The organism is Bradyrhizobium manausense, from assembly GCF_018130615.1.
GTDB lineage: Bacteria > Pseudomonadota > Alphaproteobacteria > Rhizobiales > Xanthobacteraceae > Bradyrhizobium > Bradyrhizobium manausense_A.
The window spans coordinates 115,343-227,942 of the sequence record NZ_JAFCKB010000005.1 but is presented as its reverse complement, the minus strand read 5'-3'; the positions used below and the strand labels follow the sequence as shown (position 1 = coordinate 227,942).

Below are 112,600 nucleotides of genomic sequence, written 5' to 3'. Positions count from 1 at the left end.
GTGCCGCACCGCCTCTCTGCGAAGCTCGAGCAGCAAAACGGAGCTGTCGCGCCGCAGCAGATCAAGCAGGCGATCGACTACATGCGGGCCAATCTTCACCTGCCGCTGACGATAAGCGACATCGCGGCAGCGGTCGGCATCAGCAGCCGCTCTTTGCAGCTTGGTTTCCGCAAGCACTGCGAGACGTCACCGGCATACTATCTGCGGGGCGTCAGACTCGACGCGGTCCACAGCGAGTTGTCGTCGCCCGGAAATACATTGCCGGTCAGCGAAGTCGCCCTGAAGTGGGGATTTGCCCACATGGGACGCTTCGCAGCCCAGTATCGCCGAACCTTCGGCGTTGCTCCGTCGGAGACAGCCAGGCGCGCTGGCTCGTCCCACGTCCTCCGTCGGCAACCCTAGGAAGACAGGATGGCTCTGACCGGAATCGAGGCAAACCTGATCCGGCTCGATCACGCCGCGCGGATACCCTTCAGGAACCGCTGCACTTCCGTGCCCAGCTCTTCGCCCTGCTTGGCAAGCAGGGAGGAGGCGCGCTGCACCTGACTCGATGCGGCCACCGTCTCGTCCGCGGCATGGCTCACACCGGCGATGTTCGAGGAAACGTCGCCCGTGCCCCTTGCCGCCTGTTGCGCATTGCGCGTGATCTCCTGCGTTGCAATGCCCTGCTGCTCCACGGAGCCGGCGATCGCGGAGGCAATCTCGGAGATACGGCGAATGATCTGACTGACTTCGCGAATCGTCGTGACGGCCTCTTGCGTTGCGGTCTGAATTCCGGCGACCTGTTGCCCGATCTCGCTCGTGGCCTTCGAGGTCTGCTCGGCAAGCGTCTTGACCTCGGACGCAACGACGGCAAAACCTCTTCCCGCCTCGCCCGCACGCGCCGCCTCGATCGTGGCATTCAGCGCCAACAGATTGGTTTGCCCGGCGATCGTGTTAATGAGTTCGACGACGGTGCCAATCTTCGACGCAGCCTCGGAGAGCGAGTGAATGCGCTGATCGGCACTTCGCGAAAGTTCAACCGCTTCGGTCGAAATCCGTGTCGATTCGTCGGCCTGCCGGCCGATCTCGGTCACGGACGAAGCCATCTCTTCGCTGGCCGAGGCGACGGACTGAACGTTGGTCGAAGCCAATTCCGAGGCCGCCGCCACATTGCTCGCCCGGTGCGTCGTCGTCTCCGCAGTTTGCGCCATGGTGCCGGCGGTATCGTTCAACTCGGTCGAAGACACTGACAAGGCCTCCAGCGCGACGGTCACCTGTCGTTCGAAGTCGACGATCAAGCCGTCGACGGTCCTCTGGCGCTTGGCCCGCTCGTCCAGCAGAGCCTCCTGATAGACCGAAATCGCGAAATCCATGTCGAGCATCACGGCACAGTCCACGGCAGTGATGACGTCCCGCAGACGGGCCCTGTTCCACCGATAGGTGGAGATCGCGAGGTCCGTGAGGTGCGACAGCACGAAAGCGTAGCCCCCGATGTACCAGCGCGGCTCCAACCCGATCATGCTGTGCACAAGGCCGATCCTTCGAACACCCTCAACGTAGGCGCCATCAAAATGACCGTCGAACATACGTGCCCAGTGTGCAGATTGGGCGCCCTGCAGACGCCCCATCTGGTTGCCGACCAGCTTCGCCAATGCCGGGTTGTCCGCAAGATGTTTATAGAATCCTTCGAGGATTGCAGGCAGCGCCCTTTCGACGACCGGCCAGAACTCGCGTAGCGCCGCGCCAGTCTTCTGATCGATGCGCAAGAAGCGAAGGCGGCTCTCGCGATCAGTACGGTCATTCGAGTTGTCAGTCATAGTCCCCCACAATGTATTCGACGTCCCCGCGCTGGCGAGGCACAGACGGCCGCGAGCGTGAATGCATCCGCGAACCAGTGCTGTTGGGAAGTAGACGCGGGGAGATCAAATCAAAGCTTAACTATAGTGGCGCGGTTGCGCGATCCGGACTGATTGTTCGGAAATCGGATGTCAGACCTGCACCGACCTCGTGCAGCACGTGGCGGTGCATTGGCGTTCCGCCCACGCAGCGACAGCCGTACCTTCTCACCAGAACGAGACCTGCCGCTTATCTCGGCTCCGTCCATGACCCCGGACATTCGATCCGCCAACTTGCGTAATCCGGACAGCTTTTGCGCAAACTGGATAGGATCCGACCGCTTTGCCTTCGCAAGCTGGTTGAAACGAAAGTCTCGCCGCGCGATGGAACTATACTGCCGAAACGGCGTGTGGTGAGATCTATATTGCAAGATGCATTCGAAGAGGCGCCCGTCCTGTCCGGAGCAGGCTTTGAAGACCTGCTTGCCTCGTTTGGCGCGCACTTGTTCTCAATCAAGGTCTCCCCTCCAAGCTCCGATGCCACGTTTCTCTGGCGATCGGATATTTCGGCAGGACAAGGCGTCAGCGTCTGGAGGACGCGATATTCCGCTGACTGGTCCTACTCGTCGGAATCGCCCGAGGACGACCTCGTCATGGCATTTCTCTCCGCTGGCGCTGCTGACATAACCGTTGGCACGCGAAACGCACAGAGAACGCCATCGACGATCGCCCTCGCTCCGCTATCAATGTTGCGGCGTCATCAGATGAAGGCGGTAGACGGAAGCTATGCGAACGTCATGCTGCGGTTCGATGCCAGTGTCGTCGCGGGCGTGCTCAACGCGATGTTCGGCCATGCGCCTTTGACGAAACTGGACTTGACGCCGACGGTCGATCTGTCGACCTACACGGGTCAAACTCTCCTTCAACTGTCGCGCACGATCGTTTCGGCCACGCAGGGGCAGCAACTAGGGAGGTTCTCGCCGAAGGCGATGGCCCTGCTCACGGAGGCCGCCCTGCGATTGGCGTTCGAGAGTGTGCCGCATCGCTTCATCGACAAATTGGATCAATATTCGAGCGACGTTGCGCCTCGGCACATTCAGCGTGCCATCGATTACATGCGCGCCAATCTGCATCACCCGCTCACGATGATCGACATCGCTGCAGCTGTCGGGATCAGCGAAAGATACCTGCAGCTAGGATTTCGCAGATTTCGAGATACCACGCCTGCAATGTATCTGCGACAGATCAGGCTCGAAGCCGTTCATGCGGAATTGGCGCGCCCCGAAAACCGCCTTCCGATCAATGAAGTCGCGCTGAAATGGGGCTTCACCCATATGGGCCGTTTTGCGGCGCAGTATCGCGCGACTTTTGGCGTCCCTCCCTCCGAGACCGTCAAGCGTGCCCTTGGCAGCTATTAGCCTCACAATGCAGGGTCCATCCATCGTTCCACGATACATGGACCGCGAGAATCACGTCAGCGCCTGATGCGTCAGAGCGCTGACCCGGGAAATCTCCTCAGAGGCGTCGCCCAGCGTACGCAAGATGCCCGCAACACTCGCGAGTTGCGAGGAGAGCTGGGACTTGATCTCCGTCGTATACAATTCGGTCGGCTCACCGTCTTCGCACGCGAGAAGCGCGCACTGCAAACCATCGAGGGTCATAAGACTGCACTGCAGACTTTCGATACAACCAACGATGATCTCGCAGGCGGACGTCGCCTGCTCAATTCGGCTCGAATCGATTTGGAGCTTCGCCTGAACGTCAAGCGCGAGGTCCGGCCGCCGCAGCTTCGCCAACGAATCCACCTGCTTTTCAAATCTGACGACCGTTCCCATGATCTTCCCCTTGCGCGCAATCGGATCGCGGATCGCCACGATCGCCAAATTGTGCCGCACCAAGAGATACCTCAAAGGATAATCAAACATTGCCCGCGGAGTGCTGCTTGCAGGATACGGACAGCCCCTTCGCGAACTGGATAGATCCGACGCACGGTCGATGGCGGCGGCTTCGCGCCACGATGCGCGTCCGCGGCGTCCGCCGACATGTTGCGGATTAAGGCCGGATATTCTGCTCAGTTGCTTTCGGAAGAGCGCATCCCGCGCGCTGCCCTGCGGGTCTCGGAAGGCGACTGGCCGTACGCGGCCTGATATTTGGCCGCGAAGCGCCCCATATGCGTGAAGCCCCATTTCAGCGCCACCTCGCCCACCGGCAGCGTGTTCTCGGCCAGTGATAGCTCGGCATGCACCTGCTGGAGGCGAAGATCGCGCAAGTACGCCACAGGCGTCGTTGCCCGAAATGTCCTGAAGCCGTGCTGCAGCGAGCGCTCGCCGATTCCCACCGCTTCCGCGATCTCCGCGAGCGTGAGCGGCTCATGCATATGTGCACGCATGAAATCGACGGCGGCCCTAATCTGGCGGGGAGAAGCGTCCGTTCCGTGACGGGCCAGCCGGTCAATGAAGCGGTGTGGAAAATTCTTGAAGACCAATCGGGGTATGGCCTCGCGGAGCAGCGCGATCGCCTTCGCCGACCTGATCGACTCGTCCTTCATTGCCGCTGCGATGGCGTGGACCAGCGACCCAAGGGTCTGGCCCGCGGGACTGTCGAGGTCCAGTAGCGGATGGAGCTCGATGTTCTCCAGCGTGGCATCCTGGAAGATGCTGGTGAGGGTTCTCCTGACGTCCGCCGCCTTGAGTTTCAAGGACATGCGCCCATGCCGATCGTCGGTACCATGCGCCCACGTCTTCGAAATGTCCTTGACGCCGAGCACCAGGGCGCGGCTCGAATCGGCTTGCAGGGACTTGCCACGGATCTGAGCGCCAAACGTGCCAGAGGCCGGGAAGACGAGACAAAACCTCTCCTCGTCGCGCTCCGGCCAGCAGGTCCACTCGGTCTCCGTTTCCAGTTGCCACCAGGAGAGCCTGTTGGCCATGGCGAACTGGGCACGCCACTGACCTGCCCTGCGGGGCCCGTTCAGCTCGATCCTCACGTCGGGCACGAGCACCCTGAAGGTGCTCAGCAAACGCTCGTGGCTGTCCTTGCCGCTATCGAGCTCGGCAAACATCGAGGGCTCCTTCCCGATGGACGGGCGATCTGCGAGATACATGCAATGTGGTGAAATCTATCGCCAACAGACGCCCGCTTCTCCGATGAAGCGGTTGTCAAAGCTCCGGGCTGACGAACGGCCGAGCCGGCAATAGGACTAAGTTCTTATCGACCATGGGATGGCCCAAAGGGCCGGTCAACTCCGGGCGAGCCCGGATGTTGCGCTGAGCCCGACGATGAAGCAGCCTCCTTGCGACTAAAGAAACTATGCGCATAACTTCTTTGCGAGAACCGGGGGGGTTGGGGCCGGCGATTTCAGGTCGGATTATCCCGAGGAGCAGGTCGAGCGCGTCTGCAAGGCGATCATGATCACAGAAGAACAGTGGGACAAGCTGGTCACTGATGGCCGCGTCAAGCTGGAGGAACTTGAGACTGAAAAGGCCGCACGAGCGGCGGGCACCGCCGAAATTTTGCCTTGGCCCACACCGTGACGATCCAGTTTTCGAACGGCAAGCGCCAGGAGATTGGGTACGTTGACTGCAACCTGTTCGAATGCTGGGAGCAGCTTGAGGACGAACACCATTCCTACAGCGATCCCGGGCCCGGCCTGATCCGTTTGCCGTATGAGGGCTATCACCAAACGGTGTTCCTCAACCCGGAGGCATTGGATTACGTCTCATTTCCGACCCACAAGGTGGAAGGTGGCCGTGTCGAAAGTTATGACGATGGACTGACGGATGAAGGTGAGATTGAGGCCGCAAGGGACCAAGGGACGACGCCAAGACGATCAAGCAGCCGAAGGCCAAAAAGGAGCCCCCACAGAGAAAAGCGGCACAAAATGAAGCCGAAATACAAACGCCGCGCCACCCTCACCGATCTAGGCTCCCTTCTGCAACACCTTAACTCCAACGCCAACGCGTCGAATTCCGCACGACCTTCGCGCGCGAGGATGGTTGAAGCGATCAATTTGTCGCAACAAGTACATCGCCTGGACAAACGTCGATCGCTACCCAGAGGTTTTGAAAGACACGCACCTCACAACGCAGCGCAGAAGCACTACTATCGCGCGGCTTATTGCTGACCCGTATCCAAACGCAGATCTATTGCTGCGGAACCGAGCTCCTGGTCCCGTGCATGAACGCCAGCATTTCTTCCAGGGTCAGCTTGCCATCCTTGTTGCTGTCCATTGCCTTAAAAATTCGTTCGTGAGCGACCTGAAACTCCGCCAATGAGACGGTACCGTCGCCATCAGCATCCATCAGCGCGAACATCATCCGAAACATCATGGGTGGCCCCATCGTGTCCCCGCCCATCGTGCCACGGCCCTTCATTCCGGGACCCATCATTCCCATCATGCCTCCGCTGCTCATCCCCTGTCGCTGTTCCGACTGCCTTGGAGAATTTGTCTGGTCGGGAGTCGACACTTGGTCTTGTCCGGGATGGTGGGCCTCGTGATCGGCTGCCGATTGGCCCAGAGCGGGATAGCTCAAGGTGGCAAATAACAGCGTCATAGCAATGGTTCGACGTCGCATGGGTGTTCCTCCGGCTTCGTGTAGCGAAACAAGTGCCGATCCTTCGGTTCGGCCTTAGCTCCCACGCGGTTTGTGTTTGACCAAAATCTATCAAAGCAACGAGCTCAACCCGCGCACTGATGCAAATCAATGGGTCAGGAGCGCTGAGCGACCTCGATCCAATCCAGGCAAGCGCAGCGATGTGCGTTCGGCGTGGATCGCACAGCTCCGCTGTCGCCTATGCCGCCACGGCTTCGTAAATATCCTCCTCTTGGGCCGTGTGCATGCGCACCAGCGTTTCAATCGCCTCGATCACCCGCTGGGCGTCTCGGACAAGATAGCGGTCGACCTTCTCTGACGGCAGATCCTCCACGATCCGATCGAGCAGCCGGGTCAGGTGCAGAATTTCCCGATGGGCGCGGCTCATGGCAGAGAGGCCATGGCGCTCGCGGAGCACCTCCGCAAGCTTCGGATAGACGCTGTCCTCATCCGCGCGCTCGTGCATGACAACGCTGCTCTGAACGATGCACTGAGCATCCCCAATCAACCCCACGGCGGACTCGGGCGTCGCATCGTCCAACGCATCGACGATCTTGCGCAAGCGGTCGAGATCCCTGAAGAGGACCTGATGATCGTGATGCAATGCCAACCCCTGCTCCACGGTGATGCCTGCACCGCCGCGGGCAAGGGCCGGAGTGAGCGCCCGCAATGCGTTCAGAATGACTGCAACGTCGATTACCTCCTGGACTATGGCCGCAGGCACGGGATCAAGCCAACCAACGGTAGCAGCTACCATTGCCACCAATGACAACCCCATGCCGACAACGATGCTCTGCAAGGCGATGCGTCGTGCTCGTTGTGCGATGATGATCGCTTCGCCAACGCGATCGAGCCGGTCGGCCAAAATCACCACATCGGCAGCCTCGGACGACGCGGTCGCACCGCGCGCGCCAAGCGCGACACCGATATCGGCCACGGCCAGTGCAGGGGCGTCATTGATGCCATCGCCGACCATGATGGTCGGATGCAGGCGCTGCTCGGTGCGGACTGCCTCGACCTTGTCCGAAGGAACGCGGTCGGCCAGCACGGCGTCGAGGTCTAGCGCTGCACCGATGGCCTGCGCTGCCGCGGCGCGATCGCCCGTAACCATCACCATTCTCGCGATGCCCGCATCGCGCAGCAGCCGGATCGCCCGCGGCGTATCAGCCCGCAACTCGTCGGCCAGCAGCAGCGCGCCGATCGGACGCCCGTCCACGGCGACGAAGACGATCAGCGCCGAGCGCCACGAGGCGCGCCGGATCGCCCGCAGCTCCCAAGGCGACAGTTCGGGATGCGAGCGAAGCAGCTCTCGCGAGCCCGCGGTGACCTGGCGTCCGTCGACCAGACCGCTCAAGCCGGTGCCCATGGTCTCCTTGACCTGTTCGGGCGCTTTCAGCTTGAGGCCGCGCTCGAGGGCCGCGGCGACGACCGTCTTCGCGAGCACGTGATGCGAGGCCTGCTCGAGCGATGCCCCAAGCTTGAGAACCTCGTCCGGGTCCTCCCCGGGAGCGACCTCAACCGAAAGCAACCGTGCCCCTCCCACGGTCAGGGTGCCGGTTTTGTCGAACAGCACCGTGTGCGCGCGAGCCAGCGCCTCCAGCGCCCCTCCACCCTTGGCGAGGATGCCGCGCCGGGCCGCTCGCGCCACCCCGGCGATAAAGGCGACCGGTGCAGCCAGGATCAGGGGACAAGGCGTCGCCGCAACCAGCACAGCGAGGCTGCGGGTCAGATCACCTGAGATCCGCCACGCCACGAAGGCGATGACGAGCGTCACCGGCAGCAGGATCAGCGCAAAACGATCGGCCATCCGCACAAAGGGAGTCTTCGCCGTTTGCGCCGCCGTCACCATGCGCACGATGCCGGCGTAGGTGCTCTCACCGGCCGGCGCGGTCACGGTCAACTCGAAGGTCTCACCCGCATTCAGCGAACCCGAAAGAACCGCGCTACCGCGTGTCTTCTCGACCGGAATGGGTTCGCCGGTAACCGCGGACTCGTCGATCGTGGCCGAGGCCGAACCAACGAGACCGTCGACCGGCACGATCTCACCGGCCCTTACCAGGAGCTTTTCACCGACCGACACTGCCTCGATTGGGACCTCCTCGATCCCCTCGTTGCTCTTGCGATGTGCCTGCCGCGGTGCCCGATCGACCAGGGAACGCAGGTCACGCTCCGCACGAGCGATCGCTATATCCTCGAGCACGTTGCCGCCGGAATACATCAGCGCAACCACGGCCCCGGCAAGCGGCTGGCCGAGCGCCAACGCGGCGCTCATCGACAGCAGCGCAATCGCGTCCACTCCAAGTCGGCCGCTCAGAAGATCCCTGACGATCGAGACCGCCAGTCCGCCGATCACCGGCGCGGTGCCGAGTTCCCATGCAAGATCCGCCAGATCAGGCCGGCCCGCCACCCGCGCGAGAATACCCGCACTCAATCCTGCGATTGCAACCACAACCAGGGTCCATCGCAGGACCCGCTCAAACGACATGGCTTCGTTCCATAGTTACACGGACGCCACTCTCTCCCGAAACCGGCTTCGTCGCTTGAGCAGAATCAACCGCCGAGACGAGGGAATGCTATCCGGAAACCGTCCTCAAGAGACAGCCATGACCTGGATCAACATCTGTCCGATCGTTGGATCGATACTTCGTTGCGATCAGCTTGGAGGCCCTTTCAAAATGGATCAACTCCGAAAGGCTGAGGAACGGGCTTGGCGTGCCGACCGGAAAGAGAGACGTTTCAGCACATGAACTTCTGATAGAACCGCTGATTAGGTGACCAACACTATCGTGGAGCGTCCAAGGGACACGCGTTTTCGGTGGCATCATCATAGAGCAGGCCTTGGCTGCGATAGAGACGAATCTCGCTGTGTGGCATGGCGGGTTCGAGAGCCGCCGATCAAGAGCTAGCGTGACTCTTGGGTTTTCGTTGGGAGACATTAAGTTTGCCTCCGATCATTCGAAGGAAGCCCCTGCGGCTGAATGTTCGCCGGCCGGCCGGTACTATTGCTAGCGGACATCTCGTCTCTGCGGAGTGGCTATAGCGAAAACATCATATCCGTTCGTCCTGCGCCACTCCGTAGTATTGGAGAGCCAATCTTCCGCCCCATCCGACGAAGTAGCCAGCGCTGAGGCCGGAGATCACGACATCGATTTCATAAAGTGACGATTGATCGAAGGCGTGAGCTGCGATGGCTACAGCCAGCAGATACTTGGTCCAGAAGATCGCCATGTTCCGCGTCAACGGCACCAAGGATCCCGCGACCCTGACGGATCCGATTGTCGGCCCCGGCTGAAGATCGTCCATAGGGGTGAGCCACCACGAGACAACGGCCGAGAGTGCCAGCGCCGCGAACCAAAAGACGACAAGCTCCGGATCGCCGGATCGAATAGCGGCCCCGTAGCTACCCCAGCCGATGAAAACCACCGGGACGATCAGGAGCCGCCAAAGTGGAAGCGTTCTCGGCTTGAGCGACTGAAAGCCCAACACCAGAAGCAGAGCAAAAAGCACGAAGACCCACATGGGCGTGTTCTGGATCATGCTTGCAAACACCATCAATCATCCCTTCTAGACATTGGGAAAGCACGACGCATTCGAGAGCTTGCCCAGCGCGGCTGGCATGCTTCTTGGCCGTCACTTGATGCAGAGCGCAAGCACGCGAAAGCGCGTTTACGTCTCTGCCGTCCACACATCGCTACCGTTGGAGCACCAAGTCGTGGTCTAGTGACGGACGCACGGCAGTCGTCTCATTCGCGCTCCGCCTCCTGAGTTGCCACACCGAGAGGAAGTGGAGCACGAAAGACAGAGGCACGGTGAAGGCCGGGACCAGGACCAGAGGATAGGCACCCAAGCTTGGAGCGAGGACGTTGGCGGGCGGAGGCAAGATCCCGGCGCCATTCAGAATGCCAAGGGTGACGGCAGACACGAGATCGAGTGTGCCGAGTGCATTCCAGCCGTAACCAATCCAGCGGTTCGTTCCGAACCTTGAGACCAGAATTGCGGCCAGGGGCGCCAGCAGCCCAACAATGACGTCGCCCACACCGGCGGGAATGGCGAACGCGCCAGACGCGTTTCCGATTGCCCACTGGGCCAGGAAAGCGGCTCCGAGGACTCTGTATGCTTGAAGTCCGATCAGCCACGATGAAGGGACGGCGTCGAGCACGGCGGCCATGACCTTCGAACGCCTGAGCACCGCAATCCAGACGATCAAAGGCACGAAAATGGCGAGCGGAACGGCCGGCGAACCTCGTCCCGGCACCGCGGGAACGAAGGCCCCCACGTAAGCAGCGTACCAAGCGATCGCGAGCCAGACGAGCAGTGGAACGGCGATCGCGAGGAAGAACCTCCGCTGCCGTTCGGGGGAAATGCCGCTCCGGCCAAGGCCCAGTGCCAAGCCGAGCAACACCAAGCCAACGTAAACCGGTCGCGCCAGGATACCGATGTAAGTGAAGTCCTCGAGCCAATGCATTTGAGCTTCTCCTATTGGTACCGCATCGTACCGAAATGGTACCGATTCGTACCATCTAGATTATCGAATTGCAAGGCCGGATCAGCGGCGCAAAACCCAGGCTGGATTACATTGAGAAAGATGTGTGTACGGCCCTAGGGCCGTAGCGGCCGCACCAGATCAGGCGGCGGCGGCGCCGTAGATCGCGATGAACGTGCTGGCCGCATCATCGGCGAGGGCTCGGATTTCTGCGTCGCCTGGCGCCTTCGAAACTCCGAGAAGAAGCCCAACCTGAAGGTCCGACCAAACGAGACCGAAGTAAGCCCGCACCATCTTGTCGATATCGGCGGGTTTGACCAAGCCCTTGGCGCTAGCTTGCTCAAAAAGACGGGAGAGTGCGGCTCGGCTGGCGCGGCGGCCGTGTTTGTCGATCGTTCGCGCGGCCCCGGGAAGATCCTGGCTTCGGGCGATTGCGAACCTGAAGGCGGTGATCACATCCGGCCGCGCTGCGCCCTTCAGGAGCCGATATCCGAACGTGCGCAACACCTCCGTAAGCTCGCGAACAGTCTGAGCCTCTGGAAGCGTCAAGCTGTCGCTGATGGCGGTCGCGCGCTCGACAATGCAAGCGAGGAGGATGTCGTCCCTGTTGCCGAACAGAGCGTAAAGTTCGCGCTTGGAGACGCGAGCCCGGCTGGCGATATCGAGCGTGCTGGATCCCGAGAAGCCGTTTTCGGCAATCGTCTGGAACGCAGCACTCATGATCCGCTCCCGAATTGATCCTTTCGGCTCAGCTGTTGAATCCTTGGACATTCACTTCGCCCGATCTCATGCGGTACGATTTGGTACCGCGCCGATCACACGATTGCAACCGCCTGCCTTGTCTGGTCGACGGTCTCATAGGGCAAACGAAATCGTGAAAATCGCAGGACAGAGAGCAAAATCGCGGAATTGGTGGCGGAGGAGTGAATTGCCCCCTGAACCGAACAATCCGGTTCTCATTCTGCGGCAAGCCGTACCCTGCGGCGACGGGCAGAACTAATTGTCCGTTTTGCTCGCCCTAATGTCCTATTCTACGATGAGCACGTGATCGATCTGCACCATTGGATTAGCGCGCTGTATCGAATGGGGTGACGATAACGGAACAAAGGGAAAGTCGCACAGCAATCCGGCCGGGCGACCACGAAAAACGTCGCACGAGACGCGTTTTAGACCTGAGCCTGAAATCAAAAGCCCTGCCTAGGCAGGGCCTTGGGATGGTGGGCGCACCAGGGCTCGAACCTGGGACCCGCTGATTAAGAGTCAGCTGCTCTACCAACTGAGCTATGCGCCCGAAAGGCGGTCAATGCCTTGCGAGGCCGGTCGTTTAGCAAAGCGATCCGGGTCTGGCAAGCGACGTGGCGCAAGTTTTCCAAGGTTCTTCCACAGCCCCGGAAATGGCGAAAAGCCGCTGGATTCCAGCGGCTTCTCAGAGGTTAATTCCCGGGAAATCCCGGGCTGCTCAAAGCCGCCCTTCCCGATCCGAGCCGCCATCGCGGTCGCCGCCGCGGAAGTGGTCCATCCCGTGCTCCATCATGCGGTCCATGCCGCGCTCCATGAAATGGCGGCGCGGGCCGTCCTCGCCGCCACCGAACGGGCCGCGATGGTGGGTCAGCACGGCAAGGCGGCGCTTCTGGCCGTCGTCGAGGCTCTTGTAGAGCGGGTCGGCGGCGTCGGCGATCTTCTTCAGCGCCGCAGATGTCGCGCCCATGTCGTCGGCCCGCTGGCGCAGCCGGGCGACCGGATCCTCCGGCTTGTCGCCGTTCTTGTCGGCGTCGCCCGGGCCGGCGTTCATCCGCGCATTGGCGCGGTCGATGCGCAGCTTGGCGAAGTCGCGCACGGCGGCCTCGACCGGCGGCCACAGCTTCTCCTGGTCGGCATTGAGCTTCAGCCCGGCATGGACGGCGGCGATCCGCGCGTCGACGAAGGCAGCGCGGTCTTCGGGGTTCATGCGGGTGTGGTGGAAGTGCTCCATCCACGGGCGATGAAATTGGGCATAGACCGCGCCCGAGCCGGCGATGCTGAGCACGGCGATGGCGGCGATGGTAAACTTCCTCATACGAACCTCCTCTGGAAGGATGCCCTGAAGATGGGCGCCGCTAGGCCCCGGCGCAACTTACAACTTGGACAGAGAGCCACTCTTACGAAGATGTAACTCCTTGATCTGCATCAAATCGCGAACTGGAAATCATTTGCAACAAGGGGCTTCCTTGCAGCCCTGCAACGGAAGCCCTTCATTCATCATTCGTTCAATCCAGGCCGCATCGAACCTGGTTCGCCACACGCGCCCATCCTGCTCAATTCGTCGTGCTCTTGGCTTCCTTCTGGAATTCGTCGATCAGCGGCTGGCCGACACGGCTTGCGGCGTCCTTGTAGACCGGCTCCATCGCCTTGCGCATCGCCTCGTCCTGCTCCGGCGTAAGCTTGATGATCTCGCTCTTGCCGCTCTTCTTGATTTCGGCGAGCGCGTCGTCGTTCTCCTTCTGCGACTGCGCGTTGTTGAAGTCGGTCGCTTCCTTCATCGCCTTCGAGAGCTGATCGCGGATGTCCGCCGGCAGATCGTCCCAGAACTTCTTGTTCACGATCACGACGTAGCCGATGTAACCGTGATTGGTCTCGGTGATGTACTTCTGCACCTCGTGCATCTTCTGGGTATAGATGTTCGACCAGGTGTTCTCCTGGCCGTCGACCACGCCGGTCTGCAGCGCCTGGTAGACTTCCGAGAACGCCATCACCTGCGGCAGCGAACCCAGCGTCTTGAACTGAGCCTGCAGCACGCGCGAGGACTGGATTCGGAACTTGACGCCCTGATAGTCCGCCGGCGTGATCAGCTTCTTGTTGGCGCTCATCTGCTTGAAGCCGTTGTCCCAATAGGCAAGGCCGGTGATGCCCTTCGGTTCGAGCAGCTTGAGCAGCCGCGCGCCGAGCGGACCTTCCGTCACCTTCCGCAGCGTCTTCAGGTCGGGAAGGATGTAGGGCAGATCGAACACCTCGAATTCGCGGATGCCGAGCGGGCCGAACTTGGAGTTGGACGGCGCCAGCATTTGCACGCTGCCGAGCTGCAGCGCCTCGAGCTCCTCCTTGTCCTTGTACAGCGTCGAGTTCGGATAGACCTCGATCTTGACCTTGCCGCCGGTATACTTCTCGGCGAGCTCCTTGAATTTCTCGGATGCCTTACCCTTCGGCGTGTCTGTCGCGACGACATGGCTGAACTTGATGATGATCGGGTCGGCGCTGGCGGTGCCGGCAAGGCCGAGTGCCAGTGCAGCGACGGACGCCGCGATCGCGAAGGTGCGCATAATCTCTCCCTGTTGTTTTTTGGGCTGCCCGGCATGCGAGCAGCCGATCTTGAGCCGGCAGCATCAATAGCCGCTGGGAGGCAGAGCCGCTATTGGCCGTTAGCAGGGCAGCTATTCATCATGAACGCTGCAAACACCTCTGCGCTCCCTCTCCCGCCTGCGGGAGAGGGTTGGGGAGAGGGTGTCTCCGCAATGGGATATTCCCTGTGAGGAGAGAACCCTCACCCGCCACGCTTCGCGTGTCGGCCTCTCCCGCAGGCGGGAGAGGCGAAGACGTCAGCTCGCTGCCGCCGCCGTCACGGTGTCGCGCTGGCGCTTCATGACGATCTTGTTGAGCGCGCCGAGATAGGCTTTTGCAGACGCCACCAGCGTATCCGGATCCGCCGCGCGGGCCGTCATCGAGCGGCCGTCATGCGACAGCCGCACCGAGACCTCGGCTTGCGCGTCGGTGCCTTCGGTGACGGCGTGAACCTGATACAGTTCGAGCTTGGCCTCGTGCGGCACCAAGCGCTTGATGCAGTTGAACACTGCGTCGACCGGACCGTTGCCCTCGGCTTCCTCGATCTTGATCTGGCCGTCGACGTCCAGCTTCATGGTCGCGCGCTGCGGGCCATGGGTGCCGGCGATCACGGTCAGCGAGGTCAGCTTGATGCGGTCGTGCGAAGCCGCCATCTCCTCGTCGACCAGCGCCTCGATGTCCTCGTCGTAGATGTCCTTCTTGCGGTCGGCGAGCGCCTTCATCCGCGTGAACGCATCTTCCAGCTGGTTCGGGCCGAGCTTGTAGCCCATCTCCTCCAGCTTGTGCACGAAGGCATGACGGCCGGAATGCTTGCCCAGCACCAGCGAGGACTGCTTCAGGCCGACCATCTCGGGCCGCATGATCTCGTAGGTGGAGGCGTCCTTCAGCACGCCGTCCTGGTGAATGCCGCTTTCATGCGCGAACGCGTTCCGGCCGACGATGGCCTTGTTGTACTGAACGGGAAACGAGGTCGCCGCCGACACCACCTTCGAGGCGCGGGTGAGCTGCGTGGTGTCGATCTTGTTCCAGTAGGGGAATTTGTCGTTGCGCACGTTGATCGCCATCACGATCTCTTCGAGCGCCGCGTTGCCCGCACGCTCGCCGATGCCGTTGATGGTGCACTCGACCTGACGCGCCCCGCCGACGATGCCGGCCAGCGAGTTCGCCACGGCCATGCCGAGGTCGTTATGGCAATGCACCGAGAACACCGCCTTGTCGGAGTTCGGCACACGCTCGATCAGTGTCTTCATGAAGTGGGTGTATTCCTCCGGCACCGTGTAGCCGACGGTATCGGGGATGTTCACCGTGGTGGCGCCGGCCTTGATGACGGCCTCGACGATGCGGCACAGATAGTCCATCTCGCTGCGGGTGCCGTCCTCGGCCGACCATTCGACGTCGTCGACCTGGTTGCGGGCGCGCGCGACCATGGCGACCGAGGTCTCGATCACCTGCTCCGGCGTCTTGTTCAACTTCACCCGCATGTGCAGCGGTGAGGTCGCGATCACGGTGTGGACGCGACCGCGCTTGGCGAATTTCACAGCTTCGGCGCAGCGATCGATGTCAGCCGGGTGCGCACGCGCCAGCCCGGCGATGATCGAGTTCTTGGAGCGGCGGGCGATCTCACTCACCGCCTGGAAGTCGCCTTCGGAGGTGATGGGGAAGCCGGCTTCGATGACATCGACGCCCATATCATCCAGCAACTCGGCGACTTCGAGCTTTTCCTCGAAGGTCATGGTGGCGCCGGGGCATTGCTCGCCGTCGCGCAAGGTGGTGTCGAAAATGATGACGCGGTCCTTGTCGGACTTGTTCGCGGGGGCCATTGCAAATTTCCTTTTGAGCTTTTGCGCCGTCAGTCTGCTGGGCGCTTGAGGTGTCTGGTGATCTCGACCAACCCCTGAGTGCCCAGGCGCACAGCGCCCAGCCGGCCCTCAGGGGCAAGTAAGAAGAAGCCCGCCAAGAAGGAGGGTGGGCAGCAGCGCGGCCGGGATCGTGGCGGCGGCCAGAGCCACCTCCCCCGAAATCCCATCAATTTGGCCGCGAATCAGCATTGCCAGACCCTTTTGAGCCCCAAATTCTCAGGCAAAACCGTTGACGGTTGGTTGCCGGAAGGCTCGGTGCGTCGTTCTAGACGAGAAATGGCAGCAGCTGCAACGCCAAAAGATGGTCAGGGAAGCTGACCTAGGCGCCGGACCAAGACCACACGGTTTCGCGTACGCAGGCAGATCCTGCTTCGCCCCAGGGGGCCTTGCTGGACAAGGCACCGTTCGCACAACGCGGCATGCAAGCTGATCACGGGACTCGGCTCAATCCACTGCCCGCCCTGCCACTCACATCCGCGACGACGCTGCCCAGCGTCCACCGCAGCCCGATCGGCGGCTCGCGACGACGTACGATCGGCCCCTTTTCGCGGATCAGGAAGGACAACACATGCGATAAATCAGAATTTCGATAAAACGGAATATTTTGACACCCATTGATTGACCCAACCATCGTGTTTTGCACGGCCGGGCGGCGGCAGCTCTTATAGTCTTGGGGCCCCGATGGCCTCATCCGGGCTATGAGAGTCGAGGTGATGTGCCCTACCCCGTCCGCCGGGCGCGCGCCCTGGTCTCCCAGCGATCCAGCATCTGGCCGAGCTCGCCGTTGACCACAGTCGGCCGCGCCATCCGGTTGGTGGCCGTCACCTCGTTGGTGTTGGCGGGCGGGCGCGTCTGGAGCCAGTCGGGTTCCACATAGTCGCGCCAGCGGCGCGCCTGGTGCCGCTTCTTTCGGGACACTTGGTCACGCGTGAGATAGCCGGCCGCAAATGCGATCCCGAGCAATATGACCAGTACGACGACACCTTGTATCACGCGGAACTCCGGCGTTTGGCCCCCGCAAATGTTTCTGCCAGCATGACGGGCGAGGTCAAGACTTGACAGGCCTCGAAGTCAGTTTCGATTCACAACGCCGGGCGAGATGAATTGTCGCTTTCATGCAGAGCGGCACGATCATGCGCAATGCTTCGGCATCATCTTCCGCGACCATCCACAGCGCAGCACGAATTTGGCGACATCAAGGATTTCGCGCGGAGAGGCTGCAACTGTAGCGCTCGCAACCGGACGCGGACCGGACTAACCTTGCACCGCTCGGCCGGATCAACCGGCCAGCCGAACATGACCTGGGAGGACACCAATGACACGCCAACAGCAGCGTGAGCAGGATGTTGCGCTTTCACGACGAACGCTGGTGCAGGGGCTTGCGCTCGGCGCCGCGGCCACGATGGCCGGAACGGGCGCTGCGCTGGCCCAGACCAGTCCCGCCGCCCCACCGACGACGATCACCACACCACCACGCGACTTCGGTCCGCACGGCGCGCCGACCACCTATTTCTGGGACCCCGACATCATCGCGGTCGATCCCTCCTTCAACGATCTGGCGCAGCCCAACACTGCGATCAAGCGGCTCTACACCGGCGTGCTCTGGGCTGAAGGCCCGGCGTGGAGCGCACAGGGGCGGTATCTGTTGTGGAGCGACATTCCCAACAACCGGCAGATGCGCTGGAGCGAGGATGACGGCCGCGTCAGCGTCTTCCGCATGCCCTCCAACAATTCCAACGGTAACTCGTTCGACTTCCAGGGCCGCCAGCTCTCCTGCGAGCATCTGACCCGGCGGGTGACGCGCTACGAGCATGACGGCACCGCCACCGTGCTATGCGACAACTACAACGGCAAGAAGCTGAACTCGCCGAACGACGTCGTCGCGCATCCCGACGGCAGCTACTGGTTCACCGATCCGCCCTATGGCGGCCAGCTGTACGAAGGCGAGCCCGATGCAGCGGGTGGTCCGAGTAATTCCGGCGGCAAGCTCAATCCGCGGATCGGACAACCCGCCGGCTTCACACCGGGCAAGCGCGAGCTGCCGACCAATTGCTATCGTATCGACGCTTCCGGTCGCGTCGATCTCGTCGTCACCGAGGAGCAGGTGCCCGATCCCAACGGGCTGTGCTTCTCGCCCGACTTCAAGAAGCTCTATGTCGTCTCGACCGGCAAGGGACCGGGCGACACCGGCCCCGGCGGCAAAGGCGAGATTTTCGTGTTCGATGTCGGCAGCGACAACAAGCTGTCCAACCAGAAAAGCTTCTCCGATTGCGTGATCGACGGCATCAAATGCGGTCCGGACGGCGTGCGCTGCGACGTCAACGGCAATGTCTGGGCCTCCAGCAATGCGGGGCGCGCGGTCGGCTATAACGGGGTAACGGTGTGGTCGCCGGAGGGCAAATTGCTCGGCCGCATTCGCCTGCCCGAAGTCTGCGGCAACATCTGCTTCGGCGGGCCCAAGCGCAACCGCCTGTTCATGGCGGCGAGCCAATCGCTCTACGCCGTCTTCACGGCGACGCAAGGCGCGGGACCGGGGTGAGAGAGCCCAGCTTCACAAAATGGTGCCGGCGCAATCCGCCGGCACCGGATCTCACTGACGACTGGGCCGATCCCGGCTGAAGCCGTGGCCGGGGGCCGGCACCGCCTGTCAGTTGTCGCCGCGCTTCGGAGGCGCCGGCACGGCAGTCCGGTTGGCAGGCACGATCTGCGGCTGAAACGCGAACACCTCGCGGCTGCGGTCGTCCACGAGCACCTTCAGCCAATGCACGTCGTTGTTGCCGTTTTCCTGATGATCGCCGAACGTCTCGACACGGACAAAGTTTTCGAGCCGCCGGCCTTTTGCATCGAGGAATGGCCGGTCGATCCGGAAATAGTGGGAGTCGCCGTGAACATAGGCGACGGGCCGACCGAAAGCGACCACTTCATCGCGCAACGCAACCAGGAAGGCTTGGAAACCGTCGGGATTCGCATCGGTTTCCGCTAGCGTCTTCGGGTCACGCAACGGCGCGCGGGTTCCGTCCGACTGATCCCAGCCCGGGTCCGCCTGCGAGATGAACATGACAGCTGCGGCGCGGTACGTTCTCGCCACGTCAAAGGTCTGCTGCATCCAGAGGATGTTGGCGCTGTTGCGCGCGGCCCATTCGGCGTCGTCGGGTAACGTATCGCAACGATTGTTGCAGGATCCCTGGATATTGAGCGTGGCGTAAACCACGCCCTTCATGATCCAGCGGCGATTCTCGACGCAACCGGTCAACTGGTTGTTGTGATCGAGACACAGCTTGTCGTGCTGCACCTGCTGCTTGATGGGCCGCTGGCCAAGCGAGAAATCGGTGCTGAAAAAGATCTTCCGCTCGTAGTCGAGCCTTTCGCGCGAGGAGAACGAGCCGTTCGCCGGCCGATCGCAGTCGGTCCAGTCGTTGTCGCCGGGGGTAACCATAGCAGCCGATTTCAGCGCATTGAAATATCCGAGTCCCTGCTGGTACAGCGCATCGCTGCACGTGGTCGGCGTCACCGATCCAGGCGTACCGCTGCCGGCCTTCAAGTCGCCATCATGAACCGTGAAGGCAAGCTTCTGGTCGTTCATGTCGGCGATCAGGTTCGGCACGCCGAGCTGCGCCTGCAGGTCGGAATACGGCAAATCACCCCAGAGCCCGATGGCGTAAGCCCGGCTCTCGCCTCCCCTGTCGCGGTCGTCATCGTCGGCATGCGCACTGACGATCGAACAAATAGCGATGCAGGCGGCAAGCACGAAGCCTGTCCAGTGCCGCTTGCCGTAGACGCCTTCCAACTTCCCTTCACCAAGTCCCGTCATGGTCGCTCCCCAGAACAGCTTTGGACAAAAGACGGCTCACCGCAGGCAGCAACGCGAGTTGTCCTGCGCCGAACCGGTTCACGAAAATGAGAAGAAGCCCGCCCGTGGCTCCAAATTGCCGCGGTGAACGTACCGAGGGGTTGTGACGCCCGCGTGAAACATTCTGAAACACGACACAGTGCTGGATCGGCCCCGGCAGGCAGTACCAATTCCCTGAAACGGGGCTATACGAACTAGGCTGTTTCCGAACGATTGCGAGACGACCGGGCCGAGTCAGGGATAAGCCATGCGCGTTGTGATCTGCGGCGGCGGCGTGATCGGAGTCTGCACCGCTCACTTCCTCCGCCGTCTTAGGGTCGAGGTCTACGTCGTCCCGACCGGCGCGGGACCTGGCTGAGCAGGCGGGAGCTGAATTGCGACGAGGCGCCAGCGCCCCCCGCCGGCGCCTCAGACTTGTGTGCTAATTTGCCCGTTCAGAAAGCGAGAGTTTCGATGCGTCCGATCGTGATCATACCCACCCGGCTTGGTTCAACCAGGCTCCCAGGCAAGGCGCTGACGGATATCAACGGTCAGCCCATGATCGTCCACGTCTGGCGAAGAGGCCTCGAGGCCGATATCGGCCCCGTCGTCGTCGCCTGTGGCGATCAAGCCATCGTGGATGTCATCGGCGATCTGGGGGGCCGGGCGGTCCTGACTGACCCGACGCTCCCGACCGGATCGGATCGTGCACACGCTGCCCTGCAGCTGATCGACGCGGACGCGGCCTACGATGTCGCCGTCGTCCTTCAGGGCGACCTGCCGACCATTGATCCAACGACGATACGGGCGACCATGGAGCCGTTGTCCCGGCATACCGATTGTTCAATCGCCACGCTCGCCACCGAGATCGAGGATCCCATCGAGCTTCAGGCGCCGAGCGTCGTGAAGATCGCCCTTGCAATCCAGCCGGGAGAGACGATCGGTCGCGCGGTCTATTTCAGCCGGGCCGTAATCCCCTCCGGGGCCGGCAAGCACTATCATCACGTCGGCATGTACACCTATCGGCGCGAGGCGTTGGCGAAATATGTCAGCCTGCCGCGTGGCATCCTCGAGCAGCGGGAGAGTCTCGAGCAGCTCCGGGCGATCGAGCATGGCATGCGGATGGACGCCAAGGTGATCCAGACGGAGCCGCTCGGCGTGGATACGCTGAGCGCGCCCGAGAGCTTTTGGCAGCCAGGGCAAGGACAACCAAATGACCGTCACCGTTCGCCTGATGAATTTGCAGGAAACTGCGGAGATCATCGAATATTTCCACGCAGCGACACCAGAGCATTTGGAAATGCTCGGGGTCGATCCGTCGCGATTGCCGCCGGCATCGCAATGGCAGCGGCTCTATGAGCAGATGTTCGACCAGCCCGTCGAGCAGAGGAGCAGCCTTTTGGTAAGTTGGCTTTACGAAGACAGGTTCCTGGGGTTCTCGACTGCCGACAAGATCCGCATTCGCCAGCAGGCGAACATGCACCTTCACATCACCGATGCCTCACAACGCAAGCAGGGGATCGGCGCAGAGTGCGTCAGACAGACCGTCGAGCTCTATTTCCAGGCCCTCAAACTGAAGCAACTCTTCTGCGAGCCCAACGCGTTCAACGTGGCTCCGAACCGCACGCTCCAAAGGGCGGGCTTCAAATACGTCAAGACGCACATGACCGTTCCCGGCCCCCTCAACTTTCACCAGGCCGTCAACCGCTGGATGATTGAACGAGGCTGAGGGCCTCTCAGCGGCCGCCGACGCATTCATGCGCACACGCCCTCCTCTCCGCAGGCAAGACGTGACTTCCGGACGGAGCGCGTGATAATTGAGCCATGGCAGAGAAAATTCGCGTCGTGGTTCTCTATGGCGGCAGGTCCGGTGAGCATGAGGTCTCGCTGAAATCGGCCGCCTCCGTGCTCAGGCATCTCGACCGTGCGCGCTTCGAGATGATCCCGGTCTCCATCGACAAGACCGGCCGGTGGCAGTGGAACGATCTTGCGACGATCGACCAGGCGCAGACATCCTTGCCGATCCTGCCCGATGCGCCCGAGATGCGGCTCGCCCGAGGTGCCGATGGACGCGGGGTCCTCATCCCGATCTCCGGCAACGCAACGGCCCCGATCGCGATCGACGTCGTCTTTCCGGTCATGCACGGACCCTTGTGTGAAGACGGCACCGTGCAGGGCCTTTTGGAGCTCGCCGACGTTGCCTATGTCGGGTCGGGCGTTCTTGCCTCTGCCGTCAGCATGGACAAGGACGTCGCCAAGCGGCTCGCTGAATTCGCCGGCGTGCCGGTCGCGCCCTATCGCGTGCTCACCCGCAAGGCTTTCGTCGCCGATCGGGCCGCGTCTCTTGCGAAGGTGATCGAGGGGCTGAGCCTCCCGGTGTTCGTCAAGCCGTGCAACATGGGCTCCAGTGTCGGCATTCACAAGGTCAAGACATGGGATGCGCTCGGTCCCGCGCTCGACGATGCGTTTCGCTACGATCTCAAGGTGCTGGTCGAACAGGGCATCGACGCCCGCGAGATCGAGGTCGCCGTGCTCGAGGGCGAGACGCTGTTTGCGAGCGTCGCCAGCGAGCTCAATCCCAACGCCCATCACGAGTTCTATTCCTACGAGGCCAAATATCTCGATCCCGACGGCGCCCGCGTCGATCTCCCGGCGAAGCTCGATGCGGCCCAGATGGCGCGCGTGCGCGCGCTCGCGTTGCAGGTCTTCGCGGCGCTCGAATGCAGCGACCTCGCACGCGTCGATTTCTTCCTCGACCGGCAAACCGGCGAATTCTGCTTCAACGAGATCAACACCCTGCCCGGCTTCACGTCGATCAGCATGTATCCGAAGATGATGGAAGCCTCGGGCGTACCATATGGAGAGCTGCTGACGCGCCTCGTCCATCTGGCGCTGGATCGATATCAGCAGCGGCATGCCCTGGAACGCGGCTATTCGAGCTAGCTGATCGCGACTCGTTGGGCCACCGTCATGTGCCTTCAACCTGTCTGCATGCCCGTAGACGAAATCTGCATGCCTGATTTGCTGGAATATCCAACTGTGCACTCATTTTGCGCAAGCGCTAGACTTTAGTCCCCATCGTACAATCCTGAATACAGTTTTACTTGCCGAGGATTCTCTCACCGTTATAGTCCCGACCCAATAGCTCAAAGAAGCTTGGTTCAAGGGAGAGAACAATATGAATAAAGCACTCTCTGGTGCATTGCGAAGTGCGTTTGGTATGGCCGCGACGGGCGCATTGTTGGCAGCCTCAAGCCCGGCATTAGCGGCCGATCCGCTTCGGATCGGTGTGATCGCGGAAGCGCAGGCGATTGCCGGCGCATCGATCCCGCAGGCAGCACAGCTTGCCGCGGACGAGATCAACGCCGCCGGCGGCGTCGACGGCCGCAAGATCGAGATCATCGGTTACGACAACCACTCCTCCTCCGCCGACTCGGTGCGCGCGTTCCAGCGCGCGGTGAACGAGGACAAGGTCAACGCGGTCATCGCCAGCTACATCAGCGAAGTGGTGCTGGCGCTGGAGCCCTGGGCCGCGCGGCTGAAGACGCCGTTCGTGACGCCGGGCGCGGCCTCCAACGAAATCAGCAAGAGCGTCCACGCCGATTACGAGAAGAACAAATACACCTTCCACGGCTACCTGACCTCGGCGGCGCTGGCGCTCTCGGTCTGCGACGGCGCCAAGGATCTTCTCGTCGACAAGCTTCACATGAAGTCGGCCGTCATCATGAGCGAGGACGCCGCCTGGACCAAGCCGCTCGACATCGGCTACGAGGAATGCCTGCCCAAGATCGGGCTGAAGGTGCTCGATCACATCCGCTTCTCGCCTGACACCACCGACTTCACCCCGATCTTCAACAAGATCGAGGGCGCCAAGCCGGACGTCATCATCACCGGCATCTCGCATGTGGGGGTGCAACCGACGGTGCAGTGGAAGAACCAGCAGGTGCCGATCCCGATGTTCGGCATCTCCTCGCAGGCCACCAACGAAACCTTCGGCAAGGATACCAACCAGGCCGCCGAAGGCGTGCTCTATCAGGGCGTCTCCGGGCCCGGCGTCGCGGTGACGCCGAAGTCGGTGCCGTTCGCGGAAAACTTCCGGAAGAAGTTCGGCAACTATCCCTCTTATGCCGGCTACACCGCTTATGACGAGGTCTATTACATCGCCGATGCGGTGAAGCGCGCCGGCTCGACCGATGCCGACAAGCTGGTCGATGCGCTGGAGAAGACCGACTGGGAAGGCACGATCGGCCGCGTCCAGTTCTACGGCAAGGACGATCCATTCACGCACTCGATCAAATACGGCAAGGGCCTGATCACCGGGCTGATGCTGCAATGGCAGGACGGCAAGCAGAGCGCGGTCTGGCCGAAGGACGTCGCCAAGGTCGATATCAAGTTCCCGAGCTTCATCAAGCTCAGCAACTGATCGGACATGCTCCCGGGACCACCTCCCGGGAGCTTCCGCTTGCAGCCTCCCGCAGCAACCTTCCCTCAAAGCGGCAGCCCGGCTGCCACGCGGCCAATCATCAATGCGAGCTTTCCAGATTCTGATTGATGGCTTCGCCATCAGCGCGCTCTACGCTCTCGGTGCCACCGGCTTCACGCTCATCTTCGGCGTCTCCGGCGTGCTCAACCTCTCCCACGGTGCCATCATGGTGGCGGCAGCGGTGGCGGCCTGGGCCGCCGCCAGCGTGCTCAATGTCGGCACCTATGCCGGCGCGCTGATCGGGGTCGGGGTCGCCCTCCTCACCGCGTTCGCCACTTACTTCGCCGTGGTGAAGCCGATCCAGGATTCCCGGCGCATCCCGAATGAGGAGAAGGAGATCTTCGTCCTCACGGGAACGCTGCTCTGGGGCATCATGATCCAGGAGCTGATCGCCTATTTCTTCACCAACAACGCCAAGACCGTGCTGCCGATCGTCGAGGGCGTGGTCGAGATCCTCGGCGTCCGCACGCCGAAGAACGAGATCTTCACCGCGATCGTATGCTGCCTCGTCATTGCGCTGCTGTGGCTGCTGGTGAACCGCACCCGCACCGGCAAGGCGGTGCTGGCGGCCTCGATGAACCCACGCGGCGTCACCCTGCTCGGGCTCGAGCTTACCAACATCTACATCGTGGTGTGGGCGATCTACGGCATTCTGGCCGGCATCGCCGGCGTGCTGCTCGGCATGTTCCTCGGCGTCAGCTCCTACAGCGTCGGGCCGCTGACGGCGAGCGCGTTCTCGATCGTGGTGCTCGGCGGCCTCGGCAGCGTCTCCGGCTCGCTGATCGCGGCCTTCGTGGTCGGCTATCTCGAAACGCTGACCGCCTATCTGGTCTCGCCGGCCTACCGCACCATTCCGGCGCTGCTGCTGCTCGTGTTCGTGATGTACATCCGGCCGCAGGGCCTTCTGGGGAGGCGCTGAGATGGCGGGCTTCTTTACCTCGCGCCTGTTCTTCGTCTCGCTGGCGCTCGTCATCATCGCAGCGACGCTGCCGCTCTATGTGTCCGGCTATGTGCTCGGGCTGCTCACCGTCGCGTTCTATTTCGGCGTGTTCGCGATGGCCTGGGACCTGCTATTTGGCTTCGCCGGCGAGGTCAATTTCGGGCCGACCTTCCTGATCGGCGTCGGCGCCTACACCGCCGGCATTCTCAACGCGCAGTTCGGCTGGTCAGTCTATCTCTGCATCGTGTTAGGCGCGCTCGCCTCCGTCATCGCCGGGCTCGTGCTGGCGCTGCCGGCGCTACGCGTGCGCGGGCCGTATTTCGGCCTGACCACGCTGGTCGCGGTCCTGATGCTGCAGAACTTCATCGTCGTGTTCGCCGATCTCACCGGCGGCGAGATCGGCTTGACCATCCCCGACGTCATCACCATCAATGCCGGCGCGAACTACTGGATCGCGCTCGGCTTCATGACGATCTCGGCAGCGATCCTTTACGGCCTGTCGCAATCGCCGATTGGCCTCGTGCTGCAGGCGAGTGGCCAGGATCCGGTGCAGGCCGGTGCGCTCGGCTTCAACATCGTCAAGCACAAGCTCGCCGCGTTCATCGTCAGCGCGTTCTTCTCGGGGCTTTCAGGCGCCTTGCTGGTGTTCTATTTCGGCACCGCGTCCGTCGGCACCGTCGTCGACGTCGCAGTCGGCGTCAACGTGATCGTCTCGGCCGTGCTCGGCGGCCGACGCACCGTGCTCGGCGCAGCACTCGGCGCGATCTTCCTGATCGTCGCCGGCGAATTCCTGCGTCCGACCGGCGAGCTTGCCACCTTCATCGTCTCGGCGGTGGCGCTGCTCGTCGTCCTGTTCTTCCCCGGCGGCTTCCTCGGAGCGGCTCTCTCGCGCGAGGCACGCTCGTAATGGATCAGAGGCTTTCAAACCGGCCCGTGCTCGAAGTCCGCGGCCTGACCAAGCGCTTTGGCGGATTGACCGCGGTGAAGAACCTCGGTTTCGACGTCAATGGCGGCGAGATTTTTGGCCTGATCGGGCCGAACGGCTCGGGCAAGTCGACCGCGATGAAGAGCGTGATGGGCATCGAGCGCCCGACCGCAGGCGACGTGGTGTTCGAGGGCGAGAATGTCGCGGGCCTGCCCGCGCACAAGATCGCGCGAAAAGGCTTTGGCATGGTGTTCCAGCACTCGCGGCCGCTGAACCGGCAGACCGTGCTGGAGAACATCATGGTGGCGCTGCTGCCGGACAGCCTGTTCATGCTGTTTCCGGACAAGGCGCTGGTCGAGCGCGCCAAATGGATCGCCGACCGCGTCGGACTGGGCTCCGTGATGAACCGCCGCCCGCCGACGCTGCCCTTTGCCGATCTGCGCCGGCTCGAACTCGCAAAAGCGATCGCGCGCGACCCAAAGGTCGTGCTGGTCGACGAACCCTTCGCCGGCCTGACCCGCGCCGAGGTCGACGTGTTCTCCGACCTGATCCGCAGCTTCCGCGATGAGGGCCGCGCGGTGATGCTGGTCGACCACAACGTCAAGAGCGTCGCGGCGCTGGTCGATCGCGTGCTCGCGATGTATCTCGGCGAGGAGATCGTCACCGGCAAGGCCGACGACGTCATGCGAAACGAGACCGTGCGGCGGGTCTATCTCGGCGGCGCCATCGAGACCCATGCGCGGCCCGAGACCAGCTTCAAGGACAAGGTGCCGCTGCTCCAGGTCGAAAACGTCAGCGTGCATTACGGCAAGGCGCAGGCGCTGGAGAACGTCTCGATCCACATCCACGAGGGCGAGTTCGTCTCCATTGTCGGTCTCAACGGCGCCGGCAAGACCACGCTGTTCAACACCATCTCCGGCTTCCTGCCGTATAGCGGCGAGATCATCCGCGGCGGCAAAAAGCTGCGCGGCACGAGCCCCGCCAGGATCGCCCGCAGCGGCCTCGTGCAATGCCCGGAATCGCGCGAGCTGTTCGGCGAGATGACGGTGCGGGAAAATCTCGATCTCGGCGGGCAACACCTCGACGACGACAAGCGCGCCGCGCAGCTCACCTGGCTGTTCGAGCTGTTCCCGATCCTGAAGGAGCGGCAGGGCCAACTGGCGCAGACGCTCTCCGGCGGCGAGCAGCAGATGCTCGCGATCGGCCGCGCGCTGATGATGCAGCCGCAGATCCTGATCCTGGACGAGCCGACGCTGGGGCTTGCGCCGGTCATCCTCGAACTGCTGTCCAAGGCGCTGGAGAAGCTGCGTCAGACCACGTCGATCACCGTGCTGCTCGGCGAGCAGAACGTGACCTTCGCGCTGCCGCATGCCGACCGCGTCTATGTGCTGGAGCACGCCAGGATCGTCTGGGAAGGTGATCCCGGCCGCTTCGCGAGCGAAGCCGGCGCCGATTTTCTCTGAGTCGCGCGTATCAATAACAAACAACGAAAGGGAAACGACCATGCGATCATCCACGCTTCTGGGCTCCGCCCTCCTCACCTCCGCGCTGGCGCTGTGCCTCGCCGCGCCCGCCTACGCGCAGTCGAACGATCCGATCAAGATCGGCGTCATCGCCGAAGTACAGTCGATCGCGGGCGCGGCAACTCCCGGCGGCGCCCAGATCGCAGCCGACGAGATCAATGCCAAGGGCGGCATCCTCGGCCGCAAGATCGAGATCGTCACTTATGACAACAAGAGCTCGTCGGCCGATTCCGTGCGCGCCTTCCAGCGCGCCGTGAGCGAGGACAAGGTCTCGGCGGTGATCGCAAGCTATATCAGCGAGGTCGTGCTGGCGCTGGAGCCCTGGGCGGCGCGGCTGAAGATGCCGCTGATCACCCCGGGCGCCGCCTCGAACGAGATCACCAAGGCGATCCACAACGACTATGAAAAGAACAAGTACACCTTCCACGGCTACCTGACCTCGGCCGCGCAAGCCCAGCTCGTCTGCGACGCCGCGAAGGATCTCCTCGTCGACAAGCTCAAGTTCAAGACGGTCGCGATCATGAGCGAGGACGCCGCCTGGACCAAGCCGCTCGACGTCGGTTACGAAGCCTGCCTGCCCAAGGCCGGCCTGAAGGTCGTCGAGCATGTCCGCTTCTCGCCCGACACCACCGACTTCACGCCGATCTTCAACAACATCGAGGCCAAGAAGCCTGACGTGATCGTCACCGGCATCTCCCATGTCGGCGTGCAGCCGACGGTGCAGTGGAAGAACCAGCAGGTGCCGGTCCCGATGTTCGGCATCAGCGCGCAGGCGCTGAGCCCGACCTTCTGGAAGGACACCAATGGCGCCGCCGACGGCGTGCCGTCGCTGGCGGTCGCGACGCCCGACGTCGCGGCGACCTCGAAGACGAAGCCGTTCGCGGCAGCCTTCAAGGCCAAGTTCGGCACGCCGCCGGCCTATACCGGCTACACCGCCTATGACGAGGTCTACATCATCACCGACGCCATCAAGCGCGCCGGCTCGACCGATCCCGACAAGATGGTCGCCGAGCTCGAGAAGACCGACTTCGAGGGCACGATCGGCAAGATCCAGTTCTACGGCAAGGACGACGAGTTCACCCACGGCATCAAGTCCGGTCCGGGCGCGGTGACCGGCCTGGTCTTCCAGTGGCAGGACCAGAAGCAGGTCGTGGTCTGGCCGGAGAAGATCGCGGAAGGCAAGCTGAAGTTTCCGAACTTCGTGAAGCTGTCGCAGTAGAAAGCGAACGAACGACACCGCGAACGCGTGATGCCCGGGCCCTCCCGGGCATTTCGTTTTGCCCTCAAGGAGCCGAAGCACGCTTGCAAATTTGTCAGGGTCGATCACAGTAAGGACCGCACGCAGGCAGCTTGCAAGAATCTGCGGCTCATCAAGGAGGACACATGCTCCCCTATGTCGCCCACGACCCTCGCTTCGAGCGGCTGGTCATCGGCCATGTCAATCTCGAGAAACTCACCAGCGGCTGCCGCTGGGCCGAAGGCCCGGCCTACTTTCCGGCCGGGCGCTACCTCATCTGGTCCGACATTCCGAACAACCGGATGATGCGTTTCGACGAGACCGACGGATCGGTCTCGGTTTTCCGCGCGCCAAGCTTCAATTCCAACGGCAACACCACCGATCGCCAGGGGCGGCTGGTGACCTGCGAGCATTTCATGCGGCGCGTCACCCGGACCGAGCACGACGGCTCGATCACCGTGCTGGCGGATGCGTTCGAGGGCCGCCGGTTGAATTCGCCCAACGACGTCGTGGTCAAGTCGGACCATTCGATCTGGTTCTCCGATCCGACCTACGGCATCGACAGCGACTATGAAGGGCAGCAGAGTCCGTCCGAGATCGGCGCCTCCAATGTCTACCGGATCGATGGCAATTCCGGTGCCATCACGCGCGTCGTGTCCGACCGGGTGCAACCGAACGGGCTGGCCTTCTCGCCGGATGAAACCCGCCTCTATGTCGCAGACACCGGCGCGACGCATGTGAGCGGGCTGCCGCCGACGATCTGGTCCTATGAGGTCAAGGGACAAGCAGTCGGAGAGGCCTCGCTGTTCGCCACCTGCCCGGACGGGCTCTATGATGGCTTCCGCGTCGATATCCACGGCAACATCTGGACATCGGCGGGCCGCAGCGTGTTCTGCTACGCAGCCGACGGCACCCATCTCGGCACAGTCCCGATCGGCGAGATCGTCGCCAACGTCTGCTTCGGCGGCCCGCGCCGCAACCGCCTCTACATCTGCGGCCAGACCTCGCTGTATTCGATCTATCTCAACACGCGCGCGGCGGTGTAAGGGACGGACGCAGTTCGGGGTCAACCTCACACGTGTCCTGCCTGGGCAGGCTAGTTCGATATGCGATCCGACTCCATCGGCATCGCACGCAAGGTTTGTAGCAAGACCTCGGTCGCCACCCCACTTGCACACATTCCTTCCGCCGCCTGGCCGAAATCAACGAGACTATGATAGGTCGGCCCTCGGGCCTTCGTGAGTGGAACAAGCCAAGCCGCATGTCCATGCGATTTGAGCCCGTTGAAATACAGTTCCTGCGTTGAAAACGGGATGTTGGAATCACGCGGGTCGGAGATCAGGAATATCCTGCGCGCAGGTTGATCCGGTATCTGGTTCACGGAATCGTAGGGATCAAAGAAGACTTCGGTCTTCAAACGGCCGACCCATCCCCTCGCCTTCAATCGCGCGCGATACGCCGCGGCCGGAGAAGAAAGAACGACGCACTGAAGATCGTTGCGCTGAGCAAGGAGCTCTGCCGCAAGCGTCCCGCCTCCGCTATGCCCTCCAAGCACCCAGCGGCCGATATGATAGCGCGACTTCAAGGCATCGACAGCAGAAGCCATCAGCTTCGCTTCCAGTGGCGTGTGCCTGATGTCGTAATGCTTTCCCGCACTTCCATACGTGCCCGGCCTACCCAGGAAAATGAACGGCACGCCGTATCGTCCGAACTGCTCTTGCGATTGCTCGATCATCGCTGCAACGCCGAGCCCTGCTTGATGGCGCACGCCTTTGGGCCCGCCCATCACGTCACCCGGTATCCAGACGACGGCCAGTGGATTTGTCCCGTCCGTCTTCAACCCTGCGGCGTAGTATCTCAGGCAATATCCATTGCTCTCGATGCTGACCCAGACCGCGGTTTCGCGCGCCTCCATCTCTTTGCAGACCTCAGGCGAGATCTGCGTTCCGTTGATGACTTTAATTGGATCGAACATCTCATCGTCGGGCCGGGACTGGGCCAAAGCTTCCGACGACATCAGGAAGGAATTTGCACTCACAATCAAAGAGATGAGGGTTGCGATTCCAGCGAATTTCAACGTTGGCACTCCAGGATATGCAGCAGCGCGTGACCGGCGACGTCGCCTCTGAAAGCGTTGTCGCCACGATCTGGCGGCCTCAGTTACATCTGGAAAGCGGCAGGGTCAGGACCAAAATACGGATGGCAGCGATCTGCCTCGCTTGCCGCGATCGCGCTAGGGCTTCGTATTGATGAGTCTGTGTCCTAGCTCGTCACACGTTCACCGCGGCCATAGACCAGCAGCATGAAGATGATGACGAGGCCGTAGATGACCTGGCGGCCGGCCTCCGGCATGTCCATGATCGACAGCACGCTGTTGAGCAGCACGATCAGCACGACGCCGATCAGCGTGCCGAGATAGCGCCCGCGGCCGCCGAGAATGTTGGTGCCGCCGATCACGACCGCCGCGATCGATGGCAGCAAATAGGCATCCCCCATGCCCTGATAAGCCTTGGTGGAGTAGCCGGCGAGCAGAACGCCGGCGAGCGCGGCTGCGACACCGCACAGGACGAAGCAGATCACGGTGATGCGGCGGGTGTCGACACCGGCCAGATAGGCGGCCGCTTCCTTGTTGCCGATGGCATAGACGTAGCGGCCGAGCGCCGTGCGCTGGAGCACGATTGTGACGAGGACGGACACTGCGGCCCAGACGAACAGGGCGTTGGGAATTCCGAGCGTGCGGTCGCCGGCGAGCATCCGCATCAAATCCGTGGCGGCGGTCTGCGGCGCATAGCCACCAGTATGAGCGACCATCAGGCCGCGCATGACCGCGTTGACGCCGAGGGTGAAGATCATCGACGGCACGCGCAGATACGCGACCCCGATGCCGTTGATGAGACCGACCAGCAGTCCGACCCCGAGCCCGACCGGAATTGCAAGCGGTCCGCCGATCGATGTCGCCATCATCGCGGCGGCGGCGAGCGTCCAAGGCACCGATAGGTCGATCTGCGCGATCAGGATCACCATCATCATCCCGGCGGCGACGATGCCGAGGAAGGCGCCGATCTGGAGCTGCTGCAGCAAATAGGTCGGCGACAACAATGGCGCGCTGCCGAAGCGGGCAAAGGTGTAGATCGTGCCCGCCACCAGGATGACGAGGATGAACAGGGCCGCGATCAGGATCGGGCGGTCATCGCGCGAGAGACTGAGAGAGGCCGAACTCATCGAAACAGCTCCAGCGTATTCTTGACGCGCAGGACGCCGAGCGCGCCGATGCTGACCGCCGCCAGCAGGATCAAGCCCTCGAACAGCGGCTGCAACAGCGGCGCGATGTCGAAGATGCGGAAGAAGAACGAGATGACGCGCAGGACCATAGCACCGAAGATCGAGCCGATCGCGCTGCCGGTCCCGCCGAGCAGCGACGTGCCGCCGATGACGACGGAGGCAATGGAGTTGAGCGTATAGGCGCCAGCCTGCGGGATGTCGGCATTGCCCGAGGAGGTCTGGATGGCCAGGAACAGGCCGCCGCAGCCGGCGAAGAAGCCGGCAAGCGTGAAGGCCGCGATCTTGGCGCGGTCGATCGGAAGGCCGGACATATAGGCGGCACCTTCGGCCGAGCCGACCGCATAGACGGCCCGGCCAAGCACGGAGCGGCGGAACGGCACCCAGACCAGGAGCGCGATCAGGACGAGCAGCACGAACGGCACCGGGATCCAGGCCACCGGCGCAAACCAGCTTGCTGCGCCGTCATCGAAGATATGGACGGTCGCGGCGAAATCCCCGAGCGAATTGGTCATCGCCCAATTGAGATCCTCGTCGATCTTGCCGCCCGGCGTCGGCCGCAGGAACAGCGCGATGCCGATATAGACAGCGCCGGTCGCGAGAGTCGCGATGATCGGCTGGATGCGCCCGTAGACGACGATGCAGCCATTGATGAAGCCGGCCAGCGCACCGGTCGCAAGGCACACGACGATGCCGAGCAGGATTCCGCTTATCCCGCCGGGGAAGGTGCCGAGGCCGAGTTGCAGGCCGAAGATGTCGAGATGCAGCGGCGTGCCGTCCACCGCGCCCGTCAGCAGGTAGCTCGCGAAACATCCCACCATGGTCATGACAGCACCCACGGAGAGATCCAGCCCCGACGCCAGCACCGGCACGGTCTGGGCCATCGCCAGCATGGCGAGCGCAAAAATCTCGTCGCCGTTCTGCACCAGAACCGCCGACGAGAAGCCCTTGGGGTGCGCGAGATTGTAGAGCAGATAGAGGATGGAGAACAACAGGACGGCGGTGACGATGCCGATGTTCTGGCGAATCCTGATGGCGACATCGTCAAGCATGGGCAGCTCCGGGCGTGCCAGGCGCCGCCGCGTCGATGTTCAGCGCGCTCGCGATGATGTTGGTCTCGTTGAGATCGTCACCCTCGAGCTCGCGCACGATGCGCCCGTCATACATGATCGCCACCCGGTCGCAGCAGCCAATGAGCTCGTCATAGTCGGTCGAGTAGAACAGGATGGCCGCGCCCTGGTCCGCGAGCTCGCGCATCAGCCGGTAAAGCTCCTGCTTGGTACCGACGTCGATGCCGCGCGTGGGATCGTTGAGCAAAATGATGCGCGGATCGGTCATCAGCCATTTGGCGAGAACGACCTTCTGCTGATTGCCGCCGGAAAGCGTGGAGACCGCGTCGCCGGGCGCACCGATCTTGATCTGCAGCCGCGCGATGGCGCGCTTGATGGCCTCGTTCTCGCGCGCGCGGTCGACCAGAGGTCCGGTCGAAATCGCGTCGAGTGAGGCGATCACCAGATTGTCCGCGATCGACATCGGCAGCATCAGGCCTTCGGTCTTGCGATCCTCCGGCACGAGCGCGATGCCGACCGACTTCGCCGCTGCCGGTGAGCCCGGGCGCACCTCGCGGCCTTCGACGGTGACCTGCCCGGAGACGCCACGCAGCACGCCGAACAGCGCCAGCAGCAGGGATTTCTGGCCCTGGCCATCCAGCCCGCCGAGACCGACGATCTCGCCGGCACCAACGCGGAGCGTGATGCCATCGAGGCTCTTGTCCCAGCTCAAATTCTCGACAGCCAACATGGGCTTCGGCGATCCACGCGAGGGCTTTGGCGGATATTGGGCCGCAATGTCGCGTCCGATCATGAGCTGAACGATATCGGCGGTCGAGCGCCTGCCTTTGTCGAAGGTCTCGATATGGCGCCCGTTGCGAAACACGGAAGCGCGGTCTGCCAGCGCCTCGACCTCGTGCATCCGGTGCGAGATGTAGAGAATGGCAACGCCCTCGGCCTTGAGCCGCGCCAGCATGGCGTACACCTTCTCGACGTCGGCACTGGTGAGAGCCGACGTAGCTTCATCGAGGATCAAAAGCTGTGGCTTCTTGCCGAGCGCCTTGGCGATCTCCACCACCTGGCGGCGCGACAACGGCAGATCGCGCACGCGCATCAGGGGATTGACGTCCTCGCAACCGATCTCGGCCAGCAGCTCCTCGGCCCGGCGGCGCTGGGCTCGCGCATCGATGAGGCCGAAGCGGCGCGGCGGCGACGCAATCGAGATGTTGTCCGCGACCGAGAGGTCGGGCATCAGCGACAATTCCTGGAAGATGCAGACGACGCCGGCTGCATTGGCGGCGGATGGTGTCGCGAAGCTCACCTCGGATCCGCCGAGCCGCATGGTGCCCGCATCAGGCTGGACGACGCCGGCGATGATCTTGATCAGCGTCGACTTGCCAGCGCCGTTCTCGCCCAGCACCGCATGGATCTTGCCGCGCTCGCATGCAAAATCGACACCTTCGAGCGCGCGCACACCGGCGTAACGCTTGGAGATTCCGGACAAGGCGAGGAAGGCGGGCGAGGTCAGAGCAGCATCCGACATGGCAGGGCTCACGCAGCAGCGGCCCGGCGAAAGCCGGGCCGCAACCGCAACATCTCCAATGCGCTCACTGGGTGTTCTTTTCGCTCTGCGACATGATCTCCGGCGCCGTGAAGTTGACGCCGCAGGGCGTGAACTGGTTCGGCGCGAAGAAGTTCGCGTTGAGGTCCGGCCAGTAGTTGGTGCCGGGCTTCAGGTCCTTGTAGGTCGCAACCGGGATCGGGATCGAGATCAGCTGCGGCATGACGTTGCCTTGCAGCGCGGAGATCGCCGCCTTGGTGGCGATGGCGACCAGCGCTGGCGACTGGCCGTAGGACATGCCCTTGAGCCCGTCCTTGGCGTGATCGGCAATCTGCTTGCGGTACTCGTTCTCGCCCTCGCCCGACATCGGGACGAACGGGTGCTTTGCCGACATCATCGCCTGCACGGTGCCATCGGAGCCACCTTGCGTGAACACGCCATCGAAATGGCCGTGCACCGCGAGCGCGTCCGCCGTCACCTTCTGCGAGGTGCCGGTGTCCCAATTGCCGACCACTTCGGTGATCTTGAAGCTGTTGCCCGGCGCTTCCATGACCTCGCGGAAGCCAAGATGGCGGTCGCGGTCGACCGAATTGCCCGGCAGGCCTCGGACCTCGAGAATGTCGCCGGACTTCTTGCCGCTCTCATCCATCAGCCACTTCGCCGACATGCGGCCCATTTCCTTCTGGTCCTCGTTGACCATCATCACCTTGTCGGTGTCGAGGACGTTGTCGAAGGGGACCACGACGACGTTGTTCTTGTCGGCGAGGCGGATGATGCGGTCGAAGCCGTCAGGCGCCACCGCGATGGTGACGATGGCGTCAAAGCCCTGATTGATGAAGTCCTCCATCGCGCCGAGTTGCGCTGCAACATCGGTGCCGGTCGAGACGACCTTGAACTCCTTGATATTCTCCTTGATGCCGGGCTGCGCGGCGAAGGCCTTCGCGGTCTTCACCATCTGGATGCGCCAGGTGTTGCCGACGAAGCCGTTGACGAGTGCAATCTTGTAGGGCCCGGGCTTCTTGTCCCACTGGAAGAACTTGGTTTGGGACGACCAGGGCTTGAAGCATCCGGGATCGGCACCCGGGCCGGACACGACCTTGGGCCCTGCCAAGGCACTGACCGAGGACAGCAACAGGCCAGCGCAAGCCAGCCCCGCAAAACGAAGCGTCCACACCATGTCTCTTCTCCCTAAGCTTTTGTGTTCCACCCTTAACGTGGCGCGATGGCCAAGCCGGAAATTGGACTTCCCGTGCAATTTGCCCCGCTAGGATGGCACGCAACCTCCGAAGCGCACAAGCCGAATGCCGGTCATGAACCCTGGCCCGCTGCGAACGGATGGAGCAAAACCATCACAATTGCGGGAGACGCTGCCGCACCGGGGACGAAGCTGAAAACGCACGCGTGACAAGTGGATGCTCGCGCCCGAACTGATGCAGCGCCATCGAATGATCCCGATCAAGCGGCAGCAAGGCAGTCGCTCCATCAGCGCATCGCAAAAAGAATGATACTCAGGGAAAAATGCCGGCGTGATCTCGGACGGCTGCGCGTCCGAATTGCCTAGTGCGGCGCATGTTGACTTTCGTGCATGCCATCCAAATACTCGCTAAAAAGTAAAGCCAGTCGCAAACGACGGTTCGGAGGGAGGGATAGGATGCCGACTTCACGCAGGCAGCTGCTGAAGGGTACGGCGGCTACCGCCGCCACACTCAGCCTCGATTGGACCCGGGCCCAGGCGCAAGCCGAGAATTTGCGCATCGGCCTGATCTACGATCTCACCGGACCATTCGCCGCCGGCGGCTCGGTCGCCTCCTCGGTCGGCGCGCAGATCGCCATCGATCTGGTCAACGAGAAGGGCGGCATCGGGGGCAAGACCAAGATCGTGCCCGTCTCCGCCGACTCCCAGAGCAAGGCCGACGTCGCCATCAACGAGGCCGAGCGCCTGATCAGCCAGGAAAAGATCGACATCATCAACGGCGTCTATTCCAGCGCGCATGCCGTGCCGATGGCGGCGAAGGTCGAGCAGCAGAAGAAGATCCTCTGGATCACGACCGCGGTCTCGACCGCCGTGTTCAAGGACAAGAACCTGCAATATGTGTTTCGCGCGCAGATCCATTCCGACCAGTACGGCCAGGCTTTTGCCGGCTTCCTCACCGAGCACGCCAAGGGCAAGCTCGGCATGGAGCCGAAGGACGTCAAGGTCGCACTGATCCACGAGGACGGTCCCTATGGCGTCGGCGTCGCCGCGGCCGACGAGGCCTATGCCAAGGAGGCCGGCATCCAGGTGGTGCTGCGTGAGGGCTATTCGGCCTCGGCACCCGATCTGTCGGTGCTCGTAACCAAGCTCAAGCGCGCCAAGGTCGATGTGATCTCGCATGCCGGCTACAATCCCGACATCACCCTGTTCCTGCGCCAGGCCCGCGAAAGCGGCCTACGCTTCAAGATGCTGTTCGGCGCCGGCGCCGGCTACAGCCAGCTCGACAAGCTGCGCGCGACCTTCGGCGCCGACATCGACAATTTCTGCAACATCGATCCGGTGCCGGCGCAGCTGCTCGATGCCTCGAAGCTCGCGCCCGGCATCGGCGACCTGATCAAGACCATGGTCACGCGCTACCAGGCCAAGACCGGCGCCACCGACGTGCCGCCGCATTGCTCGATGGGCTTCAACCAGACCTGGGTGCTGCTCAACAACGTGCTGCCGGTGGCGAAAGAGAAGTATGGCAGCTTCGAACCGGAGGCCATTCGCAAGGCCGCGCTCGACGTCGACATCCCGCCCGGCGGCACCATCCAGGGCTACGGTGTGAAGTTCTTCCCGCCGGGCACGCCGCTCTCCGGCCAGAACGAACGCTCGACGCCGGTGGTGATGCAGAACGCTGGCGAGCATATCTCCGTGGTGTGGCCGACCAACATCCGCACGCAAGATCCGGTGTTTCCGCTGCCGAAGGGATCGACTTACGGAGCGTGAGGCGCACGCCGCGGACGCTGTCTCTTCCCCGCCTTAGCCGGCGCTTAGGCCGTTCTCAAGAACGGCCGCCGACGGCCGCGCGTGCCATCTTCACCTGCAAGAGCAGAAGAATGGGGGCGCACACTTGGCATTCGCCACGGCCTGGCACCAACCCGACGAACGGCGTTGTAGCGGATGGCGCTTGCATCCAAAGGTAACTCTCTTCGCGCTGTAGTTGGATTTTTGACCGCAAAGGGCTCCGCACAGGTTGTGAGACGAAGTCTTTTTGAAATAAAAATCTTCTAGAGTGTGATCTAGATAATGAGCCCTGCTTCATCATCGTACGTACAAACCAATCAACCAGCCGCGTTCGGCGCTGGTTTGTTTTAGTCGGCACCGGCTCGCATGACCGAGCCCTGCACCGGCGGTTAGCAATTTTCAAATTGTAGATTTGCAACGATGGGGGTCACGATGCCCGCCATATTCGAACTGCTCTACAAGGAATTTTGCCGCGCCCGCCTTGCCGAGATGCGCAAGCAGCTTCTGCTCACGGGTAAACATCCAAAGCTCTTTCTGCCGGACGACGATCCCGCCGATCCGGATGGGGTCGACTCGCAACACGAGGCCGGGTTGAAGCGCCCGAGGGAATAATCACGCCCCAGCAACAATATCTCTGACAGGCATCCGCTTCAGGAGGCAACATTGAATACGCCCGAGTTCTACGCTGCGTCGATTGCCTGCCTCTCTTGCATGACCATTGTCGTGATGATGGCTGTCGGAGCCTGGTAGCGGCGCACGCGCATCGGCATCTTACAACACCACGCGCCGTCCCTCCTCCGCCGCCCAATAGCCGGCGTAGTTGACCTTGATTGTCTCGTAGGCCAGCGCGAGGTCCGACAGTGGCTGCCGTCCCGTGGCGGCGCATTCCATGAAATCCTGGATCTCCTGGAGATAACCGCGCGTCCATTCCTCCTCGAGGCAGACATACTGCCAGCCGGTTTTGCGGTCGACCTTCTCGGTGATGTAGACGCTCGCGAGCTTCTCCTCGGAGGTCTGGTAGCTCATCAGGTGCGTGTTCGGGGTGATGTTGGCGAACAAGGACCCGCCGCTGGTGTAGGTCTCGATCAGATTGCGCACGCCGCCCATGATCATGTCGCCGGAGAACACGGTGGCCTTGGTGCCATCTGAGAAGGTCGCGGTCAGCGTGCCCCAGTCCTCGACATCGACCGGATTGGCCTTGATGTAGCTGCGCTCTTCGGGCTTGAGGCCGGCCGTGACATTGCCGACATCGCCGGTGACGCTGGCAACCTTGATGATCTCACCGCGCGCCTTGGCTTCGACCTGCTTGAGATAGAGCACGGCCGAAAGCGGATGGCAGCCCATCCGGATCAGCGAGCCGCCGCCGGTCATCGCCCATTGCGCGGCATGGGCGGCATGCGAGCCGGAATGGCTCTCCTCGCCCTTCATGAACAGGATCTTGTCTTTCGTTGCCTTGAGGATTTCGGCGGTCTTGGTCACGGCCGGCGCGTAGATCCAGTCCTCGGCATACATGAAGAGCTTATCCGTGCCTTCGATCGCGGCGCGGGTGCGGTCCATCTCCTCCAGCACGCGCTCATACATCAGCGCCTTCGGCACGTGCTTGCCGATCGGCTGCCTGTCGCCGTCGCGACCGAAATAGCCGGCGAAGGGCTTTTCGCAGATGACGTGCTTGCCGGCCTGCATGGCGGCGATGATCATCTCGGCATGAAGATTGGGCGGGGTGCAGATGTCGACGACATCGAGCACGCGGTCGGCGACCAATTCCGCAAAGCTGCGATAGACGCGCGGGATGTTGTGGCGGGCCGCGAATTCGACGACATGGTCGCCGCGCGCGGCAACAGCGGCAACCTCGACGTCGACACCATAGACGCGCCGGAACGCATACATGTGCAGCTCCGACACGAAGCCGCAGCCGACGAGACCGACCCTGATCCTGGCCATAGCGCCCCCTTGCTTTGAGCAGCACTATAGCGCGACAGCAGTGCTATTCCACCGAGACCCGCACCACGCCGGCGCTCATCATGCCGAGCGCGCGGGCGGCGGGCACGGATAGATCGACGATGCGGCCGCGGATGAAGGGACCACGATCATTGACACGGCATTGGATCGTCCGCCCGCTGTAGGACACTCTGAGCACGCTGCCGAACGGACGCGTCCGGTGCGCACAGGTCAGCTCGCCGCCCCTGCCGGCTTTTCCATATCCATAGTATGACGCAAGCCCGCTTTCGGCGTGGGCGACGGAAAATGCTGAAAGCGAGAAAGTGGTCAGACAAAACAGTAGCGTCGGCTGCGCTCGCACGGCACCGCTCCCGGTTACCCTGCCCCGCGCTGCAACGTCGCCAGGTTCCCCTTGGTTCCCAAGCCACTGCCGGGCGATGCCCGGCAGTGCCATCACACATTGTTACTGTTTGTGAAAGACCAGCGTGCGCACCTCGATGCTCTCGCGCGGCGCGGCATCCGGCGGCGTGGTCGGATCGACAAAGGCCGTGTGCGGCCCGAAACGGGTGCGGCCATCGCTTGCAGAGTCATAGCATTTGAGCAGCAGCGCCTCGTCCGGCGTCATCTCTGGGAAATAAAACCAGCGATGGTTCGGATTGTATTTCACCGAATAGGTCTCGCCGCGACGATTGGGATAGATGAGATCGGAGGCGACGAGATCCTCGGGCGCAACCGTCGTGCCGTCAGCCATTGCCAGCGGTGAATCGCGCAAGGGTCCGCGGATCGGCCGCCAGAGATTGATCACCTGGACGCGCCCCTTGAGCAGCTCATCGGCCTCGCCGGGCAGATGCTCGCGCACGCGGTTGGCGCCGGAGACGATGGTCTGGTCGACATGGACGCGCGTCGCCGGTTGGCGCGGACCACCGTCGCGGATATCGGCGGCGCCCGCGACGCGCTTGCGCACGGTGTGATCGAAGATGACGACGCGGTCGGCCTTCAGCGTCGCGCGCAGGAAGGCTTCGACCGCGGGATAATAGACGGCGCGGATTTCCTCATCGTTGTAAAAGTCCTTCACCCGGTTCGGATGACGTACCAGCGCAAAGCCTTCGCGATCCAGGGAGAAGTTGTTCGCAATCAATCGCGCATCGAAGATCGGAACCCGATGCGGCTCCGGCAGCGAGGTGCTCTTCGGCTCCCCCGGCGGCGGATCGAAGGCGTAGGTCCGTGGCGTGCCGGACACCGGCGCGAGGTAATTGAGTTCAGCGGTGACGAAGGGAAGCGATTCGATTCTTGTTTCTTGCAGACCCATGGCCGGTCTCCCGATTCTATCGTCCATTTGATCTTGGCGGACGCATCATCGACTGCAAGAGACCGGCTTCGAATAGCAATGCTGCTGTTGTCGGCGTCGGCAAAAGGAGAACGATCGTTTCAACCGGCAGCGACAAGTCAGCGATTTTGTCCTCGCCTCACATTCCCTTGATTACAAACCGAACATGAGCGGCGAGCTTTGCGCTTCCCACTGACACCAAATTCGGTGCCGCGAGATCGTGCTCGCGCATCTCGTCTGCATGAACCTATCTAGAGCATGATCCGGGAAAGAGCGAAGCAGCTTTCCAGGTCATGCCCAGGCAACGACCGCTCACCAATAGCCGCGATAATAGTGACGGTGATAGACCCGGTACGGTCGATAATAGCCGTAATATGGACGGTAGGGCCGATAGTATCGCGGATAGGCTGGTCCATAGCCGTAGCCATAATAGGCCGGCGCGTAACCATAGCCGTAGCCGGGGTAACCGTAGCCGCCGTAATATGGCCCGCCGCCATAGTAGCCGTAACCATAAGGCGCTCCGCTGGCGATGGCGCCGCCGATGATCGCACCCGCTGCAAGGCCACCGAGACCCCAGCCCCATCCACCGCCGCGCCAATGCACCTGTGTGACGTCATCGCCAGCCGCAGCCTTCATGGTCGCGACATTGGTCGGCATCGGCGCCGCTGCTGCCTGCTGGATTTGGCCGGCCATGACCCCAACCGTCAGCGAGCAGGCAATCGCCACTTTCCAGATACTCATCGTCTTACTCCCTGTCTGACGTTTCGTTCGGAAGAGCATCGCAGCCGTATGATCGAGCATCCTTGCGCCAAGTCAAAGGCTCGAATTCGAGTGCAGCGCACAAGACGGCCGCGCATGCCTCAATTGTGACCGGCGGACGACGCCTCGCCCGCGCCGCTGTCAAGCCGCGGCGTCGGTATGGGCGAGCGGGCGCGCCCCGGCAAAGCGTTAAGCTTCCCATGCATTCGCAACCAACAAGCGTCTTCCCGATTTACTATTCGTACCGTTACTATCGGTTCCAATGGTGCGCGGCCGGAAGGCACTTCGCGAAGGCCTGAGCTTGCGCCAGATAAGTGGGAGGATCACATGAGTGCCGCCGGAAATGAGCCGCTTGCCCGCCAGGCCTTGGCGTTTGTCCTTGCCGGCGGTCGCGGCAGCCGGCTGCTGGAGCTGACCGACCGGCGCGCCAAGCCCGCGGTCTATTTCGGCGGCAAATCCCGTATCATCGATTTCGCATTGTCGAATGCGGTGAACTCCGGCATCCGCCGCATCGCGGTTGCCACCCAATACAAGGCGCACAGCCTGATCCGGCATCTGCAGATGGGCTGGAACTTCTTCCGGCCCGAGCGCAACGAGAGCTTCGACATCCTGCCTGCGAGCCAGCGCGTCTCGGAGAACATGTGGTATGTCGGCACGGCGGATGCCATCTACCAGAACATCGACATCATCGAGTCGCACAACGCCCGCTTCATCGTCGTGCTGGCGGGCGACCACATTTACAAGATGGACTACGAGGTGATGCTGCGCCAGCACGTCGACAGCGGCGCAGACGTGACCGTCGGCTGCCTCGAAATGCCGCGCGCGGAATCCTCGGGCTTCGGCATCATGCATATCGACGAGAACGGCTGGATTATGCAGTTCCTTGAGAAGCCCAAGGATCCGCCGCCGATGCCGGGCAAGCCGGACGTCTCGCTCGCCAGCATGGGCATCTACGTGTTCAACGCGAAATTCCTGTTCGACGAGTTGAAGCGCGACGCCGAGGACCCGAACTCGAGCCACGATTTCGGCAAGGACATCATCCCCTATATCGTGAAGAACGGCCGCGCGATCGCACATCAATTCTCGACCTCCTGCGTGCGCTCGGGCAGCGATCCCCGCGCCTACTGGCGCGATGCCGGCACGGTGGACGCCTATTGGGCGGCCAATATCGACCTCACCGACGTGGTGCCGGAGCTCGATCTGTTCGACCGCGCCTGGCCGATCTGGTCCTATGCGGAGATCACGCCGCCCGCCAAGTTCGTCCATGACGAGGAGAGCCGGCGCGGCCAGGCGGTGAGCTCGCTGGTCTCGGGCGGCTGCATCATCTCCGGCGCATCGCTGCGCCGCTCGCTGCTGTTCACCGGCGTGCGCATCAACTCCTATGCCAATGTCGAGAACGCCGTAATCATGCCTTACGTCAATGTCGGCCGCGGCGCGCGGCTGAAGAACGTCGTGATCGACCGCGGCGTGGAGATTCCGGAGGGACTCGTCATCGGCGAGGATCCGGAGCTTGACGCCAAACGCTTCCGCACCACCGAACAGGGCATCTCGCTCGTCACCCAGCCGATGCTCGACAGGCTCAATACATGACGCCTGTTCGCGTCCTCGCGGTCGCTTCTGAAGTCTATCCCATCGTCAAGACCGGCGGCCTCGCGGATGTCGCCGGTGCGCTGCCGATTGCGCTGAAAGCCCACGGCATCGAGATGCGCACGCTGATGCCGGGCTATCCGGACGTGATCCGGCTACTCTCGGGCGCGGAAGAGCTGCGGAGCTGGCCGGATTATTTCGGCGCCCCGGGCCGCCTGCTCGCCGGATCCCGTGACGGGCTCGACCTGTTCGTGCTCGACGTGCCCCATCTCTATGCCCGGCCCGGAAATCCCTACGTCACCGCGGAAGGCGTCGACTGGCCGGACAATGGCGTGCGCTTCGCGGCGCTGGCGCGCGTGGCGGCGGACATCGGCCACGGTCTCGTTCCGGCCTTCGTGCCTGACGTGGTGCATGCCCATGACTGGCAGGCCGGGCTCGCGCCGGCCTATCTGCATTACGACGGCGGACCGCGGCCCGGCACAGTGATGACCATTCACAACATGGCCTACCAGGGCAAATTCGATCGTACGCTGGCGGGCGTGGTCGGCCTGCCGCGGGACGCCGCATTCGACGTCCACGGCCTCGAATATTTCGGCGGCATCAGCTTCTTGAAAGCCGGCCTGCAGCTCGCCGATCGCATCACCACGGTATCGCCGACCTACGCGCGTGAAATCCAGAGCGACGAAGGCGGCATGGGGCTTGGCGGCCTGCTGCGCGAGCGCTCGAGCGTGCTCAGCGGCATCCTCAACGGCATCGACGTCGACGTGTGGAATCCACAAACCGATCCGCACATCGCCTATCGCTTCAGCACCCAAGACATCGCATTCCGAGCCGCCAACAAGGCGGTGCTTCAGCAGCAATTCAATCTCGATTCCTCAGACGAAGCGCCGCTGCTTGGCGTCATCAGCCGGCTGTCCTGGCAGAAGGGGCTTGATCTTCTGCTCGAGGCGATCCCGACGATCCTGGACCAGGGCATGCAGCTCGCGCTGCTCGGCAGCGGCGAGCGCGATCTGCAGGATCGCTATCAGGCCGCAGCGCGTGCCAATCCCGGTCGGATCGGAGTCTTGATCGGCTATGACGAAATACTGGCCCATCTGATCCAGGCCGGCTCCGACGCGCTGCTCGTGCCGTCGCGGTTCGAGCCGTGCGGGCTGACCCAGCTCTGCGCCTTGCGCTATGGCGCAGTGCCCATCGTCTCCCGCGTCGGCGGCCTCGAGGACACCATCGTCGACATCGGCGAGGCCGGACGCGACGCCACCGGCTTCAAATTCGGTCCGGTGACGGCCGATGCCCTCGCCGGCACGCTGCGCAAGGCGAACGCCGCCTTCCATGACAAGGCGACCTGGCGCCGGCTGCAATTGAGCGGTCTTGCGACCGACGTGTCCTGGCGCAACCGCGCGGGCGAATACGCCGCGCTTTATCGCGGCCTGATGGCGTCCCGCCGTACGTAGAGCGGATTCACCCAAACATATACGACGCCATCGCGACGCTTGCGACCTCGTCGACGAACACGCGCTTGCCGACGTCGCTGCCGGCAGCGCCGGCCGCGACCATCAGCGGCAGCAGGTGATCCTCGCGCGGATGGGCGAGACGCGCGCTCGGCGCATTCTCCCAATCGACCAGCATCGCGTTGCGGCGCGCAGCATCCGGATTGCTGATCGCCTCGTTCAGATAGGCCTCGAAATCATAGGAAACGGGTTTGGACTCGGCCCGCCCGAAGCCGCGCATGTTGTGATAGGTGAGCCCGCTGCCGACGATTAGAATGCCCTCGTCGCGGAGCGCGGCGATGGCCTGCCCGACCTTGATGTGCTCGGCCGCGTCGTAACTCGCCTTCAGCGACAGCAGCACGATCGGCATGTCGGCGTTCGGATACATCAGGCCGAGCGGCACGAAGGTGCCGTGGTCAAAGCCCTGATTGGGATCTTCCCGGCAGTCGAGGCCCGCGTGCTTGAGCAGCGCCCTCACCTCCGCAGCCAGTTCGGGCTGGCCCGGCGCCGGATATGTGATGTGGTAGGTATGCTCGGGGAAACCGTAATAGTCGTACACCATCGGCGGATGCGCCGAGGTCGACACGGTGAAGGCGTCGGCCTCCCAATGGCCCGTGATGACGAGCACCGCCTTCGGCCGCGCGGGCAGAAGCTGCGGCAGCCGGCCGAACTCCGCGGCGGTCTTGGCATATTGCACCCGCCGGTCCTCCATGAAGGGCCAGGGGCCGCCGCCATGGGACAGAAACAGGGTCGGAAATCGCGTCATTTGTGCCGGCTCGTCTCTTTGAAAACATGCGCGGATTAAACGCCCGCGCGCTTCGCGGCGAGCATAGGCAAACCGGCATGGTTAGCAAGTCGTTAACGATTTGCCGCCCACAATCGCCCCCGTGGCCGAAGGAATCGGCCAGAAGACAAGCGAGACGTGAGATGAAGAAGTTTGCGCTGGGGGACGTCGTCAACAGTGACAAGGGCCGCCGCGGCGTCGTTCGCGCCGCCTATCGGTCCAAGGAAGGCCAGCAGTTCTATGCCGTCGAGAAGGACGGCGCGATGGACTATCTGGAGGAAGACCGGCTGAGCCCGGCGCCGCGCGTCGAGCTCGCGGCCTAACCCCAGTTCATCTTTTGCTCTCGCCCGCGAGCCGGTCCAGACGCTCTCCCCAAGGGTCGTCGCCGCTCGCGATGCGATCGTTCGTGATCAGCAGCAAATGGTCGCGATCCGCGGCCGCATCCCAATGCGGCAGCTCGGCGTCGTTGGGATCGCCGCTTCTGGCGAAGTTGATCCAGTAGGTGCGCAGGCGGTTGGCAAGCTCGCGATCCCGCCGCGAGAAGATGCCCGCGCCGGGCACGCCCTCGACGCCGAAGATGAACTGCAACTCCCGCCCATGGCCTTCATCGGCATTACCGCGCCTCGCTTCCGGCACATAGGCAAAGCGATAGCGGAAGGTCGGCGCGCCCGTCGCGGCGTGAAGCCGGGCCAGCATTCGCACCGGCTCGGAGAAGACCTTGTCGGTGTAGAAGCCCGCCGCAAGGTCGGACGGCCTCTTGGCTTCGGGATAGAGCCTGCGCAACTCATCAATGCTTTCACTCGACGATGACAGCGCCTCCTTGACCTCCAGCTCGCTGTCGAAGCGGGTTTCGTCGTCGTTCGAGCCGATGATGAGGGGAATGCGACTCTCATGCCCCGCGGCGAATCCGGCGGCGATGTCTTCCGTCACCAGGTTTCCATCTACCGCCGGCGCAAAGCTGCGCGGCGTCTTGCCCAAGAGACGCTTTTCCGCGGCGAGAAGGCGCGCCGGCGCGACGACGCGCAAATCGGCCTCTTGCCCGAGTGCGGCGACGAACTGCCGGCCCGTAGTCTCGGCCTCCTGCGACGACGGCAGGCGCACGCGGCCAGGCACCGATTGCAGAATGGCTTTCTGGAAGAGATCGCGTGACTGGGTACACAGCATCAGCAGCGCGATCGATGTCGCCCCGGCGCCGTTGCCGAACAGCGTGACGTTGTTCGCATCGCCGCCGAAGGCCGCGATATTGTCGTGGACCCAGCGCAGCGCCGTGATCTGGTCCATCAGGCCAAAATTGCCGGAGCCGTATTCCGACAGCGCGGGATGGGTGAGCCAGCCGAGTGCGCCCAAGCGATAATTCACGGTCACGATGATGAGCCCGGCCTGCGCGAACCGTGCGCCATCGAACAACGGATCATTGGCGGTGCCGGCGACGTATCCGCCGCCATGGATGAACACCATGACCGGCAGCGGCCCATCGACGCCGAAGGGACGAAACACGTTGAGCGTGAGGCAATCTTCGCGGGCGGTCGGCAGCGACGGCTGGAGGCAGGGCGCATCATAGTCGTAGGCCGTGCTCATCTCCGAGCTCTCGGGCAAGGCCTGCGGCGGACGCCAGCGCAGGCTGCCCACCGGCGGCGCTGCATAAGCCAGGCCCTTGAAGGATGCCACCTCGCCTTTGACGGCGCCGAGCATCTGGCCTTCGCGCGTCAACGCAAACGGAAACTGGCCGACCGCCTGCGCGACGGCGGCACCGGCGCAGCAAAGACATGAAGAGGCCGCAACGAGTGCAAACAGCCACCGCATCTAGGGAATCTCGAGGCGCGGAAAGGGTCGTTGGCAGGTTACGTCTGCAGCTCGCGGCGAGGCAAGCTCTGCGATGCCAAGTTAATTGCCCTTGGCTATGATCTCCGCCAGCGCACGTCGCGCGATGATGCCGAGCTCGCCGAGCGTGGAGTGGCCGGACTGTGCGGCCTCGATCAGACGCTCGGCGATGAACTTGCGGCTGTCGTGATCGCCGCCATGCGGCAATTGGCGACACGTCTCCTCCAGGACGACGTCCATGTTGGCTTTGGTTCGCTCGCTCAACTCGGTCATGGCGCCCTGGGTACGCGTGGCTTGTAACCGCAAGCATACACAGCCGGATCGGGCATGATTACCCCGGGCAATCACGGCCATTGTGCGTCGCGATGCGTGCATTGAAGTAACGTTCGCGCCGCCACGATGACGCCGCAAACGGACTACCGAAGATTGCACCTGCTCTGATGACAAGCCGAGCCTGCAGGGCTAGCCTGCCGGCAAAACAAAATGACACGGGAGGAATACCATGCCGGACGCAATGGTCGCCGCACGTGACTCCAAGGCGGCGAGTGGAACACCCCAGCAGGTCGATGTCGCCGTGGTCGGCGCCGGATTTGCCGGCCTCTACCTTCTCCATCGCTTGCGCAAGGCGGGCCTGTCGGCCGTCGGGCTCGAAGAGGCCGGCGACGTCGGCGGCACCTGGTACTGGAACCGCTATCCCGGCGCGCGCTGCGATATCCAGACCATCGACTACAGCTACACGTTCGATCCGGAACTCGACAAGGCCTGGACCTGGTCGGAGAAATACGCAACGCAGCCCGAGATCCTGCGCTATCTCGGCTTCGTCGCGGATCGCTACGATCTGCGCCGTGACATCCGCTTCAAGACCAAGGTCACCGAAGCCAAATGGGACGAGACGACCGAGCGCTGGCAGCTCACCACTGATAATGGCGCACCGGTCTCCTGCCGCCATTACATCATGGCCACCGGCTGTCTCTCCGCGCCAAAGCCGCCCGAAATCGACGGTGTCAAGGATTTCAAGGGCGAGGTCTATTTCACCGGGCGCTGGCCGCATGACGGCGTCAACCTCGCGGGAAAACGCGTCGCCGTGATCGGGACAGGCTCGTCAGGCATCCAGTCGATCCCGCTGATCGCCGAGCAGGCCGCGCATCTCACCGTGTTCCAGCGCACGCCGAATTTCGCGCTGCCCGCGCATAACGGTCCCGCGCCGGCCGATCGCCGGGACCTGTTCCAGAGCGATCGCGCGGCCTATCGTGAGCAGGCGCGCCAGTCGATGGCCGGCGTGCCCTATCCGCAGCAAACCGTCGTGAGCTGGCAGCTCGGCGATGCCGAGCGTCGTGAGCGGTTTGAACGTGCCTGGGCGGCGGGCGATCTCGTCCACATCCTGACGCAGCTTTGGGCCGACCAGGCCGTCGATGTCGACGGCAACAAGATCGTCCAGGACCTCATTCGCGAGAAGATCTCGGCGGCCGTGAAGGATCCGGAGACGGCGGCAGCGTTGATGCCGCACGATCATCCGTTCGGGGCGAAGCGTCCCTGCCTCGACACCAATTACTACGCGACCTACAACCGCCCGAACGTCACGCTGGTCAACCTGCGGCAGGAGCCGATCAAGGCGATCACCGCAGGCGGCATCACGACGGCTAAGCGCAGCATCGACGTCGACGTCATCGTGTTCGCGACCGGCTTCGACGCCATGACCGGCGCGATCCGCGCCGTGCATCCGATCACCGGCCGGAGCGGCAAGTCGCTCACCGATGTCTGGGCGCAGGGGCCGCAGAGCTATCTCGGCCTCACGGTCGAGGGCTTCCCGAACTTCTTCATGATCACCGGACCCGGCAGCCCGTCGGTGCTGTCGAACATGGCGGTGTCGATCGAGCAGCATGTCGACTGGGTCGTCGACCGCCTCGCTGAGTTGCGCGATGCCGGCTTCACCACGATCGAGCCGACCTCAACGGCGCAGGCCGGCTGGGGCCGGCACATGGCCGACTGCTCGATGCTGACGCTGCACCGGCTCGCCAACACCTGGTACACGGGCGCCAACGTGCCGGGCAAGGTGCAGGGCCTGATGCCCTATACCGGCGGCGTCGGTCCCTATCGCAGCATCTGCGACGAGGTCACGAGCCGCGGCATGCTCGGCTTCAAGCTGACGGGCCCGAACGTTGCCGCGCAATGCAATGACGGCGAGGTGGTGAGGCTGCAGCCGGACGTGCGGCTGGTGCTCAACCTGCTGGCCTCGTTGAACCTGCCGCCGATCGAGTCGATGGGCGCGGCCGGCGCGCGCGCCTTCGTCAACGAGTTCAACAAGGGCCGGCCTGCGGGACGGCTGATTGGCGACATCGTCGACGGCACCCTGCCCGGCGCCGGCGGTCCGCTGCCCTATCGCGTCTACAAGCCGTCAACGCCGGGGCCGCATCAGACGGTCGTCTATTTCCACGGCGGCGGCTGGGTGCTCGGCGACGAGCAGTCGGACGAACCGTTCTGCCGCGACATGGTGCGGCGGACCGGCATGATGTTCATCAGCGTCGGCTATCGCCACGCGCCGGAGCATCGCTTCCCCACCGCGGCCGAGGACGGCTATGCGGCGACGCGCTGGATCTCGGAGCATCTGGCGGAGCTCGGCGGCAAGCCGGGCCCGGTGATGGTCGCGGGGTGGAGCGCCGGAGGCAACATCGCCGCCGTCACCTGCCAGCTCGCGCGCGACCGCGGCGGGCCCGAGATCGCCGGCCAGCTGCTGGTGTGCCCGGTCACCGATTGCACCTTGGATCGGCCCTCCTACAACGACAATGCGATCGGCTACTTCCTGACGCGGTCGCTGATGTACTGGTTCTGGGACCTCTACTGCTCGCCGGCCGACCGCACCGATCCGCGCGTCTCGCCGCTGCGCGGTAACGTCGCCGGCCTGCCGCCGGCGTTCGTCGTCACCTGCGAGTTCGATCCGCTGCGCGATGAGGGCGTCGCCTATGCGGAAGCGATGGCCGCCACGGGCGTTCCGGTCGAGCAGTTGAAGGCGCACGGCCATTTCCACTCGTCCTTTGTGATGGTCGACGTGGTGATCACCGGCGTTCAGGGCCGGATGCAGATGGCCGAGGCCCTGCGGCGCTTTGCCGGCCTTCCGCCGGAGGTCAGTCGCGACGAGACCAGCCAGGGCCATGCGAGCCCAGGGCACAGGATCGCAGCCGCCGCGAGTTAAGCGTCGGCCGGGAACTTTTTCCCGGCCGCCGCGTTGTCGCGGCGTGGCTTTGAGATGCAGCGATGGGTATGGCCCTGGCACGCAGGCTTTGCGTGCCAGGGTTCTTTTTGCGTGAGGCGGGAACGATGGGAGACGCATCAAAGGTCGATTTCAGCGCGCCCGCCGTGCTGCAGAAATGGCCGTCACTCGGAAATCAGCGCCGGCCGGACCGCGAGCCCTATCAAGTGAGCGAGGGCACGCTCGATGCCTGCATTTCGGCTTTCATGGAGAAGCCCGCGCCGACCCGGCATCTCTATGAAATCCGCACGGCGGCGCAGCCGCCGCTGGTCACCGACATCCTCTCGCCCGAGCACGTCATCGAGCTGGCGCGCTTGAGAGAATTTCTCTGACTGTAGGCGGACACCGCCGCACGCCACCGACAAACGTCTTAAGCGCTTCCTGTGATCTGGCCAGGAACCTTCTTCCGGTTTTTCCCGTTAATGCGGATCGGAAGATCGTAAGCAAAGACGTGAGCAACTCACATGCTTGAAGCTGGCGTACCATCCGCGGTCGTGCCCTACGGCGCCGACCAGACCCTGTTCGTGGTGATCGATCGCCTCGACGAGGCAACCGAAATTCGCGTCGAGCGAAGCGATCTCGACACCGCGATCGGCGAGCTCGTCGCCGGCTGCTTCAACGATCCGATCAAGGTGATCTCGTTCAACACGCTCGAGCACTGGATGAAGGACATCTCGACCGATGTTGCCGATGAAATCCAGGCCCGCTGCGATATCGACGGCGTGACGCTGCCCGACTATCTCAGCGATTTCGTCGAGAGCCACAGCTGATCGGGTCGTCGCGACCCGAGCAAAGATGACGGCATTAGCCGCGCCGCCTGCCGGCGATGACCTCGATCTCGCGGCGGCGTTCGCCGGCGAAGGTCAGGAGCTTTTCGATCGTCGGCGTATCCGTGATCCGTTTGGCAAGACGCTCGGCGCGCGCAGCCTGATCTTCGAGATACTGGATCGTGTTCAAGCGCCGTCTCCCCCAAAGCGGCGAATTGCCGGGCACCCATGGTGCGGGAGAGCCGCTAACAGCCGGTTAAGCCGCGCTCTATTGAACGACGTCGAGCCGGACATTGGCGAGGCCCTTGTCGACCATGCCGAGCGCCTCGGCCGCGGACGGCGAGATGTCGACCACACGACCGCGAACGAAGGGCCCGCGATCGTTGACCCTGACGGTCACGAAGCGGCCGGAGGACACGTCGGTGACGCGCAGCCTGGTGCCGAACGGCAGCGTCGGATGAGCTGCGGTCAATTCGTTCTTGTCGAACCTCTCGCCGCTCGCGGTCTCGATGTCCGAGTAGAAGCTCGCCACGCCATGCGAGGCGGTCGGCTTGGCGCTCGCTGTATCGCTGGACCGGTGCGGCCTGAAGATCGGATGCGGATGCAGCGCCGCAACCTTGACCTTATGCGGGCGCTCGATCTCGGCCTGCTTTGTGGCTGGAGCCAGATCGGCCCTCTGCCGGCCCACCGGCGATTGCGCACACGCCGCAAGCAATGCGGCGCCGACGACGGCGAGCAGCAACCGAGACGAGGTTGCCAGCGAAATCCGGGACGTTTCGGCACGTGCAATGCAAGACATGATGCGCCCTCCGAACACGCCTGAGTTTCGGTGGGCAATCGGGGCAGAACCTTGGCTGAACAAAAGCGGCCTTGCGGCCACCATCGTTTCGCGCCGGCTGTGATGAATCCACCACAGTCAGATGTCCTGAATCGACACAAAACAGCGAAAAATCAGCCCGATACGACGCGCCAGATCATCGGACCGGTCTCCGGCCGCGCCTCGCCGGCCTCGGCGTCGCCCTTGATGAGCCGCATCAACTCACGCCGATAGAGCAGCCGCCAGCCGGTCTTCAGGCTGGCGAGAAAGTCGAGCTCCCGTTGCGTCAGCGTGCACATCTTGAACCCGATCCGACTGGAAGGGCCGCGCGAACTTTCCGGGCCCAGGGCCGCACTGAACGATTGCGTCAGGTTACTTCGCGTAGTGTTACACAACGTAACGCTTGCGACGAGCTGACGCAAGCCGGGATTGGCGGCATCGCGGCCCTATCCCGACTCGCCGCCCATCTAGAAATTCGGTCCGAGCGCGATCTTGGTGATCGTCCCGTTTCTGACGCCGATGCGCCATTCCGCCGAACCGTTGGCGAACTGGGCGACATAGATGTCGCTGTCGAGTGCGGTGACGCCGCGGAACGAGACCGCGCGTAGCGCGCCGAGCCGCGCCAGGATGGCCTGATCGAACGGAAGCTGCTGACGCGCGATGTTGGCGACCTCGGCCGTCATGTGGTCGTAATCGGGTTGCCCCTTGCCGATACCCTCGATGTAGTGCCGCAGCATCGCCTCGCCATTGGCGATCGGAACGGCCCGGCGCGCGGCGCGCCCCGGCCGGGCAACGAGGTTCGAGGCCTCGACGTTGTGGAAGCGGGTCTGGCGCCCCGGCACCACGATCTCCATGCACTTCCCGGACTTGTCGGCAATCACCCAGGGACTGTTCACGGTGGTCAGCGCGACCCAACTCATGTCTGACCTGACGACGCTCTGCGCCTTGCGCTGGCCGGCCCCGTCGAGATTGAAGACCTGAATGTCGTCCTCGGTCTCGTTGTAGAGCATGATCCTGATCGGCGAGGTGCCGGCGCGGCCGCGCACGCTCGCTTCCTCCGAGCAGGAGACGACGCCGCCGAGTTCGTCATTGCCGTCGGGTCGGAAGATCACGTCGCCGGCCTTGCCGTCGGGCTCGAGCAGCAGGCGGAATTCCGCCGTGCCGTTCTCGAACTTGGCGCCGTAGATGTCATAGCCGCCGGGCCCGACGCCGCGGAAAAAGATCGACTCGACCGCGCCGAGCGCTGCAAACGTCGCGCGCAATTCGTCGAGGCGACGGTGGATGTTGGCGGCGAGCGGCGCGCTCATGCGATCATAGTTCGGCGTGCCGCGACGCATATCCTCGATTCCCGTCAGAATCATCTCCTTGCTGCCCGCAGCCGGGACCTGCTCCCTGAACCGATCGGGGACTTCCGCCAGGCGCCGGGCGAAGTCGGCCTCGATCGCCTGGGCCTGCGCCGCATCAATCCGCTGCGCCAGGCGAGCGCCGGATGTCGCGTTCTGGAGCAGCACACGCGAGACGCTGGCCTGCTCGTCGCGCAGGAAGATCAGGAGATGATCGCCGCGGACGGAGAAGGCATCGTTGCCCTCGGCAAGGACCGGCGATCGCCCCCGCCCGGTCTCCTGCACCTGCAAGCGATCGCCGTCGCGCCGCACCGTGAGCACGCGGTTCGGCGCGACCCTGTACCAGCCGACATAGTGATCGAGCGCGACCGGATCCGTGGCCGGCGTCGGCATCTCGGCGACGCGAACAGCACGGACATCGCGGCCGTTCATGTGCAGTATCAACTCGGACGAGCGACGTTCCGCGTCGATCGGGAACGTGATCTCGCCGAACGACGCCGCGTAGGACGCCGTGCCGTCGCTCGCGACGGTCATCCGCAGCCTGCGCTGTCCGGTGAGTTGTCCGTAGAGCTCGTCGCCCTCGCGGAAGATGGCGAACACCGACGTCGGACCCATGGCGTAGAAATTGACGAACGGATGGTAGTGCTCGGCAGGCACTTGGCCGAGATCTGCACCGGCAGGCACGGGATCCGGCGTGCGATAGGCGATCATGCCCGCCGACACGATCACCACAGGCGCGATCGCGGCCGCGATCCACAGCCGCTTGCGCCAGCCGACCGCCACGGGCATGGCGGCGGCCGTGATGATGCGCTCGACCCGCGCGCGCACGGTCGAAACCTGCGCCATCGCAAGCTCCATCGGCCGCGGCTTCACGGTAGCCGCGACGTCGAGCAGGATCTCGGCATAGGACAGCCGGTCGTCGATCATCTCGATTGCGCGGGCGTCGCTGATGATCTCGGCGAGCTCCGCAAGACGCGCAAACTGCCACCAGGCGAACGGGCTGAACCAGAACACGACGCGGTTGAGCGAGGCAAGCAGGAGGACGTAGAAATCGCCATTGGCGACATGCGCGCCCTCATGCGCGAGCACCGCGAGCCGCTTCTTCGCATCCCAGCAGAAAAACTGCGGCGGCACCAGGATGATCGAGCCGAAAGTGACGGGACCGCCGACGTCGCGGCTGACTCGCACATCGGCATCGATCATCTCACGGCTCTTCACCGGCTTCGCCGCGCGCGCCAGGCGCCAGGTCAGGCAGAGGCCGATCGCCAGCCGCATCAGCAGCAGGCCGGCGACGCAGGCATAGACGGTGGTGGCGACCATCCACCAGTCGATCGAGACACCGTGCTTCACGATCGGCGCGATGGCGGCACCAGGCGCGATCGGCAGGGATGGCTGCGGCCGGTCCAGCATCGGGACGTCGGCCGGCCAGACGTCATCGGCTGCCGGCACGGACAAAGGCAACCGGTGGATGGTGAGCGTCGGCCAATGCATCACGAACGGCATCGCCAGCGACGCCAGCAGCACGACGATCCACGCCGTCATGTGGACGTGCGGATTGCGCACGCGCAACAAAGTGAGACCGAACCAGACGACGCCTCCCAGCGCGAAGGAGCGTAACGCCGCCTCAGCCAGAGCTGCGATCATTCTTTTTTCACTCCCCTCGCCTTCTTCGCCTTGGCCACCTGGTCGGCCAGCGCACGCAATTGCTGCTGGTCGAGCATCGCATTGTCCACCATGCCGACGAGGACCTCCTCCATCGAGCCGTTGCAGAACCAGTCGACGATGCGCTGCACCGCCTTGGCGGCAACGCGGGCGCGCTCTTCCGCAGCGTGGTAGACGTAGGTACGCCCATCCACGGTGTGGCGAGCATAGCCCTTTTCCTCCAGCCGGCGCAGCACCGTCCGCACCGTCGATTCCTTCAGACGCCGCGACAGACGCTCGCGCACGATTTCGGCCGTCACCGGCCCGTGGGCCCATACCAATTGCATGACCTCGTGCTCGAGGTCGCCCAGGTCGGGCAAACGATCGTCCATGGTGACTTACCTAGCGTCTTGGGTTTCTTGTAACGTTACAGAGCGTCGCACATCAGGCAACGGCAGACAATTGCGATTCCGGCCGGAATGGTCTCGCCGTGCAGGCCTCATTGGGCGCCGCAAGTCGGACAGGCCTTCGATCTGGCGAAGAGCGTGCCTTGCCCCTCACCCGGACTGCCCCGGACGATGCTTCGCATCGCCGAGGCAATCCGACCTCTCCCCGCAGAGAGCGGGGAGAGGTTAAGAAGCGTCACCGCGAACAATCTGGTAGATCATCCAACGTCAGGAGGCGCCGCTCTCTCACTCCCTCGCCCCGTTCTGACGGGGAGAGGGTGGGGTGAGGGGCTGCCTCCGCAAGTTCGGACCGAACTGTCGACCTCAGTACTTCGGCTCGTACATGTGCGACTGGACCAGGCCCTTGACGTCGTTGGGCGCGGCTCCGCCGGCGAGCCCGCGCTGAAAGGCGACGTCTGCGACGGCGGCCGCAATGAGAGCCGAGACCTCGCGGATGCGGGGCAGCGCCGGATAGAGACTGCCTTGATCCAGGTCCTCCTTGCCGACGCAATTGGCCAGCGTATGGGCAGCCGCCATGAACATCTCGTCCGTCACGAGCCGCGAGCCGCTGGCGATGATGCCGAGGCCGACGCCGGGGAAGATGTAGGAGTTGTTGCCCTGGCGCGGCACGAAGGTCCGGCCGTTGAGCTTCACCGGATCATAGGGACTGCCGCAGGCGAACAGCGCGCGGCCCTCGGTGTAGCGATAGGCATCCTCCGCCGAGCATTCAGCCTTGGAGGTCGGGTTGGATAGCGCGAATACGATCGGCTGCTCGTTGAGCTCGGCCATCGCCTTGAGCACGTCAGGCGTGAAGGCACCGCCGACCGCGGCCACGCCGATGATCGCCGTCGGCTTGAGGGTCTTGATCGCGGTGAGGAAGTCGGCGATCGGCGCCTGATCGGAGTGGGCATAGCGGAGCTTGTGGCCGGAGAGGCCGTCGCGGCCGCTGACGACGAGGCCACGCGAATCCACCAGCCAGTTGCGTCGGAGCGCCTCGGCCTCGGTTGCGCCCTCGGCCATCATGGCGGAGACCACGAGATCGGCGATGCCGGTCGCCGCCTCGCCTGCACCGAGAAACAGGATGCGCTGGTCCCGGAGCTTGCCACCGTTCACCCGCAACGCCGAGAACAGGCCGGCGAGCGCGACCGCCGCGGTGCCCTGGATGTCGTCGTTGAAGACACAAGCTTCATCCCGGTATTTATGCAGCAGCTTGAACGCGGAATGATTGGCGAAGTCTTCGAACTGGATCAGCACACCGGGAAAGGTCTTTCGCGCGGCGGTCATGAACTCGTCGACGAAGCTGTCATAGGCTTCGCCCGTGAGCCGTCGCTCGCGCAAGCCGAGATAATAGGGATCGTTCAACAGCTCTTCATTGTTGGTACCGACATCGAGCACAACAGGCAGGCATTGCTCGGGATGCACGCCGGCGCAGGCCGAATAGAGCGACAGCTTGCCGACGGGGATACCCATGCCGTTGGCGCCGAGATCGCCGAGCCCCAGGATGCGCTCACCGTCGGTGACGACGATCAGCTTGGCCGGATAGGGCCAGTTCTTCAGGATCTCGGCGATCTGGCCGCGATCGCGCGAGGAAATGAACATGCCGCGCGGGCGCTGGAAGATCAGGCCGTATTTCTGGCAGGCGAGCCCGACCGTCGGCGTGTAGATGATCGGCTGGATCTCGTCGATATTGTCGACGACGACGCGGAAGAACAGTGCTTCGTTGCGGTCATGCAGCGCATTCAGTGCGACGTATTTTTCAAGGTCGGTCGGCAGTGCGCGCAAATTGGTCAGCACGCGATCGACCTGCGTCTCGATCGTCAGCACACAAGGCGGCAGCAGGCCTCGCAGACCGAGCGCGGCGCGCTCCGTCTCGGTGAAGGCGGTGCCCTTGTTCAGCAAGGGATCGCGCAGCAGCGTCATGCCATGCGCAGAATCGGATGATGTCGATTGGGCAACGACCCGGGCAGGTCTATTCACGAATTCCCCCAAGAGCTTCACATTGAACCGCAAACATTGTCGGTCAGCGCTCAGCTGAGATCAAGGACCGAGCGACGCGTGGGGTGATTGTGATCTCGCACCGCAGCGAGGTTTTCGCGAACGATCCGCAGCGGCGCACGACACAAAGGTTAACGCGGCCGCTCTTGCACCTCATGATGAGGGCTAGGAGCAGCCTGCGCTCCCATTAGCGTCATTCCGGGGCGCGACGAAGTCGCGAGCTACGGTGCGCAATTGCGCACCGTAGCTCGCGCTGACGCGCGCTCCGGAATGACCAGAAAACCTCACAATCCGTCAGGATGAGAAAGCAATATGCGGCGATAGCGCTATTCCGGCTTGATATCCGCAGCCTTCACAACCGGCCACCATTTCTCGGTCTCGGCCCTCTGGAAAGCGCCTAGCGCCGCAGGCGATTGTTGATCGACCGGCGGGATCTCCTGGCCCAGTTCGGCAAAGCGCCGCTTGACCGAGGGATCGGCAAGCGCCGAGACGATGGCCGCGTTGAGCTTTGTGATGATCTCCTTCGGCGTGGCCTTCGGCGCCCAGATGCCGTGCCAGTAGGAGATGTAGAGACCAGGCAGGCCGGCCTCATCGACCGTCGGAATATCGGGCGCAGACGGGAGCCGCGTCGGCGATGTCACCGCGAACGCCTTGATCGCACCATTCTTGTATTGCGGCAGCGAGTTCGAGGCCTGGTCGAACATGATGTCGATCTGTCCAGCGACGAGATCGATCATGGCGGGCCCCGCGCCGCGATAGGGCACGAACTGGAAGTCGGTGCTGGTCTTTTCCTTGAAGAAGACGCCGGCGACATGCGCTCCGGTGCCGGCGCCAGCGGTCCCCGCAGTCGCCTTGCCAGGATTGGCCTTCAGCCACGCAATCAGCTCTTTCAGGTTATTGGCCTCGAGCGACTTCCGGCCCACGATCAGCTGGGTCCCCATCGCGACCAGCGCAACCGGCTCGAAATCGGCGAGCAAATCATAGGGCAGCTTGAAGATCGCGCCGTTGAGCACATGCGTGCCCCAATGGCCGATGGTGATGGTGGTGCCGTCAGGCGTTGCGCGTGCGACGCGAGCGCCCGCGATGCTGCCGGAGGCACCGGCGACGTTCTCGACCACGATCGTCGCGTGCAGTTCGGCCGCGATCCGCTCCGACAGGATCCGCGCCAGCGTATCGGTCGGTCCGCCGGCCGCGAACGGGACCACCAAGGTCATGGGACGCGATGGGAATGGTTGAGCATGGCCGGGTGCGATCCACGCCACGCATCCGACTAACGCGTAAATGACGATCACATGACCGCGCAACGCGCCCCACAGCCCCCGCATCAGCCTCTCCCGAGCTTCTTGTCGCCCGCATGTCATCAGCGGACTGCAGGGCGAGTGAACGCTGCCGAGTGTGCGGTGGCAAGCGGTAAGTTGACCGGGTCGCTACCCGGCCGCCCGCCGCGGCGTGAGATTTGCGGCGTGATCTGCCGGCGGAGCGACATGCATCAAAATGGTCTGGGTCGCGGATGCGACCTCGATGCCGTTCTGCTGGAAGCGCTGCTTCATGCGGCGGTTGAACTCGCGCTGGACCGGCCAGCGGCCAGCCTCGGTGCAGCGGATCTGGCCGACGATCGACACCATCGCACCGTCGACCTTGTCGATGCCCCAGAGCTCGAGATCGCCTCGGATCAATGCGCGGAATTCCGTCTCGCGGCGCATCTCCTCGACGATGTCCTTGAGGATCTGGCCGGCGCGGTCGGTGTCTTCCTTGTAGGCGACGTTGACACTGACCGAGGCATTGCCGGCACCGCGGCTGGCATTGGTGATGGTCGTCACCGCGCTGAACGGCACGATGTGCACGGCGCCGTCGCCGGCGCGCAGGCGAATGGTGCGGATCGAAACATTCTCGACCACGCCCGATAGCCCCGACACGCTGACGGTGTCGCCGACCTGGACCGTGTTCTCCAGCAGCAGGAACAGGCCGGTGATGAGATCCTGCACCAGCTTCTGCGAGCCGAAGCCGATGGCGATGCCGACGATGCCGGCGCCTGCGAGCAGCGGCGCGACATTGACGCCGATTTCGCTCAGCGCCGTGAGGCCGACGACGGTCGCGATCAGGCACAGAAGTGCCGTGCGGAGCATCGGCTGGAAGGTGCGCAAGCGTGCCGCGCGGGCATAATGTCCATCGCGGGACAGCGTGTTGATCTGCCGGTCCAGGAGCGCATTGCTGGCTTCCCAGATTGCCGCCGCGATGATGACGGCGACGCCGATCGTCGCCACCGCCGACAGCAGCCTGCTGCCGATCTGGCCGCCATAGAACCAGACGATGGCATCGACGCCCCAGACCTCGAGCACGGCGACGAAGCCGACAAAGGCGATCACGCCGGACACGATCTTGCGCAGCAGCGGCAGATAGCGATTGGCGCGGATCTCCAGTCCGGGAAAGCGATGGAGGATCTCCGGCTGGATGCGGAAGCCGCGGTCGATCAGGCTCAGCGTCACCATGATGGCAACCCGCGTGACCAGCACCACCACGATGGTGCCGACGAAATATTGCAGCAGCAGCGAATAGCCATTGCGGATATTCAGCGCCCAGACCGCCCATAGCGCGAGATCGAGTGCGATGGCGAGATAATGCCAGCCGCCGGCGATGCGGTTGCGCAGTCGCGCAGCGATGCCCTGCCGGTCCGCCGGCGCGCGGATGGCATCGGCGACCTGGCGACGGCACTGCAGGATGATGACGACGACGAAGAGATGAACGACCAGCATCACCATGCGGATGAGCGCTGCGTAACCGGCGCGGTGCAGGCCGAGCAACAGCGCCACATTGGCGAAGGCGATGCCTGTCACAGCGACGCCGACGATGCGGCGCGCCCAGATCTCGACATAGGCCGCGGTCTCGGCGCGCACCGGAAACAGACCGAACGGCCCGGCCAATGCGCGGACCACACAAATGAGCCCGCGCGAGAACGCATAGGCGTTGACCACTGCGAGGATCACGAGACGAACCGTGGCGGGCTCGCCGATTTCCGTTCCGAGCAGCGCGGTCGCGAGACCAACGAAAGCGACCACCGGAAGCAGTTCGAACAGCAACCGTCCCAGTACGAAGGGCAGCCGCAGCAGCAGCTGCCAGACGCGTGCGAGGCTGTGCCGCCGCTTGTGCAATTCGGGTTCGGGGGTGACATCGGCGACCGATGAGGGCGGATCGGCAATGGGCAACGCCTGCGCCGGCAGTCGTGCGGTCTGCGGCATGCGCCCCTCGAGGAAAGCGACCGGACGCCGGATCAGACGCACAATCACCCATTCGGCCGCGAGCGCGCTACCGAACACCAGCGCCAGCTTCCAGGCGATCTCGATCAGCAGATTATAGGCGTCAGGATCATTGGCGGTCCGCACAATCCAGTAGTAGAACGCCGAAAAATGCGTGAGCGTCCGCGCCATGTCGGCGACGTCGCGCGAGATCTCGCCGATCTCCTCTGACACCGTAAGCAGAAGCTGCGCGCCGAGACCGTCAGCCGACAGCGGGATCGGTGACTTCTGTTCGGGCGCAGGCAGCTCGGGACCGGACGCATTGGCGATCGCGCGCAACGTATCGATCATCTGTCCGCGCTTCTTGTCGTCCTGAAGCGTCTCCAGCGCGCGCCTGGCTTCGTCAGGCGACAGTGTGGTCGCGTTATTGACGGCTGGCGCAGCCGGCTCGGCGCGGGCGACGGAGAGAGACGAGACGGCAAGAAAGAAGGCGGCGAGAAGCGCCGAGGCAAGCTTATGCGACACGCGGATTCCCCAAAATAAATGAAATGCGCCGGCGGAATCGTGACCGCGCGAAGCACTGCGTCATGCCGGATGGGCGTTATTCGCCCCGAGCCTGTGTCGGAAGTTTGCCAATGCGACGACATTGTCTTGGCATTTCCGCAATACAGGCATGCGTGGAACCGCTCAGGAGCTGACGGCGCAAGAGCGTGCACGCAGAAGAAGGCTTGGTTGCAGCCGGCCCAAAATGCACAGCGCCGGGCAGGTAGGGGCTATGCCTTGCTGATGCAGCCCACTAAACCTTAACCCGGCGTGCCGTTCGCGGTTTCTGCCGCTATGCGATAGTCCGAACGAACTCCATCGCACTTAACGCGGCTGGATTTGCGGAGGTGGAGTCATAGACCTCCCCTTGCTCATGAGGTGGACGCGTCGCTTGTTTGCGACCAAAGGCATGGTCCTCCCGTGACATAAGACTGTCAAGCGGGATCACGGGCGCAGTCGACAAATGTGAAGGCGGCACTTGGCACTTTGACAGGGAACCGGGGGCAACGCTAGGCTGCCCATCTATTCATTGATTGATTTTTCGGTCCCCATGCACCGGCGCGAATTCGTCGCACTCGCAATTCTCACAGCTGCTGTTCGTCCGCCTGACCTGCACGCCGAAGCGAGGCAGTATCGCATCGCGTTACTGACACTGGATTCCAGCGAACGCGCCGACCTGATCAAGGGACCTTTGCGGGATCTAGGCTACATTGAGGGTAAGAATCTCACTTTCATTCATCGCTCCGCGGACGGCGAGCCTGGACGCCTCGCTACGATCGCGGAGGAGCTCGTGCGCGACGGGCCGGACGTGCTCGTCGCAGGCTGGGGCACACTTGCACCGAAGGCGCTGAAGGCTGCCACCGACAGGATTCCGATCGTGTTCGCGACCGTCGGCGACCCGATCGGCGCCGGCCTCGTGCAAAGCCTCGCGCGTCCAGGCGGCAACCTGACGGGCATGAGTGGGCAGTCCACCGAGTTCAAGAGCAAGCAGCTCGAATTTTTGCTCGGCTGTGTCCCCGGGCAGCGCATTGTCGGTGTGCTGCTGAATCCGGACACACCGTACAGCGCGCTCTCTCTCAAGCAGCTCGAGACGGCCGCGGAGCAGCGGGGCGTCCAGCTCGAACTCCTGCAGGTCAGGCGAGCCGACCAATTCACGCCGGACCAGATGGATCGGCTCGTGCTGAGAGGCGCCACCAGTCTCATGATTGTTGAAGACCCGCTGGCAGCCACCCTCCGCGAGGCAGTCGTGGAGCAAGCGCGGCGGTTGCGTCTTCCCACCATGACGGGCTTGGCCGACTACGCCCGTTCGGGCGGGCTGCTGGCTTATGGATTCAGCCAAACGGCCAATTACCGCCGCGCTGCCGAGTTGATCGACAAGATCCTGAAAGGCGCCCGTCCGGCTGACCTGCCGGTTGAGCAGCCGACCAGGTTCGAGCTGATCGTCAACCTCAAGACGGCGAAAGCCTTCGGTATCGAATTGCCTTCGCTGATCATGGCTGCCGCCGATGAGGTCCTCGAATAGCCGAACAGCAACCTTTCGCGCTCGGAATAATCGCCATTCGCCGGCGTTTGTGCTGCTAGGGTATCCTTCTTCGTAGTCCGATCTTTCGCCGGAAAGCCACAAATGAAGAAATCAATTTGCATCGCCGTGCTCGCGGCCCTCGTCGCCGGACTTGGCTCAGTTGCCGCGCAGAGCCCACCGCAGACCTCGACCAGGAAAGTCGACGGCACCGACAACGTCTACATCTTCCGCTACGGCGGGCATCAATCGATGTTCGTGGTGACGCCAAAGGGCGTAATCGCGACCGACCCGATCTCGTATCTGCGTCCCGCCAAACCCTATATCGACGCGATCAAGGCCGTCACCGACCAGCCGATCAAATACGTCATCTACAGCCACCACCATTACGACCACATCGCCGGCGGCCAGCCGTTCAAGGATCTCGGCGCCACCTTCATCGCGCATCGCCGCACCAAGGAGCGGCTGCTCGAGCTGAAGAAGCAGAATGCGCTGCTCGCCGACGTCGTGATGCCCGACCAGGTGGTCGACGACAAGAAGACCATCACGCTCGGCGGCACCACGCTGGAGCTCGACTATGTCGGCCGCAACCATTCCGACAATTCGCTGGTGATGCGGCTGCCGAAGGAGAAGCTCGTCTTCGTGGTCGACTTTGCTCCGATCGAATCCGTCCAGTTCCGCAACATTCCCGACAATGCCTCACCGCTGGAATATATCGCCTCGCTGAAGAAGCTGGCCTCGCTCGACTGGGAGCGGATGATCCCCGGTCATCCCAATGCCGGCGGCCGGCTCGGCACCAAGAAGGATGTCCAGGACGACATCGCCTACATGGAGGATCTCTCCGCCGAAGTGAAGAAAGCGGCCGATGCCGGCAAATGCTTCGATACCGCGATGAAGGAAGTGAAGCTGCCGAAATACGAGAAATGGGCGAATTACGAGGCGAGCCTGCCCGCCAATGTCGAGCGCTTCTGCTACTGGTGGGGCCGGGGCTACTGACGCCTTGCACCGAACTCGCAGGGGGCAAAGGCGCACTTGCGCCGTGCCCACCACCTCTCTCGGGTAAAGAAGGTGGGCACGCTTCCGTCTTCGCTCTTCGAGCTACGCCGGACAAGTCGCTTTCCCCACTCTACGAGAGCTTTGTCGGGATGATGACATCATGCCCCTGTTTTGCCCGACGGGTCAAGCAAATTGCTATAAATCCGAATAACCGCACCCGACTGTTGATTCCGCTGTCGTCGGCTACTGTGCATGGGGTTGTTTTCGCGTTTTTGGTTTCGCCCGCTTCTTGTCCCCCTTCCCTTCCTTCTCCAGCGCCTTGCGCACGTCGTCGAACTCGGCCAGCGAGGCCTTGTCGGCGCGGGGAAAGCGCAGGTCCAGCTTTTCCAGCTCCGCGATGATGACGGAGCCGATCACGACGCGGGCGAACCATTTGTGGTCGGCCGGCACGACATACCAGGGCGCGTGGGGCGTCGCGGTATGGCGCACGATGTCCTGATAGACCGCCTGGTAGCGCGGCCACAGCGCGCGCTCCTTGATGTCGTCCATGGAGAATTTCCACTGCTTGGCCGGCTGCTCCAGCCGGTCGAGGAAGCGCTGACGCTGCTCCTCCTTGGAGAGATTGAGGAAGAACTTCAGCACGACGGTGCCGTTGCGGCAGAGATAGCGCTCGAAAGCGCTGATGTCCTCGAACCGCTCCTTCCAGATATTCTTGGTGACCAGCCTTGGCGGCAGCTTCTCCTTGGCAAGGAGCTCCGGATGCACGCGCGTCACCAGGCATTCCTCGTAATGGGAGCGGTTGAAGATGCCGATATGACCGCGCGCCGGCAACGCGACGACATGACGCCAGAGGAAATCGTGGTCGAGCTCTATGCTGCTCGGCGCCTTGAAAGCCGACACCTCGCAGCCCTGCGGATTGATGCCCTCGAAGATCGCCTTGATCGCACTGTCCTTGCCACCGGCATCCATGGCCTGGAACACGATCAGCACCGACCAGCGGTCCTGGGCGTAGAGCTTCTCCTGAAATTCGACGAGACGCTTCTTGTTCGCGTCCAGAATCTGCTGCGCCGTCTCCTTGTCCAGATCGCTCTTCTCGTTGGTCTTGTAATTCTTCAGGTGGAACTTGCCGGATCCGTCATGCCGGAATGGCGTGATGTAGCGGTCAAGTTCCTGGGCGAGCGATTTGGACGGCTTTTTGCTCATGAGCGCGGGGCACCTTGCGTTGCGGCTTCAATCGGTCGAGCAGGCTACCAAGGATGCCCTTGGGAAGGAATATGATGAAAAGCACCAGCAGCACGCCGTAGACGAGGTTGTCCCAGCCGACCGCCTTGGTGCCGAAGCCGATGCGCAAGGTTTCCGCGAGCAGGATGGTGATGACGGCACCAACGGTCGGGCCAAGCGAGACGAACAGGCCGCCGACGATGGCCGCGAACACCATCTGCAGCGACACCGCGATGCCGGAGACGGTGTCGGGCGTGATGAACATCTGGTACTGGCAATAGACGGCGCCCGCCAAGGCCGTCATCACGGCGCTGATCAGCGTGATCTTGAGCTTCTCCGCGGTAACATCGACGCCGGCGGCTGCGGCCGCGTCCTCGTCTTCCGAGATCGCCTCGAGCGCGTGGCGGCTCATGCTGCGATCGATCAGATGCCAGACCACGATGCCGCCGAGCCAGACCGCGAGCGCGATCAGGTACCACGTGGTCTTGTCGTCGAATTGCAGCGCCAGCAGCTTGTTGCCCGAGGCGCGGTTCGGCGTGTAGCCGAGCGAGCCTCCGGTGTAGTCGCGCGTCGCCGTGATGACCTGAAGCACGATGCCTGACAGGGCCAGCGTCACCAGCACGAAATAGTGCCCGGTGATACGGAAGCGGAAGCAGGGATAGCCGACGATCAGCGCCAGCGCGCCGGCTGCGATCATGCTGATGGGAATGCCGATCCAGGGTGACAGGCCGAGGTGATTCCACAGCAGCGCGGTGACATAGGCACCGATCCCCATAAAACCGCCATGCCCGAGCGAGACCAGGCCGAACCGCCCCATCATCGACCACGACGTGTAGGCGAACGACCAGATCAGGATCAGCACCAGAATGTGCAGATGATAGGGATCGCGATAGACGAAAGGCAGCGCGGCCAGCGCCGCCAATCCTATCCCCCATGCCATATGCCGGCCTGTCATCGGCGCCTCGCGAGCAGGCCCGCGGGCCGGATGAACATCATGACGATGAAGAAGGCGAAGGCGAGCACGTAGCCCCATTCGAGATCGGAGAACAGGCCGCCAAGCGAGATGATCTCGGCGAATACGAAGGCGGCGATGAAGCCGCCAATGAAATTGCCGAGGCCCCCGAGCACGCAGATCAGGAAGGTGATCGGCCCGAAGGAAAGACCGACAAAGGGATGCACGTCGTATTGCAGCACCAGGAGACAGGCGGCGAGCCCGGCAAGGGCGCCGCCGAGCGCGGAGGTGATGAGATAGATGCGTTTGGTGTCGACGCCCATCAGCGCCATGATCTGCCGGTCCTGCGAGATCGCGCGGATCGCGGTGCCGGTGAAGGTCCGGGTCATGAACAGATAGACCGCGACCATGCCCACCAGCGCCGCCAGGAACGACAGAAGTCGCGCGTAGCTGAAATTCATGTCGCCGAAGGCGAGCACGGGCAGGCGGATGCCGAGATTGCGGAAGTCGATGCCGAAGGCAACGGTGGCAAAGCTCTGCAGTACGAACAGCACGCCGCCGGTCGCGAGCAGCTGGTTGATCGGCGGCGCGGTGAGCAGCGGCGCGATCACGAGGTAATGCAATAGCGCGCCGAGGATCGCGACGAGCAGAATGGTCAGTGGTGCAGCGATGAAATAGCTGACGCCGTAGTACTGCACCAAGAAATACATGGCGTACATGCCGATCATCACGAGCTCGGCGTAGCAGATCCAGGTCACGTCGATGACGCCGAAGATCAAGTTCAGTCCGAGCGCGAGCAGCGCCAGCACGCCGCCGAGCAGGATGCCGTTGATCACGGCCTCCAGCAGGTAGATGTCGAAAATGTCCAGGAACGCCTGCATATGCCCCTCACACCCCGAGATACGCTTCCTTGACCGTGTCGCTCGCCAGCATCTCGGCCGAGGTGCCGGAGGCGCGGATGGTGCCGGCCTCGATCAGATAGGCCCGGTCGACCACGCGCAGCACCTGCTGCACGTTCTGCTCGACGATCAGCACCGTCAGCCCGCGGCTGCGGATCCGCTTCACCAACTCGAACACCTGCTGCACCACGACCGGCGCCAGTCCGGCCGAGGGCTCGTCGAGCAGCAGAAGCTTTGGATTCGACATCAATGCGCGGCCGATCGCGCACATCTGCTGCTCGCCGCCGGACATGGTGCCGGCCATCTGGTGGCGGCGCTCCTTCAGGCGCGGAAACAGGTCGAACACGACCTCCAGCCGTTCGGCATAGTGGGCACGCGCTTCCTTCATGAAAGCGCCCATCTTGAGATTGTCGTCGACCGAGAGCTGCGGAAACAGCCGCCGGTTCTCCGGCACATGCGCAATCCCGAGGCTGACGATCTTGTGCGATGGCGCCGTCAGGACGTCGACGCCCTCCATGGCGATCGAGCCGTGCGCGGGACGGATCAGACCGGAGATGACGCGCATCAGCGTGGTCTTACCGGCGCCGTTCGGTCCGATGACGCCGACGGCCTCACCGGCCTTGACGTCGAGATTGACCTCGAACAGCGCCTGGAAGGTGCCATAGCCGGCGTTGACCGATCTGAGCTCCAACATCATTGGCCTCCCGCGCGGCGGCGTGCTTCGGCGGCCGCAGCCTGCGTGGTCTCGGCATCGGTGCCGAGATAAACCTCGATCACGCGCGGATCGCCGGCCACCGCACTCGGCAAACCTTCCGAGATCTTCTCGCCATGGTCGAGCACCATGACGCGGTCGACGACGCGCATCAGGACGCCCATAATGTGCTCGACCCAGATGATGGTGATGCCGAGTTCGTCGCGGATATTGCGCAGCATGTCGGCCGCCTGGTCCATCTCGGACTCGTCGAGACCGCCGAGGCTTTCATCAGCAAGAAGAAGCTTGGGCGCGGTCGCGAGCGCTTTTGCCAGCTCGAGCTTCTTCAAGCCGGCCGCGCCGAGGCCATCGACACTGGCGTGGCGATCGGTCGGGAGGCCGACCATTGCGAGCGCACGTTCGGCCGCCTCCTCCGCCTTGACGCGACTATGACGGCCCTGGCCGTAGAAGCCCGCAAGCGCGACGTTCTCGAAAATGGTGAGGCGGCGGAACGGCCGCGGAATCTGGAAGGTGCGGCCGATGCCGCGGTTGATGATCCGGTGCGGCGCAAGGCCTGCGATCTCCGAGCCATCGAACAGGATCGATCCCGAGCTTGGCGCCAGCGTGCCGGAGAGCATGTTGAAGATCGTGCTCTTACCCGAGCCGTTGGGACCGATCAGGCCGAGGATCTCGCCCCGATCGACCTTGAAGGACACGTTGTTGACGGCGGTGAAGCCGCCGAACCGCTTCACCAGCCCGCTGACCTCCAGCACCGCCCCGCTCCCGTCGCTATTGGTTGCTGTAGGTGGTGCCCTTCGGCAGCGGCAGCACCGCTTCGCGCTGCGCCTGGCTCTTGGGCCACACCACCGAGGATTTGTCGTCGATGTACTGGATTACGACCGGGAACGAGCGCTCATTCTGCCCCGCCATCGGCGTGCCCTCGCCGTAGAACTTGACGCCGAAGCCGAGCATGGTGCCCCCCTCGGGGATGTCGGTGTCGAGCGCCGCCTTGCGCAACGCCTCGGGATCGACGCCGCCATACTTCTTTATCGCACGCGGCAGGACGTCATCCATGAAGACGTAGGTGTTGGACGCGCCGATACCGACATGGGCGGAGCGGATGGCGACGCCGGGCCTGATCCTGTCGAACTCCTCGCCGACCATCTTGATGACAGGCGCGAGCTTCGGATTCATGGTCTTCTGGTTGGCGAGCCAGATCGAGATCGGATCCGTGTTGAAGATGTAGTTCGCGTCGGCGCCCATCCCTTCCTTCAATTTCTCATAGACGCCGTAGCCGGCGCCATGACCGACGAGAGCCGCAAACTTCAGGCCCTGCTCGCGGGCCTGGCGCAGCAGCAGCGTGATATCAGGGTTGTAGCCGGTGTGGAAAATCACATCGGGCTTGGCCCGCTTCAGCTTGGTCACCAGCGCGGAGAGATCCGGTGCGGTGGCCGAATAGCCTTCCTTCAGCACGATGTTGAAGCCAGCCTTCCTCGCGCCGGCCTCATTGCCCTTGGAGACGTCGACGCCATAGGCGCCGTCCTCGTGGATGATGGCGACACGGAGATCCTTCGGCTCCTTGCCCAGCTTCTCTTTCGCGTTCTGCGCGATGAAATCCATCGTCATCGCGCCGAACTGGTCGCCGCTCGCCTGCGGACGGAACACGTATTTGTAGTTCTTGTCGGCAAACACGGCGGACGAGATACAGGTCGTCATCCACATGAACTTCTTGAGCTGTTCGACGCGGGCTGCGACCGGCACACATTGCGCCGAGGAGAAGAAGCCGAGCACCATGTCGACCTTCTCCTGCTCGAGCAGGCGAACGGATTCGTTGATGGCGATGTCGGGCTTACTCTGCGCATCGGCATAAACCGCCTCGACCTTGTAGCCTTCGACGCCGGTCTTGCTGAAATGATCGAGGATGATCTTGGTGCCGAGATATTCGAGCTCGGAGCCGCCGCCCGCGAGCGGGCCGGTCAGGTCGAAAATGACGCCGATCTTGATCTTCTTGTCTTGAGCTTTGTCTTGGGCCTTGTCTTGGGCATGGACCGAAACGGTCGAGCCCATCGCTGCAGTCGCGATCAACAGCCCACGTACCAATCGGGCAGCCATGCGCAGGCGCATCTAAACCTCCCTGGACGATTGTGCATTGCAGTTTTTTGTTTTGCTTTCGCCCATCACATGGGCTGGACCGCGCGATGTCAAGTCTCGCGCGTCAGCGCGAGGCGAACTGCTGCGCGATGAAGGCCGTGACAAATCGCGGCATAGTCGGCGTGAGATCATCCATTCCGCGCACGAGATGGATCGCCGAAAGCTCCGGCTCGTCCTGGCGAGCCAGATTGGCTTCGATCCGCGCGCGAGCCGCCTCACCGGGCATATCCAGGTTGAGGATCTGGATCATCGCAAGTGCGCTACCGGTGACGACGCAGTGCCAATCCGCCTCCGCGGAATAATCGACCGGCAGCAGGCCGGTCTCCTCCTCGAGCTCGCGGACAACACTGCCGGGAATGTCGAGCGCGCCGTCCCTGACATCGTCGAGGTCGGGCGTCCCCGACGCGAAGTAGATGCGTCCGGCATTGGCGGTGTGATGTGCCATCTCGCCCATCACGAAGGCGCCATCGGAGGTACGGAGCGCGCCCATGCCGAACCCATTGAACACGGCCGGATCGGGAAAGCCCCAGTCGCGCCAGGCCAGGAAGCTCGCGAAATCCGTCTCGAAATAAGTCGCAGCGAGATGACCGTCGGTGAAGACGGCATCGCGACCGAGCAGCACCCGGCCGTTCCAGATTTTCGGCCGCGCGCGCTGTTGCTCGGCGAAATGCGCCTCGATCGCCGTGCGTCGCTCCTCGGCGAACGGCCAAACGACGGGGCGCACGGCAAGGTCTAGCGTCGTAACGCGATGAATGGTCAGTGACGTCATGACGCCTGATTACCAAGTCTTCGCGTCAGTTATTTGGCGCTCCCCGTGGTCTTCTTGGCTTGGTCGACAAACTTGTTGGTAAAAGTCTTGCTGACGTCGATCTTGGCGTTCGCCACCTCGGGCGAGCCGATGCTGAACACGGCGAGCACGGCGTCGGCGCCCTTCGGATCCATCTTGCCGGTCTCGGAGAACATCGGGATCGTGTTCTTCAGCGCAGCGAGATAGAGATCCTTGTTCTTGCCCACCATCTCATCTGGCATCTTGGCCATGATATCCTCGGGCGAATGCGAATGGATCCAGGCGATCGTGGCCAGCATTGCGTTGGTCAGCGCCTGCGTTTCCTTCTCGTGTCCATTGATCCAGGCCACGGTCGAGTACAGCGCGCCACCCGGATATTCGCCGCCGAAGGTCTCGAGTGTGTCCTTCTGCGTACGGGTGTCGCTGAGGATGCGCAAATCCTTGTGGCTGCCCTGAAGCACGGTGACGGAGGGGTCGAGCATCACCGCGGCGTCGATCTGCCCCTGCTCCATCGCAGCCACCGCCGTGGCCCCGAGACCGACGCCGATCACGGCAGTGCCGGCCGGATCGAGCCCGTTCTTCTTCAGGAGATACTTCAGGAAGAAGTCGGTGGACGAGCCGGGCGCGCTGACGCCGACCTTCTTGCCGGCGAGGTCCTTGATCGACTTGATGTCGCCCGTATGCGAGGGGGCGACCACCAGCACGAGGCCGGGATAGCGGTCATAGACCACGAAAGCCTGCAGCTCCTGCTTCTTGGCGGCCAGGTTGACGCAATGGTCGAAATAGCCGGAAACCACGTCGGCGCTGCCGCCCAGCACGGCCTTGAGCGCATCCGAGCCGCCCTTGAGGTCGACCAGGTCGACATTGAGGCCGGCCTTCTCGTACTCGCCGAGCTGCTTGGCCAGCACTGTCGGCAAATAGCACAGGCAGGAGCCGCCGCCGATCGCGATCGTGACCTTGCTTTGCGCTGCGGCAAGCGAGGTGGTCAGCATCAGCGCGAGCAGCGCGCCCGCGAGCCTGGCAATCGTCTTCTTCATTGGTTTCCTCCGTTCGGCTGGCGGCACCATAGAGCAGCGGGACTGGCTTGAGAAGCACCGCTTAAGTGGCACTGGCCATTGGTCTTTCGGCGCAATAGCATGCCCACACAATAATAATCGTCGACGGGGAGGATCATCCATGAATCGCCTTGCTGCCGGGCTGTCGATCACCGCCGCCTTCGTCGCCGGATGCGGCGCGACCTATCTGCTCGGACCGGCGCTGGCCGCCGAAAGCATCACCGCGCAGATCATCCATACCGGCGAAATGGAAGGCGACGCGCTCGGCCCCGCCAACCAGGTCGGCTACCGCTCCAAGACTTTCATGACTGCCGACGGCTCGACCGTATCGATCCAGGTCGGCAATGTGCCGAAGCACCTGCATCCCAACACCAACGAGATCCAATACATCCTGGATGGCACCGGAACGATCTGGCTCGGCGACAAGGAAATAACGGTGAAGCCGGGCGACCTCGTCATCATTCCGAAGGGCACGCCGCATGGCGGCACCAAGCCGATCAGCGGCCAGGTCAAGGCGATCGCGATCAAGACCCCGCCCCAGGCGCCCGACGACGTCAAGCTGCTGGATTGAGCATTGCGATCGGGGCTCGCGCAGATGCGCGGGCCCTTTTGCCGCTAGCCACGACCGTCCACCGTTGGCCGCCAGACCAGGAGACGCCGCTCGACCAGGGTGACACCAAAATCGATCAGGATGACGAAAGCCGACAGCACGAACATGCCGGCGAACACGCCGGCGACGTCGAACACGCCTTCAGCCTGCTGGATGAGATAGCCGAGCCCCGCTGCCGATCCCAGATATTCGCCGACGACGGCGCCGACCACGGCGAATCCGACCGACGTGTGCAGCGAGGAGAACATCCACGACAGTGCCGACGGCCAATAGACGTGTCGCATCAGCTGCCGCTCGCTCATGCCGAGCATGCGCCCATTGTCGAGCACGGTACGGCTGACCTCCTTGACGCCCTGATAGACGTTGAAGAACACGATGAAGAACACCAGCGTCACGCCGAGCGCGACCTTGGACCAGATGCCGAGCCCCAGCCACAGCGCGAAGATCGGCGCCAGCACGACGCGCGGCAATGCGTTGGCCATCTTTACATAGGGGTCGAAGACCGCCGCAACCAGCGGCTGCCGCGCAAACCAGAAGCCGACCAGCACACCGCCAACCGAGCCGATCACGAAGGCGAGGATCGATTCCCAGAGCGTGATTGCCAGATGCTTCCAGATCACGCCGGAGGCGAACCACTTCACGATCTGGCTGAATACGTCGACGGGATTCGAGAAGAAGAACGGCGGCAACAGGACTTTGCCGAATACCGGGACGCTCGAAAAGAACTGCCACAGCGCGATGCAGACGACCGCGACCAGGACTTGCAACGCGAGCAGCGTGACACGCGACATCAGACCGCCTCCGCCGCTTGGGTGGATTGCGCGTAGCCCTTCATCACCTCGTCCTTGAGCACGCTCCAGATCTCGCGATGCAGCGCATGGAACTCCTTGTCCAGCCGTACCTCGAAAATGTCGCGCGGGCGGGCGAGCTGCACCCGCCAGTCGCCAATGATGCGCGAGGACGGCCCTGCCGACATGATCACGACGCGATCGGCGAGCGCGATGGCCTCTTCGAGATCGTGGGTGACGAACAGCACGGCCTTGCGGTCGGCGTTCCAGAGGTCGAGCAGCAGGTTGCCCATCACCTGGCGCGTCTGCGCATCGAGCGGCCCGAACGGCTCGTCCATCAGGAGGATTTTGGGGTCGCGGATCAAGACCTGCGCCAACGCCACGCGCTTGCGCTGGCCGCCGGAGAGCATGTGCGGATAACGGCCCGCAAAGGCGCCGAGGCCGACGGAGGTGAGCCATTTCTGCGCCTGCGGCAGCGCCTCTGCGCGCGGCGTGCCCTTGATCTCGAGCCCGATCGCGACATTGTCGAGCGCGGTCTTCCAGGGGAACAATGCATCGGCCTGGAACAGGTAGCCGGCGTCCCGGTTCAACCCCGCCAGCGCCCGGTCGAATATCTTGACGCTCCCGGCGGCCGGCTTGAGCAGTCCGGCGGCGGCGTTGAGCAGCGTGGATTTTCCGCAGCCGGTCGGGCCGACGATGGCGACGAACTCGCCCTGCGCGACCGAAAGATGGGCCTTCTCCACCGCCGTATAGACCCGCCCGTCCCCGAGCCGGAACGCAACCTTGGCATCTTCCAGCGCCACCGCCGTGGGCGTTGTCATGTGTTTCCTCCGAACTTGGCTTGATGCCTTAGCCGCTCGCGCGGCCAAGTTCAATCAACCGGCCAAGCGTGCTACGCATGGGGTCTCGACCACCTCCCCTCCCTCTTGAGGGCAAGCGAGCTGAGAGCACGTCCGATGCCTTCCAGGCCGATGATTGGCTATGCGCACGTCACCAAGAGCTTCGGCCCCCTCAGGGCCGTCGACGACGTCTCGCTCGATATCGCCGAAGGCGAGTTTCTGGCCATCGTCGGCGGATCGGGTTCGGGCAAGACGACGCTGCTGCGGCTCGCCAACCGGCTGATCGAGGCCGATGGCGGCACCATCACGGTCGAGGGCGAGGACGTGCGAAACGTCGATCCGGTCGCGCTGCGGCGCCGCATCGGCTACGTCTTCCAGAGCGGCGGGCTGTTTCCGCATTTGAGCGTCGCCGACAATATCGGGATCACGCCGAGGCTGCTCGGCGCGCCTCCGGCCGAGATCGCCGCGCGTGTCGACCAGCTGATCGAGCTGGTGCAGCTCGACCGGATCTTGCATCGCGACCGGCTGCCCGAGGCGCTCTCCGGCGGTCAGCGCCAGCGCGTCGGCGTGGCGCGGGCGCTCGCAGCCAAGCCCCGCATCCTGCTGATGGACGAACCGTTCGGCGCACTCGATCCCCTCACCCGCGATGCGCTCGGCGAGGATTTCCGCGAGCTGCACCGCAAGCTTGGCCTGACCACAGTGATGATCACGCACGACATGACGGAAGCGATTTTGCTTACCGATCGCATCGCGGTGATGCGCAGCGGACAAGTGCTGGCGCAGGGCACGCCGGCGGAGCTCTCGGAGAGCAGCGATGCCTATGTGCTGGAGCTGTTGCGGACGCCGCGACGCCAGGTTGAACGACTGAATTTGCTGCTGCCGCAGGGCGGTGCGGCATGAGCCTCTTCAATGATCCGCGCTGGGGCGAGGCGCTGTCGCATCTGCCTGACTATCTCGGCAATCATGTCCGGGTGAGCCTCGCCGCGCTCGCGCTTGGCCTCGCTGTCAGCCTGCCGCTCGCAATCGCGACGCGCAACCGTCCGGCGCCGCGCGCCATCCTGCTGGCGCTCGCCAGCATCGTGCAGACCGTGCCGGGGCTGGCGCTGCTCGCGCTGTTCTACCCGCTGCTGCTGCTCGCAGCGTCCGTGTCGCTTGCCTGGTTCGGCATCTCTTTCTCCGCATTCGGCTTCCTGCCGGCGATGCTCGCGCTGGCGCTGTATTCGATGCTGCCGGTGTTGCGCAACGGCATCACCGGGCTGAACGGCATCGATCCGGCGCTGATCGAAGCCGCCAAGGGCGTCGGCATGACGGCACGGCAGTCGCTCCTCATGGTCGAGCTCCCGCTGGCGCTGCCGGTGATGATGGCCGGCATCCGAACCGCCGCGGTGTGGGTGATCGGCACCGCGACGCTATCGACGCCGATCGGACAAACCAGCCTCGGCAATTACATCTTCGCGGGCCTTCAGACCCAGAACTGGGTGTTCGTGCTGTTCGGCTGCTTTGCGTCAGCCCTGCTCGCGCTCGCCGTCGATCAGCTGCTCGGCCTGATCGAGCGCGGGCTGCGCCAGCGCGACCGCCTTCGCGCCGGGGTCGGTGCGATCGGGATTGCGGCGCTGGTTGCAGCGACACTGGTGCCGACGATGGGGCGCTCGTCGTCCGGCTACGTGGTCGGCGCGAAAACCTTTGCCGAGCAATATGTGCTCTCGGCCCTGCTTCGAGACCGCCTCCAGGCGGCCAGCCTTTCGGCCACAGCACGATCGGGCCTCGGCTCGAGCGTGATCTTCGGGGCACTGAAGGCCGGCGACATCGACCTCTATGTGGACTATTCCGGCACGCTCTGGGCCAACCAGCTGCATCGCACCGACATCAAACCGCGCGCGGAGCTGGTGGCGGAGTTGAAGACGGCACTCGCCAAGGACAACATCACCCTGCTCGGCGAGCTCGGCTTCGAGAATGCCTATGCGCTGGTGATGCCCAAGAAACGCGCCGACGCGCTCGGCATCCGCACCATCGCCGATCTCGCCGCACACGCACCGTCGATGTCGATCGCCGGCGACTACGAATTCTTCTCCCGGCCGGAATGGGCGGCGCTGCAGAAAGCCTATGGTCTTCAGTTCAAGGCACAGCGCCAGATGCAGCCGGACTTCATGTATGCGGCAGCCGCCAGCGGCGAGGTCGACGTGATCGCAGGCTACACCAGCGACGGGCTGATCGCGAAATACGACCTGGTGGCGCTCGACGATCCCAAGCAGGCGATCCCGCCCTATGATGCCATTCTGCTGCTGGCACCGAAGCGCGCCGGCGATGAGAAATTGCAGGCGGCGCTCAAGCCGCTGCTCGGCAAGATCGACATCGCTACCATGCGCGAAGCAAACCTCCGGGCCAGCGGAAATGATGCGAATTCATCGCCCGATGTGGTAGCGAAATGGCTGTGGGAGAAGGTGGGGCGGCGCTAGGGCATTGCCCCCCGCGTCGCCGCCCTTTTTTGCTACGCCTTCTCGGTCGCCCCTCCGGCATCAACCCAGTCCTTGAAGCCGCCGACGTTGTAGACGTGGCCATAGCCCATGTCCTGAAGCAGCTTGCCGGCGAGCGCGGACCGGCCGCCGGAGGCACAATAAAGGATCACGGTCTTGTCCCTGGCGAGGGCCTTGTCGTGATAGGGCGAGTCCGGATCGGCCCGAAACTCCAGCATGCCGCGGGAGATATTCAGTGCGCCCGGGATCTTGCCGCTCTTCTCGATCTCCGGCGCATCGCGCACGTCGAGCACGAGCGCGCCCTTCCCGATCATCTCCTTCGCCTGGGCCGGCGAGATCTTCGGCACGGCCGCGTTGGCGGCCTCGAGCATCTGTTTTACGGAAATTGGCAATGATTCCTCCTGTGGTTCGCGGTTGATCGAGCGCCCCGTTAGCCGGCATCGTCCTTGATCGCGTCCCTCGTTCGGACGAGGACGCCAGGCCAAAATATCGACGGATGCGGTGGCGAATGAATGGCCGCGATCGAAACTACAGCCCGCGGATCATCCCGGCATTGATCAATAGCCGGTTCAGGCGCTGCGCTTCCGCGCCGTCCTTGCAGCCGTAGAAGATGCCCTTGCAGCGGAGCATGATCTCCTTCTGCTCGGCAAAGGACGGATCGAGCGGAATGCCGGCCGCCTCCTGGATCACCAGCGGCAGATACGGACCGTCGATCGTGTCCATCACGGCATCGCTCTTCACCGGCTCGAAATTGACGGCGTCGATGGCGTAATAGGTCGCGTAGAGGCGCGGATCGTAGGCATCGAGCTTCTTGCCGATTGCGCCTTCGTCAAGCCCGGGCTCGAGGATGTTCGGCGCGAACTCGGGCTGGTGATCGCCATAGCGCACGATCAGGAAGGGCTCGCCTGGAAAACTCTTCTTCAAGCCTGCGAGGAAGCCCTTGTATTGCTCGGCACTCATCGCCTGGCGGCGCAGATATTCGTCGATGGACGGCACGTTGCCCGGCGCGCGCCAGTTCGGCATCAGATCGGGGCGGAAGCGGGTCTCCCAGGGGAAATGGTTGGCACCGAGATAGATGAAGGTGAACAGCGGCTTGTTCGGCGTCCGCTCGCCCATCAGCCGCAGTGCCTTGTCGTAGAAGAAGCTGTCGGGTTCGACATCCTTGGCGCCGAGATCATGAGAGTCGAGGAAGCGTTCGATACCAGTCGTCAGCTGGAAGCTGCGCGCACCCATGAAGCCGCCATAGGCGGGATAGAGCGACATCGTATCATAGCCGCAGCGGCGCAACGCCAACGGCAGGCCGCGCTCGACCCGACCCGATGCAATGCGCGTCACGAAATAGGCAAAGCGGCCGAACGAGCGCGAGGAGAGACCGGCAAGCACGTTGTATTCGGTGAACCAGCTCGGCCCGCCATTGCTCTCGGCCAGGAAAGTGCGCTCCCTGCCGTCCCAGGACTTGAAGTGGCTGCCATAGCCCGGCGGCACCTTGATGCCCTGTGCGGCGCGGATGTCGAAGCTCGATTCATCATGGATCATGATGATGTTCGGCCGACGGCCGGCAGGATGACAGGCATCTACCAGCGGTATGTTGAGCCGCTCGTCGGTCGAGGCGGCCGACTCCATGAAGCCGTACTGCACGAAATCGGAGACGGCCGAGACGCCGGAGCGGAAGAATTTCGAGAGATAGCCGTCGTCGTAGTAGCCGCGCCAGGCCTCGTCCGGATGATAGGCGGAATAGAACACCAGGGCGGCGAGGCAGGCGAGCTTGCAGGCCAGCGCCGGCAGGCGGCGGATGCGGAATGGATCGAGCCACCACAGCGCATACATCAGCGGCAGCGTGACGAGGCCGGCGGCGATCACCGACCAGCGCAGGTTCGGAAAGATCGTGAACAGGAACGCGACCGTGTCGCGGTCGATCATCATCAGGTCGATGAAGTTGACCGTCATCTGCACGACGTCGTGCTTGAGCCGCGACAGCAGCACCAGCACCACGACCATGGTCAGCGACAGCGCGCCCGACAGCGCAGGCCGGCGCAACAGCGTGATCCAGAAGAAGTTGAGGATGCCCCACGCCAGCAAGAAGGAGAGCCGCGAGCCGAAATCGGTCTCGGTCTCGTACATCAGCGCCAGCGCAGCGCAATGCGGCGCGGCCACAGCGAGCAGCCGCCAGATGCCGAGCGCGGCAACGCTCGCCAGAACGGCGGTGGTGGCGGAAGGACCGGGATTGGGCGCGGACGCCATCGAGGACACGCTGAACACGGTCCGGCGCGGTGATGCCAAGCCGTCTGGTCGGCCTCAAGACGGCCAGGGCGTCCGGCGCAGCCGGCTGCACCGTGTCATAAAACTGTAATGGAACAGTCACGCGCAAGCAACGCGATCCGCCGTCCGACCTTCGCTTAATGTTAGCGGGCAGCGAAGGACCGCAGCTCGGCAATGGCTTAGAACCTCGCGATCCCGGCGATGAACAGATCGATCACTCCCTCGGCCGTGCGCTCGATTTCGCCCTCCTCCACACCCCAGCGCGGGAAATGGCCATCGAGGTTCATCCGGGCGAAACCGTAGACCAAAGCGCGGCCAGCGATCTGGATGCGCTTCAGGTCCGTCGACCGCAGCAGGCCCTGCGCGGCTGCGTCAGCCAGCATCCGCTCGGTCAGCGCGATCACCTCGGCATTGTCGCGGGTCACCTCCGTGGAGCTGCCATGGGCGAAATAGCGCCCCGTTGAGATGATTTCGAAATGCGCGGGGTTGCGCATCGCCCAGCGCAAATAGGCGAGGCCGAAGGCGCGAAATCGGCCGAGCGGATCGGTGGCCGGTGCATCGCCCAGCGCCACCTCGATCTCAGCGCGAAAGCGCCGCTGCGCCTCCTCGGCCACCGCAGCCATCAAGGCGTCACGGCTGGGAAAGTGCCGGAATGGCGCCCCCGGCGACACCGCGGCCCGGCGCGCAGCCTCACGCACGGACACCTCGGCACCCTCGGCCGCCAGTTGCAACGCAGCATCGATCAGCACGCGACGGAGGTCGCCGTGATGATAGGGCCGGACCTCGGATCTCTCGCGTCGGACGCGCGGCTTGGACGGCTGACGGACAGGCATTGGCGCCTTCTAGCATCACCCGAACGTGAATGTAAGCAGCGATTACAATGTTGACGATAGCGTCACGCGAAATGTAATCGATGATTACATAGAGGAGGAGACTATCATGTCGCAACGTCAAAGCTGGTTCGAAGGCTGGCGGCTGCTCGTCGCCCTTGCGCTGAGCCTGATCGCCTTAAGCCTCTGGATCGCCTCGATGCGGCAGTTCGAAGTCGAGGGCGTGCGCATGGTGATCCGCTTCACGGCGCGCAGCTCGCTGCTGCTGTTCTGCCTCGCCTTCAGTGCTGCAGCGCTCGCGCGGCTCTGGCCCAACGCCTGGACGCGCTGGCAGCGCCGCAACCGCCGCTATCTGGGCTTGAGCTTTGCCGTCTCCCACGCCATTCATGCGGTCGCGATCGTCGCATTCGCCAGGATGGACCCGGCCGGCTTTATGCAGGCGACCTCGCCGGCCTCCTACATCTTCGGCGGCATCGGCTATGCTGCGATTATCGCCATGAGCGCGACCTCGTTCGACCGCACCGCTGCGCTGGTTGGGCCGCGAGCCTGGCGCACGCTGCACCTCGTGGGCGGCTATTACCTCTGGTTCCAGTTCATGGTGTCGTTTGGCAAGCGGGTGCCGGCGATGCCGCTCTATGCCGCCTTCCTCATCCCCCTCCTCGCCGTCATGATGCTGCGCATGATCGCGATGGCCGCTCGTCCACACCAACGGATTGCCGAAGCGAGCTGAACCTTCATCAGCCCTGCGGCAGAAACCCGAGACGCTTGGCGATGATGCGGTCCAATGTCCGCTTCGGCAGCACAGCGGCGATCAGATGGCGTAGAGGGTCCGGCGCGATCTGGTAGCGCACTTTGGGGCTTGCCGCAGTCAGCGCCTCGCACACGATCTCGGCGATCCGCTCGGCGGGCAGTCCGTTGGCGCCGAGCTCCATCATGAAGGCCATGACCTTGTTGAGCGCCGGCAGATAGGGCGAGTTCTTGTAGACCGAGAGATCGGTCTGCTCGGCCTTGCTCCAGATCGGGGTCTTCACCGCACCGGGCGCGACGATGATGACGTCGATGCCGAACAGCATCAGCTCGCGGCGCAGGCTCTCCGACAGGCCCTCGATCGCATGCTTGGAGGTGCAGTAAGGCGCCGACAGCGGATTGCCGTTCTTGCCCGCGACCGAGCTGATCATCACGATCCGGCCCTTCGGCCCCTTCAGCGACGGGTCAGCGCCGAGCAGCGGCCCGAACGCCTGCGTCGCGATGACCGGGCCGATGACGTTGATGTCCATCTGGCGGCGGAAATCATCGGCCGGCAGTTCGAGGACGGGACCGGCGACGGCGACGCCGGCGTTGTTGACGAGACCCGCCAGGGTCTCACCGCCCAGGGCTTCGCGCACCTGCCGTGCGCCGGCCTGCACGGCAGCCTCGTCGGTGACGTCGAACAGCAGCGGCGTGAAGTTCGCCCCGAACTCACCTTGGAGCCGGTCAGCATCGGCCTGCTTGCGGACGCTGCCGAAGACGCGATAGCCGCGCTCGATCAGAAATTTCGCGATGGCCCAGCCGATGCCGGTAGACGCGCCGGTGACGACGACAGATCGCATGGTCATTCCCCCTTCAGTGCCCCGGCGATCATGTAGGAGGAAGCTGCGCCGGCGCAATGCCGTCAGATTCTCAAGCCGTGCACGGGAGATCTCTTTCGAGGTCCGCTAGGCCGCAAGAAGCTGAAACAGGTGTCGGTTCTTAAGATGAACCGGCGCGCGAACGTCGCGAAATGCGATCGACTGCGCCTTGAAGGCGCGGATGAAGAGTCGAATCCTAGACTCTGAGGACACAGCGCTTTTGGCGATCGCAACTTCTGATAAAGTTGGGAAAAAATGACGCTAGCCCAAGAATGTGGTTTAAGCGTCAGTTCTTGGCTCTGTGAGAGCACATCAACTCGCGAAGAATTTGAATGAAGCTGCAATGCTTCGCGCGAGACGGAAAGAGCGAGACCGCTATTTGCGATCTCGCTCGGATATAAATGCGAAGATTTAAGATTTGGTTTGGCGCGTGAAGCTTCTGCTCCACCCGTCATTCCGGGTGGCGCTTCGCGCCCCCGGAATGACAGCGTAGCCGTCAGTTCTTCGACTTGTCGACCAGCGCGCCCTTCTTGATCCAGGGCATCATGTCGCGGAGTTTCGCGCCGACTTCCTCGATCGGGTGCGCGGCGAGCTTGGCGCGGGTCGCCTTGAACGAGGTCTGGTTGACCTTGTTCTCGAGCATCCAATCGCGGGCGAACTTGCCGCCCTGGATGTCGGCGAGAACGCGCTTCATCTCGGCCTTGGTCTCGGCGGTGACGATGCGCGGTCCGGTGACGTACTCGCCGTACTCCGCGGTGTTGGAGATCGAGTAGTTCATGTTGGCGATGCCGCCTTCATAGATCAGGTCGACGATCAGCTTCACTTCGTGCAGGCACTCGAAATAGGCCATCTCCGGGGCGTAGCCGGCTTCGACCAGGGTCTCGTAGCCGGCCTTGATCAGTTCGACCAGGCCGCCGCAGAGCACGACCTGCTCGCCGAACAGATCGGTCTCGCACTCTTCCTTGAAGGTGGTCTCGATGATGCCGGCGCGGCCACCGCCAACCGCGGAGGCATAGGAAAGGCCGAGGTCGTGGGCGTTGCCCGAGACGTCCTTGGCGATCGCGATCAGGCAGGGCACGCCGCCGCCGCGCTGATACTCCGAGCGCACGGTGTGGCCGGGGCCCTTCGGCGCGATCATCAGCACGTCGAGATCGGCGCGCGGATCGAGCAGGTTGAAATGGACGTTGAGGCCGTGCGCGAACACGAGGGCAGCGCCCTTCTTCATGTTGTCGTGCAGGTGGTCGCGGTAAATGTCGCCCTGAAGCTCGTCCGGGGTCAGCATCATGACGAGATCGGCCCATTTGGCGGCTTCGGCGACTTCCATCACCTTGAAGCCGGCAGCTTCCGCCTTCTTGACCGAGCTCGAGTCCTTGCGCAGCGCAATCGCCACTTCCTTGACGCCGGAGTCCTTCAGGTTGAGCGCATGGGCGTGGCCCTGGCTGCCATAGCCGACGATGGCGACCTTCTTCCCCTTGATCAGGTTCAGGTCGGCGTCGCGATCGTAATAAACACGCATAGTCGTTTCCTCATTGAGGGCCGGAAATCGGCCGATGGTCAGTGTCCGAAGGGTGGAATTTGCGGATTTCGGGGGCTGTCTAGAGCATTTTCAGCCCTTAGGGAAACCCGTTTCTGCATGGAAATCCGCGACATCATGCATCCATGAAAACGGGGTAGAGGGAGGCGAGCAGCAGGAGCGCCATCAGGATGTTGAAGCCGCGGACCAGCCGCTCAGAGGTCAGCACTGGCCGTAGTGCAGTGCCGAAGAAGGCCCAGACCACGGTTGAGACCGTGCCGACCAGCAGGCTGATCAGGGTCTGGATGGCGATGTTGATCGGGAACTGGGCGATCGCCGCATAGGCCGTGATGGTGCCGATCACGATCACCCAGCCTTTGGCGTTGATCCACTGGAACATGGCAGCACCCCAGAAGGTCATCGGGCCGCGGCCGTCCGCTTCGCCCGGCTTGGCCGGGCCGGACAGGGCAATCACGGCGGCGAGGTAAATCAAGTAAACCGCGCCGGCATATTTCAGGATGATCTGGAGGATCGGATAGGCCAGGAACACGGTGCCGAGCCCGAGGCCAACGGTGGCGACCATGAAGGCAAAGCCGAGGACGATGCCGACGATGTGCGGAATGGTGCGGCGGAAGCCGTAGGTCAGGCCGGAGGACAACAGCATGATGTTGTTCGGCCCCGGCGTGAAATACATCACCACCATGAAGGCGAGGAAAGCATAGAAGAGCGAGTGGGCCATGTTCACCTCACGCGCTCTTCACAAGCGATTCTTTGGGTAACGCCCTGGGCCGCTTCGCAAGCACCATCACCGCGATGCCGCCGACGACGGTCAGCATGCCAGCGAGGCGCAGCGGCCCGAACCGTTCGCCGAACACGATGCTGGAGGCCGCCGAGCCGACGAACGGCACCAGCAACGCGAACGGCACCACTTGCGCGGCGGGATAATCACGCAGCAGCCGCCCCCAGAGCCAGTAGGCGATGCTGGTCGAGATCGCGCCGATTGTCAGCAGGCAGATGAGGCCCATCAGCGACATATGGATCAGCGACTGGAAGGTCGGCCCCGGCCCGTTGACGGCGACCGCGAGCGCGAACAGCGGGACCGCTGCAGTGAGGCACAACCATGCGAACAGGTCGAACATCGGCGCGCCGCGGGCGCCGCGCAGCAGAAGATTGCCGACGGCAAAGCAGATCGGGGCAATCATCAGCACCGCGAAAGCGCCGACGCTGAAATCGTAACCGACGGTGCCGCAGATCATGAGAAGGCCGGCCGCGGCGATGACGATGCCCAGTGTCTGTACCGGCGTCGGACGCTCGCCGAAGGCAATCGCGGCAAAACCGATCGTGAACAGCGCCTGGCTCTGCACGACGACGGAGGTCAGCCCCACCGGCACGCCATGCGCGATGCCGTAGGCCTGGCTCAGGAACTGCCCGAGAAACAGCGTGAAGCTGATCGCGATCAGCAGCGACCAGGCGACCTTCGGCTTGGGAATGAACAGGCACGGCACCGCTGCGATGGAAAAACGCATCGCCGTCATCAGCTCCGGCGAGAACTCGTCGAGCGCGATCCGGCTTGCCACGAAGGCAAGCCCCCAGATGATCGCCACCATGAGGGCGATGAGGATGTCGGCCGGCTTCATTGTTGTTTCCGGTTCTGCCCTGTCGTGCAGCCCTGCTTGTTGTTCTGTCTAGCCTTGCTCGCCGGCTTTCGGTTTGCGGAGGAGATACGTACCGTGCATCGGTGCGTGATAGTCGGCCGAGACCAGCGTGAAGCCGACATCGGTCAGCATCCGCTCCATCACCCAGCCGAAGGTGGAATATTCGTCGCGCATATGCGTCACCACGCTCTCGCGCGAGAAATCGTGGTTCTTGATCTGGCAGTCGGCCCATTGCTCGACATCGCGCTCGATGGCGTCGGGCATCGAGGCATAGACGATGTCGCGCAGGTAGAAGCTCGCGCCGGGCTTGAGCGCACGAAAGATTCGCGACATCGCCACCGCCTTCCAGAAATCCGGCAGATGGTGCAGCGTGAATTCGCTGACAATAAGGTCGTAGGATTCCGGCCTGTAAGCGAAGCTGAGCAGGCCCGCCGACTGGGTCCGCACCGGCGCCTTGCGGTCGCGGGCATAGATCTCCGCGAGCGCCAGCATCGCCGGCGAGATGTCGATGGCGTCGACCTCGGCGCCCATCAGCGCGGCTTCGGTCGCCAGCACGCCGTTGCCGCAACCGATATCGGCGATACGCCAGCCGCGCTGCACTCCCAGCATTTTCAATGCGGCGCGCGCCCGCAGATCGGCATCGTCGTGGGCGTCGTAGATCGACGCCACGGCGGGCTCGATGCCCATCCGGTTCCGCTCGTTATAGTACCAGTCGCGCGCCAGCATGGTTCACATCCCTTCAGGCCCGCGACCGATCGCGGCAACACCGGTGCGCGACACCTCGACAAGGCCGATCGGGCGCATCAGGTCGATAAACTGGTTGATCTTGTCCGTATTGCCTGTGATCTCGAATACGAAGCTCTCGGTGGTGGCGTCGATGACGCGGGCGCGGAACGCATCCGCCAGCCGCAGCGCCTCGACGCGGTGTTCGCCCTGCCCGCGCACCTTCACCATGGCAAGCTCACGTTCGATCGAGCGCTTGGTCTGAGTCATGTCGACGACCTGGTAGACCGGGATCATGCGATCGAGCTGGTGCTTGATCTGCTGGATCACCATTGGCGTGCCCGTGGTGACGATGGTGATGCGCGAGAGATGCTTCTGCGCTTCAGTCTCCGAAACCGTGAGACTCTCGATGTTGTAGCCGCGGCCCGAAAACAGGCCGATGACGCGGGCGAGCACGCCCGGCTCGTTCTGCACGAGCACCGCAAGCGTGTGCGTCTCGTTCGGATCGTGACGGTCTTCGATGAAATAGGCGGATGCCGGCTGGTTCATTGTCGTCCCCTCAACTGTCTCTCGTCATGCCCGCGCAGGCGCGGATTGTGGCTGCCGTGCTCACACCAGCGCCTTGCCGCCGGCGAACGCCTTCGCGGTCGCCTCGTCGTTGGCCTGCTCGGGCAGCAGCATCTCGTTATGCGCCTTGCCGGAGGGGATCATCGGGAAGCAGTTTTCCAGCGCCGCAACGCGGCAGTCGAACAGCACCGGACGCTTGACCGAGATCATCTCCTGAATTGCGCCATCGAGATCGGACGGCTTGTGCACCTGCAGGCCGACGCCGCCATAAGCCTCCGCGAGCTTGACGAAGTCCGGCAGTGCCTCCGAATAGGAATGCGACAGGCGGTTGCCGTGGAGCAGCTGCTGCCACTGCCGCACCATGCCCATGTACTGGTTGTTCAGGATGAAGATCTTGATCGGCAGCTCGTATTGAACCGCGGTCGACATCTCCTGGATCGTCATCTGCACCGAAGCGTCGCCAGCGATGTCGATGACGAGGCTGTCCGGGTGCGCCACCTGCACGCCGACCGCGGCCGGCAGGCCGTAGCCCATGGTGCCGAGACCACCCGAGGTCATCCAGCGATGCGGCTCCTCGAAACCGTAGAACTGCGCCGCCCACATCTGGTGCTGGCCGACCTCCGTCGTGATGTAGGTGTCGCGGCCGCGCGTCGCCTCGAACAGGCTCTGGATCGCGTGCTGCGGCAGAATGACGTCGTTGCTCTTCTTGTAATAGAGCGAGTTGCGCGCGCGCCACTGCGCGATCTGCTGCCACCAGGTCTTGATGTCGGGCTTCTTCGCCTCGGCCTTGAACACCTGGAGGATGTCGCCGAGGATATTGCCGCAATCGCCGATGATCGGCACGTCGACGCGGATGTTCTTGTTGATCGAGGACGGGTCGATGTCGATATGGATCTTCTTCGAGTGCGGCGAGAACGCATCGACGCGGCCGGTGATGCGGTCGTCGAAGCGCGCGCCGACGCACAGCATGACGTCGCAATCATGCATCGTCATGTTGGCCTCGTAGGTGCCGTGCATGCCGAGCATGCCCAGCCAGTTCTTGCCCGACGCCGGATACGCACCGAGCCCCATCAGCGTCGAGGTGATCGGAAATCCGGTGACCTCGACCAGTTCGCGCAGCAGCTTGGTGGCTTCGGGGCCGGAATTGATCACGCCGCCGCCGCTGTAGATCACGGGACGCTTGGCACCCGCGAGCAGCGACACCGCCTTGCGGATCTGCGTCGCATCGCCCTTCACGCGCGGCGCGTAGGAGCGGTGCACGTCGGATTTGCGCGGCGGATGATAGGTGCCGGTGGCGAACTGCACGTCCTTGGGAACGTCGACCAGCACCGGCCCCGGACGGCCCGTGGTCGCAACGTAGAACGCCTCATGCAGCACCTTGGCGAGATCGTTGACGTCGCGCACCAGCCAGTTGTGCTTGGTGCAGGGGCGCGTGATGCCGACGGTGTCGCATTCCTGGAACGCATCGTTGCCGATCAGATGCGTCGGCACCTGGCCGGAGATGCAGACCAGCGGGATCGAGTCCATCAGCGCGTCGGTCAGCGGCGTCACCATGTTGGTGGCACCGGGGCCGGAGGTCACCAGCGCAACGCCGGGCTTGCCGGTCGAGCGGGCATAGCCTTCCGCGGCATGGCCCGCGCCCTGCTCGTGGCGGACCAGGATGTGCTGGACCTGGCTCTGCTGGAAGATCTCGTCGTAGATCGGAAGCACCGCGCCGCCGGGATAGCCGAAAATGTCGGTCACGCCATGATCGATGAGCGCGCGGACGATCATCGCGGCGCCGGTCATCTGGTTCGGATCGTGGCTCTTGTCGCTCATTGGCTTGCTCCGGATGCGCTGTTGTCAGCGGCTTCGTTCGTGTCGGTTTCGGGAAATAAAAAAGGCCCCGAAGAGGGACCCTGCACACCGCCTGTCATGTGGATGGCAGCTAGCCACCCCCGGCGGTGTGCCTGGGTACGACGGCGATAAGGAGTTTGGTAATAATGTTGCGCATGGCAGACGCTCGGCTTCCCAAAGGTTGCGCGAAACATAACGACCAAAGCCTCGATGTCAAGGCAAAGCGGCCGCTTCCGCGCGATTTTGCTAGTGTAGCGGTGTTCCCGGGGTTCGGCGAGAGGTAAAATCGGGAACCCGCGCACAAAAGCGCGTCAGTCCCCTCTCGTCATTTCGGGGCGAAGCGAAAGCATCGAGCCCGGAATGACGACAGAGAGGCCTCTCATCCCGCGAGCCACTCCCTCGCCTCCTCCGGCTTCACCCATTCAAACTCCGGCAATTGGTGCCTGAACCAGGTGAATTGCCGTTTGGCGTAGTGGCGGGTGTCGGCCCGGCCGATCGTGGCGGCTTCCTCGAGGCTGAGCTCACCGCGCAAATGCCGGATCAGGGCCGGCACGCCATGGGCCTTCATGGCCGGCAGCAGCGGGTCGAGGCCGCGGGCGGCGAGCTGCGCGACCTCGGTCAGGGCGCCGGCACCCAGCATGGCCTCGAAGCGGGCGTCGATGCGGGCATAAAGCTCGTCACGCTCGGGCGCGAGAAACACCGCGCGAAAACTGTCCCTGGGCAGCAGCGGCGGCTGGCCCTCTTGGTGCCAGTCGAGCAACGATCGTCCGGTCGCCTCGATCACTTCGAGCGCGCGCGCGATCCGCGTGCGGTCGCGCAGGTTCAATCGTTCGGCCGCGCGCGGATCGCGCCGCGCAAGTTCCGCATGCAGGGCCTCGACGCCATTCCGCTCCAGCCGCGCACGCACGTCCTCGCGCACCTCGGCGGGGATCGGGGGCACGACCGAGAGGCCCGCCGTCAGCGCCTTGAAATACAGCCCGGTCCCGCCGACGAAGATCGGCAGGCGGCCCTCGGCCTTCGCCTCTTCCAGCGACTTCGCGGCATCGGTCACCCAGGCGCCGGCCGAGAAATTTACGGCCGCATCGACATGGCCATAGAGGCGGTGCGGAACGCGCGCCTCCTCATCCTGCGTGGGACGCGCGGTGATGGTGCGGAGGTCGCAATAGACCTGCATGGAATCGGCATTGATGACGATTCCGCCCGCACTCAGGGCAAGCTCCAGCGCCAGCGCCGACTTGCCGCTGGCGGTCGGGCCTGCGATAAGCACGGCCTTGCTCGAATGCCTCTCGCTCACGAAAACCTCAAATGTCCCTCGTTGCCACGCTGATCTGCAACCCCAATAATCCCGCGCTCGACTCGACCATCGTCGACGGCGCCCGCGCCGTGCTGCCTCAGGCAGCTCCCGCGCACTGGCTATTCGACGGGGTTGCAGTCGACATCCCCTTCGGCGCCAACAGTAACCTCGAAGGCGACCGTCACGCCATCGAACAGCGGCTGCGCGAGCTCCGCGGCGATTTGCCGATCGATATCGTGGTGCAGCCTGCCGGCTTCCGGCGCAAGAAGCTTTTTCTCGCCGACATGGATTCCACCATGATCGGCCAGGAATGCATCGACGAACTTGCCGATCTCGTCGGGATGAAAGCCCACGTGGCCGCCATCACCGAGCGCGCGATGCGTGGCGAGATCGAGTTCGAGCCGGCGCTGCGCGAGCGTGTCGCGCTGCTGAAGGATCTCCCCGCCAGCGTCGTCGACGAAGTCCTGGCCAAGCGCATTACGCTGAGCCCGGGCGGCCGTGAACTGGTCGCGACCATGCGCAAGCACGGCGCCTATACCTGCCTCGTCTCCGGCGGTTTCACGCTGTTCACGCGCGCGGTCGCCGCCAAGATCGGCTTCCAGGAGAACCGCGCCAACGAGCTCGTCGTGCGCGACGGCAAGTTCACCGGTGAGGTGAAGGAGCCGATCCTCGGCCGCGCGGCCAAGCTCGCGACGCTGGTGGATTTGATGGAAGCGTTCGATCTCGACGACGTCGACTCGGTCGTCGTCGGCGACGGCGCGAATGATCTGGCGATGATCCAGGCAGCGGGGCTGGGTGTCGCGTATCACGCAAAGCCGGCGGTCGCCGCAGCAGCGGCTGCACGGATCGACCATGGCGATCTCACCGCGCTGCTGTATGCGCAGGGCTATCGGCGGGACGAGTTCGTGGAGGCGTAGCCGCCAGTCGTTCCGGGATGGTGCGTAAGCACCAGACCCGGAACCTAGAGATTCTCAGGTGCGCAATTGCGCACCATAGTTCGATGCGATGCATCGCCCCCGGAATGACCGAATGTATTACTGCACGCTCAGCGCCACGAAGCGCAGCTCGCCGTCGCCGTTTGACACCAGCAGCAGCGCGGACTTCTTGCCGTCCTTCTTGAGCTGGTCGATCCGCTTCTGGATGTCGGCGCCGCTGGAGACCGCTTCCTGCGCGACTTCGACGATGACGTCGCCGGCAGAGAGGCGCTTCTCGGCAGCGTCCGAGTTGGCGTCGACATTGGTGACCACCACGCCCTTGACGCTGTCCTTGATCTTGTAGCGCGTGCGCAGATCCTTGTTCAGCACGGCGAGATCGAGGCCGAGCGCCTTCTGCGTCACCAGCTTCTCCGGCGGTGGCTCGTCGGTCTTCACCGCGGCCTGAACCTTTTCGGGATCCTGCAGGCGGCCGAGCGTGACCTTCTTGGTCTGCTCCTCGCCCTTGCGGATGATGACGACGTCGACCTCCTTGCCGACGGCCGTGTCGGCGACGACGCGGGACAGGTCCTTCGGGTCCTTGACGTCCTTGCCGTCGAACTTGACGACGACGTCGCCCGGCTCGATGCCGGCGGGCTTGGCCGGACCCTTGTCGTCGACGCCGGCGACCAGCGCGCCGCGCGCCGGCTTGATGTTGAGGCTCTCGGCGATCTCGTCGGTGACGCTCTGGATGCGCACGCCGAGCCAGCCGCGGCGCAATTCGCCGAACTGGCGGAGCTGGTCGACGACGCCCGCGACCGTCTTCGACGGCACCGCGAAGCCGATGCCGATCGAGCCGCCGGAGGGCGAGATGATCAGCGTGTTGACACCGATGACGTCGCCTTCGAGGTTGAACAGCGGGCCGCCGGAATTGCCGCGATTGATGGCGGCATCGGTCTGGATGTAGCTGTCATACGGTCCCGAGGAGATGTCGCGGTTCTTGGCCGAGACGATGCCCGCGGTCACGGTGCCGCCGAGGCTGAAGGGGTTGCCGATCGCAACCACCCAGTCGCCCAGGCGCAGCTTGTCGGAGTCGCCGAACTTCACCGAGACGAGCGGCTTCGGCGGCTTGAACTTCAGGACGGCGAGGTCCGTCTTCTTGTCGACGCCGACCAGCTCGGCCTTGATCTTGGTGCCGTCGTTGAGAATGACGTTGATCTCGTCGGCATCGGCGATGACGTGGTTGTTGGTCACCACGACGCCGGAGGTGTCGATGATGAAGCCGCTTCCAAGCGAGTTGGTCTTGCGCGGCTGGCTGTTTTCGCCGCCCTTGCTGCCGCCACCGGGGCCTTTGCGGTTCTTGAAGAAGTCGTCGAAGAATTCCTCGAAGGGCGAGCCGGGCGGCAGTTGCGGCATGGTGTTGCTGCCGCCGCCCTTGGCCTCAACCGTCTGCGAGGTCGAGATGTTGACGACCGCGTCGATCACCTTCTCGGCGACGTCGGCGATGCCCTCCGGTCCGCGCGCATAGGTTGGCGGGCTGAACGCGCTGAAAGCGCCGATGGCGAGCGCGGCCAGCCCAAGTCGCGCATGTTGGCGCAAGCGGGTCGGGACAATGGTGGCAGCGGTCATTGTGATCTCCAGAGAAAAAGATTCGGCGCCAAGACTGCGCTCGAACGGGGGCACGGCGCAAGCGCGGCGCTTAACGGGCCTCAAGATCCGGATAATACGGCGAAAACCTGCCGCTCGCCTTCACTTTGGCGTTGATGCGTCGTTCAGACGGGCCGACGCATCACCCAGATCAGGATCAGGCCGGCCACCGCGGAACCAATCCCGACCGCCCGCAGGATATTGTCCGGCGTGGCGATAGCGCTCTTCATGGCCTTGCGCATCCAGGCGGGACTTGCCGCGAACATCAAGCCTTCCAGCACGAACAGGATGCCTAGGCCGATGAGGAAGTCGGCGAACGCAATGGACCTCATCGGATTGGAACCTCCCGGTATGCTGTTCTTGTCTGGACGAAGGGCGGCCAAACCTGCCGCCCTTGTCTAGCCTATGGTTTCGCCGGCGTCTCGGTCGTCGTCTTGCCGGACGGGTTACCAAAATACCGGAAGAAATCCGAGTCCGGCCGCAGCAAATAGCGGGTGTCGTCCTTCTTCAGCCCATTCTCATAGGCCGTCATCGACCGGTAAAAGGCGAAGAAGTCAGCATCCTTGCCGTAGGCTTCGGCGAACAGGCGGTTGCGCTCGGCGTCGCCGACGCCGCGCGTCTGCTCGGCCTGGGAGTTTGCTTCGGCAATGATCACCGTCGCCTCGCGATCGGCCTTCGACTTGATCTCCTGCGCCTTCTGACCGCCCTGCGCGCGGAACTCGGCCGCCTCACGCTGACGCTCGGTCTGCATGCGCTGGTAGACCGCCTGGCTGTTCTGCTCCGGCAGATCGGCACGGCGGATCCGGACGTCGACCACCTCGATGCCGTAACCGTCGGCCTCGTGGTCGAGCTGCTCGCGGATACGCCCCATCAGCTTCTCGCGCTCATCACGCACCACGGTGATGAAATTGACCTCGCCGAGCACGCGGCGCAGCGCCGCGTTCAAGAGCGAGGTGAGCTGGAGGTTGGCGGCCTGGATCGAGCCGACGCTCTGATAGAAGCGCAGCGCGTCCTTGATGCGATAGCGCGCAAAGGCGTCGACCACGAGCCGCTTCTGGTCGGAGGCGATGACCTCCTGCGATGGATTCTCGAGGTCGAGGATCCGCTTGTCGATGTTGATCACGGAATTCCAGGGCGCCTTGAAGTGCAGCCCGGGGTCGGTGACGACGTCCACCGGCTTGCCGAATTGCAGCACGATGGTCTGCTCGGTCTGCTGCACGGTGAACAGCGACATGTAGCCGACGATCACGACCAGAAGCGCCGCAAGCAGCGCGACAATGCCTGTAACGGGAGACCTCATCGTGAGCCTCCGCTCGGCAGCTGGCCCGTCGTCGTGGGCTTCTTGGCCGACAGTTCGTTGAGCGGCAGATAGGGGACGACGCCCTGACCCGACGGGCCACCGTCATAGATCAGCTTGTCCGAGCCGCCGAGCACGCGCTCCATCGTCTCCAGATAGATCCGTTCACGCGTCACTTCGGGCGCCTTCTTGTATTCCTCGTACACTTTCAGGAAGCGCGCGCTCTGGCCCTTGGCCTCGGCAACCGCCTGCTCCTTGTAGCCTTCGGCGGCCTGCAGGATCCGCGCCGCGTTCCCGCGCGCTTCCGGCACGACCTTGTTGGCGTAGGTCTGCGCTTCGTTCTGCAACTGCTCGAGATTGGCGCGCGCCGCCTGCACGTCGCGGAACGCATCGATCACTTGCGCCGGCGGATCGACCTTCTGCATCTGCACCTGGGTGATCTGGATGCCGGCACCGTAGCCGTCCAGCGTCTTCTGCATCAGTTCCTGCACGGTGGTCTCGGTCTGGGTCCGTGCTCCCGTCAGGATCGGCTGGATGTTGGACCGGCCGATCACTTCGCGCATCGCACTTTCGGCGATCGCTTTCACGGTGCCCTCGGGGTTCTGGATGTTGAACAGGAAGTTGCCGACGCCGTTGGGCTTGATACGCCAGAGCACGGTGAAGTCGACATCGACGATGTTCTCGTCGCCGGTCAGCATCAGGCTCTCTTCCGGCACGTCACGGATCGAGCGGCCGCGCCGGGCCGGATCGTCGATCAGCGTCATGCCGATGGAAATGGTGGAGACGCGCAGCGCCTTCGGCAGCAGCACTGTCTCGATCGGATAGGGCAGATGATAATTCAAGCCCGGATCGACAGTGCGTACATGCTTGCCGAAACGCAGCACGACGCCCTGCTCTTCGGACTGCACGCGGAAGAAGCCCGACAGCAGCCAGAGCGCGACGACGATGAGCAGGATCAGCGTGATGCCGATGCCGGAGAAATAGCCACCCGGCATGATCTGCTGCAGCCGGTCCTGGCCGCGCCGCAGAAGGTCCTCCAGATCCGGCGGCCTCGGCCCGACCGGTTGCGGGCCTGTGCCCCATGGTCCTTTCGGACCCGAGCCCCACGGGCCACCGCCCTGATTCTTCCACGGCATTCGACGCTCTCCTCGGCAGACCGGGACTAGAACTTAAACCGGCCCGCATTGTCCGGTCCGGCTTTATAGGGGACCGAAAGGGCCCTTACAACGCAAGCCTGACCGTCCCACGAGCTAAGCTCGGGGGCAGAAAAGTCAATGTTAACATTGGCGAATGCGGTTAATGGGACGGCCGCCGACGATATGTCACATAGGAGTAGTCGGCGCTGTCGTCCGCTCCGGCCGGATGGCGGACGCGGTTCGTTTCGTCCCATAGCGCCTTGTCGATGCCGAAATGCGTGTCGCCGTCCGGCCTCGCATGCACTTCCGTGATTTCGAGGCGGTCGGCACGATCGAGCCATTGCCGGAATATTTCGGCACCGCCAATCACGGCGATTTCAGTGGCTGAACGCCGCAGGGCATCACCAAGCGCAACCGCGCCCGCATCCGCCGCCGACGTCGTGACGATGGCACCGGCGGCGCGATAGGCCGCATCGCGCGTGATCACGATGTTGGTGCGGTTCGGAAGCGGCCGACGCCCGGGCAAGGACTCGAAAGTCTTGCGGCCCATGATCACGGGCTTGCCGATGGTGAGCGCCTTGAACCTCGCCATGTCGGATTTCAGTCGCCAAGGCATCGCATTGCCGGCGCCGATGACACCATTCTCCGCGATAGCGACGACGAAAACGATCTCCATCAGGATGCGCTCCCCGCAAGCCGCGTCAGCGCAGGTCCCGTGACGCGGCACAGTGTCCAGTCGTCGAGCATCACGGCGCCGAGCGACTTGTAGAACGCGATCGACGGCGCATTCCAGTCGAGCACCGCCCATTGCAGGCGCGACCAGCCGTTGTCGACGCATTCCTTCGCCAGATAGACCAGCAGCGCCTTGCCGAGACCTTTGCCCCGATGCGACGGACGTACATAGAGATCTTCAAGATAGACGCCGTGGCGTCCGCTGAAGGTGGAGAAATTCAGGAACCATACTGCAAAGCCGACCGCCTCGCCGTTCCACTCGGCGATCGCACAAAACAACCGCGGATCATGGCCGAACAAGGCGTCCGCAATGTCCGCCTCAGTTGCCTCGACCTCGTGCGAGAGCTTTTCGTATGCGGCGAGCTCCCGGACGAAATCAAGAACGAGTCCGGCTTCGCCCGGGCGCGCGCGGCGGACATTCAACGCCATCGGCGTCAGACCGCAACTTCCGCCTTGATATGCGGATGCGGATCATAGCCGACGAGCTCGAAATCCTCGTAGCGGAAGGAGAAGATGTCCTTCACGTCGGGATCGATCCGCATCACCGGCAGCGCACGCGGCGCGCGCGTGAGCTGAAGTCGCGCCTGCTCCAGATGGTTGGAATAGAGGTGGGTATCGCCGAACGAATGCACGAAGTCACCCGGCTTCAGGCCGGTGACCTGCGCGACCATCATGGTGAGCAGTGCGTAAGACGCAATATTGAAGGGCACCCCGAGGAAGACGTCGGCCGAGCGCTGGTAGAGCTGGCACGACAGTTTTCCATTGGCGACATAGAACTGAAACAGGCAATGGCACGGCGGCAGCGCCATCTTGTCGACTTCGGCCGGATTCCACGCCGAGACGATCAGACGGCGCGAGTCCGGATTGCGCTTGATCATGTCCATGACGTTGGCGATCTGGTCGATGCTGCGTCCGTCCGGCGCCGGCCAGGAACGCCACTGATGGCCGTAGACCGGACCGAGATCACCATTGGCGTCCGCCCACTCGTCCCAGATGGTGACGCCGTTGTCGCGCAGATATTTGATGTTGGTGTCGCCCTTGAGGAACCACAACAGCTCATGCACGATCGCCTTCAGCGGCAGCCGCTTGGTGGTGAGCATCGGAAAGCCCGCGGACAGATTGAAGCGCATCTGATGGCCGAACACCGAAAGCGTGCCGGTGCCGGTCCGATCGGTCTTCTCGGCGCCGTCTGAGAGAATCCGCTCGAGCAGGTCCTGATATTGGTGCATGTGCCAATGAGCCTTTGGGAAGGCGGCGAACTTAACGGCCACCCTCGCGCTGCGACAGCGGCGATTCGCTGGTCTCGCCGATTATACCCGGAAAAGTGAGTGTTCCCGGCCCAAACGACAAGAGGCGGAACTCACGTTCCGCCCCTCGCCTATCGGCTTGATTGCACTGGTTAACTTGCCGGCTTGAGCACTGGGGTCCACTTCGCGATCTCATCCTTGACCAGGGCCGCCAGCGCCTCCGGGGTGCGTTCCGCAGGCGTGGGGATGACGCTGCCGAGCTCGAGCAGGCGCTTCTTCACGGTCTCGTCGTCGAGCGCCTTGGCGGCGGCGGCGTTCAGGCTCGCCAGGATCGCGGGCGAGGTCCCCTTCGGTGCGAACATCGCGTTCCAGGCCTGGGCCTGGAAGGTCGGAAGGCCCGCTTCGGCCGTTGTCGGCACGTTCGGCAGCGACGGATTGCGCTCCGGCGTTGCGATCGCATAGGCCTTGATGGTGCCGGCGTTGATCTGCGGCACGGCGTTGACGATCTGGTCGCACATGTAGTCGACCTGGCCCGCCACCAGCGCGTTCATGGCAGGCCCCGTACCATTGAACGGCACGCCGACCGGTTTGATGTCGAGGATGGAGTGCAGGAGCTCGCAGGACACGTGCGAGACCGAGCCGACGCCGGCATGCGCGGCGTTCACCTTCTCGGCGTTGGCCCTCACATAAGTCACGAACTCCTTCAGATCCTTCGGCGGGAAATCCTTGCGCGCCAGGATCAGGATCGGCGTGCCCGCGAGCAGGGCAATCGGCTCGAAATCTTTCTCGGGATGATAGGCGAGCTTCGGATAGAGCGGCACGGAAGCGGCGTGCGTGCCCATATGCCCGGTGATCAGCGTGTAGCCGTCATTGGCTGCGCGCGCGGCACGTGTCGTCGCAGTGGTGCCGCCGGCGCCGACCACGTTCTCGATGATGACGCTCTGGCCGAGCGTCTGCGCCATGTGGGCGGTGACGATGCGCGAGATCACGTCGGTGGGGCCACCGGCCGCGAACGGCACGACCATGGTGATGCTGCGCGTGGGATAGGTCTGCGCTTTGCCCGGTGTGACAAAGCCGCACAGCGATGCGAGCACGGCTGCACATGCGCCCGTGAGCGCGCGAATGGACGTCATCTCGATCTTCTCCGACATAAACGAAAAATGCCGGCCACAAGGCCGGCATTTTCATTTCACGAAGACATCACACAAGTCGATTGGACTTCCGAATGCGGCGGGCCGACGCGTGACATGCCGACGCAGGTGCGATGCGATCAGTTCTCGGACTCGGTGAACACCTCGTCGCGCTTGGCGCGTAGCATGGGCATCAGCGTGAGCACTAGCAGGAACGCCGCGATGGCGAGCAGCACGGCCGAGAGCGGACGCGTCAGGAAAACGCTCCAGTCACCACGCGAGATCAGCAATGCGCGGCGCAGGTTCTCTTCCATCAGCGGTCCGAGCACCATGCCGAGCAGCAGCGGCGCCGGCTCGAAGTCGTGCTTGATCAGCCAGTAGCCGACGAGACCGAACACGCCTGCAAGGATGACGTCGACCGGCGCGTTGTTCACCGAATAGATGCCGATCGCGCAGAAGATCACGATCGAGGGGAACATCAGCCGGTAAGGCACGCGCAAGAGGCGGACCCAGATGCCGACCAGGGGCAGGTTGATGATGATCAGCATCAGATTGCCGATCCACATCGAGGCAATCATGCCCCAGACGAGGTCAGGCTGCTTCTGCATCACCTGCGGCCCCGGCACGATGCCATGAATGGTCATCGCACCCACCATCAGCGCCATCACCGCGTTCGGCGGGATGCCGAGGGTGAGCAGCGGGATGAAGGAGGTCTGCGCGGCTGCGTTGTTGGCGCTTTCCGGCGCCGCCACGCCCTCGATCGCGCCGCGGCCGAACCGCCGCGGATCCTTAGCCAGCTTCTTCTCGAGCGTATAGGCCGCGAAAGATGCGATCACGGCGCCGCCGCCCGGCAGAATGCCGAGGATCGAGCCGAGCACGGTGCCGCGCAGGATCGCCGGCGTCGAATCGGCCAGATCCTTCCTGGTCGGCATCAGGCCGGTGATCTTCTGTTGCACGAGATCACGGTTCATCTCGGCGCCGGCGTCAAGGTTGCGGATGATCTCGGCAAAGCCGAACACGCCCATCGCCACCGTCGCAAAGCCGAGACCGTCGGCGAGCTCCGGAATGTTGAAGGCCATGCGCGAGGCACCGGTCTCGATGTCCGAGCCGACCATCGACAGGAGCAGGCCGAACACGATCATCGCGATCGCCTTCAGCACCGAGCCCTTGGCGAGCACGACGGCGAAGATCAGGCCGAGCACCATCAGCGAGAAATACTCAGCCGGACCGAACGCCAGCGCAAGCTTCGTCAGCGGCGCGCCGAGCACAGCGATGAGCACGGTCGCGACGCAGCCAGCGAAGAACGAGCCGATCGCGGCGATCGCCAGCGCCGGACCAGCGCGGCCTTGCTTGGCCATCGCGTGGCCGTCGATGGCCGTGACCACCGATGTTGCTTCGCCTGGAATGTTCACCAGGATCGACGTGGTCGAGCCGCCATATTGCGCGCCGTAATAAATGCCGGCGAGCATGATCAACGCGCCCACCGGCGGCAGTCCGAACGTGATCGGCAGCAGCATCGCGACGGTGGCGATGGTGCCGATGCCCGGCAGCACGCCTACCAGCGTGCCGACGAGCGCGCCGATCAGGCACATCAGAAGGTTGATAGGAGAAAACGCGACGACAAAACCGTGAGCGAGGTTGGCAAAGAGCTCCATGACAGCCTCACTGAGCCAGGAAACGCGGGAACATCGGCATTGGCAGACCGAGCACGTAGGGGAAGAGAAGCGCGCAGCCGACCGTCAGGCAGGCGCCGACGATGGCCGCCTCCACCCAGCGCGTTTCATGCGATCCGAGGGCGGCGATCATGAAGCTCGCGAACGCCGAGACCACGAGGCCGAGCGGCCGGATTGCCAATGCAAAGAACAGGATCGCGCACATCACGAACAGCGGCCCACGCCACGAGTAATGTGCGAGCGCCGGTCCCTCGGTCAAAAGGCCCGTCAACGCGATGCCGGCGGACAGAGCCACCAATAACCCACCGAACATCCGTGGTGCGGTGCCGGCGCCGAACGAGAAGCCGCGCATGCCCTGCAAATCGCTCGAGGCCCACAGCGCGAACAGCGCGAGCGCCATCAAGATGACGCCGCCGATGTAGTCCTGTGCCGACCTGATCGTCATGAACAGTGTGACGATAGCCACCGCAAACAGCGGATAGGAATAGATCAGCACCAGCAGCACGTCAGATGACGCCTTCTTGGTGTCACCGCCGACCGCGCCGAGCAATGCCGCCGGTGCGCCGACGACCAGTGCCGTGGCGTGGCTGAGCAGAACGGTAGCCGGACCGCGCCCGGCACCCCAGCCGAAAATCGTCCCGATCGACCAGATGAATTCGAATATTTGCGGCGCGAGCGCCAGCAGGCAGAAGCCGAGCGCCACCGACGTGTTTCTGGTGGCAGTCATCGCCGAGTGGCCCGTTGTGTCGGCCATACATGTCTCCTCCGCGACCCGTAAGTCACGAGCACTGTTGTTCTAATCGGCTGGAAGGGATCCCCGGCCCGGATCATTGCCTAGCGATTTTCATCACACAATGCCAGCAAAACCCAACAGCCCCCCTGCGAGCAGAAGCCACAGCGGATTGATGCGCGAGACGGAGGCGATCAGCGCAACCGTTGCGGTCAGAAGCAACGCAGCAATGCTGCGATCTGTCGACTGTGCCAGGATCAGGGCACTCGCCGCCATCAACCCGATCGACAGTGGAACCAGTGCAGCCTGGATCAAACCGGGCCAGCGCGATTGGCCCGGCCGATTCAGGAGCCGGCTGACATAATAGGCAAGCAGCGCCGTCGGCAGGCACATCGCGAGCGTCGCGGCCAGCGCACCGGGAATGCCGGCCACGGCATAGCCGATCAACGTGACGATCAGGACGTTCGGACCTGGCGAGAGCTGCGCGATCGCATAGGCATCCGCGAACTGCTTGTCGGTCATCCAGTGATGCACCTCGACCGCGATGCGGTGCATCTCGGGCACGGCGGCTGCCGCGCCGCCGACCGCGAACAAAGACATTAGACCAAAGATGGAGATCAGCGCCCAGATCGGGTTCTCGCTGCTCATGCTGCTACCTTCCGCCGCATCAGATAGGTGACGCCGATGCTGAGCGGGATTGCGACCAGCAGCACGGCCTGCAGCGGCAGACGCAACACGCCGATCGCAACGAACACACTGAGCATCAGGATGAGCACGACGACGTCCATCCGCTTCAGCAGCGGCGTCATCATGCGGAAGACCACCGCGATCAAGAGGCCAACCGCCGCGCAGGAGATGCCTGCGAGACTGCGACGCAGCACCTCCACATCCCCGAACCGGGCATAGATGATCGCAAGCACGGTCATGATCAATGTCGGCGGCAGCAACAGCCCGGTGAAGGCGGCAACGCCGCCAGCGATGCCGCGCAGCCGCGAGCCGAACACCATCGACAGGTTGACGATGTTGGGGCCGGGCAGGAAATGGCAGAGCGCGAAGGTCTCGTTGAACTCGTCCGCCGTCATCCAGCGGTGCTGGTCGACGATGGCATGCCGAGCAAACACCAGGACGCCGCCGAAGCCGGCCAGCGACATCCGGGCAAAGGCCAGGAACAGCGCGGCGAGACTTGGCGGAGGGGCGTGCGTGGCCGGGAGATCCGGCTCTTGATGCGACTTTTGGGCGGCCGGTGCCGAGTCCGTGGACATGTCAGCAGCTTAGAACGCCCCTCGGGGCGCGGCCAAGGTCAGGTCGTAGACCATCTCGGACCTATCCAAAGGAACCGCCTCTTCCCCGTACGAAACCTCTGTTTTTTGAAACCTTTGCCCCCTATATTGGGGGTGCCGGTTCGCCGGCTATGGAAATAAACGGTCGTCGCAATAAACCATTCGGACCCGGGGGCGGTACCCGGCGCCTCCACCAAAGCCCACCAGCGCGCTATCCCAAAAGCGGGCTTTGGCGGGGGCGAAATAGGATCGACGAGGGCGTAAAGGGCGTGCTTTTTCCCGGTATTGTTCCGCCGTTATCGGGCTACTGCAATAGTTGCCAACGACAACTTTGCTCCGGTTGCTCAGGCTGCGTAACGCAGTTTGAAAGACCATCTTAAAGTCCTAACGGGTTAAGCTCCGTTAGGCGGGGTTCGGAGGCACCTGGCAACAGAAGCCTCCACTTACCTCTGATTTCCTTCCCGGCGGGGACTCCTGCTGACCCGTTAGGCGCGGTACTATTGCGGCTTGGCGAGTCGGGCCGGCAGGGCCCGTCTCCTGGAATGCAACAGGACCACCATGGCGACCGATCATATCCGATACGATGTGCTGGCCCGCGACGCGCTGCGCGGCGTGCTGCGCAAGGTGCTGACCGATGCCGCGGCCCATGGCCTGCCGGGCGAGCATCATTTCTTCATCACCTTCGTATCGAAGGCCGAGGGCGTGAAGTTGTCGTCACGACTGCTCGCGCAATATCCGGAAGAGATGACGATCATCCTGCAGCACCAGTTCTGGGACCTGACCGTGCTTGAGGACCGCTTCGAGGTCGGCCTGTCCTTCGGCGGCATTCCCGAGCGGCTGATCGTGCCGTTCAGCGCCATCAAGAGCTTCCTCGACCCGTCCGTGAAATTCGGCCTCCAGTTCGACACCTCCGATGTCGCGGAGGTCGCGGACGAAACTCTGCCGGCGTCCCCGGCTCCGTCAGCCGTTGCGGTCCCCCCGCCGGCCACCGAAACGGCTGAGGCCGCGGAAGAGCCGGCCCCGACGAACCAGGGTGGCGCCGAGGTCGTGCGGCTCGATCGTTTCCGCAAGAAATGATCTAGGTTGGGCGCGAAGGCGTCGCGTCGGGCCAAACTCCCTATATAGATGAGCACAAGAAGAGCCCGCGCGACGTTTCGCGCGGCAGAATGGATGTGCTCATGGCCAAAGCTGCGAAGACCGCCCGCCCCGCGACCCGCACCGAGACCGACAGCTTCGGTCCTATCGAGGTCCCCGCCGATCGCTATTGGGGCGCGCAGACCGAACGCTCGCGGCAGAATTTTCGCATCGGCATCGATCGCATGCCGATCTCGCTCGTGCATGCGCTCGGCATCGTCAAGCTCGCGGCCGCACAGTCCAACCTCGAGCTCGGACTGCTCGACAAGCGCCGCGCCAACGCCATCATCCGCGCCGCGCACGAAGTGATCGAGGGCAAGCTCGACGATCATTTCCCTCTTGTGGTGTGGCAGACAGGCTCGGGCACCCAGAGCAACATGAACCTCAACGAGGTCATCGCCAACCGCGCCAATGAACTGCTTGGCGGCGAACTCGGCGCCAAGAAGCCGGTGCATCCCAACGACCACGTCAACATGAGCCAGTCGTCGAACGACTCCTTCCCGACCGCGATGCACATTGCGGCCGCAAGCCGCCTCAACGCCGATCTCGTCCCCGCGCTCGGCGAACTGCACCGCGCGCTGCGCAAGAAGGAGAAGGAGTTTGCGAAGATCGTGAAGATCGGCCGCACCCACACCCAGGATGCGACACCGCTGACGCTCGGTCAGGAATTTTCCGGCTATGCCGCCCAGGTCGAGAGCGGCATCGCGCGGCTGAAGGTCGCGGTGAAGGACCTCTATCCCCTCGCGCAGGGCGGCACCGCCGTCGGCACCGGCCTCAACTCCAAGCCGCGCTTCGCAAAGCTGTTCGCAAAGCACGTCGCCAAGATCACGAAACTTCCCTTCACCAGCGCCGCCAACAAATTCGAGGCGCTGGCCTCCAACGACGCCTATGTCCTGGCGCACGGCGCCATCAATTCCGTCGCCACAGGCCTGTTCAAGATCGCCAACGACATCCGCCTGCTTGGATCGGGCCCGCGCTCGGGCCTCGGCGAACTGATCCTGCCGGAGAACGAGCCGGGCTCGTCGATCATGCCGGGCAAGGTCAATCCGACCCAGTGCGAGGCGATGACCATGGTGTGCTGCCAGGTGTTCGGCAATCACACCGCGATCACAGTCGCCGGCAGCCAGGGCCATTTCGAGCTCAACGTCTACAAGCCCGTGCTCGCCTACAACATGCTGCACTCGATCCGCCTGATGGCCGATGCCGCGCGCTCCTTCACCGAACATTGCGTCAGCGGCATCCGCGCCGACCAGAAGCACATCAAGGAGCTGATGGAGCGTTCGCTGATGCTGGTGACCGCGCTCGCGCCGAAGATCGGCTACGACAACGCGGCCAAGGTCGCCAAGACCGCGCACGCGAACGGCACGACGCTGAAGCAGGAGGCGCTGCGGCTCGGCTTCGTCTCGGCCGACGAATTCGACCGCCTGGTGCAGCCGGAAAAGATGACGCGACCCGGATGAATTCCGAATTCCGATAGTCATCCGTAATGATACGGAGGCCTAAAGCTCATAATTATAGGGTTTAAAGGACAGGATTTGACTACCGTCAATGTGGCGGCGGAGGCACATGCTACGCAAAGCCTCTCTGCCCTTGACGGGGCGAAATTCATCGTTTGATGGCCATGAGGCCGATTGACGAGGACGAGCGAATGACGATCAAGTCTTGTAGGGCGCAATGCGGCACCCTGTTTCTGGAAGTTTCATCCGGCCTGAAGAGGAGAGGATGATGGAGACGCGGCATGGGGAACGTCATCAACCTGAATCGTTTCAGGAAGCGCACCGAGCGGGAAGCCTCGGCGAAGCAGGCGGACGCCAACCGAACGAAGTTCGGCCGCACGAAGGCCGAGCGATCGGCGGAGGAGAAGCAGGCGGACCAGGCGAAGGCGCATCTGGACCAGCATCGGATCGATCGCGAGGAGCAGCCATGAAGTCGCCCGTGGTGAAGCGTTCGATCGTGGTCGCCGGCCACAAGACCAGCGTCAGCCTGGAAGAGGCGTTCTGGAACGGCATGAAGGAGATCTCGGGCCTGCGCAACATGACGTTGTCCGAGCTCGTCGGCGAGATCGACGGCGCCCGTCAGCAGGGCAATCTGTCCTCGGCGATCCGCCTGTTCGTGCTCGACTACTTCAAGAGTCGCGCCATGGCCGCCATCCAGCCGGAAAAGGTCCCGGCTCAGTAGCGCCAAGGACTGGCGCTGAGGCGCGCGCCGCCCACGCCTTCGTGATCTGCACTTTAAAATCACTCTAAGGTGCAGTTTCCATGGGCGCGCGCGCTTGACCTCCATGCTCTGCGTTGAAAATACAGAGCATGACCGACACTCATGATACGCGCCGCAAGATGCCGCTGGGCTTGGCCCAGCGCGGCTACACTGGCGTCATTCAGCACCTCTCCGCGGGGGACGCGGGCTCGGCGCTCTCGGACATCGAGCTCGAGAGCCGTCTGATCGAACTCGGCTTCGTCGAGGGCGCGCGGGTCGAGGTCCTGCACGAGGGACTGGTCGGGCGCGACCCGATCGCCGTGCGGGTTGACAACATCACCATCGCGGTGCGCCGGCGCGAGGCCATGGCCATCATCGTCGCCTGAGATCGCGGCCGGATATCTGATCCATGGAATTACCTCTTCTGCATCTCGCCCTGGTGGGCACGCCAAACAGCGGCAAGACGTCGCTATTCAATGCCCTGACCGGCAGCCGGCAGAAGGTCGCGAACTATCCGGGCGTCACCGTCGAGCGCAAGGAAGGCTTCTTCGTCACCCCGCTCGGCCGCCAGGTCTCGATCGTCGACCTGCCCGGCACCTATTCGCTGCGCGGCCGCAGCCCGGACGAGGAGATCACCCGCGACTTCGTACTCGGCAAGGCCTCCGGCGAGGCCTTGCCCGATCTCGTGCTGTGCGTGGCCGATTCCACCAATCTGCGCCTGACCATCCGCCTGCTGCTGGAGCTGAAGCGCACAGGACGGCCGATGATCCTCGTTCTCAACATGTTCGACATCGCCAGCCGCCGCGGCATCTCGGTCGACGTCGCGCGGCTCGCCAAGGAGCTCGGCGTGCCCGTGGTCACCTCGATCGCGGTACGCAAGGGCGGCACGGCCGACCTTCTGGCGCTGACCGACGAGATCTCGGCCAAGCTCTCCGCCGAGCCGGCCGAGAACAGCTGGCGCGCGCTCAGCGTCGCCGAGCTGCGCGCCACCCAGCGCGAGGCCGATCGCATCATCGCCGACTGCGTCAGCCTGCCTGCTAGGCCCGACACGTTGACCTCGCGCATCGATTCCGTGGTGCTGCATCCCGTCGGCGGCCTGGTCGTGCTGGCGCTGATCCTGTTCGTGATGTTCCAGGCGGTGTTCGCCTGGGCGCAGCCGCTGATGGAGCTGCTCAACTCCGGCTTCGACGCACTCGGCGACTTCGTCCACGCCACCCTGCCCGCCGGCCTGTTACAGAGCTTCCTTCAGAACGGCGTGATCTCTGGTGTCGGCAGCGTCATCGTGTTCCTGCCGCAGATCATCATCATCTTCCTGTTCATCCTGCTGCTGGAAGATTTCGGCTACATGGCGCGCGCCGCCTTCCTGATGGACCGCATCATGGGCGGCGCGGGACTGCACGGCCGCGCCTTCATTCCGCTGCTGTCGAGCTTTGCCTGCGCCATTCCCGGCATCATGGCGACGCGCGTGATCGACAACAAGCGCGACCGGCTGACCACCATCCTGATCGCGCCGCTGATGACCTGCTCGGCGCGCATTCCCGTCTACACGCTGATCATCTCGGCCTTCATTCCGGCCAAGGACGTCTGGGGCTTCATCAACCTCCAAGGACTCGTGATGTTCGGCCTCTACGCCGCCGGCATCACCAGCGCGCTTGTCGTCTCGTTCCTGATCAAATTCTTCATGCTGCGCGACTATGCGCCGGCGCCGTTCATGCTCGAGCTGCCGGACTACAAGGTGCCGCGGCTGAAATCGATCGCGATCGGCATCTACACCCGCGCAAAGATGTTCCTGCAGCGCGCCGGCACCACGATCTTCTCGATGATGGTGCTGATCTGGTTCCTGGCCTCGTTCCCGCAGCCGCCGGCGGGCGCGACCGAGCCCGCGATCGACTTCAGCCTCGCCGCCATCATCGGCAAGGCGCTGGAGCCCCTGCTCGCCCCGGTCGGCTTCAACTGGCAGATCGCGGTCGCGCTGATCCCGGGCATGGCGGCGCGCGAGGTCGCGGTCGCGGCGCTCGGCACCGTCTATGCGATCGAGGGCGGCAAGGAAGCGGCCGAGCAGATCGGTCAGGTGCTGGCAACCAAATGGTCGCTCGCGACCGCCCTGTCGATGCTGGCCTGGTACATCTTCGCCCCGCAATGCGCCTCCACGCTCGCCGTGATCCGGCGCGAGACCGGAAGCTGGACCTGGATGGCCGTGACCTTCACCTACATGCTGGTGCTGGCCTATGCGGCGAGCCTTCTGACCTACAACGTCGCGGTCGGGCTCGGCGCGGGCTAGCCTCCCTCGACAACCCAAACTGCGAAAACAACCCCATGCACAGTAGGCAGGGGTTGTTAAATCAAGGGGTTAGCATGTGCAAAAATCATCCGACGGCAGCCCGGATGGAGCGCAGCGAAAATCCGGGATCTTCCGCGCGCGGAAAGACCTACCAGCATTGCGCTCCGCTCCATTCGAGCTACAGACTTCGGAAAATCCGTTGACCCGTCGGGCAAAACACTGGCATGATCGCATCATCGGCTTGTGTCGGCTTCCCCTCGATCGTCGTGAAGGCCGCGATGGTCTGACGCTATAGACCGCAGGGAATTGCCCGCCCCCGGCGAGCCGGTCCCTATCGGCTTGCCGCTTTCGAAATCGTCCAAGCACGCTGCTATTTCGGCTTGGCGCTGACGCGCTGCGCCTGGCGTTGCGCCGCGATCAATTCCGCCTTGATCCTGTCCTGCTCCCGGGCAGGGATCAAAGGCTCGTCGCGCTGAGGCGGCAGATCATGGACTGGAAGATAATCATGCGCGGTGCTCCAGCCGGGCTGCCGTTGCGCGGCGTTGATGTCAGCGACATCGTCCCGGGCAAGTGTTGCACATCCGCCGAGCACCGACAGCACGAGCAGGAGGGCATGGCGCACCAACAAGGCACGGAACTGGATACGCACGATGACGCAACCCGATTGTTGTGACGTCAGACCTCAGCAAAGAACAGCAGGTACAGGCAGCCCAGAACGGTCGGCAGGAACGCCAGCGCGATCCAGATCCAGAAGTCGGCGTCGAAGACCGCCTCTGCCGTACCGCTGTCGTGACTCGCGGGCAGTTGCGGGCGCCGCCAGGCGGCATCGGCCACGAAGAGAGGACGCCGGGGATCGTTTCCCATGCTCATGTCCTTTCGCCCTTCAGCCGGGGAAAAGCGATGCCATCGACAGAACGATGAGCGTGGTGAGGATGCGCCCGAGAGTCGCAAGCAGGATGGTCAGAAGAAAACGCTTCATCGTGAGGCCGTTGGTCCTTCGTTGGCTGGCGTCGGCTGTGGCTGCGCGCCGGAGTCGGTCCATGACGGCGGCATGCCAAGCTGCTGACCGACGAAACCGGTCACGCCCGGAAATCTGCCGAACTGCTCGCAGGCGACGTATTTTGGCGCACCGCCGAAACGTGGTCCCACGCTCTCGACCGGAGGCAGTGGCGGCAAGCCTCCGAAAGGAGACTCACCCGTCAGCACGAGCTTGGAAAAATCCGCGCCAAAGTCCGACGCCAGGTCGTAGGCGTCGCCCTCGTTCGCGATCCGCGGCGAATTGGTGATCGAGTTGGCGCCGCGCGCCCAGACCATCGCCGCCTTCTGGAAGCCCGCGAAGTCCCGTGCCTCGGCCTCGACGGACAAGCTGCCGAGACCGACCGGCAATCGCGGCACCGGCACGGGCACGCCGGGCAACGCCACGGTCTTCGCGACCGCGGCAGCTTTCGAGGCCCCTGCCGCCGTCTCGCTGGTCGGCGTCGCATGCGTCACGGTGGCCTGGATCGTGAGATCCGCATCGTCATCGCTCGCGACGATGCGAAACTTCTCACTCAGCCTGAGACAGAGCTCGCGGCTGATCGCATTCGCAACCAGAGCCCGCTCCTTCTCGTTGAGAGGCGACCCGGCCCGCGCCGGAAACGTGGCTGGAGCGATCCGAACGGTCTTTGCCGCGAGCAGGTCCTTCTTGCTCGCCCGGATCTGCGCCTTGGTGATCAGGCCATTGGCCTCCGACAGGCGGTCATAGCTTCGAAGTGAGCCCGCGCGATCCAGCGGAGCTGCCGCGCAGCCCGCGAGCGCCAGAGCAAGCGACGTCATCGTGGCCACGTCCGCCCGGCAGAAACGCGAAGAGAAACGCAGCACAGGAACTCGCAACAATTATTAGACTTATCTCTCTAATAATGGATCCGGACGATCTGTCAAGAATAATAGAGTTATCTCTCTATTTTTGACGCCGCCGCGGTCGAATTGTGGTAGGCGAGTGTCTGAGTTGGAGACCCCGATCGTGCGAAAAGTGGACCCCGTCAAACACGAACAGAAGCGCCGGGACATCCTCGACGCGGCGTTTCGTTGCTTCATCAAGGACGGTTTTCACGGGGCAAGCACGACGGACATCTGCGCCGCGGCGAAGATCAGCCCGGGGCATCTCTATCACTACTTTTCGAGCAAGGAGGCGATCGTCGAGGCGATGGTCGACATGGGCCTGGAGAGTGCCGCGAGGGAGTTTGGAAAGATATCGGCAGCGCCCGACTTCATCGAGGCCCTGATCGACTATCTCGAACATGGCAGCCTGCGCCATCGCACGGCCCAGGTCCTCAGTCTTGATGCACTGGCGGAGGCTGCCCGAAACCCGCAATTCGCCGGCATTGTCGAGAAGCACGCCAGCGTGTCGCGAAATCTGCTGGTCGATTTCATCGGCACGGCGCAGCGCCAGGGGCAGATCGATCCGGACCTGGACCCGGCTGCCACCGCCAATATTCTGCTCGCCGTCATCGACGGCGCGCGTGCGATGCCGATCCGCACGCCGACATTGGACATCGAGCAGAGCCTGGCCCATCTGCGAACCCTGCTGTCGCGCTTCCTGAAGCCGCCGCGGGAAATGTCCGCCCATATTCGACGCGTCACTCGCAGAACGAATGCGCCGCTCAACGCCAGCCGGAAGAAATAGGCGGCGACAATGGGACCAACACGGAGCGACGATCTGTTCCGACGGATTACTTCAGCACCGACAGATTGACCGCCGAGCGACTGAGCGGGTTCGGTTTCACCGCCAGCCGTGCGATCGATCCAAAAGTTCGGTGCATTGATTTCGATCAATGGTGGGGCCCATCGGCATGCCACTTTTTCTCGTCGTCCTGCAAAGGGAGGGAGCCGATGACCAGACATGCCAAGCTGATTGGACTGTTTCTAACTGCCGCGGTGTTCACGGCAGCGCCCCTGTCGTTCCGCTACTCGCCGGCGGAGGTGCTCGCCGTGTCCGTTGACACCGCCGACGCCCGCGTCGGGCGCCCGCTCACGCCCGGGAGCGTTGCAGGCGTCAACCGCAGGGTCCATCGGCGCGCTTACTACGGTGCAGCAGCGGCGGGAGCTGCAGCCTACGGTGCCTATGGCTATCGCCGGACTTGTGGATACTACCCCTATCCACCCTGCTATTGAGACATGCGCGAGGCTCGTCGGATCGACGAGCCTCGCTGTTCATGCCCACCATCTGGTTGCGCTCGCCGACTTCCTGCACCATTCCGCGGGGCGCGCAAGCCGTTGCGCTGGATCAATACCGGACGTCGAGGTCTAACCGCAAAGGCCGGACCATGAATGCGCTGCTCAAGGAGATCCGGCACAGCCCGCTTCTGTGGATGCTTATCTTCGTGCCGGTGGTGATCGGGCTCGCGCACATCAAGCCGGACGCACATACGCTGCTGTTCGTGCTCGCCGTGATTGCGATCGTGCCGCTCGCGAGCCTGCTCAGCCACGCAACGGAGGCCGTGGCCGAGAAAACCGGCGATGCAGTCGGCGGGTTATTGAATGCCACGCTTGGCAATCTCACGGAGCTCATCATCGCCATTGCCGCGTTGCAGGCCGGTCAATACATGCTGGTCAAAGCCTCGATCGCGGGTGCGATCGTGACCAACTCGCTCTTCATGCTGGGCGCATCGCTGTTTCTGGGCGGATTGAGGCATCGCGTACAGGAGTACAACCGGGCGGGCGGCAGGCTCCAATCCGCGCTACTGCTCATGGCCACGATTGCCCTGTTGTCCCCGTCCGCCGTGGCAGACCTCAACTTTCCCGGACACGAGGCAACGGTGCGGCGCTTGAGCGTCGCATTGGCGGTCCTGCTGATTGCCGCTTATGGTCTCAGCCTGCTGTTCTCGCTGAAGACGCACAAGGATCTGTTTGCGAGCGGCGACCATGGCGAGGCAGGCGGCCCGGTGCTGCCGGTTGCGGTGGCCGTTCCGACCCTGGGGGTGGTCACCGTACTGGTTGCGCTCGTAAGCGAGATCTTCGTCGAGTCGGTGCAGAAGGCCGCCGAAACGCTCGGCATGACCCCGGCATTCGTCGGATTCATCGTCGTTGCCCTGGTCGGCGCAGCGGCCGAGATGACCGTGGCGTTTTCCGCGGCACGCCGGAACCGGCTCGACATGAGCGTGAGCATCGCGCTCGGAAGCGCAAGCCAGATCGCTTTGTTCGTCGCACCCGTTCTCGTGCTGCTAAGCTACCTCGTTGGGCCACAACCCATGGATCTTCAATTCTGGCCGGGAGCGGTGACCATGGTCATGATCGCCGCCGTGGTGGCGTGCTTCATCACCAATGGCGGACGATCGGCCTGGTTCATCGGCGCGCTCCTGCTCTGCATCTACGCGATCTTCGCAACGACGCTCTACATGGTTCCGCCCGGCTCGCACGACCCGATCTAGGCGATGGGCGGCTTCCTGGCCTCATTGCTAGGAACTCTCGGGACAGAGCAATTCAGATCACCTTCGCAGAACAGCCCGGATTGCTTCGCTACGCCCGCAATGACGGAGTGCAGGACCCGAGCCGGTTGACCGATCGGGCAAAACTGACATCATCGCCCTCAACGACATCATATCGCGACCGGCTCGCCAGGCGACACTCTGCATGGATCACTTCAGCACCGTACGATTGACCGCCGAACGGCTGCACGACAATCACCTCGCCGACCTCGTCGCGCTCCACCTCGATCCCGAGGTGTCCCGCTATCTCGGCGGGGTGCGTCCGGCGGAGGTCACGAAGACCTATCTCACCGTCAACATGGCGCATTGGGACCAGCACGGTTTTGGACTCTGGGTATTGCGGACCAAAGACGGCGCGTTCGCCGGGCGCGCGGGCATCAGGCACATTCCGATGGATGGCATCGACGAGATCGAGATCGCCTACACGTTCAAGCGCGAACTCTGGGGCCACGGATTTGCGAGCGAGATCGCGACCGCGCTGACCGAGATCGGGCTATCGCAGCTGAGATTGCCGTCCCTCATCGGGTTGGTGGCTGTCGGGCACGGGGCGTCCCGCCGCGTGCTGGAGAAATCGAACTACGTCCTCGAGAAGAGCACGACGCATCACGGCTCAGACGTCGTGATCTACCGTATCAGGCGGTGAACGCGCATCCTTGATTGCCCTGCGATCCGACGCCGCGTCGCATGTTCCGATCCGTACGGGATGCAACATATTTCGCCTCTCTCGCCGTAGCAAACATGGAAACCTGAACAGGCGTTCAAGAAAGTTTCTTGCAGGTTCCTGCAACAGCCCGCGGGGGCGGAAGTTGTCTCGCAGACGAAGCAGAAGGAGGAGGAACAGATGAAAAAGCTGACTTACGCTCTTGCAGCGGTAGCGGCGCTTGCAATCGGTGCCCCCACCATCGCCAACGCGGCCGGCTTCGGCGTCTATGTCGGCGGCGACCGCTACGATTACGGTCCGCGTGCCCGCATCTACGAGCACGATCGCGGCTGGCATCATGGCTGGTATCACCACGATCGCGACTACGACCGCGGTGTCGTGATCCGTCGCCATACCTGGGACGACGACTAGTTCGTGCCAGAGCAGTGGAACAAGGAGGCCTCGCTTCGGCGGGGCCTTTTTGCATCTGCTGTCGTATCAGTTCACGGGATGAGCATGAGCGGCTTGTCGGCCGCAGCTCGGAAGCGAAACCTATCGACGACTGCCGAGACGAGGATGGGTTTCGCAAGAGCTCAACCCATCCTACAGGTTACTACAGGCTACAGACTATAGCTCCACCCGGACGGGCTGGCCGCCTCACGGCTCCAATGTGTAGGAATGCCCGGGTTCAAGCACGTAGATGGTGAGGAAGCGGAGCGGATGCTCCGGGTCGCAATTGCGAAAGTGCGTATGCACAAGATCCGCCCGGTCCTGCAACGTCTCACCCGCCCGGTATTGCCGCGGCTCGTCGCTGCCATAGGCGGACTCGGCAACGCCCTCGACGATGTAGATCGCGCCGGCAACGGGATGGCGGTGAAGCGGCGCGACGCCGCCGGGCGGATAGGTGACCTCGACGACCATGAGCTCCTGATTCGTGCCGGGCAATGGCAGACGTTCGAGAACCTTGCGTGTGACGCCGGCAAAGCCGGATTGTTGCGCGCGTGCCTGACCGTCGGTTCGTTCAACCATGGGGTGCCCTTCTTCTTCGAGCAAGACTTCTGTATCTCTGCCATGTAGCCCTCGTCCGGCCATACCGCCATGTTGGAGCCGAATTGCAAAATACGTCCCACTCGAATTTGAATGGCTTTCGCGCCATCAACTGTCTATGGTCGGTGCATGTCACGCCTTCTATGTCTATTTGTTGCCGTCATTCTGTCGCTGCTGCCG

The 112,600-nt window shown here is 63.4% G+C and carries 111 protein-coding genes, 1 tRNA gene, 1 other RNA gene and 1 pseudogene (2 of these 114 cut by a window edge); 43 read left to right on the top strand and 71 right to left on the bottom strand.

Going from position 1 to position 112,600, the window contains the following annotated elements; genetic code table 11:
• Positions 1–402, top strand: the 3' portion of a protein-coding gene (locus tag JQ587_RS12340) for a helix-turn-helix transcriptional regulator (protein ID WP_249154276.1). Its footprint begins 627 nt before the window's first position; the window shows 402 of its 1,029 coding nt (coding positions 628–1,029); the start codon falls outside the window, past its left edge; it ends in the stop codon at positions 400–402.
• A gap of 50 nt (positions 403–452) precedes the next feature.
• Here JQ587_RS12340 and JQ587_RS12335 read toward each other — a convergent pair whose 3' ends face one another.
• Positions 453–1,799 carry a globin-coupled sensor protein gene (locus JQ587_RS12335; RefSeq protein ID WP_212298749.1) on the bottom strand — a complete coding sequence of 449 codons (1,347 nt, stop codon included), beginning with the start codon at positions 1,797–1,799 and terminating at the stop codon, positions 453–455.
• Between the two features lie 443 nt (positions 1,800–2,242).
• On the opposite strand from JQ587_RS12335, the gene JQ587_RS12330 reads away from it, so the two are divergent.
• Positions 2,243–3,235 carry an AraC family transcriptional regulator gene (locus JQ587_RS12330; protein ID WP_249154275.1) on the top strand — a complete coding sequence of 331 codons (993 nt, stop codon included), beginning with the start codon at positions 2,243–2,245 and terminating at the stop codon, positions 3,233–3,235.
• 51 nt (positions 3,236–3,286) lie between these two features.
• On the opposite strand, the gene JQ587_RS12325 is transcribed toward JQ587_RS12330, so the two are convergent.
• On the bottom strand, positions 3,287–3,742 hold the full coding sequence (locus tag JQ587_RS12325) for a hypothetical protein (protein WP_212425460.1): 456 nt from the start codon (positions 3,740–3,742) through the stop codon (positions 3,287–3,289).
• A 146-nt stretch (positions 3,743–3,888) separates the two neighbouring features.
• On the bottom strand, positions 3,889–4,878 hold the full coding sequence (locus tag JQ587_RS12320; protein WP_212425459.1) for a helix-turn-helix transcriptional regulator: 990 nt from the start codon (positions 4,876–4,878) through the stop codon (positions 3,889–3,891).
• 346 nt (positions 4,879–5,224) lie between these two features.
• Here JQ587_RS12320 and JQ587_RS36890 point away from each other — a divergent pair, with 346 nt between their 5' ends.
• Together JQ587_RS36890 and JQ587_RS12315 are read left to right on the top strand one after the other, a co-directional pair.
• A complete protein-coding gene (locus JQ587_RS36890; RefSeq protein ID WP_283815616.1) occupies positions 5,225–5,350 on the top strand; it encodes a hypothetical protein in 126 nt (41 codons plus the stop codon).
• Positions 5,335–5,940 (top strand): hypothetical protein, encoded by a 606-nt coding sequence (locus tag JQ587_RS12315; protein WP_212425458.1) that lies wholly within the window; start codon positions 5,335–5,337, stop codon positions 5,938–5,940. Before JQ587_RS36890 ends, JQ587_RS12315 begins: the two co-directional genes overlap by 16 nt.
• Before the next feature lie 19 nt (positions 5,941–5,959).
• Here JQ587_RS12315 and JQ587_RS12310 read toward each other — a convergent pair whose 3' ends face one another.
• The 10 genes from JQ587_RS12310 to JQ587_RS12265 form a co-directional block, all read right to left on the bottom strand.
• The gene (locus tag JQ587_RS12310) at positions 5,960–6,391 is read right to left on the bottom strand and encodes an EF-hand domain-containing protein (RefSeq protein WP_212425457.1); all 432 of its coding nucleotides are present in this window, start codon (positions 6,389–6,391) and stop codon (positions 5,960–5,962) included.
• A 217-nt stretch (positions 6,392–6,608) separates the two neighbouring features.
• The gene (locus JQ587_RS12305) at positions 6,609–8,894 is read right to left on the bottom strand and encodes a heavy metal translocating P-type ATPase (RefSeq protein ID WP_212298754.1); all 2,286 of its coding nucleotides are present in this window, start codon (positions 8,892–8,894) and stop codon (positions 6,609–6,611) included.
• A 563-nt stretch (positions 8,895–9,457) separates the two neighbouring features.
• A complete protein-coding gene (locus JQ587_RS12300; RefSeq protein WP_212425456.1) occupies positions 9,458–9,961 on the bottom strand; it encodes a hypothetical protein in 504 nt (167 codons plus the stop codon).
• 139 nt (positions 9,962–10,100) lie between these two features.
• Positions 10,101–10,874 (bottom strand): DUF8737 domain-containing protein, encoded by a 774-nt coding sequence (locus JQ587_RS12295; protein WP_212425455.1) that lies wholly within the window; start codon positions 10,872–10,874, stop codon positions 10,101–10,103.
• A 159-nt stretch (positions 10,875–11,033) separates the two neighbouring features.
• Complete coding sequence (locus tag JQ587_RS12290) at positions 11,034–11,663, bottom strand: TetR/AcrR family transcriptional regulator (RefSeq protein ID WP_212425454.1); 630 nt, start codon at positions 11,661–11,663, stop codon at positions 11,034–11,036.
• 444 nt (positions 11,664–12,107) lie between these two features.
• Positions 12,108–12,183 (bottom strand) — tRNA-Lys (locus JQ587_RS12285).
• Positions 12,184–12,351: 168 nt separating this feature from the next.
• Entirely contained in the window at positions 12,352–12,948 is a 597-nt protein-coding gene (locus tag JQ587_RS12280; protein ID WP_212298758.1) for a Spy/CpxP family protein refolding chaperone, read from the bottom strand.
• A 238-nt stretch (positions 12,949–13,186) separates the two neighbouring features.
• The gene (locus tag JQ587_RS12275) at positions 13,187–14,188 is read right to left on the bottom strand and encodes a TRAP transporter substrate-binding protein (protein ID WP_212425453.1); all 1,002 of its coding nucleotides are present in this window, start codon (positions 14,186–14,188) and stop codon (positions 13,187–13,189) included.
• A 276-nt stretch (positions 14,189–14,464) separates the two neighbouring features.
• On the bottom strand, positions 14,465–16,027 hold the full coding sequence (locus tag JQ587_RS12270; RefSeq protein ID WP_212298760.1) for a 2-isopropylmalate synthase: 1,563 nt from the start codon (positions 16,025–16,027) through the stop codon (positions 14,465–14,467).
• A gap of 759 nt (positions 16,028–16,786) precedes the next feature.
• Positions 16,787–17,056 (bottom strand): hypothetical protein, encoded by a 270-nt coding sequence (locus JQ587_RS12265; RefSeq protein WP_212425563.1) that lies wholly within the window; start codon positions 17,054–17,056, stop codon positions 16,787–16,789.
• A 325-nt stretch (positions 17,057–17,381) separates the two neighbouring features.
• Between JQ587_RS12265 and JQ587_RS12260 the strand changes: the two genes are divergently transcribed.
• Positions 17,382–18,605 carry an SMP-30/gluconolactonase/LRE family protein gene (locus JQ587_RS12260; RefSeq protein WP_212298761.1) on the top strand — a complete coding sequence of 408 codons (1,224 nt, stop codon included), beginning with the start codon at positions 17,382–17,384 and terminating at the stop codon, positions 18,603–18,605.
• 108 nt (positions 18,606–18,713) lie between these two features.
• Here JQ587_RS12260 and JQ587_RS12255 read toward each other — a convergent pair whose 3' ends face one another.
• Entirely contained in the window at positions 18,714–19,877 is a 1,164-nt protein-coding gene (locus JQ587_RS12255) for a hypothetical protein (RefSeq protein WP_249154274.1), read from the bottom strand.
• A 286-nt stretch (positions 19,878–20,163) separates the two neighbouring features.
• On the opposite strand from JQ587_RS12255, the gene JQ587_RS12250 reads away from it, so the two are divergent.
• The 10 genes and pseudogenes from JQ587_RS12250 (at position 20,164) to JQ587_RS12205 (ending at position 30,049) form a co-directional block, all read left to right on the top strand.
• Complete coding sequence (locus JQ587_RS12250) at positions 20,164–20,274, top strand: NAD-binding protein (RefSeq protein WP_212425452.1); 111 nt, start codon at positions 20,164–20,166, stop codon at positions 20,272–20,274.
• 95 nt (positions 20,275–20,369) lie between these two features.
• Positions 20,370–21,062: pseudogene (locus JQ587_RS12245) on the top strand (3-deoxy-manno-octulosonate cytidylyltransferase); the annotation flags it as partial.
• A gap of 133 nt (positions 21,063–21,195) precedes the next feature.
• Positions 21,196–21,624 (top strand): GNAT family N-acetyltransferase, encoded by a 429-nt coding sequence (locus tag JQ587_RS12240; protein ID WP_249154291.1) that lies wholly within the window; start codon positions 21,196–21,198, stop codon positions 21,622–21,624.
• A gap of 95 nt (positions 21,625–21,719) precedes the next feature.
• A complete protein-coding gene (locus JQ587_RS12235) occupies positions 21,720–22,838 on the top strand; it encodes a D-alanine--D-alanine ligase family protein (protein WP_212425451.1) in 1,119 nt (372 codons plus the stop codon).
• 235 nt (positions 22,839–23,073) lie between these two features.
• Complete coding sequence (locus tag JQ587_RS12230) at positions 23,074–24,318, top strand: ABC transporter substrate-binding protein (protein ID WP_212425450.1); 1,245 nt, start codon at positions 23,074–23,076, stop codon at positions 24,316–24,318.
• Positions 24,319–24,421: 103 nt separating this feature from the next.
• Entirely contained in the window at positions 24,422–25,297 is an 876-nt protein-coding gene (locus tag JQ587_RS12225; RefSeq protein ID WP_063688885.1) for a branched-chain amino acid ABC transporter permease, read from the top strand.
• A 1-nt stretch (position 25,298) separates the two neighbouring features.
• The gene (locus JQ587_RS12220; RefSeq protein WP_212298767.1) at positions 25,299–26,225 is read left to right on the top strand and encodes a branched-chain amino acid ABC transporter permease; all 927 of its coding nucleotides are present in this window, start codon (positions 25,299–25,301) and stop codon (positions 26,223–26,225) included.
• On the top strand, positions 26,225–27,706 hold the full coding sequence (locus JQ587_RS12215; protein WP_212425449.1) for an ATP-binding cassette domain-containing protein: 1,482 nt from the start codon (positions 26,225–26,227) through the stop codon (positions 27,704–27,706). The genes JQ587_RS12220 and JQ587_RS12215 overlap by 1 nt, the downstream gene beginning before the upstream one ends.
• Positions 27,707–27,746: 40 nt before the next feature.
• A complete protein-coding gene (locus JQ587_RS12210) occupies positions 27,747–28,985 on the top strand; it encodes an ABC transporter substrate-binding protein (protein WP_212425448.1) in 1,239 nt (412 codons plus the stop codon).
• Between the two features lie 164 nt (positions 28,986–29,149).
• Positions 29,150–30,049, top strand: a complete 900-nt coding sequence (locus JQ587_RS12205; protein ID WP_212425447.1) for an SMP-30/gluconolactonase/LRE family protein — start codon at positions 29,150–29,152, stop codon at positions 30,047–30,049.
• 50 nt (positions 30,050–30,099) lie between these two features.
• Here the strand turns inward: JQ587_RS12205 and JQ587_RS12200 are convergent, their stop codons facing one another.
• The 5 genes from JQ587_RS12200 to JQ587_RS12180 all read right to left on the bottom strand — a co-directional run bounded on the left by JQ587_RS12200 (position 30,100) and on the right by JQ587_RS12180 (position 36,069).
• Positions 30,100–31,080 (bottom strand): alpha/beta hydrolase family protein, encoded by a 981-nt coding sequence (locus tag JQ587_RS12200; RefSeq protein ID WP_249154273.1) that lies wholly within the window; start codon positions 31,078–31,080, stop codon positions 30,100–30,102.
• Between the two features lie 185 nt (positions 31,081–31,265).
• A complete protein-coding gene (locus tag JQ587_RS12195; protein WP_212298771.1) occupies positions 31,266–32,225 on the bottom strand; it encodes an ABC transporter permease in 960 nt (319 codons plus the stop codon).
• Complete coding sequence (locus JQ587_RS12190) at positions 32,222–33,334, bottom strand: ABC transporter permease (RefSeq protein ID WP_212425446.1); 1,113 nt, start codon at positions 33,332–33,334, stop codon at positions 32,222–32,224. Before JQ587_RS12190 ends, JQ587_RS12195 begins: the two co-directional genes overlap by 4 nt.
• Positions 33,327–34,874: a sugar ABC transporter ATP-binding protein gene (locus JQ587_RS12185; protein ID WP_212425445.1), complete on the bottom strand. Its 1,548-nt coding sequence runs from the start codon at positions 34,872–34,874 to the stop codon at positions 33,327–33,329. The genes JQ587_RS12190 and JQ587_RS12185 overlap by 8 nt, the downstream gene beginning before the upstream one ends.
• A 64-nt stretch (positions 34,875–34,938) precedes the next feature.
• Entirely contained in the window at positions 34,939–36,069 is a 1,131-nt protein-coding gene (locus JQ587_RS12180) for a sugar ABC transporter substrate-binding protein (RefSeq protein WP_212298774.1), read from the bottom strand.
• A 474-nt stretch (positions 36,070–36,543) separates the two neighbouring features.
• Here JQ587_RS12180 and JQ587_RS12175 point away from each other — a divergent pair, with 474 nt between their 5' ends.
• Both JQ587_RS12175 and JQ587_RS12170 read left to right on the top strand, forming a co-directional pair.
• The gene (locus JQ587_RS12175; protein WP_212425444.1) at positions 36,544–37,854 is read left to right on the top strand and encodes an ABC transporter substrate-binding protein; all 1,311 of its coding nucleotides are present in this window, start codon (positions 36,544–36,546) and stop codon (positions 37,852–37,854) included.
• A gap of 438 nt (positions 37,855–38,292) precedes the next feature.
• On the top strand, positions 38,293–38,484 hold the full coding sequence (locus JQ587_RS12170) for a hypothetical protein (RefSeq protein ID WP_212425443.1): 192 nt from the start codon (positions 38,293–38,295) through the stop codon (positions 38,482–38,484).
• A 159-nt stretch (positions 38,485–38,643) separates the two neighbouring features.
• On the opposite strand, the gene JQ587_RS12165 is transcribed toward JQ587_RS12170, so the two are convergent.
• From JQ587_RS12165 to JQ587_RS12150, 4 genes are all read right to left on the bottom strand, one after another.
• Positions 38,644–39,813, bottom strand: coding sequence for a Gfo/Idh/MocA family protein (locus JQ587_RS12165; RefSeq protein ID WP_212425442.1), 1,170 nt, complete (start codon positions 39,811–39,813; stop codon positions 38,644–38,646).
• A gap of 43 nt (positions 39,814–39,856) precedes the next feature.
• Positions 39,857–40,171, bottom strand: a complete 315-nt coding sequence (locus JQ587_RS12160) for a septal ring lytic transglycosylase RlpA family protein (protein ID WP_212298778.1) — start codon at positions 40,169–40,171, stop codon at positions 39,857–39,859.
• Between the two features lie 102 nt (positions 40,172–40,273).
• Complete coding sequence (locus JQ587_RS12155; protein WP_212425441.1) at positions 40,274–41,119, bottom strand: CmcJ/NvfI family oxidoreductase; 846 nt, start codon at positions 41,117–41,119, stop codon at positions 40,274–40,276.
• A 330-nt stretch (positions 41,120–41,449) separates the two neighbouring features.
• Entirely contained in the window at positions 41,450–41,878 is a 429-nt protein-coding gene (locus JQ587_RS12150) for a hypothetical protein (protein WP_212425440.1), read from the bottom strand.
• Positions 41,879–42,223: 345 nt separating this feature from the next.
• Here JQ587_RS12150 and glgC point away from each other — a divergent pair, with 345 nt between their 5' ends.
• Entirely contained in the window at positions 42,224–43,486 is a 1,263-nt protein-coding gene (gene glgC, locus JQ587_RS12145; RefSeq protein ID WP_212298781.1) for a glucose-1-phosphate adenylyltransferase, read from the top strand.
• Positions 43,483–44,934 (top strand): glycogen synthase GlgA, encoded by a 1,452-nt coding sequence (gene glgA, locus JQ587_RS12140; RefSeq protein ID WP_212425439.1) that lies wholly within the window; start codon positions 43,483–43,485, stop codon positions 44,932–44,934. Before glgC ends, glgA begins: the two co-directional genes overlap by 4 nt.
• Before the next feature lie 7 nt (positions 44,935–44,941).
• On the opposite strand, the gene JQ587_RS12135 is transcribed toward glgA, so the two are convergent.
• Positions 44,942–45,736: a DODA-type extradiol aromatic ring-opening family dioxygenase gene (locus JQ587_RS12135; protein ID WP_212298784.1), complete on the bottom strand. Its 795-nt coding sequence runs from the start codon at positions 45,734–45,736 to the stop codon at positions 44,942–44,944.
• A 161-nt stretch (positions 45,737–45,897) separates the two neighbouring features.
• Here JQ587_RS12135 and JQ587_RS12130 point away from each other — a divergent pair, with 161 nt between their 5' ends.
• The gene (locus JQ587_RS12130) at positions 45,898–46,077 is read left to right on the top strand and encodes a hypothetical protein (RefSeq protein WP_027519499.1); all 180 of its coding nucleotides are present in this window, start codon (positions 45,898–45,900) and stop codon (positions 46,075–46,077) included.
• Between the two features lie 7 nt (positions 46,078–46,084).
• Here JQ587_RS12130 and JQ587_RS12125 read toward each other — a convergent pair whose 3' ends face one another.
• Positions 46,085–47,557 carry a carboxylesterase/lipase family protein gene (locus JQ587_RS12125; RefSeq protein ID WP_212298785.1) on the bottom strand — a complete coding sequence of 491 codons (1,473 nt, stop codon included), beginning with the start codon at positions 47,555–47,557 and terminating at the stop codon, positions 46,085–46,087.
• Positions 47,558–47,638: 81 nt separating this feature from the next.
• Complete coding sequence (locus tag JQ587_RS12120) at positions 47,639–47,848, bottom strand: hypothetical protein (protein ID WP_212425438.1); 210 nt, start codon at positions 47,846–47,848, stop codon at positions 47,639–47,641.
• Positions 47,849–48,077: 229 nt separating this feature from the next.
• Between JQ587_RS12120 and JQ587_RS12115 the strand changes: the two genes are divergently transcribed.
• From JQ587_RS12115 to JQ587_RS12105, 3 genes are all read left to right on the top strand, one after another.
• Positions 48,078–50,765 carry a flavin-containing monooxygenase gene (locus JQ587_RS12115; RefSeq protein ID WP_212425437.1) on the top strand — a complete coding sequence of 896 codons (2,688 nt, stop codon included), beginning with the start codon at positions 48,078–48,080 and terminating at the stop codon, positions 50,763–50,765.
• Between the two features lie 125 nt (positions 50,766–50,890).
• The gene (locus JQ587_RS12110; RefSeq protein ID WP_212425436.1) at positions 50,891–51,154 is read left to right on the top strand and encodes a hypothetical protein; all 264 of its coding nucleotides are present in this window, start codon (positions 50,891–50,893) and stop codon (positions 51,152–51,154) included.
• A 132-nt stretch (positions 51,155–51,286) separates the two neighbouring features.
• Positions 51,287–51,592: a hypothetical protein gene (locus JQ587_RS12105; protein ID WP_212298789.1), complete on the top strand. Its 306-nt coding sequence runs from the start codon at positions 51,287–51,289 to the stop codon at positions 51,590–51,592.
• 34 nt (positions 51,593–51,626) lie between these two features.
• Here the strand turns inward: JQ587_RS12105 and JQ587_RS12100 are convergent, their stop codons facing one another.
• The 8 genes from JQ587_RS12100 to JQ587_RS12065 form a co-directional block, all read right to left on the bottom strand.
• Positions 51,627–51,779: a hypothetical protein gene (locus JQ587_RS12100; RefSeq protein WP_212298790.1), complete on the bottom strand. Its 153-nt coding sequence runs from the start codon at positions 51,777–51,779 to the stop codon at positions 51,627–51,629.
• Positions 51,780–51,857: 78 nt separating this feature from the next.
• On the bottom strand, positions 51,858–52,388 hold the full coding sequence (locus JQ587_RS12095; protein WP_212425435.1) for a septal ring lytic transglycosylase RlpA family protein: 531 nt from the start codon (positions 52,386–52,388) through the stop codon (positions 51,858–51,860).
• Positions 52,389–52,540: 152 nt separating this feature from the next.
• Positions 52,541–52,705, bottom strand: coding sequence for a hypothetical protein (locus JQ587_RS12090; protein ID WP_212298792.1), 165 nt, complete (start codon positions 52,703–52,705; stop codon positions 52,541–52,543).
• Positions 52,706–52,873: 168 nt separating this feature from the next.
• A complete protein-coding gene (locus JQ587_RS12085) occupies positions 52,874–55,393 on the bottom strand; it encodes a M56 family metallopeptidase (protein ID WP_212298793.1) in 2,520 nt (839 codons plus the stop codon).
• Positions 55,390–55,782 (bottom strand): BlaI/MecI/CopY family transcriptional regulator, encoded by a 393-nt coding sequence (locus JQ587_RS12080; protein WP_148753097.1) that lies wholly within the window; start codon positions 55,780–55,782, stop codon positions 55,390–55,392. Before JQ587_RS12080 ends, JQ587_RS12085 begins: the two co-directional genes overlap by 4 nt.
• Positions 55,783–56,160: 378 nt before the next feature.
• A complete protein-coding gene (locus JQ587_RS12075) occupies positions 56,161–57,813 on the bottom strand; it encodes an NAD-dependent malic enzyme (protein ID WP_212425434.1) in 1,653 nt (550 codons plus the stop codon).
• 344 nt (positions 57,814–58,157) lie between these two features.
• On the bottom strand, positions 58,158–59,156 hold the full coding sequence (locus tag JQ587_RS12070; protein WP_212425433.1) for a tripartite tricarboxylate transporter substrate-binding protein: 999 nt from the start codon (positions 59,154–59,156) through the stop codon (positions 58,158–58,160).
• A gap of 102 nt (positions 59,157–59,258) precedes the next feature.
• The gene (locus tag JQ587_RS12065) at positions 59,259–61,589 is read right to left on the bottom strand and encodes a mechanosensitive ion channel domain-containing protein (RefSeq protein WP_212425432.1); all 2,331 of its coding nucleotides are present in this window, start codon (positions 61,587–61,589) and stop codon (positions 59,259–59,261) included.
• A 568-nt stretch (positions 61,590–62,157) separates the two neighbouring features.
• On the opposite strand from JQ587_RS12065, the gene JQ587_RS12060 reads away from it, so the two are divergent.
• Positions 62,158–63,129 carry an ABC transporter substrate-binding protein gene (locus tag JQ587_RS12060; protein ID WP_212425431.1) on the top strand — a complete coding sequence of 324 codons (972 nt, stop codon included), beginning with the start codon at positions 62,158–62,160 and terminating at the stop codon, positions 63,127–63,129.
• A 102-nt stretch (positions 63,130–63,231) separates the two neighbouring features.
• The gene (locus tag JQ587_RS12055; protein ID WP_212425430.1) at positions 63,232–64,122 is read left to right on the top strand and encodes an MBL fold metallo-hydrolase; all 891 of its coding nucleotides are present in this window, start codon (positions 63,232–63,234) and stop codon (positions 64,120–64,122) included.
• A gap of 243 nt (positions 64,123–64,365) precedes the next feature.
• Here JQ587_RS12055 and JQ587_RS12050 read toward each other — a convergent pair whose 3' ends face one another.
• The 8 genes from JQ587_RS12050 to JQ587_RS12015 form a co-directional block, all read right to left on the bottom strand.
• Positions 64,366–65,325, bottom strand: coding sequence for a polyphosphate kinase 2 family protein (locus tag JQ587_RS12050; RefSeq protein ID WP_212425429.1), 960 nt, complete (start codon positions 65,323–65,325; stop codon positions 64,366–64,368).
• Positions 65,285–66,298 carry a branched-chain amino acid ABC transporter permease gene (locus JQ587_RS12045; RefSeq protein WP_212425428.1) on the bottom strand — a complete coding sequence of 338 codons (1,014 nt, stop codon included), beginning with the start codon at positions 66,296–66,298 and terminating at the stop codon, positions 65,285–65,287. Before JQ587_RS12045 ends, JQ587_RS12050 begins: the two co-directional genes overlap by 41 nt.
• The gene (locus tag JQ587_RS12040) at positions 66,295–67,176 is read right to left on the bottom strand and encodes a branched-chain amino acid ABC transporter permease (RefSeq protein WP_212298801.1); all 882 of its coding nucleotides are present in this window, start codon (positions 67,174–67,176) and stop codon (positions 66,295–66,297) included. The genes JQ587_RS12045 and JQ587_RS12040 overlap by 4 nt, the downstream gene beginning before the upstream one ends.
• A 7-nt stretch (positions 67,177–67,183) precedes the next feature.
• Positions 67,184–67,888 (bottom strand): ABC transporter ATP-binding protein, encoded by a 705-nt coding sequence (locus tag JQ587_RS12035; protein WP_212425427.1) that lies wholly within the window; start codon positions 67,886–67,888, stop codon positions 67,184–67,186.
• A complete protein-coding gene (locus JQ587_RS12030; RefSeq protein WP_212298803.1) occupies positions 67,888–68,658 on the bottom strand; it encodes an ABC transporter ATP-binding protein in 771 nt (256 codons plus the stop codon). Before JQ587_RS12030 ends, JQ587_RS12035 begins: the two co-directional genes overlap by 1 nt.
• Before the next feature lie 16 nt (positions 68,659–68,674).
• Positions 68,675–70,009 (bottom strand): ABC transporter substrate-binding protein, encoded by a 1,335-nt coding sequence (locus JQ587_RS12025; RefSeq protein ID WP_212425426.1) that lies wholly within the window; start codon positions 70,007–70,009, stop codon positions 68,675–68,677.
• Positions 70,010–70,100: 91 nt separating this feature from the next.
• Entirely contained in the window at positions 70,101–70,805 is a 705-nt protein-coding gene (locus tag JQ587_RS12020) for an NUDIX hydrolase (protein WP_212298805.1), read from the bottom strand.
• Between the two features lie 29 nt (positions 70,806–70,834).
• Entirely contained in the window at positions 70,835–71,860 is a 1,026-nt protein-coding gene (locus JQ587_RS12015) for an ABC transporter substrate-binding protein (protein WP_212425425.1), read from the bottom strand.
• Between the two features lie 139 nt (positions 71,861–71,999).
• Between JQ587_RS12015 and JQ587_RS12010 the strand changes: the two genes are divergently transcribed.
• Positions 72,000–72,449, top strand: a complete 450-nt coding sequence (locus JQ587_RS12010; protein ID WP_212425424.1) for a cupin domain-containing protein — start codon at positions 72,000–72,002, stop codon at positions 72,447–72,449.
• 44 nt (positions 72,450–72,493) lie between these two features.
• Here the strand turns inward: JQ587_RS12010 and JQ587_RS12005 are convergent, their stop codons facing one another.
• On the bottom strand, positions 72,494–73,279 hold the full coding sequence (locus JQ587_RS12005) for an ABC transporter permease (protein ID WP_212298808.1): 786 nt from the start codon (positions 73,277–73,279) through the stop codon (positions 72,494–72,496).
• A complete protein-coding gene (locus tag JQ587_RS12000; protein ID WP_212298809.1) occupies positions 73,279–74,097 on the bottom strand; it encodes an ABC transporter ATP-binding protein in 819 nt (272 codons plus the stop codon). Before JQ587_RS12000 ends, JQ587_RS12005 begins: the two co-directional genes overlap by 1 nt.
• Positions 74,098–74,232: 135 nt before the next feature.
• Between JQ587_RS12000 and JQ587_RS11995 the strand changes: the two genes are divergently transcribed.
• Both JQ587_RS11995 and JQ587_RS11990 read left to right on the top strand, forming a co-directional pair.
• Positions 74,233–75,015 (top strand): ATP-binding cassette domain-containing protein, encoded by a 783-nt coding sequence (locus tag JQ587_RS11995; RefSeq protein ID WP_212425423.1) that lies wholly within the window; start codon positions 74,233–74,235, stop codon positions 75,013–75,015.
• Entirely contained in the window at positions 75,012–76,571 is a 1,560-nt protein-coding gene (locus JQ587_RS11990) for a glycine betaine ABC transporter substrate-binding protein (protein WP_212425422.1), read from the top strand. Before JQ587_RS11995 ends, JQ587_RS11990 begins: the two co-directional genes overlap by 4 nt.
• 32 nt (positions 76,572–76,603) lie before the next feature.
• Here JQ587_RS11990 and JQ587_RS11985 read toward each other — a convergent pair whose 3' ends face one another.
• From JQ587_RS11985 to JQ587_RS11975, 3 genes are all read right to left on the bottom strand, one after another.
• Complete coding sequence (locus JQ587_RS11985) at positions 76,604–76,981, bottom strand: rhodanese-like domain-containing protein (RefSeq protein ID WP_212298812.1); 378 nt, start codon at positions 76,979–76,981, stop codon at positions 76,604–76,606.
• Between the two features lie 136 nt (positions 76,982–77,117).
• On the bottom strand, positions 77,118–78,830 hold the full coding sequence (locus tag JQ587_RS11980; RefSeq protein WP_212425560.1) for a sulfatase-like hydrolase/transferase: 1,713 nt from the start codon (positions 78,828–78,830) through the stop codon (positions 77,118–77,120).
• A gap of 197 nt (positions 78,831–79,027) precedes the next feature.
• Positions 79,028–79,597, bottom strand: a complete 570-nt coding sequence (locus JQ587_RS11975) for a TetR/AcrR family transcriptional regulator (RefSeq protein ID WP_349629496.1) — start codon at positions 79,595–79,597, stop codon at positions 79,028–79,030.
• Positions 79,598–79,787: 190 nt separating this feature from the next.
• Between JQ587_RS11975 and JQ587_RS11970 the strand changes: the two genes are divergently transcribed.
• Entirely contained in the window at positions 79,788–80,408 is a 621-nt protein-coding gene (locus tag JQ587_RS11970; protein WP_212425420.1) for a hypothetical protein, read from the top strand.
• A 7-nt stretch (positions 80,409–80,415) separates the two neighbouring features.
• On the opposite strand, the gene JQ587_RS11965 is transcribed toward JQ587_RS11970, so the two are convergent.
• The 8 genes from JQ587_RS11965 to miaA form a co-directional block, all read right to left on the bottom strand.
• Entirely contained in the window at positions 80,416–81,267 is an 852-nt protein-coding gene (locus tag JQ587_RS11965; protein WP_212425559.1) for an SDR family oxidoreductase, read from the bottom strand.
• Between the two features lie 514 nt (positions 81,268–81,781).
• Entirely contained in the window at positions 81,782–82,801 is a 1,020-nt protein-coding gene (ilvC, locus tag JQ587_RS11960) for a ketol-acid reductoisomerase (protein ID WP_092228371.1), read from the bottom strand.
• A gap of 133 nt (positions 82,802–82,934) precedes the next feature.
• On the bottom strand, positions 82,935–83,537 hold the full coding sequence (locus tag JQ587_RS11955) for a LysE family translocator (RefSeq protein WP_212425419.1): 603 nt from the start codon (positions 83,535–83,537) through the stop codon (positions 82,935–82,937).
• A gap of 7 nt (positions 83,538–83,544) precedes the next feature.
• Complete coding sequence (locus JQ587_RS11950) at positions 83,545–84,435, bottom strand: EamA family transporter (protein ID WP_212298817.1); 891 nt, start codon at positions 84,433–84,435, stop codon at positions 83,545–83,547.
• Between the two features lie 48 nt (positions 84,436–84,483).
• Positions 84,484–85,179: a class I SAM-dependent methyltransferase gene (locus JQ587_RS11945; protein ID WP_212298818.1), complete on the bottom strand. Its 696-nt coding sequence runs from the start codon at positions 85,177–85,179 to the stop codon at positions 84,484–84,486.
• 3 nt (positions 85,180–85,182) lie between these two features.
• Positions 85,183–85,725: an acetolactate synthase small subunit gene (ilvN, locus tag JQ587_RS11940; RefSeq protein WP_212425418.1), complete on the bottom strand. Its 543-nt coding sequence runs from the start codon at positions 85,723–85,725 to the stop codon at positions 85,183–85,185.
• A 60-nt stretch (positions 85,726–85,785) separates the two neighbouring features.
• Positions 85,786–87,561: an acetolactate synthase 3 large subunit gene (locus JQ587_RS11935; protein ID WP_212425417.1), complete on the bottom strand. Its 1,776-nt coding sequence runs from the start codon at positions 87,559–87,561 to the stop codon at positions 85,786–85,788.
• A gap of 397 nt (positions 87,562–87,958) precedes the next feature.
• Entirely contained in the window at positions 87,959–88,873 is a 915-nt protein-coding gene (gene miaA, locus JQ587_RS11930) for a tRNA (adenosine(37)-N6)-dimethylallyltransferase MiaA (RefSeq protein ID WP_212425416.1), read from the bottom strand.
• A gap of 11 nt (positions 88,874–88,884) precedes the next feature.
• On the opposite strand from miaA, the gene serB reads away from it, so the two are divergent.
• The gene (gene serB, locus JQ587_RS11925; protein ID WP_212425415.1) at positions 88,885–89,790 is read left to right on the top strand and encodes a phosphoserine phosphatase SerB; all 906 of its coding nucleotides are present in this window, start codon (positions 88,885–88,887) and stop codon (positions 89,788–89,790) included.
• Between the two features lie 117 nt (positions 89,791–89,907).
• On the opposite strand, the gene JQ587_RS11920 is transcribed toward serB, so the two are convergent.
• The 12 genes from JQ587_RS11920 to JQ587_RS11865 all read right to left on the bottom strand — a co-directional run bounded on the left by JQ587_RS11920 (position 89,908) and on the right by JQ587_RS11865 (position 100,638).
• Entirely contained in the window at positions 89,908–91,413 is a 1,506-nt protein-coding gene (locus tag JQ587_RS11920) for a Do family serine endopeptidase (RefSeq protein WP_212298823.1), read from the bottom strand.
• A gap of 143 nt (positions 91,414–91,556) precedes the next feature.
• Complete coding sequence (locus tag JQ587_RS11915) at positions 91,557–91,763, bottom strand: DUF2065 domain-containing protein (protein WP_157331196.1); 207 nt, start codon at positions 91,761–91,763, stop codon at positions 91,557–91,559.
• A gap of 71 nt (positions 91,764–91,834) precedes the next feature.
• The gene (hflC, locus tag JQ587_RS11910; RefSeq protein WP_212298824.1) at positions 91,835–92,731 is read right to left on the bottom strand and encodes a protease modulator HflC; all 897 of its coding nucleotides are present in this window, start codon (positions 92,729–92,731) and stop codon (positions 91,835–91,837) included.
• The gene (gene hflK / locus JQ587_RS11905) at positions 92,728–93,864 is read right to left on the bottom strand and encodes an FtsH protease activity modulator HflK (RefSeq protein WP_212298825.1); all 1,137 of its coding nucleotides are present in this window, start codon (positions 93,862–93,864) and stop codon (positions 92,728–92,730) included. The genes hflC and hflK overlap by 4 nt, the downstream gene beginning before the upstream one ends.
• A gap of 160 nt (positions 93,865–94,024) precedes the next feature.
• The gene (locus JQ587_RS11900) at positions 94,025–94,540 is read right to left on the bottom strand and encodes a dihydrofolate reductase (RefSeq protein ID WP_212298826.1); all 516 of its coding nucleotides are present in this window, start codon (positions 94,538–94,540) and stop codon (positions 94,025–94,027) included.
• The gene (locus tag JQ587_RS11895) at positions 94,540–95,025 is read right to left on the bottom strand and encodes a GNAT family N-acetyltransferase (RefSeq protein ID WP_212298827.1); all 486 of its coding nucleotides are present in this window, start codon (positions 95,023–95,025) and stop codon (positions 94,540–94,542) included. The genes JQ587_RS11900 and JQ587_RS11895 overlap by 1 nt, the downstream gene beginning before the upstream one ends.
• A gap of 5 nt (positions 95,026–95,030) precedes the next feature.
• Positions 95,031–95,825: a thymidylate synthase gene (locus tag JQ587_RS11890; protein ID WP_212298828.1), complete on the bottom strand. Its 795-nt coding sequence runs from the start codon at positions 95,823–95,825 to the stop codon at positions 95,031–95,033.
• Between the two features lie 170 nt (positions 95,826–95,995).
• Entirely contained in the window at positions 95,996–96,976 is a 981-nt protein-coding gene (locus tag JQ587_RS11885; RefSeq protein WP_212298829.1) for a tripartite tricarboxylate transporter substrate-binding protein, read from the bottom strand.
• A 137-nt stretch (positions 96,977–97,113) separates the two neighbouring features.
• Positions 97,114–98,628 (bottom strand): tripartite tricarboxylate transporter permease, encoded by a 1,515-nt coding sequence (locus JQ587_RS11880; RefSeq protein WP_212298830.1) that lies wholly within the window; start codon positions 98,626–98,628, stop codon positions 97,114–97,116.
• A gap of 7 nt (positions 98,629–98,635) precedes the next feature.
• Entirely contained in the window at positions 98,636–99,400 is a 765-nt protein-coding gene (locus JQ587_RS11875) for a tripartite tricarboxylate transporter TctB family protein (protein ID WP_212298831.1), read from the bottom strand.
• Positions 99,401–99,493: 93 nt separating this feature from the next.
• Positions 99,494–100,024, bottom strand: a complete 531-nt coding sequence (locus JQ587_RS11870) for a chromate transporter (RefSeq protein ID WP_212298832.1) — start codon at positions 100,022–100,024, stop codon at positions 99,494–99,496.
• Positions 100,021–100,638 carry a chromate transporter gene (locus tag JQ587_RS11865; protein ID WP_212298833.1) on the bottom strand — a complete coding sequence of 206 codons (618 nt, stop codon included), beginning with the start codon at positions 100,636–100,638 and terminating at the stop codon, positions 100,021–100,023. Before JQ587_RS11865 ends, JQ587_RS11870 begins: the two co-directional genes overlap by 4 nt.
• A gap of 95 nt (positions 100,639–100,733) precedes the next feature.
• On the opposite strand from JQ587_RS11865, the gene ssrA reads away from it, so the two are divergent.
• From ssrA to feoB, 7 genes are all read left to right on the top strand, one after another.
• Positions 100,734–101,100: a transfer-messenger RNA gene (ssrA, locus tag JQ587_RS11860) on the top strand.
• Positions 101,101–101,214: 114 nt separating this feature from the next.
• Positions 101,215–101,733, top strand: a complete 519-nt coding sequence (locus JQ587_RS11855; protein WP_212298834.1) for an SspB family protein — start codon at positions 101,215–101,217, stop codon at positions 101,731–101,733.
• 89 nt (positions 101,734–101,822) lie between these two features.
• The gene (gene fumC / locus JQ587_RS11850; RefSeq protein WP_212298835.1) at positions 101,823–103,250 is read left to right on the top strand and encodes a class II fumarate hydratase; all 1,428 of its coding nucleotides are present in this window, start codon (positions 101,823–101,825) and stop codon (positions 103,248–103,250) included.
• A gap of 278 nt (positions 103,251–103,528) precedes the next feature.
• Positions 103,529–103,717 (top strand): DUF4169 family protein, encoded by a 189-nt coding sequence (locus tag JQ587_RS11845; RefSeq protein ID WP_212298836.1) that lies wholly within the window; start codon positions 103,529–103,531, stop codon positions 103,715–103,717.
• A complete protein-coding gene (locus JQ587_RS11840; RefSeq protein WP_027529561.1) occupies positions 103,714–103,968 on the top strand; it encodes a ribbon-helix-helix domain-containing protein in 255 nt (84 codons plus the stop codon). The genes JQ587_RS11845 and JQ587_RS11840 overlap by 4 nt, the downstream gene beginning before the upstream one ends.
• A 128-nt stretch (positions 103,969–104,096) precedes the next feature.
• A complete protein-coding gene (locus JQ587_RS11835) occupies positions 104,097–104,372 on the top strand; it encodes a FeoA family protein (protein WP_212298837.1) in 276 nt (91 codons plus the stop codon).
• A 23-nt stretch (positions 104,373–104,395) separates the two neighbouring features.
• Positions 104,396–106,267 carry a ferrous iron transporter B gene (feoB, locus tag JQ587_RS11830; protein WP_212298838.1) on the top strand — a complete coding sequence of 624 codons (1,872 nt, stop codon included), beginning with the start codon at positions 104,396–104,398 and terminating at the stop codon, positions 106,265–106,267.
• 370 nt (positions 106,268–106,637) lie between these two features.
• Here the strand turns inward: feoB and JQ587_RS11825 are convergent, their stop codons facing one another.
• From JQ587_RS11825 to JQ587_RS11815, 3 genes are all read right to left on the bottom strand, one after another.
• Positions 106,638–106,916: a hypothetical protein gene (locus JQ587_RS11825; RefSeq protein ID WP_349629495.1), complete on the bottom strand. Its 279-nt coding sequence runs from the start codon at positions 106,914–106,916 to the stop codon at positions 106,638–106,640.
• A 26-nt stretch (positions 106,917–106,942) separates the two neighbouring features.
• Positions 106,943–107,131 (bottom strand): hypothetical protein, encoded by a 189-nt coding sequence (locus tag JQ587_RS11820; RefSeq protein WP_212298839.1) that lies wholly within the window; start codon positions 107,129–107,131, stop codon positions 106,943–106,945.
• A gap of 111 nt (positions 107,132–107,242) precedes the next feature.
• Positions 107,243–108,082: a DUF3313 domain-containing protein gene (locus JQ587_RS11815; RefSeq protein ID WP_212425414.1), complete on the bottom strand. Its 840-nt coding sequence runs from the start codon at positions 108,080–108,082 to the stop codon at positions 107,243–107,245.
• Positions 108,083–108,269: 187 nt separating this feature from the next.
• On the opposite strand from JQ587_RS11815, the gene JQ587_RS11810 reads away from it, so the two are divergent.
• The 5 genes from JQ587_RS11810 (at position 108,270) to JQ587_RS11790 (ending at position 111,805) form a co-directional block, all read left to right on the top strand.
• Positions 108,270–108,932 carry a TetR/AcrR family transcriptional regulator gene (locus JQ587_RS11810; protein ID WP_212425413.1) on the top strand — a complete coding sequence of 221 codons (663 nt, stop codon included), beginning with the start codon at positions 108,270–108,272 and terminating at the stop codon, positions 108,930–108,932.
• A gap of 206 nt (positions 108,933–109,138) precedes the next feature.
• Positions 109,139–109,420, top strand: a complete 282-nt coding sequence (locus tag JQ587_RS11805) for a hypothetical protein (RefSeq protein ID WP_212425412.1) — start codon at positions 109,139–109,141, stop codon at positions 109,418–109,420.
• 152 nt (positions 109,421–109,572) lie between these two features.
• Complete coding sequence (gene cax, locus JQ587_RS11800) at positions 109,573–110,676, top strand: calcium/proton exchanger (RefSeq protein ID WP_212425411.1); 1,104 nt, start codon at positions 109,573–109,575, stop codon at positions 110,674–110,676.
• Between the two features lie 202 nt (positions 110,677–110,878).
• Positions 110,879–111,376, top strand: coding sequence for a GNAT family N-acetyltransferase (locus JQ587_RS11795; protein ID WP_212425410.1), 498 nt, complete (start codon positions 110,879–110,881; stop codon positions 111,374–111,376).
• 198 nt (positions 111,377–111,574) lie between these two features.
• Entirely contained in the window at positions 111,575–111,805 is a 231-nt protein-coding gene (locus tag JQ587_RS11790; RefSeq protein ID WP_212425409.1) for a hypothetical protein, read from the top strand.
• A gap of 225 nt (positions 111,806–112,030) precedes the next feature.
• Here the strand turns inward: JQ587_RS11790 and JQ587_RS11785 are convergent, their stop codons facing one another.
• Positions 112,031–112,402 carry a cupin domain-containing protein gene (locus JQ587_RS11785; RefSeq protein ID WP_212425408.1) on the bottom strand — a complete coding sequence of 124 codons (372 nt, stop codon included), beginning with the start codon at positions 112,400–112,402 and terminating at the stop codon, positions 112,031–112,033.
• A gap of 147 nt (positions 112,403–112,549) precedes the next feature.
• Here JQ587_RS11785 and JQ587_RS11780 point away from each other — a divergent pair, with 147 nt between their 5' ends.
• Positions 112,550–112,600, top strand: the beginning of a protein-coding gene (locus tag JQ587_RS11780) for a hypothetical protein (protein WP_212299193.1). It continues 312 nt past the right edge of the window; the window shows 51 of its 363 coding nt (coding positions 1–51); the start codon lies at positions 112,550–112,552; its stop codon lies beyond the right edge, outside the window.

Coding starts and splice junctions, on each gene's coding strand:
- JQ587_RS12035 (WP_212425427.1), bottom strand. CDS start 67,888: ATGTTGGAGCTCAGATCGGTCAACGCCGGCTATGGCACCTTCCAGGCG.
- ilvC (WP_092228371.1), bottom strand. CDS start 82,801: ATGCGTGTTTATTACGATCGCGACGCCGACCTGAACCTGATCAAGGGG.
- JQ587_RS11955 (WP_212425419.1), bottom strand. CDS start 83,537: ATGGCCCACTCGCTCTTCTATGCTTTCCTCGCCTTCATGGTGGTGATG.
- JQ587_RS11920 (WP_212298823.1), bottom strand. CDS start 91,413: ATGACCGCTGCCACCATTGTCCCGACCCGCTTGCGCCAACATGCGCGA.
- JQ587_RS12025 (WP_212425426.1), bottom strand. CDS start 70,009: ATGCGCCTGCGCATGGCTGCCCGATTGGTACGTGGGCTGTTGATCGCG.
- JQ587_RS11785 (WP_212425408.1), bottom strand. CDS start 112,402: ATGGTTGAACGAACCGACGGTCAGGCACGCGCGCAACAATCCGGCTTT.
- hflC (WP_212298824.1), bottom strand. CDS start 92,731: ATGAGGTCTCCCGTTACAGGCATTGTCGCGCTGCTTGCGGCGCTTCTG.
- JQ587_RS11965 (WP_212425559.1), bottom strand. CDS start 81,267: ATGCGATCTGTCGTCGTCACCGGCGCGTCTACCGGCATCGGCTGGGCC.
- JQ587_RS12185 (WP_212425445.1), bottom strand. CDS start 34,874: ATGTCGGATGCTGCTCTGACCTCGCCCGCCTTCCTCGCCTTGTCCGGA.
- JQ587_RS12125 (WP_212298785.1), bottom strand. CDS start 47,557: ATGCGGTGGCTGTTTGCACTCGTTGCGGCCTCTTCATGTCTTTGCTGC.
- JQ587_RS11935 (WP_212425417.1), bottom strand. CDS start 87,561: ATGAGCGACAAGAGCCACGATCCGAACCAGATGACCGGCGCCGCGATG.
- JQ587_RS12250 (WP_212425452.1), top strand. CDS start 20,164: ATGCGCGTTGTGATCTGCGGCGGCGGCGTGATCGGAGTCTGCACCGCT.
- JQ587_RS12080 (WP_148753097.1), bottom strand. CDS start 55,782: ATGGACGATCGTTTGCCCGACCTGGGCGACCTCGAGCACGAGGTCATG.
- JQ587_RS12290 (WP_212425454.1), bottom strand. CDS start 11,663: ATGTCCAAGGATTCAACAGCTGAGCCGAAAGGATCAATTCGGGAGCGG.
- JQ587_RS12270 (WP_212298760.1), bottom strand. CDS start 16,027: ATGGCCCCCGCGAACAAGTCCGACAAGGACCGCGTCATCATTTTCGAC.
- JQ587_RS11875 (WP_212298831.1), bottom strand. CDS start 99,400: ATGGCCGACACAACGGGCCACTCGGCGATGACTGCCACCAGAAACACG.
- cax (WP_212425411.1), top strand. CDS start 109,573: ATGAATGCGCTGCTCAAGGAGATCCGGCACAGCCCGCTTCTGTGGATG.
- JQ587_RS11790 (WP_212425409.1), top strand. CDS start 111,575: ATGAAAAAGCTGACTTACGCTCTTGCAGCGGTAGCGGCGCTTGCAATC.
- JQ587_RS11845 (WP_212298836.1), top strand. CDS start 103,529: ATGGGGAACGTCATCAACCTGAATCGTTTCAGGAAGCGCACCGAGCGG.
- hflK (WP_212298825.1), bottom strand. CDS start 93,864: ATGCCGTGGAAGAATCAGGGCGGTGGCCCGTGGGGCTCGGGTCCGAAA.
- JQ587_RS12055 (WP_212425430.1), top strand. CDS start 63,232: ATGAAGAAATCAATTTGCATCGCCGTGCTCGCGGCCCTCGTCGCCGGA.
- JQ587_RS11795 (WP_212425410.1), top strand. CDS start 110,879: ATGGATCACTTCAGCACCGTACGATTGACCGCCGAACGGCTGCACGAC.
- feoB (WP_212298838.1), top strand. CDS start 104,396: ATGGAATTACCTCTTCTGCATCTCGCCCTGGTGGGCACGCCAAACAGC.
- JQ587_RS11880 (WP_212298830.1), bottom strand. CDS start 98,628: ATGGAGCTCTTTGCCAACCTCGCTCACGGTTTTGTCGTCGCGTTTTCT.
- JQ587_RS12050 (WP_212425429.1), bottom strand. CDS start 65,325: ATGAGCAAAAAGCCGTCCAAATCGCTCGCCCAGGAACTTGACCGCTAC.
- JQ587_RS12045 (WP_212425428.1), bottom strand. CDS start 66,298: ATGACAGGCCGGCATATGGCATGGGGGATAGGATTGGCGGCGCTGGCC.
- JQ587_RS12225 (WP_063688885.1), top strand. CDS start 24,422: ATGCGAGCTTTCCAGATTCTGATTGATGGCTTCGCCATCAGCGCGCTC.
- JQ587_RS11840 (WP_027529561.1), top strand. CDS start 103,714: ATGAAGTCGCCCGTGGTGAAGCGTTCGATCGTGGTCGCCGGCCACAAG.
- JQ587_RS11950 (WP_212298817.1), bottom strand. CDS start 84,435: ATGAAGCCGGCCGACATCCTCATCGCCCTCATGGTGGCGATCATCTGG.
- JQ587_RS12060 (WP_212425431.1), top strand. CDS start 62,158: ATGCACCGGCGCGAATTCGTCGCACTCGCAATTCTCACAGCTGCTGTT.
- JQ587_RS12170 (WP_212425443.1), top strand. CDS start 38,293: ATGGGGGTCACGATGCCCGCCATATTCGAACTGCTCTACAAGGAATTT.
- JQ587_RS36890 (WP_283815616.1), top strand. CDS start 5,225: ATGATCACAGAAGAACAGTGGGACAAGCTGGTCACTGATGGCCGCGTC.
- fumC (WP_212298835.1), top strand. CDS start 101,823: ATGGATGTGCTCATGGCCAAAGCTGCGAAGACCGCCCGCCCCGCGACC.
- JQ587_RS12000 (WP_212298809.1), bottom strand. CDS start 74,097: ATGACAACGCCCACGGCGGTGGCGCTGGAAGATGCCAAGGTTGCGTTC.
- JQ587_RS12280 (WP_212298758.1), bottom strand. CDS start 12,948: ATGAGGAAGTTTACCATCGCCGCCATCGCCGTGCTCAGCATCGCCGGC.
- JQ587_RS12260 (WP_212298761.1), top strand. CDS start 17,382: ATGACACGCCAACAGCAGCGTGAGCAGGATGTTGCGCTTTCACGACGA.
- JQ587_RS12040 (WP_212298801.1), bottom strand. CDS start 67,176: ATGCAGGCGTTCCTGGACATTTTCGACATCTACCTGCTGGAGGCCGTG.
- JQ587_RS12020 (WP_212298805.1), bottom strand. CDS start 70,805: ATGACGTCACTGACCATTCATCGCGTTACGACGCTAGACCTTGCCGTG.
- JQ587_RS11915 (WP_157331196.1), bottom strand. CDS start 91,763: ATGAGGTCCATTGCGTTCGCCGACTTCCTCATCGGCCTAGGCATCCTG.
- JQ587_RS12190 (WP_212425446.1), bottom strand. CDS start 33,334: ATGCTTGACGATGTCGCCATCAGGATTCGCCAGAACATCGGCATCGTC.
- JQ587_RS12085 (WP_212298793.1), bottom strand. CDS start 55,393: ATGATCGCAGCTCTGGCTGAGGCGGCGTTACGCTCCTTCGCGCTGGGA.
- JQ587_RS12070 (WP_212425433.1), bottom strand. CDS start 59,156: ATGCGGGGGCTGTGGGGCGCGTTGCGCGGTCATGTGATCGTCATTTAC.
- JQ587_RS12210 (WP_212425448.1), top strand. CDS start 27,747: ATGCGATCATCCACGCTTCTGGGCTCCGCCCTCCTCACCTCCGCGCTG.
- JQ587_RS11945 (WP_212298818.1), bottom strand. CDS start 85,179: ATGCTGGCGCGCGACTGGTACTATAACGAGCGGAACCGGATGGGCATC.
- JQ587_RS11865 (WP_212298833.1), bottom strand. CDS start 100,638: ATGTCCACGGACTCGGCACCGGCCGCCCAAAAGTCGCATCAAGAGCCG.
- JQ587_RS12010 (WP_212425424.1), top strand. CDS start 72,000: ATGAATCGCCTTGCTGCCGGGCTGTCGATCACCGCCGCCTTCGTCGCC.
- JQ587_RS12120 (WP_212425438.1), bottom strand. CDS start 47,848: ATGACCGAGTTGAGCGAGCGAACCAAAGCCAACATGGACGTCGTCCTG.
- JQ587_RS12090 (WP_212298792.1), bottom strand. CDS start 52,705: ATGTGCACGCTGACGCAACGGGAGCTCGACTTTCTCGCCAGCCTGAAG.
- JQ587_RS11995 (WP_212425423.1), top strand. CDS start 74,233: ATGCCTTCCAGGCCGATGATTGGCTATGCGCACGTCACCAAGAGCTTC.
- JQ587_RS12220 (WP_212298767.1), top strand. CDS start 25,299: ATGGCGGGCTTCTTTACCTCGCGCCTGTTCTTCGTCTCGCTGGCGCTC.
- JQ587_RS12235 (WP_212425451.1), top strand. CDS start 21,720: ATGGCAGAGAAAATTCGCGTCGTGGTTCTCTATGGCGGCAGGTCCGGT.
- JQ587_RS11980 (WP_212425560.1), bottom strand. CDS start 78,830: ATGGCGTCCGCGCCCAATCCCGGTCCTTCCGCCACCACCGCCGTTCTG.
- JQ587_RS11870 (WP_212298832.1), bottom strand. CDS start 100,024: ATGAGCAGCGAGAACCCGATCTGGGCGCTGATCTCCATCTTTGGTCTA.
- JQ587_RS12335 (WP_212298749.1), bottom strand. CDS start 1,799: ATGACTGACAACTCGAATGACCGTACTGATCGCGAGAGCCGCCTTCGC.
- JQ587_RS12165 (WP_212425442.1), bottom strand. CDS start 39,813: ATGGCCAGGATCAGGGTCGGTCTCGTCGGCTGCGGCTTCGTGTCGGAG.
- ilvN (WP_212425418.1), bottom strand. CDS start 85,725: ATGAACCAGCCGGCATCCGCCTATTTCATCGAAGACCGTCACGATCCG.
- JQ587_RS12325 (WP_212425460.1), bottom strand. CDS start 3,742: ATGTTTGATTATCCTTTGAGGTATCTCTTGGTGCGGCACAATTTGGCG.
- JQ587_RS12230 (WP_212425450.1), top strand. CDS start 23,074: ATGAATAAAGCACTCTCTGGTGCATTGCGAAGTGCGTTTGGTATGGCC.
- JQ587_RS12300 (WP_212425456.1), bottom strand. CDS start 9,961: ATGGTGTTTGCAAGCATGATCCAGAACACGCCCATGTGGGTCTTCGTG.
- JQ587_RS12135 (WP_212298784.1), bottom strand. CDS start 45,736: ATGACGCGATTTCCGACCCTGTTTCTGTCCCATGGCGGCGGCCCCTGG.
- glgC (WP_212298781.1), top strand. CDS start 42,224: ATGAGTGCCGCCGGAAATGAGCCGCTTGCCCGCCAGGCCTTGGCGTTT.
- JQ587_RS12005 (WP_212298808.1), bottom strand. CDS start 73,279: ATGTCGCGTGTCACGCTGCTCGCGTTGCAAGTCCTGGTCGCGGTCGTC.
- JQ587_RS11855 (WP_212298834.1), top strand. CDS start 101,215: ATGGCGACCGATCATATCCGATACGATGTGCTGGCCCGCGACGCGCTG.
- JQ587_RS11970 (WP_212425420.1), top strand. CDS start 79,788: ATGTCGCAACGTCAAAGCTGGTTCGAAGGCTGGCGGCTGCTCGTCGCC.
- serB (WP_212425415.1), top strand. CDS start 88,885: ATGTCCCTCGTTGCCACGCTGATCTGCAACCCCAATAATCCCGCGCTC.
- JQ587_RS11890 (WP_212298828.1), bottom strand. CDS start 95,825: ATGCACCAATATCAGGACCTGCTCGAGCGGATTCTCTCAGACGGCGCC.
- JQ587_RS12295 (WP_212425455.1), bottom strand. CDS start 10,874: ATGCATTGGCTCGAGGACTTCACTTACATCGGTATCCTGGCGCGACCG.
- JQ587_RS12305 (WP_212298754.1), bottom strand. CDS start 8,894: ATGTCGTTTGAGCGGGTCCTGCGATGGACCCTGGTTGTGGTTGCAATC.
- JQ587_RS12130 (WP_027519499.1), top strand. CDS start 45,898: ATGAAGAAGTTTGCGCTGGGGGACGTCGTCAACAGTGACAAGGGCCGC.
- JQ587_RS12180 (WP_212298774.1), bottom strand. CDS start 36,069: ATGGTGTGGACGCTTCGTTTTGCGGGGCTGGCTTGCGCTGGCCTGTTG.
- JQ587_RS12320 (WP_212425459.1), bottom strand. CDS start 4,878: ATGTTTGCCGAGCTCGATAGCGGCAAGGACAGCCACGAGCGTTTGCTG.
- JQ587_RS12215 (WP_212425449.1), top strand. CDS start 26,225: ATGGATCAGAGGCTTTCAAACCGGCCCGTGCTCGAAGTCCGCGGCCTG.
- JQ587_RS12095 (WP_212425435.1), bottom strand. CDS start 52,388: ATGTCTTGCATTGCACGTGCCGAAACGTCCCGGATTTCGCTGGCAACC.
- JQ587_RS12105 (WP_212298789.1), top strand. CDS start 51,287: ATGCTTGAAGCTGGCGTACCATCCGCGGTCGTGCCCTACGGCGCCGAC.
- JQ587_RS12195 (WP_212298771.1), bottom strand. CDS start 32,225: ATGAGTTCGGCCTCTCTCAGTCTCTCGCGCGATGACCGCCCGATCCTG.
- JQ587_RS12110 (WP_212425436.1), top strand. CDS start 50,891: ATGGGAGACGCATCAAAGGTCGATTTCAGCGCGCCCGCCGTGCTGCAG.
- JQ587_RS12015 (WP_212425425.1), bottom strand. CDS start 71,860: ATGAAGAAGACGATTGCCAGGCTCGCGGGCGCGCTGCTCGCGCTGATG.
- JQ587_RS11820 (WP_212298839.1), bottom strand. CDS start 107,131: ATGGGAAACGATCCCCGGCGTCCTCTCTTCGTGGCCGATGCCGCCTGG.
- JQ587_RS12205 (WP_212425447.1), top strand. CDS start 29,150: ATGCTCCCCTATGTCGCCCACGACCCTCGCTTCGAGCGGCTGGTCATC.
- JQ587_RS11885 (WP_212298829.1), bottom strand. CDS start 96,976: ATGACGTCCATTCGCGCGCTCACGGGCGCATGTGCAGCCGTGCTCGCA.
- JQ587_RS11895 (WP_212298827.1), bottom strand. CDS start 95,025: ATGGCGTTGAATGTCCGCCGCGCGCGCCCGGGCGAAGCCGGACTCGTT.
- JQ587_RS12240 (WP_249154291.1), top strand. CDS start 21,196: ATGCTCGGGGTCGATCCGTCGCGATTGCCGCCGGCATCGCAATGGCAG.
- JQ587_RS12150 (WP_212425440.1), bottom strand. CDS start 41,878: ATGAGTATCTGGAAAGTGGCGATTGCCTGCTCGCTGACGGTTGGGGTC.
- JQ587_RS11805 (WP_212425412.1), top strand. CDS start 109,139: ATGACCAGACATGCCAAGCTGATTGGACTGTTTCTAACTGCCGCGGTG.
- JQ587_RS11835 (WP_212298837.1), top strand. CDS start 104,097: ATGACCGACACTCATGATACGCGCCGCAAGATGCCGCTGGGCTTGGCC.
- JQ587_RS12255 (WP_249154274.1), bottom strand. CDS start 19,877: ATGACGGGACTTGGTGAAGGGAAGTTGGAAGGCGTCTACGGCAAGCGG.
- JQ587_RS12155 (WP_212425441.1), bottom strand. CDS start 41,119: ATGGGTCTGCAAGAAACAAGAATCGAATCGCTTCCCTTCGTCACCGCT.
- JQ587_RS12275 (WP_212425453.1), bottom strand. CDS start 14,188: ATGCGCACCTTCGCGATCGCGGCGTCCGTCGCTGCACTGGCACTCGGC.
- JQ587_RS12175 (WP_212425444.1), top strand. CDS start 36,544: ATGCCGACTTCACGCAGGCAGCTGCTGAAGGGTACGGCGGCTACCGCC.
- JQ587_RS11815 (WP_212425414.1), bottom strand. CDS start 108,082: ATGACGTCGCTTGCTCTGGCGCTCGCGGGCTGCGCGGCAGCTCCGCTG.
- JQ587_RS12310 (WP_212425457.1), bottom strand. CDS start 6,391: ATGCGACGTCGAACCATTGCTATGACGCTGTTATTTGCCACCTTGAGC.
- JQ587_RS12115 (WP_212425437.1), top strand. CDS start 48,078: ATGCCGGACGCAATGGTCGCCGCACGTGACTCCAAGGCGGCGAGTGGA.
- JQ587_RS11990 (WP_212425422.1), top strand. CDS start 75,012: ATGAGCCTCTTCAATGATCCGCGCTGGGGCGAGGCGCTGTCGCATCTG.
- glgA (WP_212425439.1), top strand. CDS start 43,483: ATGACGCCTGTTCGCGTCCTCGCGGTCGCTTCTGAAGTCTATCCCATC.
- JQ587_RS11900 (WP_212298826.1), bottom strand. CDS start 94,540: ATGGAGATCGTTTTCGTCGTCGCTATCGCGGAGAATGGTGTCATCGGC.